The organism is Citrobacter sp. FDAARGOS_156 (genome assembly GCF_001559235.2).
Classification (GTDB): domain Bacteria; phylum Pseudomonadota; class Gammaproteobacteria; order Enterobacterales; family Enterobacteriaceae; genus Citrobacter; species Citrobacter youngae.
Map to the genome: position 1 here is coordinate 3456061 of NZ_CP014030.2, position 112048 is coordinate 3568108.

The 112048-nt window shown below is 52.2% G+C and carries 128 protein-coding genes, 7 tRNA genes and 2 pseudogenes (1 of these 137 cut by a window edge); 38 read left to right on the plus strand and 99 right to left on the minus strand.

Annotated elements, in window-relative coordinates; genetic code table 11:
* Positions 1-41: 41 nt before the first annotated feature.
* Positions 42-326, minus strand: coding sequence for a YfcZ/YiiS family protein (locus AL515_RS16945; protein ID WP_005129756.1), 285 nt, complete (start codon positions 324-326; stop codon positions 42-44).
* Positions 327-697: 371 nt separating this feature from the next.
* Between AL515_RS16945 and fadL the strand changes: the two genes are divergently transcribed.
* Positions 698-2029, plus strand: coding sequence for a long-chain fatty acid transporter FadL (fadL, locus tag AL515_RS16955; protein WP_061068238.1), 1332 nt, complete (start codon positions 698-700; stop codon positions 2027-2029).
* A 60-nt stretch (positions 2030-2089) separates the two neighbouring features.
* Here the strand turns inward: fadL and mlaA are convergent, their stop codons facing one another.
* Entirely contained in the window at positions 2090-2845 is a 756-nt protein-coding gene (gene mlaA / locus AL515_RS16960) for a phospholipid-binding lipoprotein MlaA (protein WP_005129765.1), read from the minus strand.
* A gap of 286 nt (positions 2846-3131) precedes the next feature.
* Here mlaA and AL515_RS16965 point away from each other — a divergent pair, with 286 nt between their 5' ends.
* From AL515_RS16965 to AL515_RS16975, 3 genes are all read left to right on the plus strand, one after another.
* Positions 3132-4073: a formate/nitrite transporter family protein gene (locus AL515_RS16965; protein WP_061068239.1), complete on the plus strand. Its 942-nt coding sequence runs from the start codon at positions 3132-3134 to the stop codon at positions 4071-4073.
* 75 nt (positions 4074-4148) lie between these two features.
* Positions 4149-4223: transfer RNA gene (locus AL515_RS16970), tRNA-Arg, on the plus strand.
* Positions 4224-4429: 206 nt separating this feature from the next.
* Positions 4430-4969, plus strand: a complete 540-nt coding sequence (locus AL515_RS16975; protein WP_061068240.1) for a DUF2058 domain-containing protein — start codon at positions 4430-4432, stop codon at positions 4967-4969.
* Positions 4970-5069: 100 nt separating this feature from the next.
* Here the strand turns inward: AL515_RS16975 and pgtA are convergent, their stop codons facing one another.
* From pgtA to pgtC, 3 genes are read right to left on the minus strand one after another with little or no spacing between them, the layout of a single operon-like run.
* Positions 5070-6317: a two-component system response regulator PgtA gene (pgtA, locus tag AL515_RS16980; RefSeq protein ID WP_061068241.1), complete on the minus strand. Its 1248-nt coding sequence runs from the start codon at positions 6315-6317 to the stop codon at positions 5070-5072.
* Entirely contained in the window at positions 6307-8316 is a 2010-nt protein-coding gene (gene pgtB, locus AL515_RS16985) for a two-component system sensor histidine kinase PgtB (protein ID WP_061068242.1), read from the minus strand. Before pgtB ends, pgtA begins: the two co-directional genes overlap by 11 nt.
* On the minus strand, positions 8313-9512 hold the full coding sequence (gene pgtC, locus AL515_RS16990; RefSeq protein ID WP_105242214.1) for a phosphoglycerate transport regulator PgtC: 1200 nt from the start codon (positions 9510-9512) through the stop codon (positions 8313-8315). The genes pgtB and pgtC overlap by 4 nt, the downstream gene beginning before the upstream one ends.
* A 415-nt stretch (positions 9513-9927) precedes the next feature.
* On the opposite strand from pgtC, the gene pgtP reads away from it, so the two are divergent.
* Positions 9928-11319: a phosphoglycerate transporter PgtP gene (gene pgtP / locus AL515_RS16995; protein WP_040231431.1), complete on the plus strand. Its 1392-nt coding sequence runs from the start codon at positions 9928-9930 to the stop codon at positions 11317-11319.
* A 115-nt stretch (positions 11320-11434) separates the two neighbouring features.
* On the opposite strand, the gene AL515_RS17000 is transcribed toward pgtP, so the two are convergent.
* Positions 11435-11677 (minus strand): YfdY family protein, encoded by a 243-nt coding sequence (locus tag AL515_RS17000; protein WP_048211012.1) that lies wholly within the window; start codon positions 11675-11677, stop codon positions 11435-11437.
* A gap of 440 nt (positions 11678-12117) precedes the next feature.
* Here AL515_RS17000 and lpxP point away from each other — a divergent pair, with 440 nt between their 5' ends.
* The gene (gene lpxP, locus AL515_RS17005; RefSeq protein WP_048211011.1) at positions 12118-13038 is read left to right on the plus strand and encodes a kdo(2)-lipid IV(A) palmitoleoyltransferase; all 921 of its coding nucleotides are present in this window, start codon (positions 12118-12120) and stop codon (positions 13036-13038) included.
* Positions 13039-13079: 41 nt separating this feature from the next.
* Here lpxP and AL515_RS17010 read toward each other — a convergent pair whose 3' ends face one another.
* Positions 13080-13697 carry a lysozyme inhibitor LprI family protein gene (locus AL515_RS17010; protein ID WP_061068243.1) on the minus strand — a complete coding sequence of 206 codons (618 nt, stop codon included), beginning with the start codon at positions 13695-13697 and terminating at the stop codon, positions 13080-13082.
* Positions 13698-14041: 344 nt separating this feature from the next.
* Between AL515_RS17010 and ypdK the strand changes: the two genes are divergently transcribed.
* Complete coding sequence (gene ypdK / locus AL515_RS17015) at positions 14042-14113, plus strand: membrane protein YpdK (protein ID WP_010723117.1); 72 nt, start codon at positions 14042-14044, stop codon at positions 14111-14113.
* Positions 14114-14178: 65 nt separating this feature from the next.
* Here the strand turns inward: ypdK and alaC are convergent, their stop codons facing one another.
* Positions 14179-15417, minus strand: a complete 1239-nt coding sequence (gene alaC / locus AL515_RS17020) for an alanine transaminase (protein WP_061068244.1) — start codon at positions 15415-15417, stop codon at positions 14179-14181.
* A gap of 387 nt (positions 15418-15804) precedes the next feature.
* On the opposite strand from alaC, the gene AL515_RS17025 reads away from it, so the two are divergent.
* From AL515_RS17025 to AL515_RS17035, 3 genes are all read left to right on the plus strand, one after another.
* Positions 15805-17502 (plus strand): sensor histidine kinase, encoded by a 1698-nt coding sequence (locus AL515_RS17025; RefSeq protein ID WP_086523807.1) that lies wholly within the window; start codon positions 15805-15807, stop codon positions 17500-17502.
* A 14-nt stretch (positions 17503-17516) separates the two neighbouring features.
* On the plus strand, positions 17517-18251 hold the full coding sequence (ypdB, locus tag AL515_RS17030) for a two-component system response regulator YpdB (protein WP_048211008.1): 735 nt from the start codon (positions 17517-17519) through the stop codon (positions 18249-18251).
* An 82-nt stretch (positions 18252-18333) separates the two neighbouring features.
* On the plus strand, positions 18334-18534 hold the full coding sequence (locus AL515_RS17035) for a hypothetical protein (protein WP_071887368.1): 201 nt from the start codon (positions 18334-18336) through the stop codon (positions 18532-18534).
* 108 nt (positions 18535-18642) lie between these two features.
* Here the strand turns inward: AL515_RS17035 and glk are convergent, their stop codons facing one another.
* Positions 18643-19608 carry a glucokinase gene (gene glk / locus AL515_RS17040; protein WP_061068245.1) on the minus strand — a complete coding sequence of 322 codons (966 nt, stop codon included), beginning with the start codon at positions 19606-19608 and terminating at the stop codon, positions 18643-18645.
* Positions 19609-19812: 204 nt separating this feature from the next.
* Between glk and AL515_RS17045 the strand changes: the two genes are divergently transcribed.
* The gene (locus AL515_RS17045) at positions 19813-21048 is read left to right on the plus strand and encodes an ion channel protein (protein ID WP_061068246.1); all 1236 of its coding nucleotides are present in this window, start codon (positions 19813-19815) and stop codon (positions 21046-21048) included.
* Here AL515_RS17045 and AL515_RS17050 read toward each other — a convergent pair whose 3' ends face one another.
* Complete coding sequence (locus tag AL515_RS17050) at positions 21049-22701, minus strand: alpha-keto acid decarboxylase family protein (protein WP_061068247.1); 1653 nt, start codon at positions 22699-22701, stop codon at positions 21049-21051.
* 183 nt (positions 22702-22884) lie between these two features.
* On the opposite strand from AL515_RS17050, the gene mgrA reads away from it, so the two are divergent.
* The 6 genes from mgrA (at position 22885) to AL515_RS17080 (ending at position 29434) form a co-directional block, all read left to right on the plus strand.
* Complete coding sequence (gene mgrA, locus AL515_RS17055) at positions 22885-23874, plus strand: L-glyceraldehyde 3-phosphate reductase (protein WP_061068248.1); 990 nt, start codon at positions 22885-22887, stop codon at positions 23872-23874.
* A gap of 137 nt (positions 23875-24011) precedes the next feature.
* Positions 24012-24338, plus strand: coding sequence for a DUF2502 domain-containing protein YpeC (gene ypeC, locus AL515_RS17060; protein ID WP_048211003.1), 327 nt, complete (start codon positions 24012-24014; stop codon positions 24336-24338).
* Positions 24339-24615: 277 nt separating this feature from the next.
* Positions 24616-25821, plus strand: coding sequence for a PfkB family carbohydrate kinase (locus AL515_RS17065; RefSeq protein WP_061068249.1), 1206 nt, complete (start codon positions 24616-24618; stop codon positions 25819-25821).
* Positions 25822-25865: 44 nt separating this feature from the next.
* Positions 25866-26828, plus strand: a complete 963-nt coding sequence (locus tag AL515_RS17070; RefSeq protein WP_048211001.1) for a sugar ABC transporter substrate-binding protein — start codon at positions 25866-25868, stop codon at positions 26826-26828.
* A gap of 73 nt (positions 26829-26901) precedes the next feature.
* Positions 26902-28428 (plus strand): sugar ABC transporter ATP-binding protein, encoded by a 1527-nt coding sequence (locus tag AL515_RS17075; RefSeq protein ID WP_061068250.1) that lies wholly within the window; start codon positions 26902-26904, stop codon positions 28426-28428.
* A 13-nt stretch (positions 28429-28441) separates the two neighbouring features.
* The gene (locus AL515_RS17080) at positions 28442-29434 is read left to right on the plus strand and encodes an ABC transporter permease (RefSeq protein WP_061068251.1); all 993 of its coding nucleotides are present in this window, start codon (positions 28442-28444) and stop codon (positions 29432-29434) included.
* Positions 29435-29485: 51 nt separating this feature from the next.
* On the opposite strand, the gene AL515_RS17085 is transcribed toward AL515_RS17080, so the two are convergent.
* Positions 29486-30724: an Nramp family divalent metal transporter gene (locus AL515_RS17085; protein WP_061068252.1), complete on the minus strand. Its 1239-nt coding sequence runs from the start codon at positions 30722-30724 to the stop codon at positions 29486-29488.
* Entirely contained in the window at positions 30721-30795 is a 75-nt protein-coding gene (locus AL515_RS24150; RefSeq protein ID WP_418219455.1) for a hypothetical protein, read from the minus strand. Before AL515_RS24150 ends, AL515_RS17085 begins: the two co-directional genes overlap by 4 nt.
* Positions 30796-31068: 273 nt before the next feature.
* Between AL515_RS24150 and nupC the strand changes: the two genes are divergently transcribed.
* Complete coding sequence (gene nupC, locus AL515_RS17090) at positions 31069-32271, plus strand: nucleoside permease NupC (RefSeq protein ID WP_048210997.1); 1203 nt, start codon at positions 31069-31071, stop codon at positions 32269-32271.
* 147 nt (positions 32272-32418) lie between these two features.
* Here the strand turns inward: nupC and AL515_RS17095 are convergent.
* Positions 32419-32494: transfer RNA gene (locus AL515_RS17095), tRNA-Ala, on the minus strand.
* A gap of 38 nt (positions 32495-32532) precedes the next feature.
* Positions 32533-32608 (minus strand) — tRNA-Ala (locus AL515_RS17100).
* A 221-nt stretch (positions 32609-32829) separates the two neighbouring features.
* Here AL515_RS17100 and AL515_RS17110 point away from each other — a divergent pair.
* Positions 32830-33192, plus strand: coding sequence for a YfeC-like transcriptional regulator (locus AL515_RS17110; RefSeq protein ID WP_003028277.1), 363 nt, complete (start codon positions 32830-32832; stop codon positions 33190-33192).
* Between the two features lies 1 nt (position 33193).
* The gene (locus AL515_RS17115; protein ID WP_061068253.1) at positions 33194-33586 is read left to right on the plus strand and encodes a MerR family transcriptional regulator; all 393 of its coding nucleotides are present in this window, start codon (positions 33194-33196) and stop codon (positions 33584-33586) included.
* A 56-nt stretch (positions 33587-33642) separates the two neighbouring features.
* Here AL515_RS17115 and gltX read toward each other — a convergent pair whose 3' ends face one another.
* Entirely contained in the window at positions 33643-35058 is a 1416-nt protein-coding gene (gene gltX, locus AL515_RS17120) for a glutamate--tRNA ligase (RefSeq protein WP_061068254.1), read from the minus strand.
* Positions 35059-35316: 258 nt separating this feature from the next.
* Here gltX and AL515_RS17125 point away from each other — a divergent pair.
* The 4 genes from AL515_RS17125 to AL515_RS17140 all read left to right on the plus strand — a co-directional run bounded on the left by AL515_RS17125 (position 35317) and on the right by AL515_RS17140 (position 35716).
* Positions 35317-35392: transfer RNA gene (locus AL515_RS17125), tRNA-Val, on the plus strand.
* 46 nt (positions 35393-35438) lie between these two features.
* Positions 35439-35514: transfer RNA gene (locus AL515_RS17130), tRNA-Val, on the plus strand.
* Between the two features lie 46 nt (positions 35515-35560).
* Positions 35561-35636: transfer RNA gene (locus AL515_RS17135), tRNA-Val, on the plus strand.
* A 4-nt stretch (positions 35637-35640) separates the two neighbouring features.
* Positions 35641-35716, plus strand: a tRNA-Lys gene (locus AL515_RS17140).
* Between the two features lie 152 nt (positions 35717-35868).
* Here the strand turns inward: AL515_RS17140 and AL515_RS17145 are convergent.
* Together AL515_RS17145 and AL515_RS17150 are read right to left on the minus strand one after the other, a co-directional pair.
* A pseudogene (locus tag AL515_RS17145) lies at positions 35869-36021 on the minus strand (transcriptional regulator XapR); the annotation flags it as partial.
* A 65-nt stretch (positions 36022-36086) separates the two neighbouring features.
* Positions 36087-36641, minus strand: coding sequence for a recombinase family protein (locus tag AL515_RS17150; RefSeq protein ID WP_061068845.1), 555 nt, complete (start codon positions 36639-36641; stop codon positions 36087-36089).
* A 119-nt stretch (positions 36642-36760) separates the two neighbouring features.
* On the opposite strand from AL515_RS17150, the gene AL515_RS17155 reads away from it, so the two are divergent.
* Both AL515_RS17155 and AL515_RS23655 read left to right on the plus strand, forming a co-directional pair.
* The gene (locus AL515_RS17155; RefSeq protein ID WP_061068256.1) at positions 36761-37483 is read left to right on the plus strand and encodes a hypothetical protein; all 723 of its coding nucleotides are present in this window, start codon (positions 36761-36763) and stop codon (positions 37481-37483) included.
* Positions 37480-37644 carry a hypothetical protein gene (locus AL515_RS23655; protein WP_192575268.1) on the plus strand — a complete coding sequence of 55 codons (165 nt, stop codon included), beginning with the start codon at positions 37480-37482 and terminating at the stop codon, positions 37642-37644. Before AL515_RS17155 ends, AL515_RS23655 begins: the two co-directional genes overlap by 4 nt.
* Positions 37645-37655: 11 nt before the next feature.
* Here the strand turns inward: AL515_RS23655 and AL515_RS17160 are convergent, their stop codons facing one another.
* The 45 genes from AL515_RS17160 to AL515_RS17380 all read right to left on the minus strand — a co-directional run bounded on the left by AL515_RS17160 (position 37656) and on the right by AL515_RS17380 (position 67519).
* On the minus strand, positions 37656-38057 hold the full coding sequence (locus AL515_RS17160) for a tail fiber assembly protein (RefSeq protein WP_082759587.1): 402 nt from the start codon (positions 38055-38057) through the stop codon (positions 37656-37658).
* Positions 38054-38665: a gp53-like domain-containing protein gene (locus AL515_RS23855; RefSeq protein ID WP_225807915.1), complete on the minus strand. Its 612-nt coding sequence runs from the start codon at positions 38663-38665 to the stop codon at positions 38054-38056. Before AL515_RS23855 ends, AL515_RS17160 begins: the two co-directional genes overlap by 4 nt.
* Positions 38665-39255 carry a putative phage tail protein gene (locus tag AL515_RS17170; protein WP_061068257.1) on the minus strand — a complete coding sequence of 197 codons (591 nt, stop codon included), beginning with the start codon at positions 39253-39255 and terminating at the stop codon, positions 38665-38667. Before AL515_RS17170 ends, AL515_RS23855 begins: the two co-directional genes overlap by 1 nt.
* Positions 39240-40316, minus strand: coding sequence for a baseplate J/gp47 family protein (locus AL515_RS17175; protein WP_061068258.1), 1077 nt, complete (start codon positions 40314-40316; stop codon positions 39240-39242). The genes AL515_RS17170 and AL515_RS17175 overlap by 16 nt, the downstream gene beginning before the upstream one ends.
* Positions 40306-40758, minus strand: a complete 453-nt coding sequence (locus AL515_RS17180) for a phage GP46 family protein (RefSeq protein WP_061068259.1) — start codon at positions 40756-40758, stop codon at positions 40306-40308. Before AL515_RS17180 ends, AL515_RS17175 begins: the two co-directional genes overlap by 11 nt.
* On the minus strand, positions 40755-41297 hold the full coding sequence (locus tag AL515_RS17185; protein WP_061068260.1) for a phage baseplate assembly protein V: 543 nt from the start codon (positions 41295-41297) through the stop codon (positions 40755-40757). Before AL515_RS17185 ends, AL515_RS17180 begins: the two co-directional genes overlap by 4 nt.
* Complete coding sequence (locus AL515_RS17190) at positions 41288-42379, minus strand: phage baseplate assembly protein (RefSeq protein WP_061068261.1); 1092 nt, start codon at positions 42377-42379, stop codon at positions 41288-41290. Before AL515_RS17190 ends, AL515_RS17185 begins: the two co-directional genes overlap by 10 nt.
* Positions 42379-43710, minus strand: coding sequence for a DNA circularization protein (locus AL515_RS17195; protein ID WP_061068262.1), 1332 nt, complete (start codon positions 43708-43710; stop codon positions 42379-42381). Before AL515_RS17195 ends, AL515_RS17190 begins: the two co-directional genes overlap by 1 nt.
* The gene (locus AL515_RS17200) at positions 43710-45620 is read right to left on the minus strand and encodes a phage tail tape measure protein (RefSeq protein WP_061068263.1); all 1911 of its coding nucleotides are present in this window, start codon (positions 45618-45620) and stop codon (positions 43710-43712) included. Before AL515_RS17200 ends, AL515_RS17195 begins: the two co-directional genes overlap by 1 nt.
* 86 nt (positions 45621-45706) lie before the next feature.
* Positions 45707-46102, minus strand: coding sequence for a phage tail assembly protein (locus AL515_RS17205; protein WP_061068264.1), 396 nt, complete (start codon positions 46100-46102; stop codon positions 45707-45709).
* 3 nt (positions 46103-46105) lie between these two features.
* Positions 46106-46462 carry a phage tail tube protein gene (locus AL515_RS17210; RefSeq protein WP_058587158.1) on the minus strand — a complete coding sequence of 119 codons (357 nt, stop codon included), beginning with the start codon at positions 46460-46462 and terminating at the stop codon, positions 46106-46108.
* 9 nt (positions 46463-46471) lie between these two features.
* On the minus strand, positions 46472-47950 hold the full coding sequence (locus AL515_RS17215; protein ID WP_105242185.1) for a phage tail sheath subtilisin-like domain-containing protein: 1479 nt from the start codon (positions 47948-47950) through the stop codon (positions 46472-46474).
* Positions 47950-48138: a DUF2635 domain-containing protein gene (locus AL515_RS17220; RefSeq protein WP_061068265.1), complete on the minus strand. Its 189-nt coding sequence runs from the start codon at positions 48136-48138 to the stop codon at positions 47950-47952. The genes AL515_RS17215 and AL515_RS17220 overlap by 1 nt, the downstream gene beginning before the upstream one ends.
* Complete coding sequence (locus AL515_RS17225; RefSeq protein WP_061068266.1) at positions 48119-48742, minus strand: hypothetical protein; 624 nt, start codon at positions 48740-48742, stop codon at positions 48119-48121. Before AL515_RS17225 ends, AL515_RS17220 begins: the two co-directional genes overlap by 20 nt.
* Entirely contained in the window at positions 48739-49281 is a 543-nt protein-coding gene (locus AL515_RS17230) for a phage virion morphogenesis protein (RefSeq protein ID WP_061068267.1), read from the minus strand. Before AL515_RS17230 ends, AL515_RS17225 begins: the two co-directional genes overlap by 4 nt.
* Complete coding sequence (locus tag AL515_RS17235) at positions 49281-49721, minus strand: gp436 family protein (protein WP_058587163.1); 441 nt, start codon at positions 49719-49721, stop codon at positions 49281-49283. The genes AL515_RS17230 and AL515_RS17235 overlap by 1 nt, the downstream gene beginning before the upstream one ends.
* Positions 49721-50314, minus strand: a complete 594-nt coding sequence (locus tag AL515_RS17240; RefSeq protein ID WP_061068268.1) for a hypothetical protein — start codon at positions 50312-50314, stop codon at positions 49721-49723. Before AL515_RS17240 ends, AL515_RS17235 begins: the two co-directional genes overlap by 1 nt.
* A gap of 83 nt (positions 50315-50397) precedes the next feature.
* Positions 50398-51294, minus strand: a complete 897-nt coding sequence (locus tag AL515_RS17245; RefSeq protein ID WP_061068269.1) for a Mu-like prophage major head subunit gpT family protein — start codon at positions 51292-51294, stop codon at positions 50398-50400.
* A 3-nt stretch (positions 51295-51297) separates the two neighbouring features.
* Positions 51298-52254, minus strand: coding sequence for a phage protease (locus AL515_RS17250; protein WP_061068270.1), 957 nt, complete (start codon positions 52252-52254; stop codon positions 51298-51300).
* A 203-nt stretch (positions 52255-52457) separates the two neighbouring features.
* On the minus strand, positions 52458-53252 hold the full coding sequence (locus AL515_RS17255) for a phage head morphogenesis protein (RefSeq protein ID WP_061068271.1): 795 nt from the start codon (positions 53250-53252) through the stop codon (positions 52458-52460).
* Complete coding sequence (locus AL515_RS17260; RefSeq protein ID WP_061068272.1) at positions 53245-54825, minus strand: DUF935 domain-containing protein; 1581 nt, start codon at positions 54823-54825, stop codon at positions 53245-53247. The genes AL515_RS17255 and AL515_RS17260 overlap by 8 nt, the downstream gene beginning before the upstream one ends.
* Entirely contained in the window at positions 54825-56408 is a 1584-nt protein-coding gene (locus AL515_RS17265; RefSeq protein WP_061068273.1) for a terminase large subunit domain-containing protein, read from the minus strand. Before AL515_RS17265 ends, AL515_RS17260 begins: the two co-directional genes overlap by 1 nt.
* Positions 56405-56983, minus strand: coding sequence for a DUF3486 family protein (locus AL515_RS17270; protein ID WP_061068274.1), 579 nt, complete (start codon positions 56981-56983; stop codon positions 56405-56407). Before AL515_RS17270 ends, AL515_RS17265 begins: the two co-directional genes overlap by 4 nt.
* Positions 56973-57251, minus strand: a complete 279-nt coding sequence (locus AL515_RS17275; protein ID WP_061068275.1) for a hypothetical protein — start codon at positions 57249-57251, stop codon at positions 56973-56975. Before AL515_RS17275 ends, AL515_RS17270 begins: the two co-directional genes overlap by 11 nt.
* On the minus strand, positions 57244-57594 hold the full coding sequence (locus AL515_RS17280; protein ID WP_225807916.1) for a hypothetical protein: 351 nt from the start codon (positions 57592-57594) through the stop codon (positions 57244-57246). The genes AL515_RS17275 and AL515_RS17280 overlap by 8 nt, the downstream gene beginning before the upstream one ends.
* Before the next feature lie 26 nt (positions 57595-57620).
* Positions 57621-57908, minus strand: a complete 288-nt coding sequence (locus AL515_RS17285) for a VpaChn25_0724 family phage protein (protein WP_016239612.1) — start codon at positions 57906-57908, stop codon at positions 57621-57623.
* Positions 57909-57920: 12 nt separating this feature from the next.
* Complete coding sequence (locus AL515_RS17290) at positions 57921-58226, minus strand: DUF2730 family protein (RefSeq protein ID WP_016239613.1); 306 nt, start codon at positions 58224-58226, stop codon at positions 57921-57923.
* Positions 58227-58433 carry a TraR/DksA family transcriptional regulator gene (locus tag AL515_RS17295; protein ID WP_061068277.1) on the minus strand — a complete coding sequence of 69 codons (207 nt, stop codon included), beginning with the start codon at positions 58431-58433 and terminating at the stop codon, positions 58227-58229.
* Positions 58430-59038: a hypothetical protein gene (locus tag AL515_RS17300; protein ID WP_061068278.1), complete on the minus strand. Its 609-nt coding sequence runs from the start codon at positions 59036-59038 to the stop codon at positions 58430-58432. Before AL515_RS17300 ends, AL515_RS17295 begins: the two co-directional genes overlap by 4 nt.
* A complete protein-coding gene (locus AL515_RS17305; protein WP_061068279.1) occupies positions 59026-59433 on the minus strand; it encodes a hypothetical protein in 408 nt (135 codons plus the stop codon). Before AL515_RS17305 ends, AL515_RS17300 begins: the two co-directional genes overlap by 13 nt.
* Entirely contained in the window at positions 59426-59644 is a 219-nt protein-coding gene (locus AL515_RS17310; protein WP_061068280.1) for a hypothetical protein, read from the minus strand. Before AL515_RS17310 ends, AL515_RS17305 begins: the two co-directional genes overlap by 8 nt.
* 1 nt (position 59645) lies before the next feature.
* Positions 59646-60236, minus strand: coding sequence for a glycoside hydrolase family 108 protein (locus AL515_RS17315; RefSeq protein WP_061068281.1), 591 nt, complete (start codon positions 60234-60236; stop codon positions 59646-59648).
* A 96-nt stretch (positions 60237-60332) separates the two neighbouring features.
* Positions 60333-60656 (minus strand): hypothetical protein, encoded by a 324-nt coding sequence (locus AL515_RS17320; protein WP_061068282.1) that lies wholly within the window; start codon positions 60654-60656, stop codon positions 60333-60335.
* A 4-nt stretch (positions 60657-60660) separates the two neighbouring features.
* The gene (locus AL515_RS17325) at positions 60661-61068 is read right to left on the minus strand and encodes a Mor transcription activator family protein (RefSeq protein ID WP_016239620.1); all 408 of its coding nucleotides are present in this window, start codon (positions 61066-61068) and stop codon (positions 60661-60663) included.
* A complete protein-coding gene (locus AL515_RS17330; RefSeq protein WP_061068283.1) occupies positions 61065-61592 on the minus strand; it encodes a gp16 family protein in 528 nt (175 codons plus the stop codon). The genes AL515_RS17325 and AL515_RS17330 overlap by 4 nt, the downstream gene beginning before the upstream one ends.
* 4 nt (positions 61593-61596) lie before the next feature.
* Positions 61597-62088, minus strand: a complete 492-nt coding sequence (locus tag AL515_RS24155) for a hypothetical protein (RefSeq protein WP_061068284.1) — start codon at positions 62086-62088, stop codon at positions 61597-61599.
* 3 nt (positions 62089-62091) lie between these two features.
* Positions 62092-62295, minus strand: a complete 204-nt coding sequence (locus AL515_RS17340; RefSeq protein ID WP_061068285.1) for a hypothetical protein — start codon at positions 62293-62295, stop codon at positions 62092-62094.
* A gap of 1 nt (position 62296) precedes the next feature.
* Positions 62297-62842, minus strand: coding sequence for a hypothetical protein (locus AL515_RS17345; RefSeq protein WP_061068286.1), 546 nt, complete (start codon positions 62840-62842; stop codon positions 62297-62299).
* An 89-nt stretch (positions 62843-62931) separates the two neighbouring features.
* Positions 62932-63459, minus strand: coding sequence for a host-nuclease inhibitor Gam family protein (locus AL515_RS17350; RefSeq protein WP_061068287.1), 528 nt, complete (start codon positions 63457-63459; stop codon positions 62932-62934).
* Between the two features lie 7 nt (positions 63460-63466).
* A complete protein-coding gene (locus AL515_RS17355; protein ID WP_061068288.1) occupies positions 63467-63718 on the minus strand; it encodes a hypothetical protein in 252 nt (83 codons plus the stop codon).
* Positions 63719-63730: 12 nt separating this feature from the next.
* Positions 63731-64021: a hypothetical protein gene (locus AL515_RS17360; protein WP_061068289.1), complete on the minus strand. Its 291-nt coding sequence runs from the start codon at positions 64019-64021 to the stop codon at positions 63731-63733.
* A gap of 2 nt (positions 64022-64023) precedes the next feature.
* Positions 64024-64263, minus strand: coding sequence for a hypothetical protein (locus AL515_RS17365; protein WP_061068290.1), 240 nt, complete (start codon positions 64261-64263; stop codon positions 64024-64026).
* A 4-nt stretch (positions 64264-64267) separates the two neighbouring features.
* Positions 64268-65206: an AAA family ATPase gene (locus AL515_RS17370; protein ID WP_061068291.1), complete on the minus strand. Its 939-nt coding sequence runs from the start codon at positions 65204-65206 to the stop codon at positions 64268-64270.
* 94 nt (positions 65207-65300) lie between these two features.
* Positions 65301-67283 (minus strand): transposase domain-containing protein, encoded by a 1983-nt coding sequence (locus tag AL515_RS17375; protein ID WP_061068292.1) that lies wholly within the window; start codon positions 67281-67283, stop codon positions 65301-65303.
* A complete protein-coding gene (locus AL515_RS17380; protein WP_061068293.1) occupies positions 67283-67519 on the minus strand; it encodes a helix-turn-helix domain-containing protein in 237 nt (78 codons plus the stop codon). Before AL515_RS17380 ends, AL515_RS17375 begins: the two co-directional genes overlap by 1 nt.
* 228 nt (positions 67520-67747) lie before the next feature.
* Between AL515_RS17380 and AL515_RS17385 the strand changes: the two genes are divergently transcribed.
* Positions 67748-68242 carry a DNA-binding protein gene (locus AL515_RS17385; protein ID WP_082759588.1) on the plus strand — a complete coding sequence of 165 codons (495 nt, stop codon included), beginning with the start codon at positions 67748-67750 and terminating at the stop codon, positions 68240-68242.
* Between the two features lie 284 nt (positions 68243-68526).
* Here AL515_RS17385 and AL515_RS17390 read toward each other — a convergent pair.
* The 3 genes and pseudogenes from AL515_RS17390 to xapA form a co-directional block, all read right to left on the minus strand.
* Positions 68527-69264, minus strand: a pseudogene (locus tag AL515_RS17390) (LysR family transcriptional regulator); the annotation flags it as partial.
* Between the two features lie 98 nt (positions 69265-69362).
* Complete coding sequence (locus tag AL515_RS17395; RefSeq protein ID WP_061068295.1) at positions 69363-70619, minus strand: nucleoside permease; 1257 nt, start codon at positions 70617-70619, stop codon at positions 69363-69365.
* Positions 70620-70676: 57 nt separating this feature from the next.
* Positions 70677-71510 carry a xanthosine phosphorylase gene (gene xapA / locus AL515_RS17400; RefSeq protein WP_048210993.1) on the minus strand — a complete coding sequence of 278 codons (834 nt, stop codon included), beginning with the start codon at positions 71508-71510 and terminating at the stop codon, positions 70677-70679.
* A gap of 291 nt (positions 71511-71801) precedes the next feature.
* Here xapA and AL515_RS17405 point away from each other — a divergent pair, with 291 nt between their 5' ends.
* Positions 71802-72140: a FlxA-like family protein gene (locus tag AL515_RS17405; RefSeq protein WP_061068296.1), complete on the plus strand. Its 339-nt coding sequence runs from the start codon at positions 71802-71804 to the stop codon at positions 72138-72140.
* Here AL515_RS17405 and AL515_RS17410 read toward each other — a convergent pair.
* Complete coding sequence (locus AL515_RS17410) at positions 72131-73057, minus strand: LysR family transcriptional regulator (RefSeq protein ID WP_048210991.1); 927 nt, start codon at positions 73055-73057, stop codon at positions 72131-72133. The two genes, AL515_RS17405 and AL515_RS17410, sit on opposite strands and share 10 nt — an antisense overlap.
* 89 nt (positions 73058-73146) lie before the next feature.
* On the opposite strand from AL515_RS17410, the gene AL515_RS17415 reads away from it, so the two are divergent.
* A complete protein-coding gene (locus AL515_RS17415) occupies positions 73147-74145 on the plus strand; it encodes a bile acid:sodium symporter family protein (RefSeq protein ID WP_061068297.1) in 999 nt (332 codons plus the stop codon).
* Here AL515_RS17415 and AL515_RS17420 read toward each other — a convergent pair.
* From AL515_RS17420 to zipA, 3 genes are all read right to left on the minus strand, one after another.
* Positions 74142-74360 (minus strand): DUF3820 family protein, encoded by a 219-nt coding sequence (locus AL515_RS17420; RefSeq protein WP_003038102.1) that lies wholly within the window; start codon positions 74358-74360, stop codon positions 74142-74144. The genes AL515_RS17415 and AL515_RS17420 overlap by 4 nt on opposite strands.
* A 1-nt stretch (position 74361) precedes the next feature.
* The gene (ligA, locus tag AL515_RS17425) at positions 74362-76377 is read right to left on the minus strand and encodes an NAD-dependent DNA ligase LigA (RefSeq protein WP_061068298.1); all 2016 of its coding nucleotides are present in this window, start codon (positions 76375-76377) and stop codon (positions 74362-74364) included.
* A 71-nt stretch (positions 76378-76448) separates the two neighbouring features.
* Positions 76449-77453, minus strand: a complete 1005-nt coding sequence (zipA, locus tag AL515_RS17430) for a cell division protein ZipA (RefSeq protein ID WP_061068299.1) — start codon at positions 77451-77453, stop codon at positions 76449-76451.
* A 230-nt stretch (positions 77454-77683) separates the two neighbouring features.
* On the opposite strand from zipA, the gene cysZ reads away from it, so the two are divergent.
* The 5 genes from cysZ (at position 77684) to crr (ending at position 82544) form a co-directional block, all read left to right on the plus strand.
* Positions 77684-78445, plus strand: coding sequence for a sulfate transporter CysZ (gene cysZ, locus AL515_RS17435; RefSeq protein WP_086523404.1), 762 nt, complete (start codon positions 77684-77686; stop codon positions 78443-78445).
* A 163-nt stretch (positions 78446-78608) separates the two neighbouring features.
* Positions 78609-79580: a cysteine synthase A gene (cysK, locus tag AL515_RS17440; RefSeq protein ID WP_003038091.1), complete on the plus strand. Its 972-nt coding sequence runs from the start codon at positions 78609-78611 to the stop codon at positions 79578-79580.
* A gap of 383 nt (positions 79581-79963) precedes the next feature.
* The gene (gene ptsH / locus AL515_RS17445; protein ID WP_002913505.1) at positions 79964-80221 is read left to right on the plus strand and encodes a phosphocarrier protein Hpr; all 258 of its coding nucleotides are present in this window, start codon (positions 79964-79966) and stop codon (positions 80219-80221) included.
* A 45-nt stretch (positions 80222-80266) separates the two neighbouring features.
* A complete protein-coding gene (ptsI, locus tag AL515_RS17450; protein ID WP_005121951.1) occupies positions 80267-81994 on the plus strand; it encodes a phosphoenolpyruvate-protein phosphotransferase PtsI in 1728 nt (575 codons plus the stop codon).
* Between the two features lie 40 nt (positions 81995-82034).
* Positions 82035-82544 (plus strand): PTS glucose transporter subunit IIA, encoded by a 510-nt coding sequence (gene crr / locus AL515_RS17455; protein ID WP_000522253.1) that lies wholly within the window; start codon positions 82035-82037, stop codon positions 82542-82544.
* Between the two features lie 61 nt (positions 82545-82605).
* Here crr and AL515_RS17460 read toward each other — a convergent pair whose 3' ends face one another.
* Positions 82606-82845 (minus strand): hypothetical protein, encoded by a 240-nt coding sequence (locus AL515_RS17460; protein ID WP_048210984.1) that lies wholly within the window; start codon positions 82843-82845, stop codon positions 82606-82608.
* Positions 82842-83708 carry a pyridoxine/pyridoxal/pyridoxamine kinase gene (gene pdxK / locus AL515_RS17465; RefSeq protein ID WP_061068300.1) on the minus strand — a complete coding sequence of 289 codons (867 nt, stop codon included), beginning with the start codon at positions 83706-83708 and terminating at the stop codon, positions 82842-82844. Before pdxK ends, AL515_RS17460 begins: the two co-directional genes overlap by 4 nt.
* Before the next feature lie 82 nt (positions 83709-83790).
* On the opposite strand from pdxK, the gene ptsJ reads away from it, so the two are divergent.
* Both ptsJ and AL515_RS17475 read left to right on the plus strand, forming a co-directional pair.
* Entirely contained in the window at positions 83791-85083 is a 1293-nt protein-coding gene (gene ptsJ, locus AL515_RS17470) for a MocR-like B6 salvage transcription factor PtsJ (protein WP_061068301.1), read from the plus strand.
* 13 nt (positions 85084-85096) lie between these two features.
* A complete protein-coding gene (locus AL515_RS17475) occupies positions 85097-85813 on the plus strand; it encodes a type 1 glutamine amidotransferase (protein ID WP_061068302.1) in 717 nt (238 codons plus the stop codon).
* A 91-nt stretch (positions 85814-85904) separates the two neighbouring features.
* Here AL515_RS17475 and cysM read toward each other — a convergent pair whose 3' ends face one another.
* The 10 genes from cysM to AL515_RS17525 form a co-directional block, all read right to left on the minus strand.
* Positions 85905-86816 (minus strand): cysteine synthase CysM, encoded by a 912-nt coding sequence (gene cysM / locus AL515_RS17480; protein ID WP_061068303.1) that lies wholly within the window; start codon positions 86814-86816, stop codon positions 85905-85907.
* A gap of 67 nt (positions 86817-86883) precedes the next feature.
* Complete coding sequence (gene cysA, locus AL515_RS17485) at positions 86884-87981, minus strand: sulfate/thiosulfate ABC transporter ATP-binding protein CysA (RefSeq protein ID WP_003038066.1); 1098 nt, start codon at positions 87979-87981, stop codon at positions 86884-86886.
* Complete coding sequence (gene cysW / locus AL515_RS17490) at positions 87971-88846, minus strand: sulfate/thiosulfate ABC transporter permease CysW (RefSeq protein WP_048210978.1); 876 nt, start codon at positions 88844-88846, stop codon at positions 87971-87973. Before cysW ends, cysA begins: the two co-directional genes overlap by 11 nt.
* Complete coding sequence (gene cysT / locus AL515_RS17495) at positions 88846-89679, minus strand: sulfate/thiosulfate ABC transporter permease CysT (protein ID WP_003038061.1); 834 nt, start codon at positions 89677-89679, stop codon at positions 88846-88848. Before cysT ends, cysW begins: the two co-directional genes overlap by 1 nt.
* Positions 89680-90696: a thiosulfate/sulfate ABC transporter substrate-binding protein CysP gene (gene cysP, locus AL515_RS17500; protein ID WP_061068304.1), complete on the minus strand. Its 1017-nt coding sequence runs from the start codon at positions 90694-90696 to the stop codon at positions 89680-89682.
* 159 nt (positions 90697-90855) lie between these two features.
* Positions 90856-91647, minus strand: a complete 792-nt coding sequence (ucpA, locus tag AL515_RS17505) for an SDR family oxidoreductase UcpA (protein ID WP_048210976.1) — start codon at positions 91645-91647, stop codon at positions 90856-90858.
* A gap of 205 nt (positions 91648-91852) precedes the next feature.
* Positions 91853-92752: a porphyrinogen peroxidase gene (gene yfeX / locus AL515_RS17510; protein ID WP_048210975.1), complete on the minus strand. Its 900-nt coding sequence runs from the start codon at positions 92750-92752 to the stop codon at positions 91853-91855.
* Positions 92753-92844: 92 nt separating this feature from the next.
* Positions 92845-93420, minus strand: coding sequence for an RpoE-regulated lipoprotein (locus AL515_RS17515; protein ID WP_061068305.1), 576 nt, complete (start codon positions 93418-93420; stop codon positions 92845-92847).
* Between the two features lie 59 nt (positions 93421-93479).
* Positions 93480-93929 carry a DUF2919 domain-containing protein gene (locus AL515_RS17520; RefSeq protein WP_061068306.1) on the minus strand — a complete coding sequence of 150 codons (450 nt, stop codon included), beginning with the start codon at positions 93927-93929 and terminating at the stop codon, positions 93480-93482.
* Entirely contained in the window at positions 93916-94341 is a 426-nt protein-coding gene (locus AL515_RS17525) for a GNAT family acetyltransferase (protein WP_048210972.1), read from the minus strand. The genes AL515_RS17520 and AL515_RS17525 overlap by 14 nt, the downstream gene beginning before the upstream one ends.
* Positions 94342-94553: 212 nt before the next feature.
* On the opposite strand from AL515_RS17525, the gene amiA reads away from it, so the two are divergent.
* Positions 94554-95423 (plus strand): N-acetylmuramoyl-L-alanine amidase AmiA, encoded by an 870-nt coding sequence (gene amiA / locus AL515_RS17530; RefSeq protein WP_005121924.1) that lies wholly within the window; start codon positions 94554-94556, stop codon positions 95421-95423.
* Between the two features lie 2 nt (positions 95424-95425).
* A complete protein-coding gene (gene hemF, locus AL515_RS17535) occupies positions 95426-96325 on the plus strand; it encodes an oxygen-dependent coproporphyrinogen oxidase (RefSeq protein ID WP_061068307.1) in 900 nt (299 codons plus the stop codon).
* Positions 96326-96399: 74 nt separating this feature from the next.
* Here the strand turns inward: hemF and eutR are convergent, their stop codons facing one another.
* The 18 genes from eutR to maeB all read right to left on the minus strand — a co-directional run.
* Positions 96400-97452, minus strand: coding sequence for an HTH-type transcriptional regulator EutR (gene eutR, locus AL515_RS17540; RefSeq protein ID WP_061068308.1), 1053 nt, complete (start codon positions 97450-97452; stop codon positions 96400-96402).
* Positions 97453-97500: 48 nt separating this feature from the next.
* On the minus strand, positions 97501-98031 hold the full coding sequence (eutK, locus tag AL515_RS17545; protein ID WP_048210969.1) for an ethanolamine utilization microcompartment protein EutK: 531 nt from the start codon (positions 98029-98031) through the stop codon (positions 97501-97503).
* 11 nt (positions 98032-98042) lie between these two features.
* On the minus strand, positions 98043-98702 hold the full coding sequence (gene eutL, locus AL515_RS17550) for an ethanolamine utilization microcompartment protein EutL (RefSeq protein WP_040233508.1): 660 nt from the start codon (positions 98700-98702) through the stop codon (positions 98043-98045).
* A 9-nt stretch (positions 98703-98711) separates the two neighbouring features.
* Positions 98712-99608, minus strand: coding sequence for an ethanolamine ammonia-lyase subunit EutC (gene eutC, locus AL515_RS17555; RefSeq protein ID WP_048210968.1), 897 nt, complete (start codon positions 99606-99608; stop codon positions 98712-98714).
* A gap of 20 nt (positions 99609-99628) precedes the next feature.
* Positions 99629-100990 carry an ethanolamine ammonia-lyase subunit alpha gene (gene eutB, locus AL515_RS17560; RefSeq protein ID WP_003038029.1) on the minus strand — a complete coding sequence of 454 codons (1362 nt, stop codon included), beginning with the start codon at positions 100988-100990 and terminating at the stop codon, positions 99629-99631.
* Positions 100991-101001: 11 nt separating this feature from the next.
* Positions 101002-102405: an ethanolamine ammonia-lyase reactivating factor EutA gene (eutA, locus tag AL515_RS17565; RefSeq protein WP_061068309.1), complete on the minus strand. Its 1404-nt coding sequence runs from the start codon at positions 102403-102405 to the stop codon at positions 101002-101004.
* Positions 102402-103634, minus strand: coding sequence for an ethanolamine utilization protein EutH (gene eutH, locus AL515_RS17570; protein ID WP_003038023.1), 1233 nt, complete (start codon positions 103632-103634; stop codon positions 102402-102404). The genes eutA and eutH overlap by 4 nt, the downstream gene beginning before the upstream one ends.
* 27 nt (positions 103635-103661) lie before the next feature.
* Complete coding sequence (eutG, locus tag AL515_RS17575) at positions 103662-104849, minus strand: ethanolamine utilization ethanol dehydrogenase EutG (RefSeq protein ID WP_048210965.1); 1188 nt, start codon at positions 104847-104849, stop codon at positions 103662-103664.
* Positions 104839-105678: an ethanolamine utilization protein EutJ gene (eutJ, locus tag AL515_RS17580; protein ID WP_061068310.1), complete on the minus strand. Its 840-nt coding sequence runs from the start codon at positions 105676-105678 to the stop codon at positions 104839-104841. The genes eutG and eutJ overlap by 11 nt, the downstream gene beginning before the upstream one ends.
* 12 nt (positions 105679-105690) lie before the next feature.
* Complete coding sequence (locus AL515_RS17585) at positions 105691-107094, minus strand: aldehyde dehydrogenase family protein (RefSeq protein WP_048210963.1); 1404 nt, start codon at positions 107092-107094, stop codon at positions 105691-105693.
* 11 nt (positions 107095-107105) lie between these two features.
* A complete protein-coding gene (eutN, locus tag AL515_RS17590) occupies positions 107106-107393 on the minus strand; it encodes an ethanolamine utilization microcompartment protein EutN (RefSeq protein WP_061068311.1) in 288 nt (95 codons plus the stop codon).
* Between the two features lie 121 nt (positions 107394-107514).
* Positions 107515-107808 carry an ethanolamine utilization microcompartment protein EutM gene (gene eutM, locus AL515_RS17595; protein WP_005121908.1) on the minus strand — a complete coding sequence of 98 codons (294 nt, stop codon included), beginning with the start codon at positions 107806-107808 and terminating at the stop codon, positions 107515-107517.
* Between the two features lie 41 nt (positions 107809-107849).
* Positions 107850-108866 carry a phosphate acetyltransferase gene (gene pta / locus AL515_RS17600; RefSeq protein ID WP_061068312.1) on the minus strand — a complete coding sequence of 339 codons (1017 nt, stop codon included), beginning with the start codon at positions 108864-108866 and terminating at the stop codon, positions 107850-107852.
* On the minus strand, positions 108863-109666 hold the full coding sequence (eutT, locus tag AL515_RS17605; RefSeq protein WP_048210961.1) for an ethanolamine utilization cob(I)yrinic acid a,c-diamide adenosyltransferase EutT: 804 nt from the start codon (positions 109664-109666) through the stop codon (positions 108863-108865). The genes pta and eutT overlap by 4 nt, the downstream gene beginning before the upstream one ends.
* Before the next feature lie 9 nt (positions 109667-109675).
* Positions 109676-110374 carry an ethanolamine utilization acetate kinase EutQ gene (eutQ, locus tag AL515_RS17610; RefSeq protein WP_061068313.1) on the minus strand — a complete coding sequence of 233 codons (699 nt, stop codon included), beginning with the start codon at positions 110372-110374 and terminating at the stop codon, positions 109676-109678.
* Positions 110352-110831, minus strand: coding sequence for an ethanolamine utilization acetate kinase EutP (eutP, locus tag AL515_RS17615; protein WP_048210959.1), 480 nt, complete (start codon positions 110829-110831; stop codon positions 110352-110354). The genes eutQ and eutP overlap by 23 nt, the downstream gene beginning before the upstream one ends.
* Positions 110832-110843: 12 nt before the next feature.
* A complete protein-coding gene (gene eutS / locus AL515_RS17620; RefSeq protein ID WP_003037995.1) occupies positions 110844-111179 on the minus strand; it encodes an ethanolamine utilization microcompartment protein EutS in 336 nt (111 codons plus the stop codon).
* A gap of 159 nt (positions 111180-111338) precedes the next feature.
* On the minus strand, positions 111339-112048 hold the final stretch of the coding sequence (gene maeB, locus AL515_RS17625) for an NADP-dependent oxaloacetate-decarboxylating malate dehydrogenase (RefSeq protein ID WP_048210958.1). Its footprint extends 1570 nt past the window's final position; the window shows 710 of its 2280 coding nt (coding positions 1571-2280); the start codon falls outside the window, past its right edge; its stop codon occupies positions 111339-111341.

Genomic DNA, 112048 nt, shown 5'->3' on the forward strand with positions numbered 1-112048 from the left:
ATGCCCTTGCCACCCGGTGGCAAGGGCATGAGCAGAAGGGATTAACGCAGGCCCAGCTGGAAAATCAGCGTTTCAGCTTCACAGGCAAAAACAAAATCGATATCCAGACGCACACCCTCTGACTCTTCAGTGAAAGTCGGGGTGATTTTGCAAGGTTCAGACTCTACGCTACGTGCCTTCTCAGTCAGAGCGGCCAGCGTTTCTTCTGCCTCTGCGCGATTCGCGAACACGCGGCTGTAGGAAGCGGTGCAATCGGAGTTGTCCATGATGGTGCCAACATCCATACAGCAGCAAACCGGGGTTTCATCAGCACTGCATTTACTCATTGTAGATTTCCTCTGTATTCGCACCCGAGGTGCCAGATAAACGATAGGGACATTTTACGCTCCCATTATTCGCCTCTCCAGTCGTTAATTGTGCGAAATGCGATAAGTGACCGAAATCACACTTAAAAATGATCTAAAACAAAAATCGCCCAAACAGGTGAGTGCGCGCACCTGCAATTTTGCCAGCTGGATCGCGTTTCTTAGATCAGAATTGAAAATATTTATAAACATACTTGCAACATTCCAGCTGGTCAGACCTATACTCTCGCCACTGGTCTGATTTCTATGTGGTACCTCAGACCCTACACTTCGCGCTCCTGTTACGGCATGTAACATAGTTTGTATAAAAATAAATCTATGAGGTTATGGTCATGAGCCAGAAAACCCTGTTTACAAAGTCTGCTCTCGCAGTCGCAGTGGCAATTATCTCCACACAGGCCTGGTCTGCAGGCTTTCAGTTAAACGAATTTTCTTCCTCTGGCCTTGGCCGGGCATATTCGGGTGAAGGCGCTATTGCAGATGATGCTGGTAACGCCAGTCGTAACCCCGCGCTGATCATGATGTTTGATCGCCCTACTTTCTCTGCGGGTGCGATTTTCGTTGACCCGGATGTCGATATTTCCGGACGTTCGCGCATTGGTAATGACGCCAGCCAGGATAATATCGCCCCAACCGCCTGGATACCGAACGTGCATTTTGTTGCCCCGATTAACGATCAGTTTGGTTGGGGGGCGTCAGTTACCTCTAATTATGGTCTGGCAACGGAGTTTAACAATAATTACGCAGCCGGCTCGATGGGCGGAAAAACCGATCTGGAAACGCTGAACTTAAACCTGAGCGGCGCCTACCGTCTGAATAATCATTTTAGCTTCGGTCTCGGTTTTAACGCCGTCTATGCCAAAGCGAAGCTTGAGCGTTATGCAGGCGATCTGCCGCAGCAGATCGTTGCAGGCTCTGGTGGCCGGGTTCCTCCCGCCCTGGCCGCACAATACCCGGCAGATACGCAGATTGCGCGCCTGAAGGGTGACGAATGGGGCTTCGGCTGGAACGCCGGTATTCTTTATGAAGTGGATAAAGATAACCGTTACGGTTTCACCTACCGTTCGGAAGTAAAAGTTGACTTCGACGGTGATTACCGCAGCAGCCTGCCATCAATGGACCGTATTCCCGCGCAGTTGCGCCCGGTGTTTGCCAGCCTGCCTGCTGGCACTAACGGCAACACAATCGACGGATCACTTGATCTGAATCTGCCAGAAATGTGGGAGTTCTCAGGTTATAACCGCGTTGCGCCACAGTGGGCGGTTCACTACAGCATGGCATATACCAGTTGGAGTCAGTTCCAGGAGCTTAAAGCGAAAGGCAACAACGGCCAGACTCTGTTCTATAAAGAAGAAGGTTTCAAAGATTCTTACCGCATCGCGCTGGGTACGACCTACTACTACGATGATACCTGGACCTTCCGTACTGGTATCGCCTTCGATGATAGCCCAGTTCCAGCTAACCGCCGTTCCATCTCTATTCCGGATCAGGATCGCTTCTGGCTGAGTGCGGGTACAACCTATGCGTTTAATAAGGATGCTTCATTGGATGTCGGCATTTCTTATATGCACGGTCAGAAAGTGAAATTCGAAGAAGGCCCGTACTCCTTCGAATCAGAAGGGAAAGCCTGGCTGTACGGCATGAACCTGAACTACGCATTCTGATTTCCATCAGACGTAAAAAAGGTGAGCTTTTTAGCTCACCTTTTTATTTGCCTCAATTCCTTACTCAGAATCGATCTCTTTTAACTCATCCTGAATATCTTTTGCGTTCGGGTTTTCTTCTGGTTTGAGTTTACCGCCATTCGCAATAAAGTCATGACGCTGGAAGTAAGCTTCACGCACCATGATGTAAGGATCTGAAGATTGACGCAGCAGACCGTCAGAATCGAGCAGTTGCGCACGCGTTTCAATTCCTTCAACCGTCCATTTACCTATCGACAACGGCCAGGTTAACCAGGAGAGAACCGGATACAGCGTATCCACCATATCGCCGCCATCATCACGCAGCGTGAAACTGCCGTAGAACGGAAGCTGCATATATGGACCGTAACCGACATCATAATGGCCTAATGTGCTGCCGAAGCGGTGTGGTTCAACACGCTGCAACTTCGGATTCGCCATCCCCGCCACATCAATAAACCCGCCCATACCTAACAAGGTGTTGAGGAAGAAACGGGTAAAATGCACCATCCCCTGATAGGGGTCGCCTTGCAGGAAATAGTTAACCATGACAGCCGGTTCTTCAAGGTTGCCAGTAAAGTTGCTCAAACCATTACGGGCCGGCTGCGGAACATAATCACGCCAGGCTACAGCCACCGGGCGAACAACGTATGGATCCAACACATTAAAGTTGAAGTTGTACATGGTACGGTTGAACCCTTCAAATGGGTCCGAACGCCCCTGCTGTTCAGTACCGGAGCTCGCACACCCCACCAAAAGTGTGGTTCCCAGCGCAAGCGCCGACAGGCGAAGCTTCATAAGTGTCTCCCTGTGTATTATGGCTATCGCTGATTGCCATCCATGACGGAACGATGATGTATCCGCCTGATTAGATGTGAGCGATTGTAACAGCACGTCAATCGATGTCTATATGCCCTAACTTACTGATTTGATCATAGCCTGGTAATACAGACACAGTGATGGTTCATTTTAACGAAGCCAATAAAAACATGCGTTACCATTTTTGCGATTTCAGACTTTATCCACCAGCCTTCAAATAAAAACCGCTACGCTTTAGCAATACGTGCTTATTCAGGATTCTGGTATGAATGACATCGAAAAAGAGAAGATTGATCGCCACAGCGACGAGCTCCAGGTGGAAAGCGAAGAAAAGCGGAGCGGAAAAAAGATAGAGCTCAATGAGGACAGGCTCCCCTCACGTGCAATGGCGATCCACGAGCATATCCGCCAGGACGGAGAAAAAGAGATGGAACGCGACGCGATGGCGCTATTGTGGTCAGCCATCGCAGCCGGACTGTCAATGGGAGCATCGTTGTTAGCAAAGGGAATTTTTCACGTACAACTGGAGGGGGTTCCCGGCGGATTTTTGCTGGAGAATCTCGGTTATACCTTCGGCTTTATTATTGTGATTATGGCCCGCCAACAGCTCTTTACGGAAAATACCGTCACCGCCGTCTTACCCGTTATGCAAAACCCTACCCTCGGCAATTTTGGTTTGTTGATGCGTCTGTGGAGCGTAGTACTACTGGGTAATATTCTGGGCACCGGGGTTGCGGCATGGGCGTTTGAATACATGCCGATTTTTGATGAGGCGACCCGCGACGCCTTCGTCAAAATAGGCATGGATGTAATGAAAAATAGCCCGACGGAGATGTTTGCCAATGCCATTATCTCCGGCTGGTTGATTGCCACGATGGTCTGGATGTTTCCCGCCGCCGGAGCCGCAAAGATTGTCGTCATTGTCCTGATGACCTGGCTGATTGCCTTAGGCGATACCACACATATCGTCGTGGGTTCCGTTGAAATTCTCTATCTGGTCTTTACTGGCACACTGCACTGGGGCGACTTTTTCTGGCCTTTTGCCTTACCGACACTGGCCGGGAATATCTGTGGCGGGACGTTTATCTTCGCGCTGATGAGCCACGCGCAGATCCGCAACGATATGAGCAATAAACGCAAGGAAGAAGCCAGGTTGCAAGCAAAGCGGGAAGCACAACCGCAGAAAAACCAGAAAAAACAGACCTGAATGGCGACTGTTTGAGCAGTCAGGCAGCCTGAGACTTACCGTTGAGAGTAAAAAACGCTATACTCATGCCGCTTCGTCCCCTTAGTTAAATGGATATAACGAGCCCCTCCTAAGGGCTAGTTGCAGGTTCGATTCCTGCAGGGGACACCATCACATCTAGAACGCAACGCTCTGTTTTATTTCACCATCACGGTACTTGCCATAGCTCCACACAGTTTCTCCTCCGCCGTTTAGCGCCTGAGCATTTCGCGATGCCAGACAGGAGCCAGACCGGTTTGGCAAACCCCGTATTCTGGCATCCCGTTGGACGTTAAGGTTATAATCCTGACAACGATTTTATTGGATCAGATGCAAAAATGACAAAACTCACCCTACAAGAACAGATGCTGAAAGCTGGCTTAGTTTCCAGCAAAAAAATGGCGAAAGTGCAGAGAACGGCGAAAAAATCACGCGTTCAGGCCCGTGAAGCCAGAGAAGCGGTTGAAGAGAATAAAAAAGCACAAATTGAACGGGATAAGCAGTTAAGCGATCAACAGAAACAAGCGACGCTATCGAAAGAATACAAAGCGCAGATTAAGCAGCTTATTGAAATGAACAAAATCACCATTTCCAAAGGTGATATTGGGTATAACTTCACCGATAATAATCTGATTAAAAAAATCTACGTGGATAAGGTGACACAGGCGCAATTGATTAAAGGACGTCTGGCTATTGCCCGGCTGACTGCTGAAAGCGAGCGTGACAGCGAATATGCTATTATCCCGGCCGTCGTTGCCGATAAAATTGCGCAGCGCGACGACAGCTACATCGTCTTAAATTGCGAGCTGAGTCAGGAAGCGAAAGACGAAGACGATCCGTATGCTGACTTCGTCGTACCTGACGATTTAATGTGGTAAGCGAAAAATGCCGGATAATGAGTCCGGCATTTTTTCTCATAATGAGGTGACGACTCAGATGTTCATTCAATTGCCCTTATCATAACCGCACCTCTTCTCTCTAGAACTTATAATGCTCTTTACTTAGCCCGTATTTTCTCATCCGCAAATACAGTTTTTTACGCGGGATTTGCAGATATTCTGCTACTTCATTAATACGCCCTTGATGAATATTTAGCGCTTCGGTAATGATTTGCCGCTCATACTCTTCAACCCGGCGATCCAACGGTGTCGGTTCCGGCATATGCAACTGCGGATTAGCGGTTTCCGCCAATGGCAGCAACCCAACGGCAAAAAGCTCTGCGGCGTTTGCCAGCTCTCGCACATTACTTAACCACACACGACGTCGCATCCCTTTTAGCAATTCCCCGTCGACCTCCGGAATGGGGTGGTTCAGACGCAGACAGGCTTTTTGCAGGTAATGGCGAAATAGCGGTTCAATATCGTCCGGGCGCAGGGATAGAGGCTGGCAGGCGATTTGCGTCATGGCGAAACAGTAATAGAGTTCGGCCACGATCTGGTTTGTTGCCGCCAGTTCCACCAGCGATGTCGTGCCAACACCAATTAGCCGAAAAGGGCGCCGCTCCTGACTTTGCAGGTGAACCAAATGGTGCTGCTGCTCGCGCGTCAGACACGCTATATGGCTTAATACCAGCGTCCCACCTTGCGCTTGAGCAATCAGCTCACCGAGCTGAGCCGTGTTCCCGGCGGTGAGTTCTGCGCGGATAAACGGCCCCTGGGCGCTACGTCCCAGCTGATGCAAATAACGGGCTCCCGTCATACGTCCCGTCCCGGGTTCCCCATAAAACCAGACGGCAAGATCCGTTTCTGCCAGTTGCTGCAGCCGTTGACGGTACTGATTTATCCAGTCGCTGTAGCCAACCAGTTCAACCTGCAGCTTTTGCTGGCAGTAATGACGACGGGCAATCACAGATTTTCGCTGCTGCAATGCCTGTGCAACCAGCAACAGCAGCTTACCGGGATCGACCGGTTTTTGCAGAAAATCCCATGCCCCTTTTTTCACCGCATCCACCGCCATCGGCACATCACCATGTCCGGTAATCAGCAGGATCGGCAGCTGGTTATCATCCTGATGAAAAAGAGCCATCAGTTCGATACCGTTACAGCCAGGCATACACACGTCACTCAGGACGATACCGGGCCAGTCAGCCTGTAGCCAATTTCGGGCATCGTAGGGGTTATTGCACGCGCATACCCGATAGCCTGCCTGCTCAAGCAACAAGGTGTAAGCATCAAGGACATCGGCATCATCATCAATCAGCAGAACAGAATATTCATCACTCAACATCTTCTACATCCGTCAGGTTGAATTGCAGTACCACGCAAGCATTGCGCCCCAGTGTCGATGCCAGGCGTAGCTCGCCGTTCATCTGCGTCATTAACGAGACACAAATTGATAGCCCAATACCGAGACCAACATCCTTACTGGTGGTAAACGGTTTTAATAGCGACGGTAGCAGCGCACCAGGCCAGCCGGGGCCATTATCGCTGACAAATACACACACCGTGCTGCCCTCGACCTGCCAGTGAACGTCAATCTTCGCGGCAACCGGACAGGCATCCAGCGCATTTGCGAGTATGTTTACCAGAACTTGCTGAATTCTCACCTCATCGCCCATAACCCACACGCGCTCAACCGGCAGCGAAAGCGTACCCTGCTGCGGTTTATGCCGCATAGACAATAACTCCCAGGCCGCGCTGAAGGTTTGCCGTAAATCGACCGGATGCAGCGGTGCCCCCGGCTCGGCCCGGCGCGCAAACTGTCGCAATGAGCGGATAATGGCATCGATACGGGTAATGAGTCCTTCGGCTTTGGTTAACGTGCTTCTGGCCTGCGCCAACTGCTCCTGTTCAATTGCCCTGCCCGCAGTAAACAGATACATCGACAATGCATTCAGTGGTTGATTGATTTCGTGGGCCAGCGTGGTCATGGTCTGTCCGACCACCGCCAGTTTCGCCGTCTGAATCAATTCGCCCTGGGTCGCTCGCAGATCGGCTTCAATCTCCTTACGCTCTGCCACTTCCTGTTCAAGCTGACTTTTTTGCGTATTGAGCTGACCCAGCGTATGGCGCAGTAACCCCGCAATGCGCCCTAGCTCATCACGACCATAAACCGGGATCGAGGCATCGGTTCTGCCAAGACCAATTTGCACCACGGCCTGGTTGAGCGCGGTAAAACGCTTCACCAACCGTGAACGGATAAAGTAGTGGTTTAGTCCCCAGGCAAGAAGCAGCGCCAACAGCGTCGCCAGCAAAATAAGCCCGCCGCTAACGCGAACAATCTGCTCCAGTCGCTGGTTAAACATCTGCATTTGTTGATGGCTACTTCCCAACTGAGCCTCAAGCAATGTTCGAAAACGACCAAGTGTAGCTTCTCTGGCATGACTGGCATCAACCAGCGCTTTTTGCGCCGCGACATAATCGCGCATCGTATCGGGCATTTTATTTTTCATCATCCCGATTTCCAGCAATTCGTCGATGGTTTGCCGCAACGTGATAGTACTGGGCCAGTCGTCCAGGGTACGAATATTTTCATCCGCCGTTTTCTTCAGATTTTCCAGATAGCGAATATGATTCTCGACCAGCATGCCGTCGTCGCTACCTGACTTCAGTTCATTCAACCTGTCGCGTAAATCATCGACAATCTGGTTTTCAATTCTTGCCAGCGTGTACACCTGTTGCTGCTCATTCTGCACCTCCCTGGCGCGTTTCAGGTACAACGCCGCGTCGCCATTTTTCGCTTCAATTTGATCCAACAACGTTCCCTGCTGCCAGGTGAAATCCTGCACCAGAGAGTTCAGTTCGGTCGTGAAATCATCATGTAACCAGTCGATTCGCGCGGAAAGTTCGCTGACTTTTTCGCGTACCAGGAACATGTTGTAGAGCACCCTGTCCAGCTCGGTCATCAATGCCCGGCTATCTTGCAAAATCACCGCCAGCTGTTGCTGTTCCGCGGGTTGCAATCCCCGGCTCAGCAGTTCAATTTTGTCCAGATGTTCGATGATCTGATTGCGCAGTTGCAGCCGTACGGTCGTATTGGGGGCAAGCAGGAATTCATTAAGCTGATCGACAACCAGGTTAAGATTCCCTTCAATCAAAAAAGCGGAATGTACGCGCGGGAAATAGTCATCGAGCGAATAGCGGATTTGCGAGCTTTGCTCATGCCAGGAATACAAACTGACACAGCTCACGCTCAGCGTCAGTAAAGCCCCCGTCAAAAAAGCCCCCCGCAAACTGCTGCTGATGCTGAGCTGACGAAGACGTTGCCATAGCGAACCGCCTTTCATTGTAGTTCTTCCAGTTTTGATATCGCCAGCCGCTGGTTTTTGAGAAACCAGAGTTGCCACTCCATCATTTGCTGTTCAGCAAAGCTTTTATTATCGAATTGAGCAAGCCAGGCTTCATCTTCGCTGTTCCTGGCGTCGATTGGGACCTGGGTTAACAGCGCTCTGATTTCAGGTAACGGATGTTTCAGACGAGCTTCCGCACTGTACAGCGCTCGCCAGGCATCCTTAAGCTGCGCGAGGCGGAAACTGATGGCCGTATCAAACATCCTCTGGACCAGTTGTTGACGCTTCAAGATCAGACGGTAATTAAGCGGTGGCTGTTTCATCAAAATGGCCTGTTGGGCTGCACGCGGGTTATCTGCTGCCAGCGACGTTACCGGATATTTACCGGTATTCGCATCTGCAAGGATCCGCTGCCCTTCCGGGCTCAATAAATAGCGGATAAAACGTTGTGCTTCATTGGCACGCGGGCTGTTTTTCAGCACGGCTACGTAGGTCGGCGAGACCGCCGAGTGTGGGAAGTAAGTAAAAGTCAGATTGGGGTCATTGAGCAGCAGATTGGCATAGTTATCAATAACCGGTCCCGCAACGCCCAATCCGCTCTTAATTTTGTCCGCAACACCAAAGCTGCGTGATGAGATGGTCACCAGGTTCCCGGCACTGGCCAGCAATGTCGCCCAACCTTCTTGCCACCCTTTTTGTTGCAGCAGTGATTCAACCATCAGGTGATTGGTATCGGAGCGCGATGGGCTACTCATCAGCAGGGCATTTTGATATTTAGGATGCGTTAAATCACCCCAGTCCGTCGGTGGTGGCAGATGTCGCGCCGTCAGTGCTGAACGATTAATCAGCAGACCAAATCCCGAGAGAGCCACGGCTACAGACGTCGACCGTATTGACTCTGGCACCAGACGCTGGCTTTCCGGCAATGCATTATCAAAAGGAGCAAGTTTCTGATGCTCCTGAAGATGCTGCAGTAGCATCGGCGAAGAGGTCAAAATCAGGTCAACGTTCTCCGCATTCGCGGTATCGAGCAGTTGTTCGAGAGAAGAACTGGTCCGGTTTAGCGTGCGGATCATCACTGACCCCGGCTCCGTTTGCCAGCGCTGAATAATCCAGGCCGTTGCCCCCGGGGAAAACGTCGTCGCCATCACCAGCTCCTTCCCCTGTGCCAGACAGGTCGCCGACAGCGACATAAAACACAGTGAGAGCGCCAACAAACTACCCCGACAGAAAAGTCTGTTTGTGATCCTGCTCATAAATACCAACATCTTCGAAAAATAATATTGAGACAAAATTTACCCGTTTATCACGACACATGGAAAAGATAAAACTGCTATCAAAATAACCAGACGGAATGCGATAACAGAGATAAAGAATACCTGAAAATGTCGTTTGAATTTGTTAATACCCGCACATGCTGATGATAAAAATGCATTAAGAATAATAGCTCTGGCCTCACCACAATTCAAAAAGGTCAAAATCAGTCCCACTTTCAGCAAATTGAGTCAATAGTGACACATTTCTTCAATTTGAATTTCTTAGCCATCTATTTCACTCTTCACTGCGAAAAATCCTGATATTCACATCAATATAAATTTAGGTGATGATATGTTATCAATATTTAAGACAGGGCCATCGGCAAATAAAGTCCCGGAAGAGAAAATTCAGGAGACTTATGGTCGATACCGCATTCAGGCGTTACTTAGCGTATTTCTTGGCTATCTTGCGTATTATATTGTACGCAATAACTTCACCCTCTCTACCCCGTACCTGAAAGAACATCTGGATCTCAGCGCAACACAGATTGGTTTACTCAGCAGTTGTATGCTAATTGCCTATGGGATCAGTAAAGGCATCATGAGTAGCCTGGCAGACAAAGCCAGCCCGAAAGTCTTTATGGCTTGCGGCCTGATCCTGTGCGCCATTGTCAACGTTGGCTTAGGGTTCAGCACCGGATTCTGGATTTTTGCCGCACTGGTCGTCTTCAACGGACTGTTCCAGGGGATGGGCGTCGGTCCCTCGTTTATTACCATCGCCAACTGGTTCCCACGCAAAGAGCGCGGACGCGTTGGCGCATTCTGGAATATCTCACACAACGTCGGTGGCGGTATTGTAGCCCCCATTGTTGGCGCCGCTTTTGCCATTCTCGGCAGCGAACACTGGCAAAGCGCCAGCTATATTGTCCCAGCCTGTGTCGCGGTGCTGTTTGCTTTTATTGTTCTGATGTTGGGCAAAGGCTCACCGCGCGAAGAAGGCTTGCCTGCTCTGGAACAGATGATGCCGGAAGAAAAAGTCGTGTTAAATGCCCGGCACGTAACCCAGGCACCGGAAAACATGAGCGCCTTTCAAATTTTTTGCACCTACGTGCTGCGTAACAAAAATGCCTGGTATGTTTCATTGGTAGATGTTTTTGTCTATATGGTGCGTTTTGGCATGATCAGTTGGTTACCGATTTATCTGTTAACTGAAAAACATTTCTCGAAAGAACAAATGAGTGTGGCGTTCCTGTTTTTCGAATGGGCCGCAATTCCATCCACACTGCTGGCGGGCTGGCTGACCGATAAACTGTTTAAAGGTCGTCGCATGCCGTTGGCCATGATTTGTATGGCGCTGATCTTCGTCTGCCTGATCGGTTACTGGAAAAGTGAATCCCTGCTGATGGTCACTATTTTTGCCGCCATCGTCGGGTGCCTGATCTATGTGCCCCAGTTCCTTGCGTCTGTTCAGACCATGGAAATCGTCCCCAGCTTTGCTGTCGGTTCGGCGGTCGGATTACGCGGTTTTATGAGCTACATTTTTGGTGCATCGCTGGGAACCAGTCTGTTTGGTGTCATGGTCGATAAAATGGGATGGCATGGCGGTTTCTATCTGTTGATGGGCGGGATTGTCTGCTGCATTCTGTTCTGCTATCTGTCTCACCGCGGGGCGCTGGAACTCGAACAACAACGAAAAAATGCCCAACAACAGGACACGGAGTTGCAGCTTGCTGATGCCAGGTAATCGGCTTTAGAGAGAAAAAAGTGCCAGCGATGCTGGCACTTTAGTTTGCTCAAATGGAAGCCAGAAAATCAGTCAATGTGGTACACAATTGCGTTTTCAGTTATGAACCTGCGATTTAATGCTTATTGTCCCCCACCATAAAGCGAATGATCAATCCGCATGTCGGGGCAAGAAAAAGAAACAGTCCCGTTACCATTTCGTTTCCGTCAGTCAACCGTATGGTAAAGAAATAAATTAATGCCGTAAGGATAGCCATGCCGAAAAAAGAACTAATTGACGCGGCAGCGCCCATTACCTGCCAAATATAGCAACTAACGCACAGAATGCTCAATGCGAGGAAAGTCCAAAAATAGAACATAGCGTTACCTCCTGTCTGCCGTAAAAATCGACGTAAGTCCTTACACATCCTTGAGTTTATAGTCTAAGACAATTCCTATCCGTTCGCAATTCGAGCAACATTTTCGCTACAATAACTGTTCATTTTCTGAACCGGGCATTCTCCATTGACCTTTATTTAATCGTCATAAAAACAACATATTATCTATAAGTCTATTCTTGCTTTTTATCGACCAAAAAACATTTACGAAACTTGAGGAATTATTTCTGGATGACATTAATCTTCGGGTGTACATTGTGCGTCCGATCATTCATACCCCTCGTGGTTTGTCCTGACTCAGTTTTACACTCTTTACAGGAACCATTGTCGCTCATAGTGACCTAACTGTTCAGTGACAGAGAGTAACGCTGTAGACAAAGAATCTTCGCGATACATTATTTTCGTACCAACAACAGGTGCTTATGTTCCCCCAATGTAAATTTTCGCGCGCGTTTTTGCATCCGCGCTACTGGCTCACATGGTTCGGTGTCGGTGTGCTCTGGTTACTGGTGCAACTCCCTTATCCTGTTTTATGTTTTCTGGGCACCCGTACAGGTACGCTGGCGCGCCCATTTTTAAAGCGCCGGGAATCCATTGCCCATAAAAATCTCGAACTCTGTTTCCCGAATCTGTCGCAAGAAGAAAGGAACAAACTGGTCGACGAAAACTTCCGCTCACTCGGCATGGCACTGCTTGAAACCGGTATGGCCTGGTTCTGGCCAGATCGCCGGGTGCGTAAATGGTTTGATGTTGAAGGTCTGGACAACCTGCAACGCGCTCAGGCGCATAACCGTGGCGTAATGGTAGTAGGCGTGCATTTTATGTCGCTGGAACTGGGGGGCCGCGTGATGGGGCTTTGCCAGCCAATGATGGCAACCTACCGCCCGCACAACAACAAATTAATGGAGTGGATACAAACCCGCGGCCGTATGCGCTCGAACAAAGCCATGATCGGCAGAAATAATCTGCGCGGCATTGTCGGCGCACTGAAAAAAGGGGAAGCCGTATGGTTTGCGCCCGATCAGGATTATGGCCGTAAAGGCAGTTCATTTGCGCCATTCTTCGCCGTCAAAGATGTTGCGACAACCAACGGTACCTACGTGCTGTCACGTTTGTCGGGGGCGAAAATGCTGACCGTCACCATGGTGAGAAAATCTGACAACTCCGGCTACCGTCTGTTTATCACGCCAGAAATGGAAGGTTACCCGGAAGATGAAAACCTGGCCGCGGCCTATATGAACAAAATTATCGAAAAAGAGATCATGCGCGCCCCCGAGCAGTATCTCTGGATCCACCGTCGCTTCAAAACGCGCCCGATGGGTGAAGCCTCGCTATATGTCTAAAAAGAAAGGCCGAATGGCCTTTCTTCTTTTCTACGGCTGAATTACTTAACGCCCCACTTGTTCTGGAGTTCAGTCATTCGCTCATTATAGCTTCGGGCAATGCAGGCTGGCTCATCATCCTTCTCCTTCCAGCACTCATTGCGTCCTTTGATCCACCCGCGCTGTTCCGCTTTAAGCATCGGGTCATTCTTCGATTTAGCCAGTGCCTGTTTAAAAATCCCGTTCAATTTCATGTCCATTGCAGAAAGCGACGGGCTCTGGCAAATAATATCTTCCGCACTTCCCTTTTGAACCGCAGAGCAAGAGTAAGACGGACCGGCGTTGGCCGATTTTTTCGCTGGAGAATAATCAACATTATCCTCAGGCTGACAAATCCCATGCTTGCGGTTTGGGCCAGCCCAGGATACTTCCGGGTTTCCGTCATCTTTTCTGGAAATTGAGACGGTATTTTTACCGCTCTTCGCCTCCCAGTAATTTTCATTGAAGCTTTTAATGGTCGCTTTTGCGCCATTAATCCATACATTGCCTTTACCATCACTATTCACACCACCAATACTTGCGCAGCTGAAATTGAACGCTTGCGGTGCAGCCGCCATTGACGTCAATGGCGCAAGAACAAGTGCTAACATCATTAATCTGGTCATTTTTAACCTTTTCATTATCAAATTCCGCGAAAAAATTAACCGTATTAACCTCAAGGTGATATGAGAATTCTCTGAGTAACAGTCACGTCGCTCAATAGCAATTTATTACCGTCAGAAATTAAACTGTCGCCGAATCACGACACTTGTAAGTTACTAAAATTAAATAAAAAAATGCCTCTTGTTTCACCTCATTTTTAGGCGTACATTAGCGCCGTCTGGAGCATTAAAGCTCAGAATTCTGAGGTGATGCAGCCAAGTAAGCGCGGGGTATTCTCCCTTTCGTTTATGCTCGCATCAGCTCTCTGTCAGGTAAGCATATGTTCATTGAGACGTACCCCAGGTACGCGGAGAGATGAAAAGTGAAATATTTCTTTATGGGCATTTCTTTTATGGTCATCGTTTGGGCCGGTACTTTCGCCCTGATGATCTAAATAAAAAGACGCAGCAAAAAAACAGGAGCCATTTGGCTCCTGTTTGCGTTGGAGGAATCGTGTTATCAGTCGGTACTTTCCGTGGTCGATTTCGCACTGGCAGGCAGCAAACCATCCGCGCGAAACATTGCTTTGATGCCGCGAATTGCCTGGCGGGTACGGTCACGGTTTTCAATGAGCGCAAAGCGCACGTGTGTATCACCATAGTCCCCAAAGCCAATCCCCGGCGAAACACAAACCTTCGCCTCATTCAGCAATTTTTTGGCAAATTCAAGCGACCCCATTGCGGCGTATTGCTCTGGAATTTTCGCCCACACGTACATCGACGCTTTTGGCATTTCAACCATCCAGCCCGCTTCATGCAGCCCCTTGACCAGCACATCGCGACGACGCTTATATTGCTCAGCGATATCCCGTACGCACTGCTGATCGCCTTCCAGCGCGGCAATAGCGGCTACCTGCAGCGGTGTAAACGTTCCGTAATCGTGATAGCTCTTAATGCGCGCCAGTGCGTTTACCAGAGTTTTATTGCCAACCATAAAGCCAATGCGCCACCCCGCCATGTTATAGCTTTTCGACAAGGTGAAAAATTCAACGGCAACATCACGGGCACCCGGAACCTGCATAATCGATGGCGCTTTCCAGCCATCGTAGACAATATCGGCATAGGCCAGGTCATGAACCACCAGCACGTCGTAGCGTTTAGCCAGTGCGACGACCTTTTCGAAAAACTCCAGTTCGACACACTGCGCCGTCGGGTTGGACGGGAAGCCTAAGATCATCATCTTCGGTTTCGGGTAGCTTTCGCGAATCGCGCGCTCCAGTTCATTAAAGAAGTCGACCCCTTCCACCAGCGGCACGGAACGCACCTGTGCTCCGGCGATAACGGCACCATAAATATGGATGGGGTAACTGGGATTAGGCACCAGAACCGTGTCGCCGTGATCCAATGTAGCCAACATCAGGTGAGCCAGCCCCTCTTTGGAGCCAATTGTTACAATCGCTTCGGATTCAGGATCGATCTCGACGTCATAGCGTTCCTGATACCAGCGAGAAATCGCCCGACGTAAACGAGGAATACCGCGCGATGTTGAATAACCGTGGGTATCCGGGCGCTGCGCCACGGTACACAGTTTTTCGACAATATGAGGAGGCGTGGCCCCATCCGGGTTCCCCATGCTGAAATCGATAATATCTTCGCCGCGCCGACGCGCAGCCATCTTCAGTTCAGCGGTAATGTTAAAAACGTAAGGGGGAAGACGATCAATACGCGTAAAACGACGTTCAGGGCGGGAATCAGCCATAATATCCTCAGATGTACGTTAGCGCCCGGACCGTCCGAGCGACGCTGCCACGATGGTGGCACGTTTAGAAAATAGCCTGATTAATTTCCTTCTGTCGAGAGGTACAGCAAAATATTTTTTATCGGCATAAAAGAGGAACAACATTTCTAAAACGGGAAATTCATGAATATCCAACCCTTATGAAATCACCAATTATTAACATTTTGTTGTTAAATACATTACGTTGAGGTCCACCTTCTCTGGCGAGATATTGTAAATACAACAATCATGCAACAATCCCCTTTTAATATTGTGGTTTTTCCTCATTAGTCCATGCTGACAGGGATGCTGGTCATCCTGCCTCAGGTTACCTATCATAGAGGTTTAACCCCTTCGCAAGAGTCACCTGTGCACGAAATATTCAATATGCTGCTGGCGGTCTTTGATCGGGCAGCGCTGATGCTGTTCTGTCTGTTTTTCCTGATTCGTATCCGCCTGTTCCGCGAACTGTTGCACAAGTCAGCCCACTCGGTGAAAGAGCTGCTCGCCGTTACTGCCATTTTCTCCATGTTTGCACTGTTCAGCACCTGGTCTGGTGTACCGGTAGAAGGCTCACTGGTGAACGTGCGTATTATTGCCGTGATGTCAGGAGGAATTCTGTTCGGCCCATGGGTCGGTATCATTACCGGACTCATCGCGGGTACACACCGTTATCTGATTGATATTGGAGGTGTTACCGCCCTTCCCTGTTTTATTACCAGTATCCTTGCTGGCTGTATTGCGGGTTGGATCAACCGAAAAATCCCTAAGGCGCAACACTGGCGCGCCGGTATTTTAGGCGGGATGCTTTGCGAGTCATTGACCATGATTCTGGTGGTCGCCTGGGCCCCCACTACCGAACTGGGGCTGGATATTGTCTCGAAAATCGGTATCCCAATGATCCTTGGCAGCGTCTGTATCGGCTTTATCGTCATGCTGGTACAAAGCGTGGAAGGAGAGAAAGAAGCCAGTGCGGCAAAACAGGCTAAACTGGCGCTGGATATCGCTAACAAAACCCTGCCGCTTTTTCGTCAGGTCAACAGCGAGTCGCTACGCCAGGTGTGCGAGATTATTCGCCATGATATTCATGCAGATGCCGTCGCGATCACCAATACCCAGCACGTTCTGGCCTATGTCGGCGTGGGCGAACTGAACTACCGCGATAACGATGATTTCGTTAGCCCTACCACCCAGCAGGCGATAAATTACGGAAAAATCATCATCAAGAACAATGATGAAGCACATCGCACGCCGGAAATACACTCCATGCTGGTAATACCGTTGTGGGAAAAAGGTGTGGTCACCGGTACGCTGAAAATCTACTACTGCCATGCCCACCAGATCACCTCCTCATTACAAGAAATGGCTATCGGCCTGTCACAAATTATCTCAACTCAGCTTGAGGTTTCCCGTGCCGAGCAGCTACGTGAAATGGCAAATAAGGCAGAGTTGCGGGCACTACAAAGTAAAATAAATCCCCATTTCCTGTTTAATGCGTTAAACGCGATCTCATCGTCAGTGCGGCTTAATCCGGACACTGCACGCCAGCTCATTTTTAATTTATCTCGCTATCTTCGCTATAATATTGAATTAAAAGATGATGAGCAGATCGACATCAAGAAAGAGCTGTATCAAATTAAGGATTACATTGCCATTGAGCAGGCCCGTTTTGGCGATAAGTTGACGGTTATTTATGATATTGATGAAGAGGTCAGCTGTTTTATTCCCAGCCTGCTGATTCAGCCATTGGTTGAAAATGCCATCGTTCATGGGATCCAACCCTGCAAAGGGAAAGGTGTGGTCACTATCAGCGTGGCGGAATGTGGTAATCGGGTGCGCATTGCCGTCAGAGATACCGGTCATGGTATCGATCCAAAAGTCATTGAACGCGTTGAGTCCAATGAAATGCCGGGCAATAAAATTGGCCTGTTGAATGTGCATCACCGCGTTAAACTCCTGTACGGCGAAGGGCTACATATCCGCCGTCTTGAGCCTGGCACAGAGATTGCTTTTTACGTGCCAAACCAGCACTCACCTGCAGCAGCCCCGGCCACATTATTGCTTTAACCAGGAGTTAAGTTGTGAAAGTCATCATTGTTGAAGATGAATTCCTGGCCCAACAGGAACTTAGCTGGCTGATAAAAGAGCACAGCCAGATGGAGATTGTCGGCACATTTGACGACGGTCTGGATGTGCTTAAATACCTGCAGCACAACCGCGTTGACGCTATTTTTCTGGATATTAATATTCCGTCACTGGATGGTGTGCTGCTGGCGCAAAACATCAGTCAGTTCGCGCATAAACCCTTTATTGTGTTTATTACTGCCTGGAAAGAACACGCTGTTGAAGCCTTTGAACTGGAAGCGTTTGACTACATTCTGAAACCGTACCAGGAATCACGGATTGTCGGCATGTTGCAAAAACTGGAGGCAGCCTGGCAGCAACAGCAAACAGGAACCCCCCTTACCAGCCCGGTGATGCGTGAAAACGATACGATCAACCTGATCAAAGACGAGCGGATCATCGTTACGCCAATCAACGATATTTACTACGCTGAAGCCCATGAAAAGATGACCTTCGTCTACACGCGACGCGAATCGTATGTCATGCCGATGAACATCACCGAATTTTGCAGCAAACTGCCTGCTTCACATTTTTTCCGCTGCCACCGCTCATTCTGCGTAAACCTGAACAAAATCCGCGAGATCGAACCGTGGTTTAACAACACCTATATTTTGCGATTAAAAGATCTGGAATTTGAAATCCCGGTTAGCCGGAGCAAAGTAAAAGAATTCAGGCAATTAATGCATTTATAGTGCGATTAGTCATGATCGTGCGGATCGTTGTAAAATGGCGATCTACTGCCGGTGCTATAAAACGTAATAAAGTGAATTTTCAATGAAATACAGACATGTGCTATCCCAGTTATGTTTTCAGATGCTGGAAATGGGTGCGGATCGCCGTACGGTGAAAAAAGCCCTCACCTCCCGTCGAATGAAGGCACGTCAGGCTGTCGTACTGCTGTGCAAGCAAGAGATGGTGCTACTGAGAGCCGGGAAACTGCCGATACAAAACGCAACAAGCACGACATCTCACTGACAATAACAGGTCGCGAGCTAACTAAACCATTAACTCGCGACCACTTCGCGTACAGAGCATGCTACAGGCTAAACTGAATTAACTAAGAGCAACCTTCCGGCACGAGTCTTACAGAATGTGCCCCAGCGTCTGGCGTAAGTGCGCGCCGGAACCAAGCAGACCTGGATTATCATGCACAATCAGATATACCGGGATATCCTGCACATAGGCTTTAAAGCGCCCTTTATCCTCAAAACCACCGCGAAAACCCGACGCTTTAAAGAATTCCAGGAAGCGCGGCACTATGCCTCCGGCAATGTACACCCCGCCAAACGTCCCCAGCGTTAATGCCAGATCGCCGCCAAACCGGCCCATGATGACGCAAAACAGCGACAGTGCACGGCGACAGTCAATACAGGAATCGGCCAGGGCGCGTTCCGTAATGTCTTTCGGTTGCAGATTTTCCGGCAAACGTCCGTCGGATTTCACAATCGCACGATACAGATTTACCAGCCCAGGACCAGAAAGCACGCGCTCCGCAGAAACGTGACCAATCTCAGCCCGCAGCACTTCCAGGATAATCGCTTCTTCCTCGCTGTTCGGCGCAAAATCTACATGCCCCCCCTCGCCTGGCAGGCTCACCCAGCGTTTATCCACATGAACCAGATGCGCCACGCCGAGACCGGTGCCTGCGCCATAGACCGCAATAGGTTTGCCCTCGACAGGCTCAGCGCCGCCAAACTGGATCAAATGCTCTTTTTTCAGCATTGGGATTGCCATTGATACGGCTGTGAAATCATTGATGATTTCCAGATGGCTAAAGCCCAGATTCTTTTTCATCTCGGTAATAGAAAATGCCCAGGTATGGTTGGTCATGGCCACCCAGTCGCCGGTTATTGGGCAGGCAATAGCGATACAGCCATCTTTGACGCTAACGCTATGCTCATCCAGGTACACGCGCACAACGGCTTCAAGGCTTGGGTAATCCAGCCCGGAATAGGTTTTCGCCTGCGAAATCTCGCCACTGGCAATATCGCACAGAGCAAGACGCGCATTGGTGCCGCCAACATCACCCACTAAAGCATATTTTGTCATTCTTCCACGGCTCCGCTAAAGTCAGAATACATCTTTGTCACACTGTAAATTCATGGGGGCATAACAACAACGCCCTGAAGGCTGATGCCCGTGGAATATCGATCCAGGTCACAGAATTACTTTATCGTTTCAGCACCTTTTGCAGCGATGCCGTTGGGCAGGCTGTGCAAACTACGTCTATGACTCTGCATTAAGGAATAGAAAATGCTCCATCCGCGAGCCAGAACGATGCTCTTGCTATCAACGCCTGCGTTGCTGATTGGTGTAGCGTCCAGCCTGGTGCTGATTGCTGTGATGAAAGTGGCTTCCGTTTTACAGCAATTTTTGTGGGAACGTCTGCCCATAAGCATCGGTATTGCCCAGGATTCTCCATTCTGGATTATTACTATGCTGACGCTTACCGGGGTGATGGTCGGGCTCATCATCCGCTACAGTCATGGTCATGCTGGCCCTGACCCAGCCTGCGAACCCTTAATTGGTATGCCCGTTTCGACGTCTGCATTGCCCGGACTGCTGGCCGCCCTGATAATTGGCCTCGCGGGTGGCGTCAGTTTGGGTCCAGAGCACCCCATCATGACCGTTAACATTGCGCTGGCAGTGGCGATTGGTAGCCGCATGTTTCCGCGAATTGCAAAGCTGGACTGGACCATCCTCGCCTCTGCTGGCACCATCGGGGCGCTATTTGGTACCCCGGTTGCCGCTGCGCTGGTCTTTTCGCAAACGCTGAACAGCTCCAACGATGTCCCCCTATGGGATCGTCTGTTCGCACCGTTAATGGCCGCCGCGGCAGGTTCACTCACCACCAGCCTGTTCTTTCATCCCCACTTTTCATTGCCTATCGCGCACTATACGCAGATGCATCTGGTCGATATCTTCAGCGGCGCGGTCGTTGCTGCCATTGCTATCGCGGCGGGGATGGTGGCCGTGTGGTGCCTGCCTCGTTTGCACCATCTGATACATCGCCTGAAACACCCGGTGCTGATCCTCGGCGTTGGAGGCTTTATCCTCGGTATTCTGGGTGTTATCGGAGGACCACTAACCCTGTTTAAGGGCCTGGATGAGATGCAGCAAATGGCATTTAGCCAGACACTGGGAGCCTCGGACTATTTCATGCTGGCGGTGATAAAGCTGGCTGCACTGGTTGTGGCTGCAGCGAGTGGTTTTCGCGGTGGGCGGATTTTCCCTGCGGTATTCGTTGGCGTCGCGCTGGGGCTGATGCTGCACGCCCATGTCGAAGCCGTTCCTGCCGCGATTACGGTCTCCTGCGCCATTCTGGGATTGGTACTGGTCGTCACTCGTGATGCATGGCTGAGCCTGTTTATGGCGGCAGTGGTGGTGCCGGACACCACCCTACTACCGCTGTTGTGCATCGTTATGCTTCCGGCCTGGCTGCTCTTAGCCGGAAAACCAATGATGATTGCTGACCATCCCGATAAGTAGCTATCCCCCGTTGCGGGATTCCAGCGCACGGGTCACCGTGCGCAAGAGTTCTGGAAGGTCAGCCTTCGGCAACACCACTTCTATCAACGAGAGGCGTTGCGGTTTTGCCAGACGAGCCAGAACCTCTTCCAGTTGGACAGCCTGCTTCACGCGCCAGCATTCCGCCTGACATTCACGACTTAGCGCCTGTGGCACCAGCGTCCAGCTCCATCCGGCTATATCATTGTATCGCTGGTTCGCACCATGAATGGCACGTTCCACGGTATAACCGTCATTATTGAGCAGTAAAATAACAGGAGTTTGCCCGTCTCTAAGCATGGTTCCCAATTCCTGAATGGTGAGCTGTGCCGCACCATCGCCAATAATCAGGATCACCCTACGGTGCGGGAAGGCTGTTTGCGCCCCAAATGCAGCAGGCAAAGCGTAACCGATTGACCCCCATAGCGGCTGGACCAGAACCTCCGCCCCGGCAGGAAGTGACAGCGCAGCTGCGCCAAATGCTGCGGTCCCCTGATCGACAAGGATAATGTCGTCGGGGGCCAGATATTGTTGCACCGTATGCCAGAAATTTTCCTGCGTCAGAGGGCCTTTCTCAACCTGCAGACGCCCGGCACAAGGACGTTCAGGCGGAAGCGAAAACGACATTTCCAGGCACAGTTCCCGTAGCGTAGTAACCGCCTGTTCCATCGGGATGTTAAACCAGCTTCCCCCAACCCGCGACGCATGGGGTTGAACCTCAATAGTGCGCTCGGGAGGTATGTTTTGCGTAAACCCGGCGGTCAGCGTGTCAACAAACCGGGTACCGACGCAAATAATCGTATCAGCATCTTCTATCGCCTTACGCACATAATCACTGCTGGCCCCCGCACTGTATGTGCCCACAAACGCAGGATGCCGCTCATCAAACAATCCTTTGCCCATCAACAGCGTGGCATGAGCCATCGGCGTTTCCGTCATCCAGCGTTGTAAAACGGGCTGCAAGCCAAATCGTAGCGCGAGAAAATCGGCTAATAGCGACACGCGTGAACTGTCCAGCAACTGTTCACGTGCATGATAGCGAAACGCAGCAGCTACACTACTTTCCGGCTCGCTCAAGGGAACAATGAGTATGTCACTCGGTGGTGTAGCAGGTTGTTTCGCAACATCAGCAGGTAGCATCAGGTAACCCGGTCGTCTTTCGGTTAACATCGCTTGCAACACGCGGTCAATTTCATAGCAGGCATTTTGTTCATCCAGCACTGCACTGGCGACCGTCACTGACTGTTGCATACGGTAGAAATGCTGAAAGTCACCGTCGCCGAGAGTGTGATGCATTAACTCGCCACGACGCTGAGCGCTGCGACATGGGGCCCCGACAATATGCAGGACAGGAACGTATTCCGCGTAACTTCCTGCAATACCATTAATTGCGCTTAACTCGCCCACACCAAAAGTGGTAAGCAGCGCTCCCGCTCCGACTACCCGGGCATAGCCATCCGCGGCATACGCCGCATTCAATTCATTCGCACACCCGACCCAACGCACGCTTGAGTGCTCAATGACGTGGTCAAGAAACTGTAAATTGTAATCGCCCGGCACACCAAACAGATGGTCAATGCCACAGCCTGCCAGCCTGTCCAGCAGATAATCAGCAACGGAATACGGGGTTTGCATGACAGCTATCCTTCTGACGGTAACCTCATGTTGAGTATCGAAGAACTGCGATGACTGTCCAGGAATGTCGCTGCGAAGGAGGTGGAAAGCAGGATGTACAGTTTTGGCGATTTAAATTTCCTTGAAGAATCGATTGTGTAACCGTATACACTGAAAGACACATATGTTCTGGAAGGAGGCGACATGGTTTATCAGGCTAACGAAAATCGCTATCACACAATGGAATACCGCCGCTGCGGTCAGAGCGGGCTCAAACTGCCGATTGTCTCTCTGGGTTTGTGGCACAATTTTGGTGATACCACTCAGGTCGAAAACAGCCGGACCTTATTACAGCGCGCCTTCGATCTGGGGATCAGCCATTTTGATCTGGCGAATAATTACGGCCCGCCGCCGGGTTCTGCTGAACGAAACTTCGGCCGCATCCTGCAGGAAGATTTTTTATCGTACCGGGATGAACTGATAATCTCGACCAAAGCGGGCTATACCATGTGGGAAGGTCCCTACGGTGATTGGGGATCGCGCAAGTACCTGATTGCCAGCCTCGATCAAAGCCTGAAACGTATGGGACTGGAGTATGTTGATATCTTCTATCATCACCGCCCTGATCCCCAAACTCCGCTCAGAGAAACCATGAACGCGCTGGATCATATTGTGCGTCAGGGGAAAGCGTTGTACGTAGGACTCTCTAACTATCCGACTGATCTCGCCAGACAGGCGATCGAAATACTCGATGATTTAGGGACGCCATGTCTCATCCACCAGCCGAAATATTCCATGTTTGAGCGCGAGGTAGAGAGGGGACTGCTATCACTCTTACAGGGGAAAGGTGTGGGCAGTATCGCCTTTTCCCCGCTGGCTGGCGGGCAATTAACTGACCGCTATCTGAACGGTATTCCGGCGGATTCCCGGGCAGCGAGCGCCAGTCGTTTTCTCAACCCAGACCAAATCACCCCACAAAAACTGGAAAAAGTCCGTGCTCTTAATGCGCTGGCCGAGCGCCGGGGACAAAAACTGTCCCAAATGGCGTTAGCCTGGGTTCTCCGCGATGATAAGGTGACGTCAGTACTGATTGGTGCCAGCAAACCTGCGCAAATTGAAGATGCCGTTGGCATGCTGGCAAACCGTCATTTATCTCCCGAAGAGTGTGCGGAGATCGACGCCATCCTGGGTTGATGGAAATAAAGACACATTTATTAACAAAAAGTGCGCTCTCTGACGATTTAAGAGTTAAGGCGATGAAACGGGGCTTTACTGCCCCGTAATATTGCGTTAACAGGCCGGCTACGGCTCGATCGTGAAGGAGAGAAAGAATGTTCAGGTCACTGATTCTGGCGGCAGTGTTATTGGCTTTTGCACCGCTGGCCGCAAACGCTGGCGAAATCACCCTGCTGCCGTCGATTAAATTACAAATTGGCGATCGCGATAACTACGGCAACTACTGGGACGGTGGGCGCTGGCGTGACCGGGATTACTGGCACCATAATTATGAATGGCGTAAAAATCGTTGGTGGCGTCATGACAACGGCTATCATCGCGGCTGGGATAAGCGCAAAGCTTATGAGCGTGGCTATCGTGAAGGCTGGAACGATCGCGATGACCATCGCGGGCGTGGACATGGCCACGGGCACCGCCATTAATGTAACAAATCCCCATCATGCGGGGAGTACTGCTCACAAAAATCATCGAGTTACCCAAGGCCTGTGTCTATACCCAGGCCCTTTTTGCATCACGCTTCGCCAATCGCCAGATGACGAGCAGTCAAATCCGCTCCCCTCTGTTTTCCCGTAAATTTCCTGTTCATTTCACAAATTCGCAAAATCGGAAAAAAAAATTCCGATTTATCGTGTTTTTTTTGAACTTTGCGCGATAAATATTAACATTAATTTAATATTATAAAACCTGGGGTGAGCGCTAATGAAAAAACAAGAAAGACAAAAGGCCATTCGGGTTAAGTTAGTAACCGATAAGAAGGTTTATGTTAGCGAATTAGCAAAGGAATTATCTGTCACAACTCGCACGATCCGTAATGACTTAAATGAATTAAGTCAGAATAGTCTTTTCTCGTTATTTCATGGCGGTGCACAAATAAAAAGCGCACCTGATGAATCATTATTTGAGCAGTCTTTCACCAACACCATATTGAATGGGTTCAAAAGCCACAAAGAAATTACATCGGTTCCTGCTCATGCCAAGCAAAACAGCTATATTGATGATAGCATTTACATACTTGGTTCATTTAATATAGATATTGTTTCTGAAACGACGACATTTCCTCAGATTGGCCAGACTATCCGAGCGTCTGCAACCCGTTTTTATGCCGGAGGCAAAGGCACAAACCAGGCAGTTGCCGCAGCTAAAATCAATAATAATGTTCATCTTACCGTTAAGTTAGGAGCCGATGAGTTTTCAAAAAAAGCCAAAAGATATTTAACCAATACTGGAATTTCTTCTTTTTCTTTTTTTGAAAATGAAATGTCATCCACGGGCATTGCAATGGTATGGGTTTCAGGTGCCACAGGTGACAATATGATAAGTATCGATCTTGGGGCCAATGAAACATTTACCCAGGAAGATATTCTATTGGATATTGATACCATTCGTAATTGCAAAGTTTTTTTAACTCAGCTGGAGAATAATTTTCCGATCACGCGTTTCGCTATCATGCAGGCAAAACTCGGAAAATCGCTGGTTGTCCTGAATCCGGCACCTTATGTTTCAGAGATCAAAGAAATATTGCATTTAATTGACATTATTACGCCGAACAAAATTGAAGCTGAAGCGTTATCTGGTATCAACATTGTTGATATCTATTCGGCCAAAAATGCCGCCAGGAGCATTTATGTGCAAGGCGCAAAATGCGTCATTATCACGTTAGGTAGCGACGGTTGTCTGATCTTTGATGGCACAGTTTTCACTCATATTCCTGCCTATAAATCAGCCGTCGTCGATACCAGTGGAGCAGGCGATGCCTTTACCGGGGCACTGGCTGCATGCATTGCAAACGGTAAAGGACTCATCAATGCAGCGCAGTACGCTTCTGCGTTTGCCTCGTTGAAAGTTGAACGTAAAGGTGCATCAAATATGCCCAACAATTCACTCGTTTATCATCGTATGCAGTAGCTGTTTAGAGCATCATTCAGCCCCTACACCTATAGGATAATTTCATGAAAAATAAAATGTTTTATCGTGTTATCGGTGCCACAGTCGGTTTAGCGCTTTCCGCCACTTTCACCGTCCCCGCTTTTGCCGCCGATACTCAGACGCATAAACCTAAAGTCGCGCTGGTGATGAAGTCACTGGCAAATGAGTTTTTCCTGACCATGGAAACCGGAGCAAAAGAGTATCAGAAAAAAAATGCCGACAAGTTTGATTTGATTTCTAACGGCATCAAAAACGAAACGGATACGGCAAATCAAATCCAGATCGTTGAACAAATGATTGTCTCGAAAGCCGACGCGATTATCATTGCGCCATCAGACTCGAAAGCCCTTGTACCGGTCATTAAGAAAGCAATTGATGCAGGTATTATTGTCATCAACATTGATAACAAATTTGATGACAGTGTGCTTAAAGATAAAAACCTGAATATTCCTTTTGTTGGCCCGGATAACCAAAAAGGTGCAAAAGAAATTGGCGATTATTTAGCGAAGCATCTTAAGGCCGGCGATCAGGTTGGTATTATTGAAGGCATCCCTACCTCCAGCAACTCTCAGCAACGTACTCTGGGCTTCCAAAATGCGATGGCGCAGGGCGGCATGAAAGTCGTTTCTGTGCAATCTGGCCAATGGGAAATTAACAACGCCAATGCGGTCGCGGCGGCAATGTTAAGTGAGTATCCTGATATCAAAGCACTGTTAGCCGATAACGATAATATGGCATTAGGTGCCGTTTCTGCCATCCGCTCTGCCGGGAAAAAAGGACAGGTTCTGGTTGTCGGCTATGACAATATCGAAGCGATTAAGCCAATGTTAAATGACGGTCGTGTTTTAGCAACTGCGGACCAATTTGCCTCTCAACAAGCTGTATTTGGTATTGATGCCGCCCTTGATGCCTTAAAAAATGGCAAAAAACAGAGTGAACTCTCTAGCAACGTAGAAACACCAATAAAACTGATCGTCAAACAATAAGCGGAAAACAGTGCGCCGCTGTGGTACTGCCATCAATTGAGTATCAGAGCGGCTTACCGGATAAGGCCAGAATATGAAAAGTGGGCAAGAAATCCTCTCAATACAGGGGGTAGGTAAAACCTACAGTGAACCTGTTCTGGTGGATGTAACGCTAGCATTATATCCAGGAAAAGTACTGGCCCTGACGGGAGAAAACGGTGCCGGGAAAAGTACGTTATCAAAAATTATTGGCGGGTTAACCAACGCAACGACCGGAAAAATGGTTTATCAGGGGCAGCCTTACGCACCTGCGAACCGAAAAGAGGCGGAAAAGCTGGGTATTCGCATGGTTATGCAAGAACTCAATTTACTGCCTACGTTGTCGGTTGCAGAAAACTTATTTCTCGAACAACTTCCGCATCGATTCGGCTGGATCGATCGAAAAAAGCTAGCAGAAATGGCCCGTCCGGTGATGGCAATGGTTGGGCTGCAATCGGTCGATCCAACTACGCTGGTGGGCGAATTGGGTATTGGTCACCAACAGATGATCGAAATCGCCAGAAACCTGATTGGTGAAAGCCGGGTACTGATTCTGGATGAACCGACAGCCATGCTCAGTAGCCGTGAGGTCGAACTGCTGTTTAAACAAATAGCGCTCTTCAAAGCCCGGGGCGTTTCAATAATTTATATTTCTCACCGACTGGATGAGCTTGCGATGATTGCTGATGACATCGCGGTGCTACGTGATGGTCATTTGGTTTGCGTGGACGATATTAAACGCTATACCCGCGATCAACTTGTTTCGTTGATGGTCGGCCGCGATTTAGAAAGTTCATTTGATTTAAGTGGACGCCAGGCAGGTCAACCCATTCTGAAAGTGGAAAATTTTAAGCGTGGAAAAATCATTCGGGACACGTCGTTTACCTTGCACAGTGGCGAAGTGCTCGGCATTAGTGGCCTTGTCGGCTCTGGCAGGACAGAGCTGCTACGCGCTATTTTTGGCGCAGACAAAATAGACAGTGGCACATTACTGATTGGTACGCCACTTAAACCGGTGGTGATCCGTTCGCCTGCACAGGCTATCCGACATGGTATTGCATTAGTCACGGAGGATCGTAAAGGTGAAGGGCTTCTGTTACCACAGTCGGTTGCCGCAAATATCTCGTTGGGAAACAGCGACAAAATTAGCCATTTGTCGGTCGTTAACACATTGAGTGAAACGACATTAGCGAATAAACACATTAAAAGTTTAGGCGTTCGTACAACGAACACTTCACAGGCCGTGGAAAGCCTGTCAGGTGGTAATCAGCAGAAAGTTCTCATTAGCCGGTGGCTGGAACGAGACTGTGAAGTCGTCTTATTTGATGAGCCGACTCGCGGTATTGATGTGGGTGCCAAGCAAGATATTTATCAATTGCTGAATACGTTAACAGCTAAGGGAAAAGGCGTTGTTGTCGTTTCCAGTGACCTACGCGAACTGATGCTGGTTTGCGATCGTATTGCGGTCATTTCCGATGGCAAGTTAGTGAACACATTTACACGTGATAACTGGAGCCAGGATCGCATTTTAGCGGCTGCATTTTCGGCCTATCAGCATTCAGAAGAGACTGTCAGCGAGTAGCCGGGGATAAAAAATGAAAAACAATTTTGCGACAAAACAAGCGGCAGCAGAGAAAAGAAATACACCGACGTCATGGAAAGGCCTAAGTAGCTATATCGGGTTGCTCGGGGCGTTAGCCGCAATGATCGTCCTATTTTCATGCCTCAGTTCTCATTTCTGGAGCATGAACACTTTCAGCACTATTGCAAATCAGATCCCCGATTTAATCGTCATGTCGGTGGGGATGACATTTATCTTAATCATTGCCGGCATCGACCTTTCCGTTGGATCGTTGCTGGCGCTTGCTGCTGCAGTCGTCAGCGTCACCTATTTAAATTTTCATTGGACGCCCTGGCTGGCCGCGCTTTCAGGTGTAGCACTCGCCACATTCGTTGGGGCACTAACGGGTCTGATTACCGTTGCCTGGCGTATTCCGGCGTTTATCGTCTCACTGGGTGTTCTGGAAATGGCCCGCGGAGCAGCGTATCAGTTAACTGACTCGCGGACCGCGTATCTCGGTTCTATTTATGATTATTTAGCCGACCCCATTCTCTTTGGCGTCTCCCCTTCTTTTATTATCGCGATCGTTGTCATTGTTGCCGGGCATCTGGTGCTGACGCGAACCGTATTTGGTCGCCATTTGATCGGTATTGGCACCAATGAAGAAGCCGTTCGATTATCAGGTATAAATCCAGGTCCCTATAAGATTGCAGTCTTTGCCTTGATGGGGGGATTATCCGGTCTGGCCTCGCTGTTTCAGGTTGCCCGCCTTGAAGCCGCCGACCCCAATAGCGGCGTTGGCATGGAACTACAGGTGATTGCCGCAGTTGTGATTGGTGGCACAAGCCTGATGGGAGGACGTGGCTCTATTATCTGTACGTTTCTTGGCGCGTTGATCATTTCCGTTCTGGCTGCGGGACTGGCGCAAGTTGGCGCAAGCGAACCGACAAAACGTTTTATAACAGGAGCCGTGATAATCGTTGCAGTGGTACTTGATACCTACCGTAGCCACTTAAATAAAAAATAATCATGAGGGTTACCCGGCTTGACCGGGTAACCACAGCGGATGAAAGCCCTGCTACAATCCGAGCGCGGTCCCGACCAGCAACCAGATATTCAGTGCCACGACCAGCACCACAATCACCCAGCCAACCTGTTTCACCCAACGGCTATTAACTAAATCCCCCATCAGTTGGCTATTGCTGGTAAAAATCAGTAGCGGTACCAGCGCCAGAGCGATACCAAAACTGAGTAATACCTGACTCATCACCAGTATCCGGGTGGGATCAAGCCCCATTAAAATCACAATAAATGACGGCATCATGGTGACGCTACGGCGCACCCAGAGCGGGATATGAAAGCGGATAAACCCTTGCATAACCACCTGCCCCGCCAGCGTGCCAACCACGGTAGAGGAAAGCCCTGCCGCCACCAGACTTAAACCAAACACGGTTGCCGCAGCATGACTTAACAGCGGTTCAAGCGTCAGATAGGCCTGGTCCAGGTCTGCGATACCAGTATGCCCGCTAAAGTGAAACGCGGCTGCTGCAGTCGCCATCATCGCCAGATTGACAAATCCGGCAATCGTCATGGCGATAGCCACATCCCATTTCGTCGCTGCGTAACGCTGCAGGCGCGTACCACCGTGCAAATGCTGGGTTAAGGAGGAGTGCAGATAAATGACGTGCGGCATGATGGTGGCGCCAAGCACACCGGCCGCCAGGAACACCGCTTCAGAATTAGGCAGGCTCGGTATAACCATCCCTTTGCTCAGCTGCGCAAGGTTCGGTTGGGAAAAGATCAGCTCGACAATATATGCCGCAGCCACGAACAACAACAAACCGCCGATCACTTTTTCCAGGGGTTTCTGCCCGCGGCGCTGCAGCATCAGAATTAAAAATGTCGCAATACCCGTGAGCACAGCCCCCTGCAGCAGCGAAACGCCAAGGATGAGTTTAAAGCCAATCGCAGCGCCAATAAATTCTGCAAGATCGGTCGCCATCGCAATAATTTCGGCCTGTACCCAGTAAAACCAAACCACTGGACGAGGATAATGATCACGGATCTGTTCCGCCAGATTTTTGCCGGTGGCAATGCCAAGCTTGGCCGATAGCACCTGAATCAGCATCGCCATCAGGTTTGCCCAGACCACAACCCACAACAGTTTGTAGCCAAAGCTAGCCCCTGCCTGGATATTGGTAGCAAAGTTACCTGGATCGATATAGCCGATCGCCGCGATGAACGCAGGTCCCATTAATGCGAACTTCAACTTGCGCGCTGCCCGCCCACTGCTACTCTCAACGCGATCGTTAGTCATTTTAGTGCCTCAGAAACATAGCCTTTGCTATGTTTCAAGCTACGCCTATTGAGAATGATTATCAAATTCATTTTAATGGGTGAAGTTGATTTCTCTGATAGCGTTTGTCTATGGAACGGTAAGAAATTTAGAAATGCCGGTAAGATGTTTGATTATTGTTATGAGATTAGCACAGTGACATAACTTTTCACTTCCATACTAAACATAACAGAAGTGTATCATCGATCACTAATTTTGAATCTCGTCACAGGTCCTTATTATAGTGTGTGTTTGATCTCGTTTTCTTTACTGTTGTTACATAGAATGTGCACGAAAACTAAATCTGCCTCAAATTTGGAGCAAATATGGACCGCGTTCTTCACTTTGTCCTGGCCCTTGCCGTGGTTGCGGTACTCGCACTGCTGGTAAGCAGTGACCGTAAAAAAATCCGCATTCGTTATGTTATTCAATTGCTTGTTATCGAAGTGTTACTGGCATGGTTCTTCCTGAACTCTGATGTCGGCCTGGGCTTTGTAAGAGGCTTCTCCGAGATGTTTGAGAAACTGCTCGGATTCGCTAATGAAGGGACTAACTTTGTCTTCGGCAGCATGAACGATAAAGGCCTGGCATTCTTCTTCCTGAAAGTGCTGTGCCCTATCGTCTTTATCTCCGCCCTGATCGGTATTTTGCAGCATATCCGTGTTCTGCCGGTTATCATCCGCGCGATTGGTTTCCTGTTATCCAAAGTGAACGGTATGGGCAAGCTGGAATCCTTCAACGCCGTCAGCTCCCTGATCCTGGGTCAATCCGAGAACTTTATCGCCTATAAAGATATCCTCGGTAAAATGTCTCGCAACCGCATGTACACCATGGCAGCAACGGCGATGTCTACCGTTTCCATGTCTATCGTCGGCGCGTACATGACCATGCTGGAACCAAAATACGTTGTTGCTGCGCTGGTTCTGAACATGTTCAGCACCTTTATCGTTCTGTCACTGATCAACCCTTATACCGTTGATGCCAGCGAAGAAAATATTCAGATGTCCAATCTGCACGAAGGTCAGAGCTTCTTCGAGATGTTGGGCGAATACATTCTGGCAGGCTTTAAAGTTGCGATTATCGTTGCAGCAATGCTGATTGGTTTCATCGCGCTGATCGCTGCCCTGAACGCCCTGTTCGCTACCGTGACCGGTTGGTTTGGCTACAGCATCTCCTTCCAGGGCATCCTGGGTTACATCTTCTACCCGATTGCGTGGGTGATGGGTGTGCCGTCCAGCGAAGCGCTGCAGGTGGGCAGTATCATGGCAACCAAACTGGTTTCCAACGAATTCGTCGCAATGATGGACCTACAGAAAATCGCCTCTACGCTCTCTCCGCGCGCTGAAGGCATTATCTCTGTGTTCCTGGTTTCCTTCGCGAACTTCTCTTCTATCGGTATCATTGCAGGCGCAATTAAAGGCCTGAACGAAGAGCAAGGTAACGTGGTTTCCCGCTTTGGTCTGAAACTGGTATACGGTTCTACGCTGGTCAGCGTACTGTCTGCTTCCATTGCAGCACTGGTGCTGTAAGACGACATCAATACAGCCGTTACCAAACCGGGGAGATTCTCCCCGGTTTTTTTATGTCTGTTATCCAGCAATATAAGCAAATAAACGAGAAACGCAGGCAGGAATCAAATGCAAAAAACCCTCGCTTTTCAGCGAGGGTTTCAATTTTGGTGGAGCTAAGCGGGATCGAACCGCTGACCTCTTGCATGCCATGCAAGCGCTCTCCCAGCTGAGCTATAGCCCCACGATGCATTTACGTACCAAATTCATTGGGATTAAATTTGGTGGAGCTAAGCGGGATCGAACCGCTGACCTCTTGCATGCCATGCAAGCGCTCTCCCAGCTGAGCTATAGCCCCGTCACGTAAAGCTTGTCGAGTTGACGGGCGGCATCATATGAATTCCCTTCGCGTGTGTCAACGGCAAAATTAACTCATAGAATTCAATCGCTGAAAAAGCAGGCAAATGGAGAACATTGCGCAACAACTCGCATTCAGTAGTTAAACGCGTCACGGTTTCTACTAAAATGGTGCTATAAAATGAGCCACTAATTAACCCCACGACCATTCAGGGAATCGTTATGTTCAAGGAACGGATGACGCCAGAAGAACTTGCTAATCTGACCGGATACAGCCGACAGACCATCAATAAATGGGTGCGCAAGGAAGGTTGGGCTACCTCACCCAAACCCGGTGTTCAGGGCGGTAAAGCCCGTCTGGTTCATGTTACCGAACAAGTTCGTGAATACATTCGCAGCGCTGAGCGTTCAGCGGAAGGCTTATCAGATAATTTATCTTTATCCGGTGACACCTCCATCGAAGCTCTACTGATAAGACTCGCCAAAGAAATGACGCCATCAGAACAGAAAATGTTTACGTCGCTGATCCTGCGTGAAGGCATTACGGGTTTATTACAACGCTTAGGGATTCGCGACAACAAATAATATGAAAAAATTACGCAGTAAAATGACCACCGAAGAGCTGGCTGAATGTCTCGGTGTCGCCAAACAAACCGTCAATCGTTGGATCAGAGAGCAAAACTGGACAACCGAAAAGTTTCCCGGTGTTAAAGGTGGTCGCGCGAGGCTTATTCATATTGATGCCGGCGTCCGAGAGTTTCTTCTCAATATTCCAGCTTTTCGCAAGGCACCGGAATTTTATCAGGCAGAAGAACCGCTTGCCGAGTATACACACGTGGTTCGCAGTCACGCCTGCCGTCAGATAATCAGCGCACTGGATAACATGTCGCCAACGGAACAGGAAAAGCTGGCGATGTATATTTCGCGCGAAGGTATTCGCACTTTCCTGACCCGTCTGGGCATTGATGAGTCTGAATAACAGGCAAAAAAAACGGCAGGATGCACTCCTGCCGTTTTTTTATCGATCACTCTGCCTTACTGCTGACTTTCACGCTCAGCAATAAACGCGAGCGCCTTGTTAATACGTTCAATGCTGCGAGATTTACCAATCGCATGCACCGTAACGTCTAACGCCGGAGACTGACCCGCACCGGTTACGGCTACGCGCAGCGGCATCCCGACTTTACCCATGCCCACTTCCAGCTCATCAGCGGTTGCCTGAATCGCGTGGTGCACGTTTTCCACGGTCCATTCACTGATAGCAGCCAGTTTGTCGCGAACCACTTCCAGTGGCTGACGCGCAACCGGACGCAGGTGTTTCTTCGCCGCATCGGCATCGAACTCAGCAAAGTCTTCATAGAAATAGCGGCAGCTCTGCGCCATCTCTTTCAGCGTCTTGCAGCGTTCACCCAGCAGTTTTACCAGCTCAGACAACTGCGGGCCGACGCGCGTATCGATATTTTCCTGCTCAATGTGCCACTGCAGATGCGTCGCCACATATTCTGGCGCCAGTGCATTAATGTAGTGGTGGTTCAGCCACTGCAGTTTTTCAGTGTTAAATGCGCTCGCAGACTTGCTCACCGCCCCAAGAGAGAACAGCTTGATCATTTCTTCACGGGTGAAGATCTCCTGATCGCCGCTGGACCAGCCCAGACGTACCAGATAGTTCAGCAACGCTTCCGGCAGGTAGCCGTCGTCACGATACTGCATCACGCTGACCGCACCGTGACGTTTAGAGAGTTTTTTGCCGTCGTCGCCGTTGATCATCGACACATGCGCGTAAACCGGCACCGGCGCGTTCAGCGCTTTCAGGATGTTGATCTGACGCGGGGTGTTGTTGATATGGTCTTCACCACGAATGACGTGGGTGATTTCCATATCCCAGTCATCAACAACGACGCAGAAGTTATAGGTCGGGGAACCATCTGTACGGCGGATAATCAGGTCGTCCAGCTCCTGGTTGCTGAATTCGATCGGCCCACGGATCTGATCATCAAAAATAACGGACCCGTCCTGCGGGTTAGCAAAACGCACCACGCAAGGTTCATCAGCAGCGTGATGTTCGTGACCGTGACGGCAGCGACCGTCGTAACGTGGTTTTTCACCTTTTGCCATCTGTTCTTCACGCAGCTGTTCCAGACGCTCTTTGGAGCAGTAGCATTTATATGCCGTCCCCGCTTCCAGCATCTCATCGATGACAGCATTGTAACGGTCAAAACGTTTAGTCTGGAAATACGGGCCTTCATCCCACTCCAGATTCAGCCAGTTCATGCCATCCATAATGGCTTCAATAGCTTCCGGCGTGGAGCGTTCGAGATCGGTGTCTTCAATACGCAGCACAAACTCACCGCCATGGTTACGTGCAAAAAGCCAGGAATAAAGAGCAGTACGCGCACCGCCGACGTGCAGGTAACCTGTCGGGCTTGGCGCGAAGCGAGTTTTGATTTTCATGAAATGGCCTTACGTTTATAAAGATGCCGACAACCGGCAAATCCAGGGAAGATTATCAGGCTGGTATTCTATCACTGTGGTCTGATTCCTCAATGTTCATCGGGTTGGAACATCACGCTTTGCCATTTTCGTATACAAATCATGCTGCATGGATTGATTTGCGATCGTTTTGTTTAAATTTACGACGAACGAACAAATTCTTTAGAAAATGCGTTGACTCATTTTCAACTCTCCCTATAATGCGACTCCACACAGCGGGGGTGATTAGCTCAGCTGGGAGAGCACCTCCCTTACAAGGAGGGGGTCGGCGGTTCGAACCCGTCATCACCCACCAACTACTTTATGTAGTCTCCGCCGTGTAGAACAAGAAATTGAGAAGTGGGTGATTAGCTCAGCTGGGAGAGCACCTCCCTTACAAGGAGGGGGTCGGCGGTTCGATCCCGTCATCACCCACCACTTTCTCGCCAGCTGGATTTCTTGTTAAAATGTGAAGTACCGAAGTGGGTGATTAGCTCAGCTGGGAGAGCACCTCCCTTACAAGGAGGGGGTCGGCGGTTCGATCCCGTCATCACCCACCACTTCGGGTCGTTAGCTCAGTTGGTAGAGCAGTTGACTTTTAATCAATTGGTCGCAGGTTCGAATCCTGCACGACCCACCAATGCAAAAAAGCGCCCTAAAGGCGCTTTTTTGCTATCTGCGATTTATAAGATTCGAATCTGCCGCAGGTTCGGTGTTGAGCGCAGCGAAACAACGGAGCCGTTTACGGCGACGGCCCGAAGGGCGAGCGAAGCGAGTCATCCGGCACAGACATCATACCGTCAAAGCCGCCACCAGTTTTTCCAGCGCTGGCGTGGCCTGCTGCTGTTCATAGACAATATACAAATCCGCCGGAATACGTTCTTCTAACGGCCGGAATACCACGCCAGGCCAGCTCATCTGGGCATAGCTATCGGCAATCAGCGTTGCCGCGCGCCAATCAAAACGCGACACATTGACAACTAACATTGGATCGCGTTTGTGATCGTGATTTATATGTCAGATGCAGGGAATCGTTTATACAGGGTTGAGATTCCGACGTCATAAATTAGGGCCACCCTCTGACGAGTTTCGCCAGCAGCTATCAGTCTTCCAGCCTGCGCCCACTGCTCATCCGTTAGTTTTGGCCTACGGCCACCAATTCTCCCTTTTGCCCTTGCTACGGCCAATCCAGCACGAGTTCTCTCAATAATGTTTTCTCTCTCCATCTCAGCAGCAGCACTCAACATCGTGTACGCAAAGCGCCCAATTGAGGTGCTAATTCTTATCCCCTCGGTAACGGATAAAAACTCAATGTTGTTTTCGCGGAAATAACGTAGCAAATCCACAAGATGGATTAGAGAACGACCTAACCTATCTAACTTCCAGACAACGACGGTGTCGCCTGGGCGTAACTTCTTCATCATCTTGTCCAAGCCGGGCCTTTTCGATTTCGCACCGGATATTTTATCCTCAAATATCTGGTCACAATCTAGCCTGTTAAGCGCTTCAAGTTGTAATTCGAGGTTTTGGTCAATTGTTGACACCCTAACGTAGCCGATCAGCATCATTTTTCACCCTGAAAAAGGACGAGATCATGCCACCCAATGGGTAGATATGCATTTTCTTAAAGGTTCAATTGAGAGAATCATTTTCTGGCGTTGTTGGGCAGTCTCGAAATGCCAGAATGTCAGTGGCAGCAGCGAGTGCTACTGCGACATTTTCAGCCGATGAATTGATTGTTGAAGATAGTGGAGGGCGTCAGTACCGGGTAACTTCTTTCAGCAAGGCAATCAACCTGGCGACTACCGGTGCAGGCGGGATGGATAAGGGGGTTGTCCCGGCCACTGGATTCGTTGCGCTGTATGCGATTTATAACCCGACTACTGATATGTCGTCATTGCTGGCAGTAAATGCTACCTCTGTTGATGCACCAGAAATTTATAGTGGCTCATCGTTACCACCTGGGTATACCGCCAGTGCACTGGTGAGTGTTTGGGGTATTTCAGAGTCAAAATTCAAAGCTGGAACGCAGCATGGGCGGGTTATTAATGTTGACCGTCAGACAGCAATAACAACAACCGCAACAATAAATACGCTAACTGAGTTATCTATTGCCGCAATTGTTCCTAAAAACGCAAGGAAAGTGAGTGGCTATGGCTCCATCTATGCAACAGCAGGCGGTGGTGCGCAATCTGGCGGTTTAATTATTGATGTTGCATCCACAAATAGCGGTGTCGGGTACGTATCAATCGGTGGTTATGTTGGGAATTATGGCATAGGGGTTTATGGTCAGTTTGCAGAATTATTGCTATCAACCCCACAATCAATTTTTTATGACGTGAACCCAAACGGCACATCAATCACGGGTTTTTCTGCATCATTATTTATAAGTGGATACACGATATGATTTACGCTGAATTAACACCAGATGGAAAGTCGGTTGTGGCATTGTTCTCATGCGAGCAAGAAACTTCCACACAGATTGATAAGAATGATGCGCGTTATATTGAGTTTTATAACGCGCAACCTGAGGTTATGCAGCAGATACTGCCAGCCCCAGCGGTATAAGAAACATGCTACTAACTGGCCTGGTCCCCCGGAGGCGTAGGCCAGACGGGTTTTGCGGTATCAACCCGCATCAAATCGAGCCTGTAATCCTGCCATGCAATCAAAGCGGCGGCTTCTTCTTCCGTCGCTTTGCCTCTTTCAACAGCGTACTGTCGCCACTCAATTTCTGTATCAGCGACTGATTTCAGCGACCGTCGTTTCTGCTCTGCACGTTCCTGCTGCTCATCTTTAGTTAATTCAGGGTACGGAACCAGAACAGGAAAACCATTATCATCGGGCTGAATCCGACCATTAATTTGGCTGTCTAAAATTCGCTGGCCTTCGTCGTCGCTGATATGCACAAAACTCCCCGGGATTTTGTCATCGGGAGTGTTGTCGCCATAAAATCCGTTATTCAACGCGCAATACTTCATACAACCCCCTTACCAATTGCGATATAAGAAAATGTGGTAGCGATCCCCGAAGATTTAGAGTCAGCAGAAAGAATTCTGGCTCCTGCTGCCGTGCTATTTGATAAATCCCACCCGACAGCGTTCACCCCTTCAGGACCTGAAGAAATATCCGACGGCGCAACCAGATATGGTATGCCAACAAAAGCGCGTGGAAACTGAACACTGCCTGTTCCGTTGCTGCCCGTTGAACCTCGCCCCCATACAACCTGGAAATCTCCTAACTGGAAAGAACCAGATTCAGAAACGCTTTCCCGCAGACCAAGGTTTGATAGAGCCGTAGCTATTGCCGCCGCACCATCTGTTTTAATGTCGCCAAATGGATTGGAGCGACTCAGAAACAGTTTCTTGAGAGCGGCGAGAATCTGCGTGTTGTCCATTTTGTCCGGATCAAGCCCAGCGGCCCTGATAATATTAAGCAGCTCACTTTGAATGGCATTAAACCAGTCCGGGCCGGGATATGTCGGAGGAACTCCATTACCACCTTCAGTAAAGAAAAGCTCTGTCTCACTGGTGATAGGAGACGGTAGTGGCATAACCGGAACACCGGTCGAATTATCTACGTGATACATCAGTTATCTCCTGAAGAATAAAAATATTCGTATGCTGTGCCGCCGAGACGGTATTTTGTCAACACACACTCCAGTTCTCTTGCCCGTTCACTCAGAAGCGGTGTCATGACGTTATCGATACAGGTAAAACGTCCGCCGCTTATACCGATCACATCAATCTGTAACGTCCAGCGATAACGGGCTGGATAAAGGGGATACATGCAGCTACGCATGCAATGGTGAGGCAGAATGACAGTAACCCGGATAGTAAATCCAAGCGCGGCAGCCACAGCTTCAATCTGCCACGGGGAAAGGCCACCTTTGCGGTGATACTTCTCCACGACAGCACGACGTCGATCTTCTACAGTACCGCTTAACTGCCCACACTCCGGCAGTTCAAGGTATTCCTCCCATTCTTCCAGCAGCATAAATGTTGTTTCTGGCCGCATCTCCGGCAGCAGGTTTTCTGCATCAAATTCCGTCTGACTTAAACGCCTGGCTAACGCCCGTAAAAAAAGGTTTAAATCACCATCCTCATCGCGTGACCACGCTTTGCCACGTGGCATGATCTGCCATAAAGCACCCAGCCACTCATCTACGCTGTGGGCCATGTCAGTTCCCCAATAGTGATAAGTTCATTCTGATCGCAGGGAATGTCAGCAGTCAGATTCAGTGTGTAATCGGTCACGCCAGATGCTGTGCCGATAGCAGTCCTGATTGCTGAAATGGGTAACGTCTGCCCAGGTAGCAGCGTCTTCTGAAGCGTCAGCAGGCGGGACTGGACAGCTTTACGCGTGGCAGACGTATCCGGTGTTATGTCGATAACCATATTGACGGGACGGAGCACCAGTTCAACGGGCCAGACTTCTATTCCTCCAGGTTTACCAACCCATACGCCAGTCGCCGGGTCGGTATGACGGAAAAGGTAATCTTCCATATTTTTCCGGTCCTGATATCCGGGAGTAATCACTGAACGATCGTCATAAACCCATGCCAGTCCGATTGTGCTGGGGCCATGCCAGGCATCGAATGCCCACGCCCGACTTACGCCAGCCATTTCTCGCGCCCAGATGACATAGTCATGTACAGCCCCACCAACGGGGGGATTTCGTTTACGGAACAAAAGCCGGTCAAGTAATTCAGGAACTGGCTCAATGTCCGCACCACCGGTGATGCCCCCCGTACCCGTTAAACCAATGCTTTCCACACCGGGAACGGGGGACAGCAGGGTCAGGCTTTCACCTTCCGGAAGGTTTCCTGACGCGCCGGCATCGCTGGCCTGAATGGTTACTGTCATCACACCATCCACAGGAACGCCGGAAGCTGTCACGGCATAAACAACACCGGCAGCAGTCTGCATTTCCGCATCCTCCGGTAGTGGCGTGGTCCCTTTAAATACAGCCGGCCCCGTAGCAAATGTGGCCTGTTTTCTGATGACGCCTTCACTGGCCGCAGTTTCGATAATGGTTTCATCATCAGATTTAACGGACGGAATAATCTGGTCTTTGATCCAGCTCTGGTGGTCGTATAAATCACGCACCTGATTACTGAATGAGGTATTAAGTGCCTTCTCAACACCTACTGGTGGAAGTTTTTGCAGCCCCAGTTCAAAGGCAATATCTTTTTCGCCGTCAGTAATAAGTTTGCGCAGTGCGGGAACGTTATAAGGCATTAGCGGTGGACTCCCAGCGTTTACTTATTTCAATCCGGAGCGTTGTTTTATCCGGGCGGGTAAGAATGACAATAAAATTAATCCGATCACTGCCGCTTATCGTGGCCGTCACCGTTGCATTACGTGCATATCCGGAACGTAAAAGAGGCTGCATGGAGAGCAGCGCATAATCTTCCACCCGCATTCTGACTGTTTCCGTCAGTTTTTCGCGGTCCAGTAGCCAGAGTTTTGACCCCCACGGATAATCACTGAAGGAGTCACCGGGCCAGCCTCGCGGGTCAGATGAATTATCGGGGATAATGTCATCAGTATCAGCACGGACGTCGGTGAAAAGACAAATAAGAACCAGTGTGACCATACCTTCATCACGCGATAAACCATCATGGTTAATTGTCAGTTCACCTCTGGAGAGTTGATTATTCCAGCTGATACCAATAGTCATTTCATCTCCGATGTTTTTTCGCCATCTCCGTCAATATGGAAATGCTTAAGAACAGATTTACCTGCGACCTGAATATCCTTTGAAAATTCAGATGGGCCGTTAACTTTTAATAATTTTGTATTTATCACAAACAATTCGCCGGCATCGTAATTAACCGATTTCCCTTTAACGTCGATAAGACCACCTTTTTTCAGGGTGATATAAGACTGACCATCACCGTGATATAACCTGACCTCTCCATTTTCCAGGCCCTTTGGACGACAGCGCTTGTCTTCAACAGCGATTGCCACCAGACCTTCCCGGCGTCCCCCCACTGCCAGAATGAGTGCTTCTGAACCGACTGGCGGCACAGACGTCAGACCGTAGTTCTGGAAACGCTCAACGTCATCATTGGTGGAATCCGCCAGAGACTGGATCTGGAGATTCTGGCGACCAAGACTGTCGGTAACGATGCGGACGACAGCCCTGTCAACGAGCAGCCGCAGCCGGCGTCCAATACCTTCAAGTGTGCGACCGATATTTGCCGGATTTAGTCCCATGTTTCCTCCGTTTTTGCCTTTGATCTCTTGCCTTTCTTGCCTGCTTTTTTCGCACTGGTTTCAGGCATATCCATCGACTCAGGAGGAACCAGTGTCAGAACGCAGATACGCCCGTTATCACCTTCAGTGAACGTCACGCTCTTAATCAGCCACGTGGCCTTCAGGTTCTGTATCGGGTCATCAATATCGACGAGTCTGTTTTTTTGCCATAACGGGCTGTCATCGCCATTTTCGCGCCACCCAGCCAGCGTGATCTCGGTGCTGTTGGCTTCACCCATCATCCGGGCTTTGTACCATTCACCACGTGTACTCGCGCCGCCGACGGTCAGGCTGTCTTCATTGACCAGGATCTTCGGGCGGTAGCGGTTGATATCACCATCATCAACAATGGTCTGGCGTCCACCTGTCACTTTGGCGGGCTGAGCGTCCCATGTGCTTCCACCGGCACTGGACGTACCTTTTACGATGTACTGGCTGTTTCGCTCGCGCCAACTGAACCGGCCACGGGCGGCAAGAATATTGGTCCCGAAAATCAGAGGAACGCCGGCACGCTTTGTTGATGCACGGGTGATGATCAGATTACCCAGGCCATCAGCAGTAAGCAGAACGCCGCGTTGTTTAGCCAGGCGGTCAAGAAGATCGAAGGCGGTCTCTCCCTGTTCAAGCACCACGCTACCGAAGGTTTCACCAGTGTCAGTTTCACTGATAACACTGATGCCATAGGGTTTGCAGATTTCCGTTGCCAGTAGCTCCAGTCGAACACCTTTCCACTGGCCGGACTTATGCACCACAGAGCTGTCAACAAGATCGCCGGTTTTATCCCTGCCCATGACGCGAATACTCATGTTCTCTGCGTCATAGCTTGGAATAAAATCATCGATATACCCTGTCAGAACCGTATCCTTTCCCAGCCTGACGATGCAGGGCATACCCTGCTTAATGACACGCGGTGATGCTTCGGACCATTGCGTGGTGACAGTGAGATCAAATTCGCCGGCAACAGCCTCCAGTGAGGAAGTGATGGACATCTCGGTCCATCCGTCCCACTGCTGGCCGTCAACCTCAAGTACAACCATTTCCATTACTCTGTTACCTCGACAGGTTTACCTGGAAGAATGAAAGCCGGGTCACGCAGTCGGTTCCGTGTGGCAATGGCGTCACGGTTCTCTGTATTACCGGTCTCACGCCATGCAATCAGGGATACAGGGGATGTCGTGGTCAGGGTGACTATCCGGACCTGTGGTAACTGAGCACTTCTGACCCGGACGTCATTGACGACGGCAAAGCGCAGCTCACGCAGGGCATGCCACAAATCCCGCTGACCGTTTTCCACGGCGTACACCGCCTGTTCATTCAGTTGCTCAGCCAGCGTGTCGCCCGTACTGATGGCTTCCTCACTACTTCTGAACTCCGTGCTGGCAATGGTCTCTGCCTGTCCGATAAGACTGGCAACGACGATCAACTGACGAAAATCAGTGATGTTAGCCTGCATTGCATCCGTCAGTTCAGGAACGACGTCCGGAAGACTACTGGCAAAGCCATACGTGCCATCAGTAACGGAACCCGGAGTGACTGACATGTATTTGGGTAACTGGTGAAGCGCAGCAGCCGTCGCGCGATCACTTGTATTTGTTGGCGAATCCGGCGACGTCCACGGTGAAGAAGATGAACCGGAAAACTGTTCTCCCTGCCACCGGTTGCGGAGTTGATCGTAAACCCGCATTGACCACAGAGGTTCGGTCACGGTCTCACGGACACCGCTGACAAGGTTCAGAACATCATTGATAAATCCGGCAGGTTTCGCGACGGCCAGCTCAATCAACCCTCGAAAACGTCCGAGACGGTCAGTCCATTCAGTAATCGCGGAGGGCAGCGTCAGCACACCCACCACCAGATTTTCCATGTCGTCCATCCACGTATCGGCCATCTCACCAAGACCATCAAGCAGGGCAAAGACATCACCGTTCGCAAGGGCTGCTTTAACCTTATCTGCCGCGCTGAGTACCGTCAGGCTGGTATTTTCTGCCGGCGCAGGAAACAGGCGGTCGCCCGCCTCAGATACCTCAAAAGAGATGTAGGCAATGCCGCCTTCCTCAGTGCTCAGACGGTGATTCACCTTGCCAATCTGAACCTTCTGAATGCCGAACCACGGATGGATAAGTTCACCGGGTCCCGGTGTGTTCAGTGCCCGGAGAAGTGCCTCCAGTTGGCTCTGGTAGTTCTTTCCAATCAGCTTGCCGTTGATTTGCTGTTGGGTCAGAACGGCACCGTTATCCTCGGTCCAGCCCACTTCTTTTTTGGGGTAGGCGCGGGGAATTGCCCGACGGCCACTGGTGCCTTCGTTATCGACCAGATAGAAGGAGACACCCCGGAACGAAGCATCGCGCAGGTCTTCCCATCGGGTAGCAGCCATCAGCCTTGCTCCACGCTGGACACGCCAGCAGATGCACTAAGTTTGATACCCGGCTGGTTCATGGTGACGCTTTTAACACGGCCACCGCCACCCTCAAGGATCACGCGGATTTCGCCCTGCATCTTCTGTAGGGTTGTGGGTAATGCAGGTGGCTGAACAGGCTTATCAAACGCGTTTTTGTTTTCAATTGCGGCGTTGGTGCCACGCAGAAAATCAACGATGACACCAAACAAAGAATGGTCATTTGTTTCAGGACGCCTCACATCTGCCGGGGAACCTTCAGACGCTGGGATAAACGGCGTTGCCGGTGTCATTGGTGCCCACGGGCGCGGGTCAATAACCGGTTTCTCATTTGCTTTGCGTTTGGCACGATCCCTTGCCCACTGAACCATGCCAGCTTTATCATCATTGGTTAGTGAAGGGGCATCATCAAGATAGGGTATTGTGGCCATCATTAGTGATGTTCCGAGCATACCTCCCGGAACACCAAGACGTCCTGGACCATTGGGCTTACGAGGTTCTTTTCCATCAGGGATTAAATCACCCGGACCACCCATGCCACCTTTGCCCATGTTCACGACATAAACAGGCATAACCCCGGAGCCAAAAACATCGGAGACGCCTTTAGGGATGCCTTTGCCCCCTTTCTCTGGCTGGAGAAAATCCCATGCGCCTTTACCGATTTTAAAAGCTTTACGTGCCGCAATGACTCCGGCAGTCGCAATGGCTATTTTCTTGCCGACTTCCAGCCAGTTCTGGACCGTCTTTTGATCAACTGAATTGATAGCATCAGCCAGCTCCTGTACCGGGCCGGCAAGATTGCTGTTAGAAAACTTCTTCCAGGTAACATTCAGGCTGGTCAGCGCCGAAGTAAAATCTTTCGCCGCATATTCAGCATCTTTCATGATGCCTGTGCCGTCCCCGACAACTGACTGGTATCGCTTGAGGTTTTCCGCTCCTTTACCGGAGGTGGCACTGCTGATAAGTAAAATACTGTCCTGGTTAAAACCGGCTTCCAGAAGTCTTTTATTCTGCTTTTCAGCACCTTTGCTGCCTGACTTTTTAGCAATCTCTTCCAGAAGTGTTGGAAGTGATCGCATCTTCCCATCTTTGTCATAAATGTTGACACCATTTTTACGAAGGGTGCTAACAACCTTCGGCAACTGCAGATCACGAATAAGGTTTTCAGTCGCCGTGGCTGCTGTATCACGGTTGCCTGTGGCATCAATGGCTGATTCCAGTACAACGCCTACGTCTTTGACTCCCTTAACGCCACTCCCGCCAGCAGCGGAGTACATAGAGAAGGCTCTGACGCCTTTTTCTGCAATATCTTTCAGCTCAAATGCACCTTCTTTACCCAGAAGGTTTAACGTGTCCATAGCTGCAAGCGTCTGCTTTTCAGTCTGAAGGCCAAATTTGGGGAACTGAGAAAACAGTCCGCCAATCGAATCCCCCTGAGAGCCTGATGCAGCGATAGAGGCGGCTATCATGCCCTTATTCTGAATACCGAAATCCAGATCCCCGGTTGTTTTGTTGACATTTTCCAGAGCGGCCAACACCTCCGAGTCATCCACCCGGAATTTGATGGCGGTATCCTGAATACCATCAAAGATATTGCGCATCTCATCACGAGCTTTACCGGCGGCAATACCCAGGCCGGTTAATTGTCGATCTGTTTTAGCAAACTCTCTCAGCGCTGCGCCGCTGGCAAGGCCGGCAATCATCGTTGTATAGCGATTACTGAGCATGTCCAGACCACGTCCGGCAGATTCAGACGCGGCCTTAACAACAGACATTGCTTTCTGGTTACGGCTGGCAAACTCGCTCATGTTAGCGCCGTACTGGCGGGCTTTAGCCGTCAGGTTCCCGGCAAGGTTAATCAGAATTTCAGTGCTTAGGCGGTTTGTCATATTGCTTCCTCAGTTGCCTGACCTGAATAAGCAACTGCCGCAGGGGCAGTTGCTCAAGCCGGTTAACATCGAAACGCTGAGAGAGGTTAATCAGCAGTAGATTGAGCGCCGCTGCCATCGGCACCATGTCGCCCCCGTTCGGCAGTGTCCTCCAGCATGTCATCCATTGCCTTGCCTTTATCCGTCAGCAACTTCAAATCTTCCGGATGCAGGGCATAAATTTGATTCATGTCCAGCGGGCCGGGGATTTCTCCAATATTCTTAATCTGCCGGCGCATCATCTCCAGCCCCATCATGACCTCAGAGCAGTAGGCAACCGCCTTGCCATTATCCCCAACCACGACGCGCTCGGAGGCCAGTTGTGATTCGATAATATCCCGTGATGTCAGCTCGCGAAGCGTCACAGTCTTGTGAAGCATTTCGTCGGTAGTGCCTTTGCCGGTACGCAGACCGTGTACCAGAGGGAAGTTCATTTCAGCCATGTCTTACACCTTCACACATTTGACGCCGATGAAGTTAGCCGAGACCGTCCCCGCGTCTTCGTCCAGTTCAGCCGGGTTATCAGTGGCCGCGCCGGTCATCATGTAATTGAGGCCGTTGTCACCGTAGAACATGACGGTCACGTCCTCCCAGTTACTGATTTCAATCACATCGACGTCGCGGTCCGCAGCAATGGTCAGCTTGATGGAAGGGGCCGCCATCTTGCGGGAATTCCCCCAGACCTTACCGCCGCCCATGTGTTGCTGGCGGGCATAGCCCCCCGGATTCAGCACGGATTTCCCTTCAGTTTTGATTTCACGGCCATTAACACGAATCGCCGCCATACCCAGAATATTTGCCATGCTGGCTCCTTAAAGTTTGAACTGGATGAGACCGGCCAGAACGCGCAACTGATTCACCAGATTCGGGTGACAGATAAAGTTCAGACGGTTTGGATCTTTACTGTCGATGGTGACATCAAGCGTGTCTTTATAATCCTCGAAATCCTCCACCAGACCTGCGGGGATAAGCTCAGTCAGCGCAATATCCAGCAGCTCAGCGGTCGCAATTTTCGGTGTCATCACTGGCTGACCGGCATCAAGCAAATCAAGTACGTCATCATCCGCCAGCTTGTGGCGCGGATAACGGCTGGTGAAGCGGTTCTTGATGACATAACGGATGCGGCCAAGCGTTGCCGGCGACTGCACATCGAGGTATGAAATGTCCGTATCGCCATAGCGGTTTACGCGATACATGGTGATTTCGCGCTCAATACAGACGTTATCTCCGGCATCAACAAAGTGCGTGGCTATACCGTCATGCAGCAGCAGGTTACGCTCTGGCATATCCCAGCGGATACCGCGAGCGGGCGGCTTGATACCGGTCAGGATCAGCGTCTGGAGAGGACGGGCCGGGTCAAGGGCCAACTGGTATGCCGCCGTTGCGCCGTAGCTGGCGGCCCATAGCCATGACGGTTCTGGTGCGATGTTGGTGCCGATACAGGAAATCAGCCAGTCATTGCGGGTATGCCCGAATGTCCCGCTCTGGGCATGCGTACCACGATAAGCAGACCACAGAAGCGCCTCCATCATCTTGAGCGGCCCCCAGCGTTCTTCAAGTTCGTCACGAATGGTGTTCAGGCTCTGCGTGTCGGTGTACGGGAAAATAATATCCGTGTACCAGTCATCCCCCAGCGCCGCGACAACTGTCTCAATATCCGGCGTCCCTGTACCACCCGAAAATGCGGTCAGTGTTGCACTGATGCCGGCAGGTGTTTTTTCTCCGGGGTAATAGTTCAGGCGCACATCGCTGTCATTTCCCGTGACGCCTTTCCACTTCACGGTCAGCACTACCGTTGCAGCAGCTTCAGCTTTTGCTGTGGCAGTAACCTGAGTGGCAGGCTTTGCGGTAATTGCAGCGATGATATTGCCGGCAATGGTTGCCGCTTCATCACCGATGCTCACCCCGACCTGGACAGATACGCCATTGATCATCAGTGCCAGCGTACCAGCCTGAGTGGCGGTGCCAAGCATCGTGACTGTGGCACTCGCCTCTGCACCCTGGTCAATATCCTCCAGTCCCATCGCATACATCTCGGTGTAGCGGTTGGCCTTACGGACCATCTTTGCCATTTCACCCAGCATAGAGCCACGGCCATAGAGTTCATCTGCCATGCTGTCGCCAGTAATGCGGTTCAGCGTCAACGGTAAAGCGGTCGCGCTGGCGAGCTGCTGACCCACAACCAGAATTTTTCGGGACTGTGCCGGCGCGGCACTCATCGCCATAGAGTTATCGATATCGATCCAGACCAGCGGGACACGAATATCATCAGGAATATTACCGATGGACATCATGCCTCCTTATCGGTTTTATGTGTGCGGGACTTCGGTGGCTCAGTGATTTTCACATCGCCTTCTTTTTCACGGCGCAGCCAGTACGCATTGACCGGCAGCGTCTCGCCATCAGCGGCAAGGTGACTGCCATCAGCCTTACGAACGAGCAGACCCGCCCGTGATGGCTTAATCATTTTCTTTGTCATCAGTCTGTCCTTCTCTTACGTTTATGATTTGCGGCTCATCGCTTACAGGCTGTCCGTTCACCACAATGGTTGCCCCCAGTCGCAGGAATTCCGGCAGCGTGGACAGGTCTATCTCATCATCAAGACGGAATTCCTGTTCCCATGTAACGGCCCACATGGTGATTCCGAGATTGTCCAGGCCACCCGCCCAGAGGTTTTCAGCAGCGATGTTCTCAGCCATACGCTCAGCCTTCATGCCCGCAGCCGCTTCACGACAACTGATACGACGGGCAAGGCGTCCGGCAATAACCTCACAGCGGGCATCGCGCGGGTATCCCCAGGAATCAGCCATCATGATGTAGGCCGCCCAGGTCACAAGGCCGGTCATGCCGCGACGGTTCTGGATATTCCTGACCCGTAAGGCCGCAATACGGATACTGCCGCCGCGCCCGGACATATAGCTTTTGACCTGATCCGGGGTGTTAAACTGACCGATGTGACGTTCCACCTTTTCAACCCGGTCTGGTTGCTTTTCACCCTCCAGTTCAGCTTTCAGCCAGTTAACAATGTTTTCGGCGGCACTGACCGTACTGCCCAGGGTGACGAACGCCGGACGCTCATTCATTGCAGAACCTCATTCCAGAAATCCCCGATGACGTGCAGCAGTTCCTGACTGTTCCCGGAGGACAGGCCGAGGAACTCACGCTGCGGGATGTTTAACATACGTTTATGCGCCCCCACGGTTTGCCATACCCCGTGTTTAAGCGCCCGTCCAAATGCCTGTGAGATGAGTCGCTTATGGGCTGACACAGACACCGGGCCGGAAAACCCCTCATTGTGCGTCCGGCCATAATCAAGCGGCGTACCCACACGAACGACAGAGCCGCTGACCACATACTGGATACTGTCGAGCAGATCGCCGTTGCCCTGTAACAGGCTCTGGTTGCTGTGTCGGGTTTTCGCGTAGCTGTCAGACCAGTCCTGCCATTTCTCGCCGGCAGGGCTGGTCTTTTCGCTGGAGATGCGCCGGCGGGTCTGTGACTCCACTACAGCGCCAATGCTCTCCAGTAGCTCCTGTTGCAGAGACTGGTCAGCCAGCCGCTCAATCGCACGGCGAATGTCCTGAAACTTCTGATCACCGCTGACCTCGACAGTAATTCCCATCACAGCACCCCTTTCAGGTTGTTACGGGTGAACAGACGACGGTTTTCACTGACGATGATCAGCTTTCCGGTGTCGGTCTCAGGGACCGGGGTGTCAGACGGCACACCGAGGTCACGGGTGCCGTTGGCGATTTCACGCAGAGTGCGGAGGGCTTCGTCGTAACGCTTCTGGATTTCATCGGTGATCTGATGGTCCCGTTCAGACAGCCAGTAGAACGCGATGGAAACCGCCGCCCGGCGCAATGGACTCGGCAGGGTCGGAAGGTTCAGCGGCAACTGATAACGCTTTGCCAGAAAGGAATTAATTTCTGCATCGGTGTCATCAATCGCACGCTGGATCTTTTCTTCGTCGAGCTGCTGCGTCTCTTTGTTGATTGCCATGTTCCAGACGCGGTCACCATCAGTTGCCAGCAGGTCTTCACGCGTTACGTAGATGCCCATTATTTGCTCTCCACGTCGGCTTCAGCCCCTGAAACGGTCATCAGTTCGGTCACAATCAGCATCTTTTCAGCCTTCAGACGCAGAGCTGTGTCGGTACTGATCACGCAACCCTGTAGCGGCTTCCCACCGGCATCTTCCAGAATCTGTTCATCCGGGTTATCGCTGACAAAAACATGCACCGTATCGTGCGGCCAGAATCGGCCAGCCCGGTGAAAACCGTTTTCAGGAATGGCGCGAACCTCCAGCACCACGACATTTTCAGCAATGCGAAAAGCTTCTGAATGGTCATGTGCCAGCGTCTCCTGCCAGATATGGTTTCTCAGGTCATCACCCGTTTTCTCACCCGGTATGGTGATAACACTGACTGTGGCCGGGATAACCGTTATTCCATTGTCACCGGGTACAGGTTCCGGGTCAGATGCGACATCTGAAGCTGCAACCGCCGATTGTGATGTCTGACTGTCATCAGTAATAACTGGTGCCACCGGTGCCGGTTTCTCCGGGACAGGAGTATCCTTCGTTGCTTTGTCGTCTTTCTTTTCCGAAGTGGTTCCGGTCTTACCAGCGGCTGACTTATTAACTTTTCCACTCACTTTTTAAACCTCATTCAGGGTGGGTTTAAAGGAGGATTAACTCCTCCTTAATCCGGCGTTACGTGATTTTTTACGTAATGACGTCACGCTTTTTTGATGAAAGGTGAAACCATCAAGTCCACATCCTTGTAATAGATGTTTGAACCACCACCATCAGCCATAACCGCTTCAATCAGCGCTTTGGCCGCGCCACGGTTGTTCTTACCGACGACCAGCAATGTCGGATTCATGCCCAGTGGTTCGTCGTTAGAATCAGTGATGCCCATCATTGCGGAGACCGCGGCTTCATAGTTCGCTTTGTTCAGTGCGGCTTTTGACCCCACGCAGGTCTGCCAGAAACCAAAGCCAACGTTGCTGCGTCCATCGGTCCCGTAAGCGAATTCGTTCTGAAGGAACACCCGCTCACTGGTGAGGTCATCGAGGGCGATGAAGTTAAACGGACGACGCTCCTGGTAAATGATGGGCAGTAGCGCGTGCGTCGCATCAATCAGGAACCACGGTTCACCCGTATCGGTCTCCGGGTCGCCCACAACGTTCGATTTGGTGGATGCACCAACAGGGTGATCGGTATCAAAGAAATACTGACCGTCCCAGCACAGCGTATCGAAACCTTTGCACAGCAACTCAAACGACAGTTTGTCCGGGAAAATCGTGGTATCGCGGCCAAGCTGTTCAGCAATCACGGAATACTGACCAATCTGATCGTCCTCGATTTTTTCGCGTTTGACCTTGACCGAGTTTTCCCAGGTCTTGTTGGTAATGACATACCCGGCCTGAGCCAGTTCTTTCAGTTGACGCGCCCCGATCCATTCTTTGATGGTCGGGAAGTCTTCAACCCAGCCATAAGTGTTAGACGCGCCGGAACTGGGGATGACCGTGGCGATGGATCGATACTGCGGATTGACCCGACCAACACCTTTGGTAAAGGCGGCGCTCAGTGCGGTGGTCAGGGCATGCAACACTTCTGCGGATACCTGCATGAATTATTTCTCCTGCTTACGAACGGAAAGGAATTCTTCTTCGCTGATGCCCATATGGCGGCACATCGCGAGGTCTTCGTCAGAAAGCGAGGTGTGACCTTCGGTGCTTTCTTTTTTGGTCGTTGTGGTCTTGCTGACAATGACCGGTGCTGCTTTCACGAATTCAGCAAAGCGCTGGCGGCCTTCTTCAGAGCGGCAGGTGGCGAGATACATTTCGCGGTTGGCCGGTGCGACTTTCCCCGCCTCGATGGCGCTGTCCACCAGTGCTTCTGATTCTTTGATGGCAATATCATTGAGTTTGCTTTCAGCGCTTTCCGCACGGTTAAGTGCTAACTGGTGAGTCTCAACCGGAATGAACTTCGTCAGGTCGGGATTCTCAGCACGGTTAAGCGCCACCTGCTCGCCGGTCTTAATCTGCTGAATGGCTTTTACTGCGTCGTCTGCTGTGGCAGTGGCCGCGAGGCCAAGCACTGTCACAATCTGGACAGGTACGGTCATCGTGTTTTCCTCGGAGTTGAGTGCGGGTAAATCAAGGTTGGGTTTGTTGGTCAGCGCGGCGCTGGACAGGCGGGTAACCTGACCGTCCGCTGTGAACCGAAAGGCCGGACTGTAATAGAGATACTTCTTGCCGCGCAGCTGCGCCACGCCGTCATCAGTCCATTCAACGTGCGCCTCCACTACGCCATCACTGACGCGATAGCCGTCAATCCAGCCATAAGCCGGGGCTTCATCGCCTTTCGGGCCTTTCAGTTCGGTGGAGTGTTCGATATCAAAGGGGAGCTTTGGATAAGCCATCGAGGCACGAATGATGGCTTCAGGATTGTTGTTCACCCACGAACGCCCATCACGCCCTGTAAAGGTTCCCGCCGGTATCATCGGCAGCCATTCCGGCAATGCATCATCGGTAAGGTCAGGAAGCTGAAAGCAGAGCGCCAGCAGTTCCGTATTGTTCGGGTTCATGGTGTTGTCCGGTCACGTTGTTTACTTCCGGACAGTGTGGGGGGAAACGGGGACTCAGGTGGATTAACCGGCTTCACTGTAAACGTGGCATGAAACCGCGTTTAAAACACGTTTAAAAACGCTGTGGCGCGTTTAACGATTTTTTCACGTGTCGTTATGACGTAATAATCGTTAATGTCGCCACGCGCGTTGTGGGATGGTTTTTATCTTTGTGATGAATAACTGTCAAACACTTCCTGTTTTCTGCGTAGCTGTTCATCCAGCTCGCGACTGCGGGAGATTCCGGGGTTGTACGCCCAGCCGGGATCAACCCCTTCTGGAATGGATTCTTCCTCGCCCGTGCGCTTATTGACCCACTTCACGTAACGGACATCCGGTGCAGTTGTCGTGATGGTGCCGTTCTGCTTCATTTGTTCAAACTCATAGCGGCTGACCTGACGAACATTGCATTTACAACCCCAGCCGTTCGGCACCATATGTGTTATCCAGAACTGATGGTCAACCGGTAGACATATATTCGCCCATTTCAGATGCTCCGCCCGGTGCTCCCGTGACGGTCCCAGCGTATAAACAAGATACGGCATCGCCCGCTTTGTTCGCTGGATGCGTTCCCACTGACCCGCCGCGCGGGCTGTCCGCATGTTGGTGTCGTAGATAACGCGCATCCGACGGTCACTGCCGAGCTGGACAGTACGGGTTTCACCGGTCAGTGGGTCATCCATCAGTTGCTGTCCCCACCATCCACGTTTGACGAGCAGAGGTTTAAGAACTTCGCGAAACTGCTCAAAGGTCTGGCCGTTCTCCAGCGCGTCCTCCACGAGCTGGCGAACGTCCGCCAGCAAATCAAGCTGCGTCATCTTTGCCACAGTAAAGCCGATGCTGTGTTCTTCCATCCAGACATCGCGGTAATCAAATCCCGGCTTCAGCTTTTTCGCCTTCAGCCAGGCCAGTGCTTCCTGGGGAATAATGCTGTATTTATCGCCGACCGGCTTAGCCATCGTTTACATCTCCCAGCGACCGGGCTTTAAAACAGAGCATCGCCAACTGCGTCGCAAACTCATCCGCATCAAGTTCTTTCTGAAGCGCCGGCAGGCCAGCAAGAAAAGATTCAAAGCTGTCAGATTTCTTTGCCAGCGCAAGCACCGGACTGGTGAACGCATCGCCAGTACGCTGCCAGTCCTTCATGGCCTCATCCACCATCATATCAAGAACGTCAGGCTGGCTGCGGTTAAGCGCGGTCTGCTCACGGTTCATGGCCGGTAGCGGGCTAGTCATTTGCGCCGTTGGTGTCAGAATTTTTGCGCCTTTCTCCGGTTCAGACAGCCCAAATTTGTCACGGATCTCTGACATCTGAACTTCCATACCCCGGTCAATCAGTGGCGACAGTGCATCCACCAGTACCTTAAGGTCTTCCGGTTTGCTGATGCGCAGTACGACGCGGGGGTAATGCTCCTGTGGCCCGTAATTCATATCCACATAGGGACGGACAAGGAATTCAGACAGCGTGTTGGATAACTGCCAGGCATCCCATTTGGCGATGTCCATACGCACACCATTGTGGACTTCCGCCTGAGCACGTGAACTGCCGTCATCGGTGGTCATGGTCTGCCCCAGTACGGCCTTACTAATCTGCGCGTCACACCATTCGGCCATCTCTTTAAAGAGAGTGCCACCGCTGTTACGGCTCGCCGCTTCCTGCATCTCCAGTTTCATCGAATCGGGGATTGCGCAGCCGGCATCTGATGCCAGTGATGCAATCGCATCCAGCAATGTCTGGATTTGTTCCGGGCTGGCATTGTTGCCGTATTTACCCACCACAATCGGGATGCCAAATTTTTCAGCAAACGCCCACCAGTCCCGGACGGTGTAAGACTTTAGCATATACATGACGGCCACCAGACGCGCCAGACCGTTACGCAAGGGCAGGCCGGATTTCAGGCGGGGCTTATGGACGATAAATTTCCCCGGCGACAATGGCTCACCATCAATAGGGTTCCTGTCCGTCAGTAGCCTGAAATCACGCAGGGTTTCCCGGTCAGGTATCAGAAAGCGCGGATCAACCCATTCATAATCGCGGGGTTTCCAGTGTGTGGTGCTGGTATTCCAGAGGATTTCGCAGACACCAACCCCTTTACCAAGCCCGTCCAGCAGATCGAACAGCAGCTCGGGAACCTGCGGTTGCGTCATGAGGTTACGGATATCATCTGCGATTTCCACGTCACGCGGGGAATCGCTCCCGGCCTCCACCGAAGGTTCAATCCCGGAAACCGTCAGCTTGCGCGTACGTAAAACGCTGGCGTAGTGGAGGTCACGTTCCTCCAGTTCTTCCGCCATGATGAAGAAATCACGCGCATGACCATCGGCTGCATTACGTAAGATCCCCGCAAGCCTGCCGGGACTCAGCGTACTGGCAACGCTGATACCTGTCGAAGGGGAACGTACACTCATTACCGCCGCTGCGGATTGCGTCTGCTTAAGCTCGTCCTTGTTCACGGTGACAACTTCTCCCGTGGCAGGACTGAGCAGCCGGCGAACGGCTCCGGTTAGTTGTCCGGCTAGTTGTTTAAACATCAGAGTAATCCCCGCTGATTTTTAAGACCCCGTGTGATGCGGACCTGACGGTGTTCATTACGCTCATCGGGGCGGGAAGGTTTCTTTAACTTGTGGACTTCATAACGCCGGCAGTCCTCGCGACTGGCGAGGAAACCGAGAAAAATAGCGATAGCGGAGTCACCGTGACGCTTGCGGCCATCTGTGCCGGTAGTTCGTGCATCATCAATGCCCGGTACGCCGCGATAAAGCTGAATAGCGCCGAGGTCGGTGATCACATCTTCATGCTTTGGCAGTACCAGCTCATTGTCTTCGAATGCCGCACGGAACCGTGGCATGTTTTCCCGGTAGTATTTGACGGAAAGCTGCACCTGCTCAACTTCATCACCGTATTTTTCCGCCGCCTGTTCTGCCAGATACTGACCGTTACCCCGCGCATCGAGCTTGATGCCGTCGCGGCGGGGAAGACGATCACAGATATAAAACAGCGCCTGTTCCTGCTGTTTAAATGGCACATTGCTGAGTTCCACCAGGAACGGGACGTTGCGCGTCGTGTCATCGTTGACTGTCACCGGCGCAAACACGGTCAGGTCACCGTTACGCGCAAAGTCTTCCCCCAGACAGTGGCGCAGGTTCTGCGGCAGCTTCTCCAGTTCGGGTAGTACGACCGTCTCCAGCCATTCCTGCATTTCCACACGGCGCAGTCCGTCCGGCATCGCGTTAAAATCAGCCGTACCGGTGAAGCGCAGGACAACGGTCGGACCTCTGGCCGCACGTTCGCGTAGGGAACGTGCGATATAGACGCCACCGCCGTTCTTCGGCTCGCAGTAGTATTCCTCGCGGGCATCTTCCTCTGTGGCCGTGTCGCTCAGCAGGTTAGCCAGCCATTCCGCTTCGGCCTCCACAGACCAGACTTTTTTTGTAACCTGACAGATGCGCTGATATAGCCCCTCTGCAATGGCCGTTTCAATATCGACGTGATGGACAGAGTAGCGTTTTTTCCCGGCCCGGCTGTCGGTGATGATGGTGTTAAACAGGTTATCAATACCGTTGTGAGTGGAAATAAGGCGAACATTATTCCCCCACATTGTCAGCGCCAGCGCCGCCTTGAGTACCGCTGCAAGGTCAGCCTGGAATGCGGCCTCGTCAATGATGACGTTACCCTGCATACCACGCAGGTTCGACGGGTTAGACGACAGCGCCTTAATTTTGTAGCCACTGGCGAACTGGATGACATAGACCAGGATGTCTTTGTCTTCATCCTTCAGCACTTCTTCACCAATGCCAGACGCGGCGCGGTCATAGGCTTTCGCCCACATGGCACAGGCATCAATAAACTCACGGGCCATGTCTTTCGTTGTGCCGACGTAGAACGTGTCACACCCGCCAGCCTCCACCGACATTGAGCCGTTGAGGGCCGCGTCAGCCGCTTCCGCCCAGGTCAGACCGGTACGACGCGACTTCTCGGCAATCTTCAGTTGAGAGGCGTCAGCAATCCACCGCTTCTGGTAGGGAAGCAGTAGCTGGCTTTTGTCGAACTCGCCCGACAGGATAGCCGCAGCGGACTGACTGGTGAGTGTTCTGTCCGGCGTCATCGTCGTCATTCTGCAATCCCCAGAATCTGGCGTTTGATATCGGCAGCAGTCTCAGCCGACAAACCAGCTGAACGGGTTATGGTCTCTGCGGCCGCAGCGGCTTTTTTCGCAAACTCCTGCTGGATCTCTTTCTCGCGTTTGTGGCTTGCCATCGCAGCAGCTTCCAGTCGCTGGGCGACAAGCGCAAGCTGGCCCAGCGCTTTTGGTTCGACAGTTTTATCGCTGTCAGCCATTTCCATTGAGGTTTCAAAGGCCAGTGTTTTGACAAACTCCAGCAGTAATTTTCCGACGTCAGACGTCGGCGCTGAGCCAAGTTTTGATGCCCATATTTCAGCCATCTCGCGTGAAGCGCGAATCTTTGACCCCATCGTTTCCATGCGGCTTGCGTAGCGGTTCAGACCGGTACGACTGATTTGCATGTCCTCCGGAAGGTTATATTCGTTGATCAGCTCGTTAATCGCTTCGCGGATTTCTTCCTGGGTATGTCGCTTGTCGCGCAGCATCTGATGAAGTTGCTCCCGGACCGCATCCGGGAGCAAATCAATCTTTGAGGGTCGTCCGCGCGTCTGGCGTTCATTTGCCATTCTCCCTCCTCATACGTTCAAGGAAGTCGCGCTCGTGGCTGGATTTGTCTTTCAGCAGCAGCTTCCAGACGCGTTTGTATTCCGGGTTGCTGTTGAGGAATGTGTTCAGATACGAATCAGCGGATTCGGAGTTGTATTTTTTACCCGTCGATTTTTCAAACTGCGGTGCAATGGCTCTGACTTCAATTTCCGCACAGACGAGAATGGCGGCCATTTTCCGGATAATGTCACGCTGGCTGCTGCTCAGTGGCTTAAGGGCTTTAGTCATGGCTGATGTTCTCCAGTTCAAAAATACGCTCTGTCACATCGTTAATCGCATCCGTAAAACCAAATGCGCTGCTCCACTCCGGGGGCGCACCGGTTACAGCCTCATACATGCTGTCCAGTGCGGCGATGACCTGATCGCGCTCTCCGATAAGCTGGGTTTCAGAACGGTCCAGCCGGGCAATGCCTTCCAGTGCTTTTTCATTTGCACTGATAAGGGATTCAATGACCACAGCGGCCTGAAAAATCGCATTTGCTGACATGCTGATTTCACCTGATTCCCGACGTTCCGCCAGACCTGACAGGCGGCGAAACTGTTCCGCCTGCTGGCGGCAGGTCATTAACATTTGTAGTATTCTGGCCCGTTCCATAATTACTCCCGCGCACGTGGTTTTTTGACGCCGGGGACCGTCGCCAGCCCGAAAGCCACGTCTTCACCGCGTCCGGTGATGCCGGCAACGTAACACCCGGAGACATCTGACAGGGTGACGAGTCCCTGTTCACGTAACCACGCAAGGAGGGTGCGGACGGTATCACGGGAAACCCGGTGGCCGTAGGTCTGGAGGCAGGTCTGTAGAATGGATTCGTTTGCACTGTCTCCGCACTCCACCAGTGAGCGCAGAATGACCAGACGCTGGTCGCTGTTGAGGATTTCTTGCATGCTCATAGCCTCTTAATTTTTTTCCTTCAGTTCGTTTTCCAGCAACAGATCGCTGATACGTGTAGCCTGCCGGAGCATTCCGGAGAACTCCCGTATTTCGCCGCGCAGGTTGCTCATATCCAGTTGCAACTGGTGGAGTTCCTGTCGCGACGGCATCCCGTCGATGGCCTTTTCAAGTGCACTCATCCGGCTGTTAACTTTCTCCATCTCTTCCCGGCGGGCATAGGTTTTCACCAGCAGCAGGTGGATAATATTGATACCGGACATCAGCCCGGCCCAGATGACAGCCCAGTTACTTCTTACGGTTTCCCACTCCATTTATGCCGTCTCCCTGAGTGTCTGACAGTCAATGCAGGTCACTGCATCCGGCATGGCCGCCAGTCGTTTTGGGTCAATTTCTTCACCACAGTCGTTGCAGTGACCGGGAGTGTCAGGAGATTCTTTAACCCTGTTTAACAGGGCATTTAATGCCCGTTCATGGTCAGCCATCTCAAGGCCGCTGGCCTTATCCAGTTCATCCGTCATTTACCCGCCACCATCGTTTTGTGTTTGCTGGATTTGCTGTACCGGGCGAATCCGTCGAGGGTACGAAAACCGAGATACCCCAGTGCCGGCGTCGCCAGCATGAGTGCGATATCCCAGTCCGGTGATGGCATGGAGAAGGCATGACCAAAAGCACCGGATATCGCGCCAGCCTGCTGACCCACTGACATCAGCATCACATACACAATGCTGCTGTAGAGCGACAGTCTGGCCATCAGCGGTCTGGTCTGACGGACATATTCATCCGTGGCGTTGTCCCCGTTACGGATGGTTTCCTGTTGTTCATGGTGAGCAGCCTGACGGTCAGCCAGTACGGCTTTGTCCCGCTCAAGCTGGAATTGCTCAATCTGGACTTTCAGGGACTGAAGCTGAACGAACTGTTCTGGCTGCAACGCCGCCAGTTTCTGCTCAAGCACCCGCTGCTGGTCCTGCGGGTTTATGACGCTGTTGACGTTCTCAACGATCCCCGCCACAGAATCTGCCGTTCTGGCGGTGTCGCCACCGAACCAGCCGCCCACGGTACGCAGTAACGACGGTCCGGCCTTCATCAGAACGCTGGCAACGGTAGAGATGGTCACTGGATCCATGCAAGAAGCCCCTTACGTTCAACCCACATACAGAAAAGAACGCCGATTGCAGCACCCACTGGTGAAAGAAAAATCAGGTATAACGGGATGGCATATAGCTGGCTCAGAATGAGAAGAAAAACGCCTACAACCCAGATAACCCACGCCCAGAAACGGGCATGCCGGCTGATATGCATTTCAGGTTTAAGAAGCCTGTACGGAAGATTGCCGAGAAAGATGCTGAGTCCGACCAGGACCACACCAGAGAGCGCCAGCCACCAGACCATAAATGCCTGGCGGCCTGTGAAACTACAGATGAACAGCGACAGGCCGACGAGAATGACAATGCTCCATCCGGAGCGCAAAACCTGTACCCGCGCCAGCTTTAACCAGTCGCAGCTAAACGATTTAAACATTATGTTTTTCCTTGTATCGCTGGCATTGCCAGACGATGTCTCTGATATCGACGGATGACCAGCCGCGCATGTAGTAACTGGCGTGTGTACCGTCATGACCTGCATAACTTGTCGGAACGGGGACGGGGCCACCGGCCATTCGGTGAAGAACTTCCTGCCGCAGCCGGTCACGTCGTCCCTGCTTCAGCGAAGTGTCCCATCCCTTGCCCATATCAGCTCCGGGCTACCGAATAGTGGACACCGGAAATCTCACGACAGGCGTCAGCGAGGTTGTCCAGGCGGTTAAACCAGCCGTTGAGGAACTTGCCCTGTGAAGGGTTTGATTTGATGATGTCGGCGTAATAGCGGGAACGACGCAGAAGCAGCCGGTTCAGCAGCCAGTCAGGGTCAGCACGCTCAACGGCTGCGCGGGTGTTTTTACCAGCGATACCGTCAACGCTTTTGCCGGTGAAACCGGCAGCTTCCTGAAGCAACTGGACAGCCTTTTTGACGCCATGCTGAACGGCAGAGTCAAAGATAAACAGGGCGATATCATCCGGCCAAAACTGGCAATACGCGGGATACCAGTAGTCACGGAAGTAAATCTGTCCGGCCTGTTCAACCGTTAAATCACGAATACGGGTATCAGGCTTGCCATCGCCATTAACGTCGGTCATGCCATCGGCAACACCGTCACGTTTATCTGATATACCGTAGTTGGTTTCACCGCCACGGTCAGTGGGGTCGTTGACATATCCGCGTTCTGCACTGAGCACGAAAGCAAGAGCATTGCGAAATGCGGGAGAATCGGGGGTGTTGTTCATAAAACGGCACCTTTGGAAGTGGGTTAGATTTCCCTTCCATCATGTGCCGGGCGAAAAAAAAGCCGGATTAACCGGCTTCATTGTATTGGCTATGGCCTAATAGAATAAATAATCTTTGTAGCGATAGAGCAACCATCCTGAAACCAACAAAAGTAGAATAATAAAACTTACACTTTTATCAGTCTTTACTGGATATTCTTCCGCAGCGACCAATAAAGATTTCCTGTTGATCAGATACCAAATAAAAGGAAGTATAAATATACTTAGCGCAGCCCAAACCACAGGGTGTATGCCTCTGCGACATCCTTTTCGCACACCGTCTCTAACAACATAACTTCCTATGTTGTTAGAAGTTGCATCAAAGAAAACCCAAAAAACGCATATAATACAAACTATATTAATAACAATCACACCAACCATATTATCACTCCATATTAAATGAGAGCTGCCTCTTACCTTGCTCTAACTTTCGCATTCTCCGGATTGCTTTATACACCGTTTTATAGGTAACACGGTAACGCTCAACCAACTCTGTGATGTTTCTGCCATTGAAATCACGCCAGATTTTCATATCACGAATCAGCGACTCAAGAGTCTGGCCGCGTGGGAAATAAATCTGCATACCGCCAATCTGACAGCTAATCGCATAAACCAGCTCCAGAGAGATTCGTGGGTCAACGCCATGCTTTGTCAACTCACCACGCAGCAGCGTGTTCAGTTCTGTCAGTAGTGCAGGAAAACGCACAGTTTCCGCCGAACTGTCATCGTCCAGGTGCTCCAGAATGCTGTCATCCTGTATATCACCAAACAGGTCATTTTGCTTTTCGCTCATGTTCGCACCTTTCTTACTTTACTGGAATACAGGTTGTTGATGGCGTCATAACCCCGATTATCCTGAAATGCCAGGTCGCGGGGACTCAGCGCTTCTGTCATTTCTCTCAGATGCCATTGTTTGAGGCTTTCCAGCACCATCAAAAGAGTATCGCCACGGCACCATGCCAGGCTGGCGATACCTTTACCTTTGTTGGTTCTGACAGTCATCTTCGCGACGAACGTATCCAGTGCGGTATCGCTGCCATCACGGATAAACCCATCAAGATGCATCTGCCGCCAGATGCTGCGGACCTTTGCGGTGATATCTGTTTCACGATGACGGCGAGCCGGAGAACGGGGGCGGGTACGTCTGAAACCCTTATCCTCCAGTACCTTCAGTACATCCTCCAGTTGGCCGACTTTCAGATCACGACAACTTTGCTTTCCCGTTACGCGATGAAGCACTGAACGGTAAGTATCATCGTCCAGTTGTAGCTTGCGACGGGCAACATGAATTAGTTTGATCAGATTGGCACGGCTCATAAACTTATCCCCTGTTAAGGTCCACTGGCGCTGGATGGGCGGTGTAGAGAATGCGTACTTCACAATCCGTTTTTTTTGCGAAACCGTCATACTGAGCTTTTGTGCAGTCATCCCATAGCGAGTCGTCTTTAAAAGTCTCACGCCATTGGTAAATTGTCTCAGCGCTATCAGCGTTGCGGCGTTCCTGTAGCTCTACCGTGGGGTTATCCCGCACATATTCGTCAAGCTCTACCTGGTCTTTTGGTAGCCAATCCTCCACAACAATAAGCCCGACATACTCATCTTCAACCCAGCCACCACGGTCATGGTCATATCGATGACGGAAAAATTCTCCGTTTTCGTCACGTTCAGTCAGGGTGTAGCTGTCATACGGACCTCCATAGGTAGGAACGTAACCAAGCTCCGGGTGGCTAATCCACATGAATAATGGATAGCGCGTGATAGGGTCAACGTCAGGACACCAACGCTGCTCGTCTGTTAGTTTGTTAGTTGTCATGGGTTAGTCCGTCCAGTAAGTAAGTTCTTCTGCCAGGCGGTCATCTGCCTCGGTCTGATTAGGGATATCAGCATCGGTTTCTATGCTGGCTCCGGCAAAATCACGAGCGCAGGCTTTGCGGTGTTTACTATTGCCCATGCCCCATTCTGGATTTTTAAGCTCTTTGTTCCATGCCCGCAGCATGAGTTTCATTGGTGACTTTGCCATCTCATTCCCCCTTCACGCCAATGCCAGCGGCGCGGTCAATGCGTTCAATTTCTGCCAGAATTAACGCGCCTGCTTTTACCAGGTCGCGGCGTGCTCCTGATTGCTTCCACCAGTCAGGCGACCACGGCCAATACGCTGGAGTGGAGAAGCCTTGGTTGTGCGCATGAATTGCGTAACAAGCCGCTGCATCTGCTAATTCGCTATTTTGATATGCGTTGTCATGCTCAGGAGTCCATCCTTCAACCGATTGTTGCCGATGGCGTTCGGCTATAACATCCAAAATTGCGGGATTGAATGCACGCGCCTCCAGTTCTGCTATGCGTTTTTGGGCCTTGACCAGTTCATCCGCCAGTGTCCATTCTGATTTTGACAGGACGTCTATTTCACCCAGCAACAATTCCACGACTTCAGGAGTGAAACTGCGCTGGGTCTCATTGATAGTTTTAAGACGATTAATACTGGTATCGGGGCCAAATGGCGGCATTGCTTTACGTTTGCAGATATCGTCACGTATCTGCTGGATATTGATAATCGTATGCCTGGTCATTCGCTTAAACTCCATATTTAGTTGCCTGCGGGTGCACGAAGCCCCGGCAGGCATGCCGTATTAAAATTCTGAGAATCAAAGAAAGTTAATTAATCAGTTACAGTTTGCTCAAATGGGATTATTTCAAAATCCTCAACATCTGATTTAATGGATATCCCTGCAATTCCCTTAACTTCATTCGGTGATGCAAGAATTGCCTCTTTATTAATTTCCTCTTTATTGCGAAGAAATTTACCCAGGCTGAATTTCTTGAGTAACGCAATAACATCTTCAACTTTGCGAATGGTGCCGCTGGGTGGTCGTTTACGCCAGCGAACCTCACCCGTTGTCAGGTTAGCGGTCTTGGTCTTGCCGTCTTTCGTCAGCTCAGCACGGTTGGCTTCACACCATGTCTGAACGCCAGCCTGCAAACGCGCAAGCTCTTTTTTAAGCGCTTCAATGCCGGGCGCAACATCATTTGTCAGGGCCGCTATTTTGTCATTCAGTTCCGTTTCACGACGCAGAATGACACGGGTAACATCGCCGATCTTGCGGATATCGCTGATTACGTCATCGCGGCATTGAGGAACGGCAACAGCAGCAGCTGATTTTGCGCGGGGCTTTTTGGGTGCTTTCATATAAACCTCAGTGTTTAATAATTTTACGGTTATCCAGATCAACTTTCTGTTTTGCAAATTCAGTGACCTGCTGGATAGCCATTGGAAAAATAGCTGACAGTCCTTCCGCAACCAGATACGAAAATGAACCATCATCATTGGCGTTGTTAAGGTGAAAACTGATAGCGAGTTTTCCTGAGTTCTCACTGGTTTTAACCATTTCCCCGTCCTTAATTACCGCATCATCTTCGAGGATAATGGTGATTACCTGTTTAGCCATCTCATACCTCCGTTAACTGCCTCTATAAATAATGTTAAACACCTGACTACGGGACATTTCCATTTTTTCGGCGATAACCGAGATGGTCAGCCCCTCCCTGTAAAGCTCACGACACAAATATGCGTCGTCATCATTTCCTGCTCTGATGCGCAGCGAAAGACCCTGCCGAATGGCGCAATTCTGCACTGACTGTTTAGAGCGCCCCAGTTGCAGCGCCAGACCGCTTACACTTACCTTTCCCGCGTTCTGTTCCAGAATAAGGAGTTCTTCGCGTGACCATGCTCTCCCCGTACTCCAGCCCATACTTACCTCCAGATAACCCGGCAACCTTCCAGACTGGCTACCCAGACGGAGCGGGTGCCGCCGTTGTGTGTTTCCGATATACGGGATGCACTACGCACCAGCTCTGTTGGTGGGCAGACAATCTCCAGTAACGGGCGACGCATGAAAACCCGAACGTCAGTGACACGGCTACCACGGGAGCGAAGCCAGTTCTGCGCCGCCTCTGCCATGCTGATGTGTTCTGCAATACGTTCAGTAATCATGGTGTTATTCCTCGTTCAGATTGCTGTGACCCAGTTCCAGCATCGCAGACTGGATGTGTGACGTGCCGATGGTCTCACCCTTGCCCTGTGCGTAAATTCCCGCCAGCGGGAGGATGTGAGACAGAGAACGGAGAGCACCGGGACGACGGGCGATCATCTTCAACAGTTTCCGTTCCTCCTGTCCGCACACCTGCCAGGCATCACAAAAACTGTCCACATCACCGGCTGATACGGTGTTGATGACGTACTTTTTAGAGACGCGGGAGAACAGACGGGCGAAGTCCACACTGCGCTGTCCACCTGTCAGGCGGTCGTAGACTTTATGGTTTCCGACCAGCGCCAGACCAACGCCGCATTCCTCCTGGAGAATTCGCAACTCTTCAACGGCATCCAGACTCAGCCAGTCAGCTTCATCCACGACGATCAGACCACGCGTATCCGGCAGACGCTGGCGTAACAGACGGGACAATGCGCCGCGACGGTATGGTGCATCAGCAATCCCCATCTTCAGCGCCAGTTCGTACAGCGTTTCCAGTTCGTTGCTGCGGGACTTACTGGCGGTGATATGCCAGACGTTGTTGCCTGTCGCTGCATACTGTCTGATGGCTTTTGTTTTACCGACGCCCGGATTGCCGTAAACCAGCACAATCGTTCCGGCCAGTTGCGCCCACGTCAGGGTGGCGAGAATTTTTTGTGAGGTCGGTGTTTCAACGAAATCCGGAGCCACTGGCAGCGAGGTTTTCGCGGCTGTGTGGCTTTCCAGCCAGGTATTCAGGCTGGCGGCAACCGTATCGTTATCGCCCTTATATTTCCCGTTCAGAAACTGAGAAACCGTAGCCGTTGAGGTGCCGGTTTCACGTGCCAGAGCTGCACCTGAAATCGCCTTGCTGTCAATTAATTCACGAATGGCACTACGCACAACATCATGGTTAATTTGCGTCATGATTATTAATCCTGTATTTTTCAAATGGCCTGTACTTAATCAGGTGTTAAAACTGATTCACTTCATTCAAAGCGGCGCTCGCAACGTCGCTTTTTTATTTCTGCGACTGTTTCGCTTTATTAACGAACGTCTGAAAAATCACATCATTCTCGGTTTGCGTGTCCTGTATTTCCTCCACTCGTCTGACGGTATTACCCATATTGAATACACGCTCAACAACATGACGTTCCGGCAACTCCGCATGCTCTGTCTTCGGTAGCAGGTCATTAACTTCTATCGCTGTCATACGGTTCAGCGCCTTCGCTGCTTTTTTGGTGCTGCGCATCATTTCACGGCGGGCGCGGTTGTGTTCACGACCAGCTTCAGTATCACCAAACGCCACTGCGGCGCGGCATTCCGCCATACAGAGGAAGCGGCCATCAAGGTCGTAACAGGCCACTTCACTGTGAAGGTTACGCGGGTCAAAACGGACTGTAATTTTGCGGGAGCGATGGCTGACAAGTTGCTCACTCCAGTAGGTGTTCTTGCGGCCAAACAGTGAGCCGCCGCTTTCCATCGTGAATTCTCCGGTTGGTTTCACGCGAACCGACTCTGCCGGCAGCATGAACTGGCGGATTTGTTCTTCAGTTAAACGGGTGATCACAGCCTGGCTGTAGCTTTGTTCAAAAGCCTGATCGAAGGACAGTTCACCCCGGCACATTTCCGTTTTACGCTGGGTTTTCCTGTTAAACATGGCGACGCCTTCACTGATAATTTCCATAAAGGTCTCAACATCAACGGCGCGGCTGCCGTAGTTTTCTGGTTTGGAACTGACATTTTCACCGGCAAATGCGCCAGCCAGAGCCGGGTGTTTATCAATGTATTCACCCAGACCACCCACACCAAAGGCACGTTCTACGGGTTTAGCCTGGCCCCAGCCTTTACCACCGATAACGCCAGTCCAGTGCAGCTTGATACCCAGCAGAGGGATGATCCCCATCGGGTCATCTTCACGTACTTTGAACCGATAGCGGTTAGGAACGCCACCAGACAACCATTTGTTCGCCGCTGCACGGGTGTTGTCTATCGTGATGTGTTGGGGTTTCCCGTAGGTTTTCAGTGTATCCATGAGTGACAGGCGGATACTGTCGCTGTTTTCTGATACATCAGCCCGCCAGCCGACAATTTTGCGGCTGTGGACGTCCTGCCAGAACCATGTTTTAGGGCGGATGATTTCACCGTTAAACCAGCGGACAAACACGTTGTGCTGATAACCGTCACCGTTAATCCATTCCATCGCATGCAGCTGCGCGACGGTGCGCTGTTGAGATGGATGCATCTGCGCCAGGGCGTTTTCACCTTCACGGGTGGCAACGACAATACGCGGATCAACTTCACGCTCCAGCTTACGACGCAGGGTACGTTCAGCCGGTATGGTCCAGCCATGTGTTTCTGCGGCGATTTCCAGCCGTTCATAGCATTTGGAGAAAAACGGTGCTTCGTTGCGCAGGTAATCGCCCAGGAAGAATTGCCAGGCATCATCAGAGATTTCAGCCGAACGTCCCGTAACGCGTTTTTCACGAACCCGGCGATCCAGCAGTACCGGTCCCCAGAGGTCGGGGCTGAAGTCCTTCACTTTGTAGTACAGATTGCGCAGCGTTCCTTCACTGATTTGCAGTTGCTTGGCAGCAAGGGTAATAGCTTTGCGGTTGCCAACACCTGATGCCATCAGCTCAGCCACCAGAGCAGCAGCTTTCGTGCGACGCTCTGCATGCAGTCGCTGTTCGCCTGTTGCTTTCTCCCAGGCTGACCAGAGACGCTGACGTTCAAGGTCGTCAGCAGCCACACGTTCAGGCTCTTGCGGCAAAGTAATGAGTCCGGATGAGGTTTCAATCAACCCACGAGTTGCCAGCAATTCAGCACGAACTTCTGGTGGCAATACTGATATGTGGTATTCAAATGCTTTGGTGCCGGCACGTTTGCGGCGTAGCTCACTGCGACCGCAAACCAGATCCTCAAGTTTTTTCCGGGCATTAGACTCAGCCTGTGGGAAACCACAGACGCCAACGCATTCTTTCACTGATACCCAAAACTCCATTATGCGACCTCTTTAGCAGTCAGATTCTGATAACGCGAAGGCCATATCTCGGATGGCTTCATGTTGAGAAAGTCAGCAATAATTTTTTCCCCTTTAGGCCAGTGGTGACGGAATACGTTACGTAATGTTGATTCCGCTAATCCATGACAACGGGATAACTGACTGGTCGTCATTCCGCGCTTTCTAATCGCTGCTTTGATGTCTTCCGGGTGCCAGTCTTGGCTTTTGGTCATCATTCTGCGATCCTTAAATATTTACTCGTTGCGGTGAACCAAACTGTTCACCTCTACGTGTAAAAATATAGCATACAAAAAATCGAATTCAATCTTTTTATCGATCTTTTGTTGGTTTGATTAAACTTTATTAGATTGAATGTAAGTCTTTGATTTTGATGAAAGCATAATTTCATGCTTAAAAAAATCGAATCGAATTTTTCATGGGTCATAAAAAATCGATAATAGGAGATGATGATGGATGTACAAACTTGGTTTACGGCTCAAGAGTGTGCGGGGATGCCTGGATTCCCAAGTGGAGTATCTAATGTGCGTAAGCAGTTAGAAAAACTCGCTGAGGGGCTGGATGGAGTGCGACGAAAACGAGGAGGGAGTAAAGCCACGGAATACCATATATCGATATTGCCTGCACGGACCCAAAGTTATCTTGGGTATAGCAACAAAGGACAGCCATCTATGGAAGCTGATGATTTAAAAACAAAAAGTGGCTTAGCAAATGATGAGAAGCAAGCACTCTGGATGATGATTTATCAGGGTATGACTGAGGCCCAGCGTGAAGCTGTTATGGAAATATTTATCACTGGTGGCTTAAAGATGCTGATGCCTGCGGTGCTTGAGTTATCTGATTCAAATCCGGTCCGACAGAAAGAGATTTTCGGACAATGTAATTCCGTTGAAAAGGATAGCCCTGCGTCGAATGTAAGCACGCAAAACAAGGCTGGCTGATTATTATGTCAATTGGCTAGCTTTGTTTTGAGCCTCCATGTGATAACGTTTTAAGCCGAATTTAAATCCCATTAAATAGTCGGCGGTACGATCTAACTATACATGACACTTTTTTAGCTTTGATGTCGAACGATCTAAAATTGTCATATTGGGTGGTTTTCTAACAGTTGACTAGCTTTACCTACCTTTAAGCCTTGCCACTCAAGGTTTCCTCCCGCTTGTTCCCACGAACTCCCGGTTGTTTCCGGTTACTCCGTTTGATCCATACATCACTGTCAGTCATCAAGCGTAATCCCAATCCCCATGCTAATCATCGCCAGCACCGTTTGCGGCTCCCTCACCTCACGAATAATCATCGGTGAAAATCCGGCGCTCAGGCAAACGCGCTGTAAAAATGCCCAGTCGGTATGAATGGAGGGCATCGTGACAAAATATTCATTTCTCAACGCTTCCAGCGGTACGGATTCACAGGCGGTAAGAGCATGTTCTTCCGGCATGGCCACCAAAAATGAGGATTCATGTAAGCGCAGGCTGGTAAATCCGGGAGAAGGTTCAGTAGCCATGCGCCAAATTCCCGCATCCAGTTCACGTCTTTCCAGCATCGTCATCTGCATGGCAGGCATGTTCTCGCGAAACTGCACCTCAACGTTGGGATTTTCCTTCAGAAAACGCCGCATCACCGGACGCATTTTTCCCCACATTGCGGTACCAATGACGCCAAGCTCAATTCGCCCTGCCTCACCGCGACCAATCTGTTCCACTCGTGCCAGCGCCTGATTAGCACTGGATAACAGTCTGCGCGATTCTTCCATCAAAATTTTTCCGGCGTGGGTTAACGCCACGCTGCGGGAATGACGGATAAATAGCAACGTGCCGAGCTGCTGTTCCAGCTCTTTGATATGCGTACTGAGCGGCGGTTGCGACATATTCAGGCGAGCAGCAGCGCGTCCAAAATGCAGTTCTTCTGCGACGGCAAGAAAATAACGCAGTAACTTCAGATCGATGCGGTGCGTGCGTTCCATGGATAATGCGCTCCTGAGTGAAGAATAATGCGCAAAGTTACCACATTGCATCGCAGAAAATGAAACGGCGGGTATCAGAACCCGCCGCTAAAGGAGCATTAATGTGCCGGTGATTTCTGCGCCAGTCGTTCAGGCTCATGCTTATATTTAAAGAACAATGCAAAGATAACCGCCAGGACCAGCGCGTAAGCGGCAAACACCAGCCAGATAGTTTGCCAATCCTTGACGCCATCGACAGAAAAATAGTCCACCGCCATCCCGCTCAGGATTGAACCCACCCATGCGCCAATGCCATTTACCATCGTCATAAACAGCCCCTGGGCGCTGGCGCGAATGCTTGAGTCAACTTCCTGCTCGACAAATACCGACCCGGAGATGTTGAAGAAATCAAACGCGCAGCCGTAAACGATCATCGACATAAGCAGCAACACAAAGCCAAACGGGGACGGATCGCCAAAGGCAAAGAAGCCAAAGCGCAGCGTCCACGCCAGCATGCTCATCAGCATCACCGTTTTGATGCCAAAACGTTTGAGGAAGAACGGGATAGTGAGGATAAAGCCCACTTCCGCCATCTGAGAAACCGACAGCAAAATGGAGGGATATTTCACCACAAAGCTGTTGGCAAACTCAGGGTTACGGGCGAAATCATGCAGGAACGGATTACCAAAGACGTTGGTAATTTGCAGCACCGCCCCCAGCATCATGGCAAACAAAAAGAAAATTGCCATGCGCGGATTTTTAAACAAAACAAACGCATCCAGCCCCAGCTTACTGGCCAGCGTGGCGGATTCTTTTTTCTCCGCAACCGGTATTTTCGGCAACGTCAGCGCATACAGAGCCAGCAGCAGCGATGCGCCTGAAGCGATATACAGCTGCGCGCTGCTCAGCTCCAGCCCCATTAAGCTGACCGTCCACATCGCCACAATAAAACCAATCGTGCCAAATACACGAATTGGCGGGAACGCGGTGGCCGGATCCTGACCCGATTGTGCAAGGCATGAATATGAAACGCTGTTCGATAACGCAATCGTCGGCATATACGCCATCGCGTTAACCAACATCACCCAGAACATGGTCTGTGGATCGGTAACGGTTGTGGCGTACAGCAACACGCCAGCACACACCAGGTGACACAGCATATAAGCGCGCTCGGCACGCAGCCACTTATCGGCGATGATTCCCATAATGCCCGGCATAATAATCGCTGCCAGCCCTTTCGAGCTGTAGACCATACCCACATTCGCGCCGGTAAAATCCAGGGTGTTAATCATGTAAGAACCCAGGGTAACCAGCCAGCTACCCCAGATAAAATATTGCAAAAACGACATGAGCTTTAAGCGAGATGCGATACCCATTTTTCCGTTCCTTGCCAAAAAAGTAAGACCCCGCAAGCGAGGTCATGTTTTAATTATTCAGGCCAGTTTGCGCAAAAAGCCGCAGATCAGATTGATAAAATTCTGCTGTGAGAGTTCCGCTGCCGCCAGCGTCTGCGCGTGAGATAACTTCACATCCCCCAAACCTTCCGCCAGGTTGGTGATGGCAGCCACCGCAACCACTTTCAGACCGCAGTGGCGCGCAGAGATAACCTCAGGCACCACCGACATCCCCACCACATCGCCACCAATGATTTGCATCATGCGGATTTCTGCCGCGGTTTCAAAGTTTGGCCCCGGATAAGAGACAAATACGCCTTCGCTCAGCGGAAACCCTTCTTCTGCGGCAACGGTTTGCAGGATTGCACGATAGTCAGCATCATAGGCATTCGCCAGCGAAAAGAATCGCTCGCCAAAACGCTCATCGTTAAGTCCCACCATCGGTGTACCCGGCATCGTATTGATGTGATCGCTAAGCGCAACCAGACTACCTGGCCCGACTTCGGGGCGCAAAGAACCTGCGGCATTGGTACAAAATAACAGTTCACAGCCCAGCAGCTTCAGTGTGCGAATGGCATCGGTCATCACCGTCATGCCACGACCTTCATAAAAATGCCCACGCCCTTTCATACAGGCCACTGGAATACCGGCCAGATTTCCCAGCACCAGCTCACCGGCATGACCATGTACGGTACTGACAGGGAATCCCGGCAATTTCTCGTAAGAGATGGCCACTGCATCCTCGATTTGATCCGCCAACGCGCCGAGGCCTGAGCCAAGAATAAAGGCTACGCGCGGCGTGAAATCGGGTTTGCAACTACGAATGATGTCGGCGCTGTACCAGGGATTTTGCGAGAAAAGAGAGTGACTCATGAGATGTCCTTAATACTGAGTAGTCGAAAATAATGTCGCGTACCGCACTGTTATAGCGAGACTACGCAATCGATTACCAATACCGTTTATCCCGACAACCGATAGTAAATCGGTATGGATGAGTCGCACTAAACCAGCCTGAAATCACATTTTTTTCGGGCCAGAAATGGCACAGAAATAGAGATACATGCAGATTTGGGATTTTTATTATTAAACTCTGCTCGGCCGTATTGTCGCTGAAGTTCTGTTCACTAATGCCGATACTCATGTTTTATGGCGTGAGGAATCCGTATGACAACTATCAACGTTTCCACCCCAACTGTTCAAAGCAGTAGCGGCGGAAAAGCACCAGCCGGGAATGATATCTCCGCACAGATTGCGCAAATCACCCAAAAGATAACCAAGCTAACCCAGCAGCTCAAAGATATCCCCAACAGCGGTGGCACTATTGAGCAGAAACGCGAGCAGCAGGAACTTATTCAGACCCAAATCAAGATGTTACAAGCCCAGTTGGATCAATTGTTGCGTCGGCAGGCCGAGGAGTCGCAGCAAAAGCAAAGCGCCGATCAGAGAAAAGCTGAGGGCATCAACACGGCTTCCGACCAACATCAGGTCGATATTTATATCTGATACAACGGATCGCGGGCACGACCGGCGGTTAATTCACTGGCCTGCATACGCACCACGTCCCACAATGCCTGAGCGGCGGTTGAGAGAGAGCGATTTTTGCGCCGCGCCAACATCAGTTGTCGTTCCACAACAGGCGTCAGGCGCTTAACCTGCAAGTGGCTACCCTGCGGTAAGGGGAGCGCCAGTGCGGGCAGCACGCTGATGCCAATCCCCGCTTCAACCATCGGGAACAGCGTGGCGGGATGACCAATCTCCTGAACAATATTGGCATCAATGGAAAAATGGGCCAGCGCCGCATCGATCAGCGGTCGGCTGCCGGAAGCGTAATCCTGTAACACCAGACGTTCGTGGTACAAATCCTGCCAGTTTACCCACTCACGTTGGGCTAACGGATGATCATGGCGACACAGCAGCAGGAACGGTTCGGACAGTACGGCTTCACATTGCAGGTCGGTCACGGCGCCCGGGTCAATCACAATGCCAAAATCCACCTCTCCCTGACGAATACTCTCCAGTACCCATTGTTGTGGCCTGTCGTGCAGGACAAAATCGATTGCCGGATAAAGCTGGTTGCTCTGCGCAATACACTGCGGAATGAGATGCGCGGAAATCGTCTGGCTGGCAGCAACCCGCACCGTACCGGTTAACTGCGTTCCCACCTGGCCTGCTTCACGCAGCGTACTGTGCAGTTCATCCAGAATACGTTCCAGCCTCGCCGCCAACTGGTGCCCCGCCTCCGTCAGCACCACTTCCCGCGTTGTTCTATCTAACAACCGCACACCCGTCTGCCCTTCCAGCTCTTTCACGCTGTGGCTGACCGCCGACTGGCTTAAGCCGATGATATCCCCCGCCCGGCTAAAACTTTTGGCCTGAGCGACGGTGACAAAGATACGTAATTGACGCAAAGAATAATTCATCGATTCTATTCATATATAGATGCAATAAATCAATTTTATTTCTCAAACGGAAAAACGCAAAATGTTGCTACCGAATTTCAGGAGTCTTTATGAAACTTTTTCGTATTCTTGATCCGTTCACGATAACGCTGATTACCGTTGTTTTACTGGCGTCGTTTTTCCCGGCCGAAGGTGGCTTTGTGCCTTTCTTTGAAGGCTTAACTACCGCCGCCATTGCGCTGCTGTTTTTTATGCACGGCGCAAAACTCTCTCGTGAGGCGATTATTGCCGGCGGTAGCCACTGGCGTTTGCATCTGTGGGTGATGTGCAGCACGTTCGTTGTCTTCCCGGTGCTGGGCGTCCTGTTCGCCTGGTGGGCACCCGTCAACGTTGACCCGATGCTGTACACCGGATTCCTGTACCTGTGTATTTTGCCCGCCACGGTGCAGTCGGCTATCGCCTTTACCTCAATGGCAGGCGGTAACGTTGCCGCCGCCGTGTGTTCCGCTTCGGCCTCCAGTCTGTTGGGTATCTTTCTTTCGCCGCTGCTGGTAGGCCTGGTCATGAATATGCATGGCGCAGAAGGCAGCCTGGAACAGGTGGGGAAAATCATGCTGCAGCTGCTGCTGCCGTTCGTGCTGGGGCATCTCTCGCGACCGTGGATTGGCAACTGGGTGTCAAAACATAAAAAATGGATCGCAAAAACGGATCAATCTTCCATTTTACTGGTGGTTTACTCCGCCTTCAGTGAGGCCGTGGTTAATGGGATCTGGCACAAAGTGGGGGTCGGTTCACTGCTGTTTATCGTGGTTGTTAGCATCATATTGCTGGCAATCGTGATTGCTATCAACGTCTTTGTCGCGAGGAAATGCGGTTTCAGCAAAGCTGATGAAATCACTATTGTCTTCTGCGGATCGAAGAAAAGTCTGGCCAACGGGATCCCCATGGCAAACATCCTGTTTCCGACATCGGTAATTGGTATGATGGTGCTGCCATTGATGATTTTCCACCAAATTCAGCTGATGGTGTGCGCCGTGCTGGCGCGTCGCTACAAACAACAGACGGACGCGCTGCAGGCGCAGCAGAAGAGCCGCGCCGCGAAGGCCTAAAGCGGGCGTTTCAGGGGCTGAACCAGCTGCGTCAGCCCCTCGGTTTTAATCAGCAGCGTGATTTGCATCAGCTCACCCAGTTTGCCCGGCGGAAATTCATCCTTACGGGCAAACCACAGCAGGTACTCTTCCGGTACATCAATCAGCCGACGCCCTTTATATTTGCCAAAGGGCATGACGGTATTGGCGATCTCTACCAGCTGCTCTTTTTCCATCTCAGGCACCCAGCAAGCGGATCATTTCAGCTTCGTCGATAACGGCAATGCCCAACTCCTGCGCTTTTGCCAGTTTAGAGCCCGCCGCTTCCCCCGCAATCACCAGATCGGTTTTCTTCGACACGCTACCGGCCACTTTTGCCCCCAGCTCGGTCAGACGCGCTTTGGCGTCATCGCGTGACATCAGGCTCAGGCTACCGGTCAGCACAATCGTTTTACCGGCAAACGGGCTGTCGATTTCTTCAGCGTTGATAACCACCGGCGCTGGCCAGTGAATCCCCTGCTCCAAAAGCTGGACGATCACTTCGCGGTTACTCTCTTCGGCAAAGAAATTAAACACGTGGGTCGCCACCACGATGCCGACATCCGGCACTTTTTGCAGCTCTTCAACAGAGGCGGCTTCCAGCGCGTCGAGCGTGCCGAAATATGCAGCCAGACCTGCAGCCGTGGCTTCGCCGACTTCTCGAATGCCCAGCGCATAGAGGAAACGGGCAAACGTGGTCTCTTTCGCTTTTTCCAGCGCATTCACTACGTTTTGCGCCGACTTCGGCCCCATACGATCGAGGCCGGTCAGCTTACCGGCGGTCAGCGTGAACAGATCCGCTGGTGTGTGCACGTACTCTTTCTCGACCAGTTGATCGATAATTTTGTCGCCCATACCGTCAACATCCAGAGCACGACGGGAAACGAAGTGTTTGAGTGACTCTTTACGTTGCGCACCACAGATTAAACCGCCAGTGCAGCGAGTAACGGCTTCGCCTTCCACACGCTCAACGTCAGAGTTGCATACCGGACAGTGGGTGGGAAACTCGATTTCGCGCGTATCTTCCGGGCGTTCGGAGAGTACGACGTTCACCACCTGCGGGATGACATCGCCCGCACGGCGAATAACAACTTTGTCGCCAATACGCAAACCCAGCCGCTCGATTTCGTCAGCGTTATGCAGCGTTGCGTTACTCACCAGCACACCAGCCACCTGCACTGGCTCGAGGCGGGCGACAGGCGTAATCGCGCCGGTACGACCGACCTGAAACTCAACGTCGCGAACAAAAGTCATCTGTTCCTGCGCCGGGAACTTAAAAGCTACCGCCCAGCGCGGTGCGCGGGCAACAAAGCCCAGTTGCTCCTGCAGCGCCATGGAGTTAACTTTGACAACCACGCCGTCAATATCGAATCCAAGCGTTGGCCGGTCTTCTTCAACCTTATGATAGTAAGCGAGTACTTCCTCCGGAGAGTCGCACAACGTTACCCTGTTGCTGACCGGGAGGCCCCACGCTTTAAACTGCAGCAGGCGACCCAGATGGGTATCGGGCAGTTCGCCGCCTTCCAGCACGCCGACGCCATAGCAGAAGAAAGTAAGCGGTCGCTTCGCTGTAATACGCGGATCGAGCTGACGCAGTGACCCAGCCGCCGCATTACGCGGGTTAGCAAACACTTTGTTGCCAGTGCGGCGGGCTTCTTCGTTGATTTTTTCAAACCCGGCCTGCGGCAAAAACACTTCGCCGCGCACTTCCAGGCGAGCCGGAATATTATCGCCACGCAGTTTTAACGGGATCGCGCGGATGGTGCGCACGTTCGAGGTAATGTCTTCCCCGGTGGTGCCATCGCCGCGCGTTGCGGCGCTAACCAGCACGCCGTTTTCATAGAGAATACTCACCGCCAGTCCGTCAAGCTTCAGCTCACAGCACCAGGTTAGTTTGTCCGTACTCTTCAGTCGGTCCTGTACGCGCTTGTTAAAGGCGAGAAAACTCTCTTCATCAAACACGTTATCCAGCGACAGCATCGGCACTTCATGGCGAATCTGACTGAACGCCGTTAACGGGGCGGCGCCAACGCGTTGGGTTGGCGAGTCAGGGGTAATAAGGTCCGGATGCTGCGCTTCCAGCTCGCGGAGTTCGCGCAGCAGACGATCGTATTCCGCATCGGGAATTTCCGGCGCGTCCATCACATGGTAGAGATACTCATGATGGCGAAGCGTGGTTCGCAGTTCTGTCAGTTGTTGTTCGATTGATTCCATATCGCACCATCAATGATAAAAAACCCCCGACAGGCGGGGGTTTAGCAAGGAGATGTCACGCCAAAGGAGAATCAGGCGCGAGATTCTTTAACTTCGCGGATGCGGTCCTGATACTCGCGCAGTTTCTGCGGCGTCATCATACGACGTTGATCGTCGAGCACCACACCGCCCACTTCATCGGCAATGTGCTGTGCGGACTGCAGCATCAGCTTGAAGTTTTGCAGCTCGTCACCATAGGACGGAACCTGCATAAAGATAGTGACGCCCGGCGTGCTGAAATCGCCGGTCATCTCAGGGTCAAACGTCCCTGGGTTAACCATATTGGCAAGACTGAACAGCGACGGGCCACTACCATCCGGGCTGAGATGACGATGGAAAATATTCATATCGCCAAATTTAAAACCAGCCTGCTGAATGCTGTTGAGCAACACTTCACCGTTGAGCTCGCTGCCGTGATGCGCCGCAACGTTCATAATGATGACCGCTTCTTTACGCTGCGGTTTTTCAGCTACGGGCGCTTCTTCAACAACCGGTTCAGGCTGCGGTTGCTGTTCAACAACAGGCTCTGCTGGCTGGAAGGTCTGTGGCGCAGGTTGTGGCGCGGGCTGCTGAACCTGCGGCGCAACGGGCTGATGTTGCATCGGCTGCTGCGCAGGTTGCTGCTGAACAGGCTGATGTTGCACCGGCTGCTGCGGTTGTACGGGCTGCGGCGGCTGCTGAACATGCGGCGGCGGTACAGGCGCTTGTGCAGGCTGCTGCGCGTGTTGACGCGGCTGAGCAGACGCATAAGGCGGCTGGTACTGGTGTTGCGGCGACTGAGGAGGAACACCATGTTCCTGAGCGCTGCCGGGAGCATGATTCACACGATGCACGCGGACTTCGCCCACGCCTTCGTCTTCCTCGACGTTGTCGTCGTAGGAATCCTCGTCATCACGTTTAGACTTCATGCGTTTCAGTGGGCGATCGCGGAATATAGAAGACCGTTCTTTACGGCTAGTCCAGAAACCATGTACCAGTAAAGCGATTATGGCGATCGCGCCAACAATGATTAATATCAGACGCAAATCCTGCATCATTATATTCTCTGTTGTTCTAACACCTTGCCACCACGGCAAACATTTACTCACTAAGAGTATTTGCCGATTACGCCAAGTGCAAGTGCACTCTTGGCTTTCACGGCATAAAGATGAATAAAAACGTGCTTTTTGCTGTTTTTTCGAACATTTCTGAACAGCCTAACGCTCAACAACCCGGTAAGATACGCAAAGTTTACCAGAGCTCATATAACAAGGAGTATGTCCTGACCATGGTTTCATCATCTGCAGTTGTACCTCGCAGCGGTTTTTATTACTTTTCTCAGGGATGGAAACTCATCACTCAACCGGGAATTCGTCGCTTTGTTATCCTGCCTTTACTGGTGAATATTCTGCTAATGGGCGGCGCATTCTGGTGGCTGTTTACGCAACTGGACAGTTGGATCCCTGCGCTGATGAGCCACGTCCCGAACTGGCTACAGTGGCTTAGCTATTTGCTATGGCCGATTGTCACGATCTCCGTGCTACTGGTGTTTGGCTACCTGTTCTCTACCATCGCCAACTGGATTGCCGCACCGTTTAACGGCTTGTTGGCAGAACAACTCGAAGCCCGCCTGACAGGTGCAACACCGCCTGACACTGGCGTTCTTGGCATCATGAAAGATGTGCCCCGTATTATGAAGCGCGAATGGCAAAAGCTGGCGTGGTATCTCCCGCGCGCCTTTGTGTTACTGCTCCTCTATTTTATCCCCGGCGTGGGGCAGACCGTTGCCCCGGTACTGTGGTTCCTGTTCAGTGCGTGGATGCTGGCTATTCAATATTGTGATTATCCGTTCGACAACCACAAAGTGCCCTTTAAAGAGATGCGTATCGCCCTGCGCACACGCAAAGTCACCAACATGCAGTTCGGTGCGCTAACCAGTCTGTTTACGATGATCCCGGTGCTCAATCTGTTCATCATGCCGGTTGCGGTTTGTGGTGCCACGGCGATGTGGGTAGACTGCTATCGTGCTAAACACGCGTTATGGAAGTAATGCAAAAATGTGTAAAACAGGGGGGGCTTATGCCGTCCCTTATTCCATACTGACGTCGAATATTTCCTTTCTGAATATAGATATGCTAAATCCTTACTTCCCCATACTTTCTCAACAGGTATGCTGAAGCGGTATCCCAATTTCATACAGTTAAGGACAGGCCATGAGTAAGATTTTTGAAGACAACTCGCTGACTATCGGTCATACGCCGCTGGTTCGACTGAACCGTATCGGTAACGGACGCATTCTGGCGAAGGTGGAGTCACGTAACCCGAGCTTCAGCGTCAAATGCCGTATCGGTGCCAATATGATTTGGGATGCCGAAAAACGTGGTGTACTGAAGCCGGGCGTTGAGTTGGTCGAACCAACCAGCGGCAACACCGGGATCGCGCTGGCCTACGTTGCTGCCGCCCGTGGTTACAAACTCACCCTGACGATGCCAGAAACCATGAGCATTGAGCGTCGCAAGTTGCTGAAGGCATTGGGTGCAAACCTGGTGCTGACCGAAGGCGCGAAAGGCATGAAGGGCGCGATTCAAAAGGCAGAAGAGATTGTTGCCAGCGACCCAGAAAAATTCCTGCTGCTTCAGCAATTCAGCAACCCGGCTAACCCGGAAATCCACGAGAAAACTACCGGCCCGGAAATCTGGGAAGATACCGATGGTCAGGTTGATGTGTTTATCTCTGGCGTAGGTACCGGCGGTACGCTGACCGGGGTGACTCGCTACATTAAAGGGACCAAGGGCAAAACGGACCTCATCACCGTTGCCGTTGAGCCGACAGACTCTCCGGTTATCGCCCAGGCGCTGGCGGGTGAAGAACTTAAACCAGGTCCACATAAAATTCAGGGCATCGGTGCAGGCTTCATTCCAGGCAACCTTGATCTGAAACTTATCGATAAAGTCGTCGCTATCACCAATGATGAAGCAATCTCTACTGCGCGTCGCCTGATGGAAGAAGAAGGTATTCTGGCAGGTATCTCTTCAGGTGCTGCCGTTGCTGCCGCGCTTAAGCTGCAGGAAGATGAAACCTTTACCAATAAGAATATAGTGGTTATTCTACCGTCATCGGGTGAGCGTTATCTGAGCACAGCACTGTTTGCCGATCTCTTCACTGAGAAAGAACTGCAACAGTAATGCCAGCATGTTAAAAACGCGTAAAAAAGCACCCTTTTGGGTGCTTTTTTGTGGCCTGCTTCAAAGTTTCAACCCACCTGGCATTGATTCAGCCCGCCGGAACTGGTATTTAACCAAACTAATTATTTTGATGCGCGAAATTAATCGTTACAGGAAAAGCGCTAGCTGAATCGATTTTATGATTTGGTTCAACTCTTCCTTTCGCGGCATAATGTTTAATGACGAACGAAACGTCAGCGGCAAGAAGTTGCCAGCAACGGATTGCACCGAACTCCTTTTGTGTCGCGTCCTGTTTACGTCGACGCTAACAATACAGGCTAAAGTTGAACCGCCAGGCTAGACTTTAGTTCCACAACACTAAACCTATAAGTTGGGGAAATATAATGTTCCAGCAAGAAGTTACCATTACCGCTCCGAACGGTCTGCATACTCGCCCTGCTGCTCAATTTGTTAAAGAAGCAAAAGGCTTTACGTCTGAAATCACTGTGACTTCCAACGGCAAAAGCGCTAGCGCAAAAAGCCTGTTTAAGCTGCAGACTCTGGGCCTGACTCAGGGCACCGTTGTTACCCTTTCCGCAGAAGGCGAAGACGAGCAGAAAGCAGTTGAGCATCTGGTTAAACTGATGGCTGAACTCGAGTAAGTTCAACGAGTTCTTTTAAATATCAGTCACAAGTAAGGTAGGGTTATGATTTCAGGCATTTTAGCATCCCCGGGTATCGCTTTCGGCAAGGCACTGCTGCTGAAAGAAGACGAAATCGTCATTGACCGGAAAAAAATTTCTGCCGACAAGGTTGATCAGGAAGTTGAACGTTTTCTGAGCGGTCGTGCCAAGGCATCTGCGCAACTGGAAGCGATCAAAACCAAAGCTGGTGAAACATTCGGTGAAGAAAAAGAAGCCATCTTTGAAGGGCATATTATGCTGCTCGAAGATGAGGAGCTGGAGCAGGAAATCATAGCCCTGATTAAAGATAAGCACATGACGGCTGACGCCGCTGCGCATGAGATTATCGAAGGTCAGGCCACAGCCCTGGAAGAGCTGGATGATGAATACCTGAAAGAACGTGCGGCTGACGTACGTGACATCGGTAAACGCCTGCTGCGTAACATCCTGGGTCTGGCAATTATCGACCTGAGCGCTATCCAGGAGGAAGTTATCCTGGTTGCCGCTGACTTGACCCCGTCAGAAACTGCACAGCTGAACCTCGAGAAGGTGCTGGGTTTCATCACTGACGCAGGTGGACGTACCTCCCATACCTCAATCATGGCGCGTTCTTTGGAACTGCCTGCCATCGTCGGTACTGGTAGCGTCACCTCTCAGGTGAAAAACGACGACTATCTGATTCTGGATGCCGTAAACAATCAGGTTTACGTCAACCCAACTAACGACGTTATCGAACAACTGCGTGCCGTTCAGGAGCAGGTTGCTACCGAGAAAGCGGAACTCGCTAAGCTGAAAGATCTGCCGGCTATCACGCTGGACGGACATCAGGTTGAAGTGTGTGCCAACATTGGTACCGTTCGTGACGTTGAAGGCGCTGAGCGTAATGGCGCTGAAGGCGTGGGTCTGTATCGTACCGAATTCCTGTTCATGGACCGTGAATCGCTGCCAACTGAAGAAGAACAGTTTGCTGCGTATAAAGCCGTTGCTGAAGCGTGTGGCTCTCAGGCGGTTATCGTCCGTACCATGGACATTGGCGGCGATAAAGAACTGCCGTACATGAATTTCCCGAAAGAAGAGAACCCGTTCCTGGGCTGGCGTGCCGTGCGTATCGCGATGGATCGTAAAGAGATCCTGCGTGACCAGGTTCGCGCTATTCTGCGTGCCTCTGCTTTCGGCAAACTGCGCATCATGTTCCCGATGATTATCTCTGTTGAAGAAGTGCGCGCACTGCGCAAAGAGATCGAAATCTACAAACAGGAACTGCGCGACGAAGGTAAAGCATTCGACGAAAGCATTGAGATTGGCGTGATGGTGGAAACACCGGCTGCGGCAACCATTGCGCGTCATTTAGCCAAAGAAGTTGATTTCTTTAGTATCGGTACCAATGATTTAACGCAGTACACCCTGGCAGTTGACCGTGGTAATGATATGATTTCACACCTTTACCAACCGATGTCGCCATCTGTTCTGACGCTTATCAAGCAAGTTATTGATGCTTCTCATGCTGAAGGCAAATGGACTGGCATGTGTGGTGAGCTTGCAGGCGACGAACGTGCTACACTTCTGTTGCTGGGGATGGGTCTGGACGAATTCTCTATGAGCGCCATTTCTATCCCGCGCATTAAGAAGATTATCCGTAACACGAACTTCGAAGATGCGAAGGTGTTAGCAGAGCAGGCTCTTGCTCAACCGACAACGGACGAGTTAATGACGCTGGTTAACAAGTTCATTGAAGAAAAAACAATCTGCTAATCCACGAGATGCGGCCCAATTTACTGCTTAGGAGAAGATCATGGGTTTGTTCGATAAACTGAAATCTCTGGTTTCTGATGATAAGAAAGACACCGGAACTATTGAGATTGTTGCTCCGCTCTCTGGCGAGATCGTCAACATCGAAGACGTGCCGGATGTAGTTTTTGCTGAAAAAATCGTTGGTGATGGTATTGCTATCAAACCAACCGGTAACAAAATGGTTGCTCCTGTAGATGGCACCATCGGCAAAATCTTTGAAACTAACCATGCGTTCTCTATCGAATCTGATAGCGGCATTGAGCTGTTTGTTCACTTCGGTATTGATACCGTTGAACTGAAAGGCGAAGGTTTCAAGCGTATCGCTGAAGAAGGTCAGCGCGTGAAAGTGGGCGACCCGGTTATTGAATTCGATCTGCCGCTGCTGGAAGAAAAAGCCAAGTCTACCCTGACTCCGGTTGTTATCTCCAACATGGACGAAATCAAAGAACTGATCAAACTGTCCGGTAGCGTGACCGTGGGTGAAACCCCGGTTATCCGCATCAAGAAGTAATTCTTGCCGCAGAGAAAAATGGCGCCGATTGGCGCCATTTTTTTATACACTTCATCCGCCATTAAATGTGCGCGGTCATCGGTCGATAATACGCTTCGCGCATCAGGATTTTCATGCCCTCCGGTCCGCTTTCCAGCATCCGTCGTTCCGAATCCGCCACCAACAACTCACAGTCGTAACCACCCGCAATGCCAAACATGGCCCGCGCCACGCAGATATCTTCCAGCGCTTCTGTCCCGCTGGTGTCAAAATGTCCAACCATACGCCCATTCTGGCGAACCACCAGCCGGTAACTCTTCATCGCGACTCCCCTGCCGGTGGCAGAATTAATTCATCACAACCGCACTGGTGCGTCCACGTCATCACGTCCAGCACCCGCTGTGCAGCGTCATGCGTGGCAGCAGTGAGTGGTTTCCCCAGCACGATACCGCTCACCAGTTCAGCGCAGAACAGATCGCCGGTGCCCTTCAGGTCCGTTTTCACCCGCGGATGGGCTAGCACCTCAACCGTTTCAGCTGTCACAACGGCAACCTGAATGACCTCCTCGGTTTCTCCCGGTGCGCTGGTGATCACCACCCATTTCAGCGTATCAGTGAGCAGCGATTTGGCTGCCGATATCGCTTCATCCAGCGTGCGACACGGTTTACCGCTCAATATCTGCAGCTCAAACACGTTTGGCGTCAGTCCCTGTGCCAGCGGTAACAGATGTTTGCGATACGCCTGCGGTATTTCAGCCTTTACGTACATGCCGCTGTCCGTATCGCCAATCACCGGATCGACCAGAATACACAGATCCGGGTGGGTAGCCCGAACGGTCTCCAGCCACTGTGCCAACAGAGCGATTTGTTCCGCACTGCCCATATACCCCGTGGTCACCGCTTTTAGCTCACGTAACGCATCGCGCTCATTTAAGGCGCGAAGATAGCCGCTAAACCAGTCGGCCGGGATAACACCACCATAAAAGGTCTCATAATGCGGTGTATTACTGAACAGCACCGTTGGGATCGCGGTGACGCGTAATCCCTGCGCTTTGATGGCTGGGACGGCGATACTGTTGCCTACGCTGCCATACACCACCTGTGACTGGACGGCGACAATATCGGTTTGTAACGCCCGATGCTTGTCGTCGAAGAGCACTGACTGAATATCACTCCCCTGCTCCATAAATCTCTCCTCTCGCTGGACAGCGGGCTAACGCCTCACTATTATCGTCATATGCTAAAATTCATTTTGTCATAGGTCAATAATGATCGACGGAAAAACCGCTAACGAAATTTTTGACAGTATTCGTCAACATGTCGCTACAGGCACGTTGGCAGCAGGAGAAACGTTGCCACCGGTGCGTGAACTCGCAACAGCATTGAACGTTAACCGTAATACTGTCGCGGCGGCTTATAAACGCCTTGTCACCTCCGGACTGGCGCAGAGCCTCGGACGCAATGGCACGGTGATCAAAGAAATTTCTGCCCCCGTTGCGCTGGAAGGTGGAAACCCGGATACCCCGCTTACCGACCTTTCCGGCGGTAACCCTGCGCCAACTTGTCTCCCCGATCTCAGCCGTTATTTCGCGCAAATAAATAAGAATCCACGTCTGTATGGCGATGCCGTCGTATCGCCTGAGCTTAAAACCTGGGCCACACGCTGGATGCAGGATGCCCTCCCTGGCGTGGGGGAAATTGATATCACCAGCGGTGCTATTGATGCCATTGAACGGCTACTGTGCGCCCATTTATTGCCGGGCGATAGCGTCGCGGTAGAAGATCCCTGCTTTTTAAGTAGCATCAATATGTTGCGTTATGCGGGATTCTCAGCGAGCCCGGTCACCGTAGACAACGAAGGCATGCAACCCGACATGCTGGAGGCTGCGTTACAAAGAGGTGCGCGGGCGGTGATCCTGACGCCGCGGGCTCACAACCCAACGGGATGTAGCCTGAGTGCCCCACGCGCCGCCCGGATACAAAAAATCCTGGCCCGCTATCCGCAGACGCTGGTGATCGTCGACGACCACTTTGCGCTGCTATCTGCTTGCCACTGGTATCCGGTGATTGCGAAGGAAACCAAGCACTGGGCGGTTGTCCGCTCGATGTCAAAAACGTTAGGACCAGATTTACGCCTGGCCATTGTGGCCAGCGATCCGGTCACTTCAGCGAAACTGCGGTTACGACTCAACTCCGGTAGCCAGTGGGTCAGCCATCTGCTTCAGGATTTAGCCTGCGCCTGCCTGAGCGACGAAGAGTATCAACATAAGCTGGTGCAGACTCAGCAGTTTTACGCAACACAGCAGCAAAAACTGACCACCGCTCTCAGAGGATATGGCATTGATCTGCCCGTCGCTGATGGTCTGAATCTGTGGCTGCCTCTGGCGCACCACAGTCAATCACTTGCTTTTGCCCTGGCAAAATCCGGTTGGCTGGTACGCGAAGGCGAGGTATTTGGTGTGAATACACCATCGCACGGTCTGCGCATTACGCTGTCGACCTTAAACGACAACGATATTCATAAGCTGGCGGCTGATATTCATCAGGCGCAAAAGCGCTAACAGGAGAGAAAAAGTGCGAGTTCATTTTGTTATTCATGAGTCTTTTGAATCTGCTGGCGCGTATCTGCCGTGGGCCGAATCACGTGGCTATACCATCAGCTGGTCACGGGTTTACGCCGGAGAATCGGTTCCCGCCAATGCTGATGGCTTCGACATGCTGGTCGTCTTTGGCGGTCCGCAGTCTCCACGCACCACGCTGGCGGAGTGCCCGTATTTTGACTCTCAGGCCGAACAGCACCTGATCAACCAGGCGATTGCGGCACGCAAAATTGTGGTGGGGATCTGCTTAGGTTCACAGCTCATTGGCGAAGCGCTGGGCGCGAAAGTATGTCAAAGCCCGGAAAAAGAGATTGGTCATTTTCCCATTACACTGACTGAAGCAGGTAAAGCGCACCCGCTGATCGCCCACTTTGGATCGCCGCTGATGGTCGGTCACTGGCACAACGATATGCCGGGATTAACCGACCAGGCGACAATTCTTGCCACAAGCGAGGGGTGCCCACGACAAATCGTGCAATACGGTAATTTTGTCTATGGTTTTCAGTGCCATATGGAATTTACCGCCGAAGCGGTTGAAGGATTAATTCAGCACTCTGAGCAGGAGTTAGCCGAAGCCAAAGGGAAGCGTTTCATCCGTTCTGTTGAAGAGATGCGCGCATGGGATTATCAGCAGATGAATGAGAAGCTGTGGCAGTTCCTTGATAAGCTGGTGGAAAAACGTAACGATTGATTATGGCAGGCCGGATAAGACGCTTTACGTCGTCATCCGGCGATCGTGCCGTACGTTTGCCTGATGGCGCTATGCTTATCAGGCCTACAAACTAAATCCCTGATCCCTGGTTAAAGTGCTCTTCGCCAAACACGCCGGTCGAAAGGTAGCGATCGCCGCGATCGCAGATGATCGCCACCACCACCGCTCCCGGATTTTGTTCGGCCACGCGAATCGCTCCGGCTACCGCGCCGCCGGAACTGACGCCGCAAAACACCCCCTCTTTCACCGCCAGCGCGCGCATGGTGTTTTCTGCATCATTCTGATGAATATCCAGCACCTCATCCACCAGCGAGGCGTTAAAAATGCCCGGCATATACTCCGCAGGCCAACGACGAATCCCCGGAATACTGCTGCCCTCTTCCGGCTGCAGGCCAACGATGGTAACCGGTTTTTCCTGCTCGCGCAGAAAACGAGATACGCCGGTAATGGTGCCGGTCGTGCCCATGCTGGAGACAAAATGGGTAATACGTCCGGACGTTTGCTGCCAGATTTCCGGGCCGGTTGTGGTGTAATGCGCATACGGGTTATCAGGATTGTTAAACTGATCGAGCAACTTACCTTCGCCACGTTGTGCCATTTCCAGCGCTAAATCGCGCGCCCCTTCCATTCCCTGCTCTTTGGTCACCAGTATCAGTTCAGCCCCGTAAGCCCGCATCGCCGCACGGCGTTCCTGACTCATGTTATCTGGCATCAGCAGCTTCATGCGATAGCCTTTCAGCGCGGCGATCATCGCCAGCGCAATCCCGGTATTACCGCTGGTTGCCTCGATCAACACATCACCAGGCTTAATTTCTCCACGTTTTTCCGCTTCGACGATCATCGACAGCGCGGCCCGGTCTTTCACCGAACCCGCGGGATTATTGCCTTCCAGCTTAACCCAAATTTCACTACCGTTATCCGGCGTCAGACGTTGTAATTTCACCAGAGGCGTATTGCCAATTGTTTGTTCTAATGTGTTCACGTTTTGAGCTCGTAAAAAAGCCCGGGGGCGCAGCGCTTACCGGGCGATAAACATACTTTTTAACCTATCAGGCACTTTGCGCCAGAGCAAGTTCCTCTTCACGCGTTTCAATACGCTGGTCACCGTTATACAGACGCGCATTTTGCAGCCCGACAAACAGCCGCTCGCCGCGGCTTGGGGAATCATCGCCCTGCATGATGACCGTCAGCGGTTCGTTATACCACCCCAGCGGTTGCACAACTAATTGGGTGTAGTGTCCTTTCGGGCTGGCTTCCAGCACCTGTACCGGCAACGGGGAATCCAGGCTGGTACGACGGCTCACATCCACTTCCCACGGACGCAGAAACAGATCCACCGGCCCCTGATAACCAGGCGTATAACCCAGTGGCCAGCGGTGTGCGCCCACGTGGAATTGGCCGCCGCGAATCGTCCCCTGCAGGCGGTTAACCTCCCCCATAAATTCCAGGACAAAACGGGTAGCCGGTTCACGCCAGACCTGGTCCGGCGCATCGGCTTGTTCGATATGACCCTGACTCATCACCACCACGCGATCGGCCACTTCTGTCGCCTCTTCCTGATCGTGGGTAACAAACACGCTGGTGAATTTCAGTTCTTCATGCAACTGACGCAGCCAGCGACGCAGCTCTTTACGCACCTGCGCATCGAGCGCGCCAAATGGCTCATCGAGCAGCAGGATCTGCGGCTCTACCGCCAGCGCACGCGCCAACGCCACACGCTGTTTTTGTCCACCGGAAAGCTGCGCCGGAAAGCGATCCGCCAGATGGGCAAGCTGCACCATCTCCAGCAATTTGGTGACTTTCGCTTTGATGGCCGCCGCATTCGGACGCTCACGCCGTGGCAAAACCGTCAGGCCAAAGGCGATATTGTCGAAAACGGTCATATGGCGAAACAGCGCATAGTGTTGAAAGACGAAGCCAACTTTACGGTCACGCGCATGTAAGCGACTGACATCGGTGCCATGAAAACGGATATGACCACTGGACTGATGTTCCAGCCCGGCAATAATTCGCAGCAGCGTGGTTTTGCCCGAGCCGGATGGCCCCAACAGCGCGACCATCTGACCTGAAGGAATATCCAGCGAGATATCGTTCAGCACCTGGGTGCGACCAAAAGACTTCTTAATATTGGCAATCTCAATGCTCATGATTTTCCTCCTGCTGCGCGCGTTTCTCCTGGTTCTCCAGACGCCATTGCAACATGCTCTTCAAAAACAGGGTAATAATCGCCATCAGCGTTAACAGCGCCGCGGCGGTAAAGGAGCCGACCGTGTTGTAGTCCTGCTCCAGTAATTCAATTTGTAGCGGTAGCGATAGGGTTTCGCCGCGAATCGAGCCGGAAACCACCGATACCGCGCCAAACTCGCCAATCGCGCGGGCATTCGTCAGCACTACGCCATACAGCAACGCCCAACGGATATTCGGCAGCGTCACGCGGCGGAACATTTGCCAGCCGGATGCGCCAAGCAGAACCGCCGCTTCGTCTTCATTGCTGCCCTGGCTTAACATAACCGGCACCAGTTCACGCACCACAAACGGACAGGTGACGAACACTGTGACCAGCACCATTCCCGGCCAGGCAAACATAATTTGCAGATTGTGTTCATCCAGCCATCCACCCAGCGGACCGTTAGAGCCGTAAAACAGCAGATACACCAGACCGGCGACCACCGGCGAGACGGCAAACGGAATGTCCAGTAAGGTCAGCAACAGCTGGCGTCCTGGGAAGTTAAAGCGGGTCACCAGCCAGGCCAGCAATACGCCAAACACCAGGTTCACCGGTACTGCAATCAGCGCAATCAGCACCGTCAGCCAGATAGCGTGCAGCATGTCCGGGTCGGCCAGGTTCTGTAATACCGGCATTAATCCCTTGCTGAACGCCTGCACGAAGATGTAAATCATCGGCACCAGCAAAATAAATGCGGACACCAGCATGCCCGTGCCGATCAGAAACCATTTACCCCAGTTAATGCGGGGCGCCCCATAGCGTTTCAATTGGGTAATCTCTGCCATCAGTGACCTACCACGCGTCGACCAAAGCGACTCTGCAGGGTGTTAATCGAAAACAGCAGCAACAACGAAGCCCCAAGGATTACTGACGCAATCGCACTGGCGGCCGGGTAGTCAAACTCCTGCAAGCGAACGAAAATCATCAGCGAGGTGACTTCCGTTTTCCACGCGATATTCCCGGCGATAAAAATAACCGCGCCAAACTCACCGAGGCTTCGGGTAAACGAGAGCGCAACGCCCGCCACCAGTGCGGGAGACAACTCCGGCAGCACCACTTTACGAAAACTCTGCCAACGCGTAGCACCCAGCGTTTCCGCCGCTTCTTCATACTCCGGACCTAACTCTTCCAGCACCGGCTGTACGGTACGTACCACAAACGGAATGCTGGTAAACGCCATCGCCACCGCGATACCAAGCCAGGTGTAGGTCACCTTGATATCCAGCTTCGCCAGCCACTCGCCGTAGAAGCCATTAACCGAAAACAGCGACGCCAGCGTCAGACCCGCTACCGCCGTAGGCAGCGCAAATGGCAGGTCCATCAGCGCATCCAGCAGCGTGCGGCCCGGAAAACGATAGCGGGTTAAGATCCACGCCATTAACAGACCAAACACGCCGTTAAAAATCGATGCCACAAACGCCGACAGCAGCGTGACTTTATAGGCCGCCACGACCTGCGGGTTAGTAATCACATCCCAGTATTGCGCCCAGCTCATCTGCGCCAGTTGCATCACCAGCGCGCTAAGCGGCAGAAGCAATATCAGGCACACAAACAGTAAGCTGGTGCCCAGGCTTAAGGTGAAGCCGGGCAGCACGCGTCGGGAAGAAACAGCAAACATTTACTTGCGCCCCGCCGCCAGCAGTTTGTCCAGCTCTCCACCGCTGACAAAGTGTGTTTTCATCACTTCAGGCCAGGAGCCGAACTTGTCTTCTACGCGGAACAATTCAGTCTGCGGGAATTTATCTTGCAGCTTGTCCATCACCTGGGGGTTATTCACACGGTAGTAATAGTCGGTGATGATGGTTTGCGCCTGCGGGCTGTACAGCCAGTTCAGATACGCTTTAGCCGCTTTCTCTGTCCCGTTGGCCTGCACATTCTTATCTACCCAGGCAACCGGGAACTCGGCAAGAATATTGGTTTTCGGAATAACAACCTCAAAACCCTGCGCTTCATACTGCTTGCGAATGTTGTTCACTTCTGATTCGAAGCTGATCAGCACATCGCCCAGACCACGCTCTGCAAAGGTGGTGGTAGCACCGCGACCGCCGGTATCAAACACTTCGACGTTTTTCAGAAACTGGGTCATGAACTGTTCGGTTTTGGTTTTATCACCACCGTCAGCTTTATCCGCAGCACCCCACGCCGCCAGATAGGTATAGCGCGCGTTACCGGAGGTTTTTGGATTCGGGAAAATCAGTTTCACATCAGAACGCACAAGGTCATTCCAGTCATGAATGTTTTTCGGGTTCCCCTTACGCACCAGGAAGCCCATGGTGGAATAGAATGGCGAACTGTTATTCGGCAGGCGGCTTTGCCAGTCGGCCGGGATCAGCTTGCCTTTGTCGTGCAGGATCTGTACATCGGTCACCTGGTTATAGGTTACCACATCGGCTTTCAGCCCTTGCAGAATCGCCAGCGCCTGTTTTGATGACCCGGCATGAGATTGTTTTATCGTCAGTTTATCGCCGCCGTTATCCTTCGCCCATTGCTGCTCAAACGGGGGATTAAGGGCGGCAAACAGCTCGCGAGACACATCGTATGAACTGTTCAGCAGTTCCGTTGCCTGCGCCTGACCCACCAGCAACAGCAGCGCCGCCAGCGTCAGAGTTCTTTTTTTCAGTAAGTTAACGGCCATTGCGCACCCTTATAAATTTAATGACTTTCTTATGGTCATCATATTTATAACCGGCACTAAAGGAGTAACGGTTTTATATACCGTTTGATGATTTGAAAGTTGAAAAGAGAATAAGGGGAAACCCCTCCCCAGGTTCACCGGGGAGGAGACAGGCATCAATCAGATGCCGACGCTGACGCTTTCAGGCAGGGTGCTGCCGCCATCAATCACGTTTTGCGTGCCAGTTAAGTAGCTGGATTCATCCGACGCCAGGAACGCCGCCAGTTCACCCACTTCAAGCGGACAGGCCAGACGGCGCATCGGGATCGCTTTCGCCATGTCGACTAATACCGATTCAGGATCGTCCGGGTTAGACTGACGTGCAATATTTTCCGCCATTGGCGTACGAACGTAGCCCGGGCAAATGGCATTTACACGAATCCCCGATTGCGCGTACTCAACCGCCAGGGACTTGGTTAAGCCGATAATAGCGGCTTTCGACAACGCATACGCCGTTTCACCCGGGTCAGCCACCAGATCGCCAGTTACCGATGACATCATCACGATGCGCCCGTCTTTGCGCGCAATCATCTCCGGCAGAACGGCCTTCGTCACGTTCCAGACGCCTTTAATGTTGACATCAATGTGGAAGTCGCGATCTTCATCGCTCATTTCAAGGAAGTTGCCAAGGCGACATACGCCTGCATTGTTGACCAGAATGTCGATTTTGCCTTCAATTTTCTTCGCGCGTTTTACCGCTTCCGTAACCGACGCAAAATCTCTGACGTCTGCGTGAACCGCTGTGCAGCGATGCCCGCGCCCTGCCAGTTCATCCGCCAGCTTTTCAATCTCATCGGAGATATCCAGCAGGATTAAGTTCGCGCCATGGCGGGCAAACGTTCTGGCGATCCCCTCGCCAATACCCTGAGATGCGCCCGTAATCAATGCTGTTTTGCCCGTGAGTTTTCCCATTTCAATATTCTCCTTTTGAATATGAAGCCTTCACTTCATTCACGCAGAAGATACAGCATTAACAAATTCATGCTGAGGAATAGCTCACTAAATCAGGTTAATTTCAGGTAAAAAAAATCCCCGTCAGGGCGGGGATTTTCAATTTCATGACAGATAAGAACGCGGTAGGTCTGGTAAGCGTGAGCGCAACCAGGCAACACCGGGGTTACAGCGCCATCAGTCGATCCAGCGACGGTGCAAAGTAATAGCCACCGGTGACCGGTTTAGTGAAGCGCAGCATCGCGTCACGTTTACCGTCGGTATCACCAAACATGCTCAGCAGTTGCTGCTCAATATTGTGCAGACGCGCGCAGTAGGCGCAGAAATAGAGACCATGCGTGCCGCTGGCAGTGCCGTATGGCAGGCTCTGGCGCACAATTTTCAGCCCCTTGCCATCTTCTTTCAGATCCACACGGCTCAGGTGAGAGGTGACCGGACGGTCGTCACCGTCGATCTCTTCGTTGGCTTCCTTGGTACGGCCAATCATCATTTCCTGGTCGTGAATGCTCATGCGGTTAAGCTGCTTCAGGTTATGTTCCCAACGCTGCACGAATACATAGCTGCCGCCAGCATCGACGCCATCTTTAATAACAGCGACTTCACGGCGCGTTTCTTCGCCTGCCGGGTTTTCAGTGCCATCAACAAAGCCGCTGAGGTCACGCTCTTCCACCCAGCGGAAACCGTGGATCTCTTCTTTAACCTCAATGCAATCGCCAAATGCTTCCATTGCCGCCTGCGCAACGGAGAAGTTCACATCATGGCGCAGCGAGAGAATATGGATCAGTACGTCATACTGGGTCGCCGGAGCCAGACCTTTACCGTAGGGGATGAAGTCCTTCAGCTCTTCCGCGCCCACGCCGCCGCTCAGTGTGCGCCAGGTATTGTTGCCAAAAGCGACTACCGCGCCCAGATGCGCATCCGGAAATTTCGCTTCAAAGGTCGCCAGCTTATCGGCAAACGTTTTGCTGGCCGCACGCAGGGCCTCAACATCACCTTTTACATTGGCTTCAATCCAAATCGCCGCACGGCAATGTTCTGGCAAAATGCCACTCTGAACCTGAGACATTGTTCCTCCTGAAAAAAGCTGCCACGACATCGTGGCATTGCTGGGCGTTATTCTACCTGTTTTTTTAGTAAGTCGATTTGTTCAGACGCAAATTAACGCCGCCAGATAATTTTGCTTACTTTCCACTCTTGTAGCGTATCGTCAGACGGCATTATGCCTTCAGGGCCGCTCCAGTCACCGGAAAAAATATAGCTAATATGCTGACTTCCTTCGGCTTTACACTCAACGCCCGCGCTGTCATCACCGGTTGCTTTCTGGCAATGACCAAAAGCTTTAGTGTAAAGGTCGCTAAACGGTGTACCGATTTCGACACCCGCGGCTGATGCGATGTCGCTGTCCAATACATCAATGCGATTGATCGTTCCCTGGTCGCCATTGATCACCATTGCCAGCTTGTCACCTTTCATTGCCTCAAAAAAGCGCACGACAGTGCCGTTATTGGTTTTCATCCCACTACGCAGGCGATAATCGCCATCCAGCGCATCAGCAATGGTCTTTTCATCCAATGTCGTCGCTCCCGTGAGTTTCCCCACGCCTTGCTCAGTGACCTCGGTCGAAGAACCAAACCAGTTCCACGGATTAGCGGCGGACCAGTTCACCGATGAGAGGGTTGAACACCCTGTCAGCACAAGCGGTATCGCGCATAACGTCAAACGCAGTGATTTCATTTCACTTCCTTCCATATTTATCAACGCTGCTTTGAGTCCGGTTTCACTAAAAAGTGCCGTTATTCTTTCTCGGGGGAAAAACAGGCGCGCAAACGTTGATTGGTTAACAGCCAGACCAGCGCGACAATATCCGCCACCAGCAGCGCCAGACCAACGCCGTTGACCGGATCGCCCCCCAACCACAGCATCGGCTGCCAGCACAGCAGCACCAGTTGAGCGAGAATCAATAATCCGCGCAGCCTGTGCCACAAAACGGGGAACGCAAAACGCCGCCCGCTGAGTAAAAACGCCAGCACGGCGGGAACGCCGGGGAGCAAACCCAGCCAGAATGCGTCATGATCGGGATAAAACAGATTCAGCAACGTGTTGCCCTGCTCACGAGAAGAACCGGCAATCACAAACAAAACCCAGGTGCGTGCCTGCAACAACAGTACGCACCAGAAGAGAAAAGGCAAGCGCAGACGCCCATGACCGTCATAGTCGGCGGGATGAAACTCAGTACTCTTCATCTTCGATTAAACGTTTACCCAGATGGAGTACATCGGTATGTTCATAGCCCAGACGCTCATACATACCCAGCACAACGTCATTATCGTCACGCACCATGATTTGAATCTTCGGACAACCGCGGGCAATGAGCTTTTTCTCCAGTCGGTTCAGCAGCGCATTAGCAATACCGCGCCCCCTGAACTCAGGATGCACGCCAAGGTAATAGGCGGAGCCACGATGACCGTCATAGCCCCCCATCACTGTGCCGACCACCTCGCCGTTCACTTCTGCGACCAGAAACAAGCTGACGTCATGATTGACCTTGCGTTCAATGTCCATTTCCGGGTCATTCCATGGACGCAGCAGATCACAGCGCTCCCAGAGGGTGATCACCTCTTCGAAATCTTCCTGGCGAAATACGCGTATTTCCATGGTATTAGTTTCCTTTTCAGGACGTTAAAAAGCGATTATGGCGCGAACCACTGATTTAGCCAATATCTGACGCGAAGCGACGGAAAAAATGGCATAATACGGAATTGTCACGTATTGAAATGAAAAGTAAAACAATTCTTATCCCGATCCGTCGCAACGGACAACGCGATACGATATAACGTTTAGAACCTTTTTTTTACAACTCAGGCCGTATGAGCACTTTTAAACCACTAAAAACACTCACATCGCGCCGCCAGGTGTTGAAAGCCGGGCTGGCCGCCCTGACGCTGTCAGGCATGTCGCAAGCCATCGCTAAAGAAGAAGCGCTTAAGACCAGCAATGGTCACAGCAAACCGAAAGCGAAAAAAGCCGGCGCTAAGCGCGTAGTTGTCCTCGATCCGGGTCACGGCGGGATTGATACCGGCGCCATTGGTCGCAACGGTTCAAAGGAGAAGCACGTGGTGCTGGCGATTGCCAAAAACGTGCGCTCGATTCTACGCAACCAGGGGATTGATGCACGCCTGACCCGCTCCGGCGATACGTTTATTCCACTGTACGATCGCGTCGAGATAGCCCATAAGCATGGCGCCGATCTGTTCATGTCGATTCACGCCGACGGTTTCACCAATCCGAGCGCCGCAGGTGCGTCGGTCTTTGCGCTGTCTAATCGCGGTGCCAGTAGCGCCATGGCGAAATATCTGTCCGACCGTGAAAACCGGGCCGATGAAGTAGCCGGAAAGAAAACCACCGATAAAGACCATTTGCTGCAGCAGGTATTGTTCGATCTGGTGCAAACCGACACCATTAAAAACAGCCTGACCTTAGGCTCGCATATTCTCAAGAAGATCAAGCCAGTACATCGTCTGCACAGTCGTAGCACGGAACAGGCCGCCTTCGTGGTGCTAAAATCACCATCAATTCCGTCGGTACTGGTCGAAACCTCGTTCATTACCAACCCGGAAGAAGAGCGACTGCTGGGCACGACGGCGTTTCGTCAAAAAATCGCTACCGCTATCGCCAATGGCATCATTAGCTATTTCCACTGGTTTGATAACCAGAAAGCACACTCGAAGAAACGTTAATCATGAAGCCCGATGCACAGCGCGTAAAACAGTTCCTGCTTAGCCTGCAGGATGATATTTGTCAGCAGTTATCCACCATAGACGGCACCGAATTTGTTGAGGATAACTGGCAACGCGAAGCGGGCGGCGGCGGTCGTAGCCGGGTGCTGCGTAACGGTGGTATTTTCGAGCAAGCGGGCGTCAACTTCTCCCACGTCCACGGCGATGCAATGCCAGCATCGGCTACTGCACATCGCCCGGAGCTTGCCGGGCGCAGCTTTGAGGCGATGGGTGTCTCGCTGGTGGTGCATCCGCAGAATCCTTACATTCCGACCAGCCATGCCAACGTACGGTTTTTTATCGCGGAAAAACCGGGCGCCGACCCGGTGTGGTGGTTTGGCGGCGGCTTTGATTTAACGCCCTACTACGGCTTTGATGAGGATGCGATTCACTGGCACCGCACAGCGCGTGATCTGTGCCAGCCGTTCGGCAATGACGTTTATCCACGTTACAAGAAGTGGTGCGATGACTACTTCTTTCTCAAGCACCGTAACGAGCAGCGCGGCATCGGCGGACTGTTTTTCGATGATCTAAATACGCCAGATTTCGACCACTGCTTCGCCTTTATGCAGGCGGTCGGGCAAGGTTACACCGAAGCGTATCTGCCAATCGTCGAACGCCGCAAAGCGATGAGCTGGGGCGAGCGCGAGCGAAACTTCCAGCTTTATCGTCGCGGACGCTATGTGGAATTTAATCTGGTGTGGGATCGCGGCACGTTATTCGGTTTACAGACCGGCGGGCGCACGGAATCGATTTTGATGTCGATGCCGCCGCTGGTACGCTGGGAATATGACTGGCAGCCGGAAGCGAACAGCCCGGAAGCCGCCCTTAGCGAATTTATTCAGGTCCGCGACTGGGTGTAATGGCCGGATAAGCAACGGCAAAACCCGTAGGCCGGATAAGACGTGTTAGCGTCGCATCCGGCACAATAATCTCATCACGCCCACTGACGCATGCGCTGATGCAGCGTCAGCGACGGTTTCTCCGCAAACAACTGCTGGTAATCGGTAGCAAACTGCCCTAAATGCCAGAATCCCCACTGCATCGCAGCGTCTTTCACCGTCGCACTTTGCGACCACGGGCTAATAAGCTCCCGGCGCACGGCATTCAGACGAATACGTTTTAACCAGGCATTCGGTCCGATACCGAGGATTGCGTGAAACGCGTTTTGCAGCGTGCGACGACTCACATGTAGCTGGTTGCACAAGTCGAGTACGGTCAGCGGCTCTGACATATTTTCCAGCACATATTCGCGCGCCCGCGACAGCAGGCGGCGATAGCTCTGATGGCTGATGCTTTCAGCGGTCATAATCGGCTGAGCGTCTTCCAGCATGGTGCCCATCGCCAGCAGCAGGTTATCACCCAACACTTTGCGCACCGCCGGCTGATGAAGGTTCTCAGGATTCTCGCTAAACGTCGCCAGCGCCTGTTGCACAAAGCCCCATAGCGCGGCTTTGTGCTGTTCTTTCACCTCCAGCGCCGACTGGTTGCGCAGCATATGCAGCACCCTTTCCGGGTTATGCAGGAAGTTAGCCTGACGCGCAATGGTGTCTTCAGAGATAACGACCCCAAGAATGGTGTAATCATCGGGTGTGCTCAGCTCAAACTCCGTTCCGCCTGGGCGGGTCGCAATTTCAGCACTGCCAAGGCATTGCGTACCAATAAATCCCTGCTCGCCGCGGGTGGCCGGAATACCAAACCAGAACGAGTTCGGCCAGACCAGGCATGACTGGCGCAGCGCAAGACCGGTGTATTCACGGAACACCTGAATATCATCAAGCAGGATTTCCGTGAACTCGCCATGAAATTTTCCCGGATGCAGTTGATCGTAAATCTGCTGCCAGGCGGTAATCGTCAGGGCATGCTCATACACATCTGTTGTTCGCCGTTGGTGAACGTTGTCCACCTCGACCTTCGGCGTAAGTTTAACGTCTTCGGGTAATGCTTCATGATAAAGATGGTGCAGGTTTGCAGTACGGGTCTTTTTCATGATCTTTTAAGCCGGAAGCTTCAACGAAGCCCCCGGCCCTCCGACAGGTTAATTTTTTAAGCGATAGCGACTACTGCGTTTACGCAACGCTCCGTCAGAAAAGAGCTGTTCCAGCGCCTTTCTGGCTTCATCAAGTGACCAGCCAAAGTGCGCGGCCACTTCCCCTGCCGTCATTCCTTGACGGGTTGATGCCAACAACGCCAGGAGTTCATCAGAAGATTCAGATGTCACAGGCGTGTCCTGCGTCTTTTCCGCTTTGTCTTCTGGCATCATTTCTGGCTTCGGTGCGGGTTTCTTCGGCTGGCGCGTAAAACCGCCGATCAGCCACTGGGTGTCATCATCCGGCCGCCCTATCTCCTTGCGGCTGACAACACGTCCTGTACGCGCTGCAGCAGCGCTTCCGGCATCCAGCGCTGCACGACACGCGGCCAGATCGCCTTCCACCACCAGAGTCAGCCTGCCAGGATCCAGCACCTGGTGACTGAGCAGACGCACGTTCGCGGCTTTCAGCATGGCATCTGCCGCGTCTACGGCAGCCACCATGCCATCCACTTCCAGTAATCCCAGTGCATTGATCATCACAACCTCTCTTACGCGCGTTGTACCGGATTTCGGGCAATATCCAGAACAGCATCAGCGAAAGCATTACAGGCAGCTTTACAGGCAGCCTGGCTACCAGTTAAAAACGCCGCTGAGTAGTTGGTTTCTGACGGCGGCGGCACGTAGGTGACAATCTGTACATCGGCAGATTTGAGCGCAGCATCAATACCAAACGTTGCTTCCAGCGGCGGAGCCACCAGATACGCCATCGGATCGCCAAGTCGGCATCCTGCGGTCGCCGAGAGATACGAACCGGTACGCGAAACCACGTGCGCAAGGAAGGCGGTATCTTCTGCGTCATTGGCCCACTGGAACGCCGCGCCGCTTTCGATATTGGCGACCATCGCGTCCAGGCCGGCGCGAACTTCGGCCGGGTTAGGTCCACCGAGCATGATCAGCACTTCGCCCGAGGTTGGAGAGGGACTGTGCGCCGCGCCGGCATACAGCGAGCGGCCATAAACCACTTCCACCATCGCCTGTTTTGTCGCTTCGTCTGCAGCAATATACGCCACGTCATCAGAATCTGCTGTGATGAGTCCGAGACTACGTATATGTGGCGGTAATTTAAGTTCACGGGCAAAACCGTCATTTACCGAGGCAATCACGCGCATTGCGGTGACTGAAGGTCTAATCAAATCTAATGCTGGCATGATGCCTCCTTAACGGGTCATATTGATGCCGGACGCTTTTTGCTCCAGCATGCGCTTGGCCAAATCCACAATCACCGCCGCCGCTTCAACCGGTGGCGTACCGCCCTGGTGAATATTCGAGATACAGGTACGGTCAGCTTCAACGGTTGTCGCCACGCGTGGCGAATAGACGGCATAGCAAGAAAGACTTTCCGACTGGCCGAGGCCCGGACGTTCACCAACCAGCAGGATCACCGCTTTTGCACCCAGCAGTTCGCCGATCTGATCTTCAATTTTCACGCGCCCATAGCGCACAAAGAACGGCGTCCCGACCTTCAATCCGGCCTGTTTTAAGCCCGACAACAGCGGCGGCAGGATCTCTTCGTAGTTAGCGGTGATGGCGTCGGTAGACAGGCCATCAGAGATAATCACCTGCACATCCGGATTCATTACACACTGTGATTTCAGCGCTTCAATGGCTTCTGCGCTCAGACGACGCCCCATGTCCGGGCGCGTCAGATACAGGTTTTTGTCGCTGATTTCCGAGCGTACTTCCAGCAAGCCTTGCGCTTTCACCCACTCTTCCGGGACTTCTTTCAACACTGTGTCTTTTGAACGCGAGTGGTCGGCCAGGAAGCGCAGCAGCGCCTGAGTGCGCGGGCGCGGACCGGCACGACCGGTACATACACGCGCGGCGGTGCTGCGGCGCAGCTCGGTCAGCACTTCGGCACGGTGCGGGTTCTCAACGCCAATCCACGCTTTCGCTTCGGCTGAACCTAAGTCCATCGCACAGCTTTCACCCGTTGGTGCGGCGCACTGCGTAGTGCTGCATTTCGCTTCTGGTGACGGCGCTTGAGCCTGCGGCTGTGACTCCCCCATTGACGCCATTACACTGCGTACAATTTCTTCAATCTGTTTTTGATCCATCGTATGTCATCCCCGCGTCATCAGAAGAACAGTGACGGATCGCCCGCCCGTTTGGTCAGGCGACCGTTTGCCATAATGCCCATGGTTTCCAGCCAGCGTTCAAACTCCGGCGACGGGCGCAGGTTCAGCAACTGACGCACGGTCGCGGTGTCGTGGAAGGCGGTGGTCTGGTAGTTGAGCATGATGTCGTCACCGAGCGGCATGCCCATGATGTAGTTGCAGCCAGCGGTAGCGAGCAGAATCATCAGGTTTTCGTTGAGGTTCTGGTCAGCATCAGCATGGTTGGTGTAACAGCAGTCGCAACCCATTGAGATGCCGCTCAGCTTGCCCATGAAGTGATCTTCTAAGCCCGCGCGAATAATCTGACGGTCGTTGTAGAGATATTCCGGCCCGATAAAGCCCACCACGGTGTTCACCAGGAACGGATCGTAGTGACGCGCCAGCCCGTAGTTACGCGCTTCCATCGTCACCTGATCGGCACCAAAGTTAGCGCCAGCGGAGAGCGCAGACCCTTGCCCGGTTTCAAAGTACAGGCAGTTTTCCCCGGCGATGCGGTTGAACTCCGCGCCCACTGCACGCGCCTCATCCAGCATCGCCAGCTCAACGCCAAATTCTTTTAAACCTTTCTCACTGCCGCAGATACTCTGGAAAATCAGCCCGCCCGGTGCGCCGCGACGAATCGCTTCGATCTGGGTGGTCACGTGCGCCAGTACGCAGCCCTGGGTCGGAATATTGAACTTGTCGATAACGCCATACACGGTATCGAGCACGCGGCTTAAGTTTTCCACGTCATCCGTGACCGGGTTGACGCCAATTACCGCATCGCCCGCACCGAAGGACAGCCCTTCATAGATTTGTGCAGCAATACTCTGCACGTCATCACGGGTGTCGTTCGGCTGTAAACGACAGCTGAAGGTGCCCGGCAAACCGATGGTGGTGTTAGCCTTTTTGATCACCGGCATTTTCTTACCGCCGTAGATCAGGTCCGCGTTAGAGCAGATTTTTGCTACCGCGGCGACCACTTCCGACGTTAACCCTTTGCGCGTAAACGCAATGTCATCCACGGAGGTTTCATCGCTCAGCACGTACTCGCGCAGCTCGCTGATACTCCAGTTTTTGATGCGGTTATAGGCCGTTTCGTTGACGTCATCCTGAATAAGACGCGTCACGCAGTCCTCTTCATAGGAAATCACCGGGTTGTTGCGGATATCCGCCACCGTCATTTCCGACAATACCTGCTTAGCCGCCACGCGCTCTTGCGAACTGGTTGCAGCCACGCCTGCCAGCACATCCCCCGAACGCAGTTCGTTGGCTTTTGCCAGCACCTCTTTAACATCCTTAAACTGATAAACATTGCCGAACAATGTGGTCTTTAGTTTCATAAGTCGTTCCCTCAGGAAGGAAATGCGAGTGATTTCACCGTCACCGGCACAACCGATCCGCCAAAAAGAGGCGTACCAATGTCGATATAGTCCCCCGCCCGGACAACCACCTCATCGATGACCGCCAGCGGGTGTTGCTGTAACTGTGGGCGTAACAGCATGCCCAGGGCTTTACCAAAATCCTGCTCGGCTACCACCAGCAGGGGATGCGGATTCGGATAGCGCGCGACAAAGGCCAGCAGCGCATCAATCACCGTTAACAGCGCGGCGTAGCGCACCGGTAGCGAACCGGGCAGCGCCAGCACGTAGGCGTCGGTTTTCGGGTCAAGGTCGAGCTGCAGCAGCGCCTGCTGCCAGGCGGCCACCAGATCAGCCTCATCAACCGGAATCGCCACCGGCAGATTGCGCAGCGGAAGCGCCACACCCTCCAGCCAGATAGTGCTGCCTGAAAGCGACAGCGTATGCGCACCGGCGCCAATCACCGTGGCGCGCACGGTTTGCGCCGGAAACTGCACGTTCATCTCACGCAGGCGCGGATGTTCATGCAGCGCCGTTGCTAACAGCGGCCCAATGTCGGAAAAACAGAACGGATCGGCAGGTTGGTTGCGGTAGCACTCGCCCACCCCGCCGGACAACGTAATCACTTCAGGCTTCACGCCAACAGGCAGCAGACCGGTTTGCATCAGCGCCTGCGCCAACGGTGAAAGCGTGCCGTCAATCACCTCCACAATCAGCGCCGCCATCCGTCGGGCCACCTGAACAAGCTGCGCCGCATTGAGGGTTCGGGCATCAGTGCCTGGACCAAATACGTCATCAACAATCATCTGCCCCGGCTGATGCGCATGTACTACGCGCCCCTGACCGTCCGTTTCCAGTAGCCGCCCGCCGACGTTCAGGCAGGCCGAGCCGCTGACTTTTCCCGCGTCGAACAGGACGTAATTCGACGTACCGCCGCCGATGTCGATATTCAGTACGCGGCACAACTTCTGCTCGGACAGGGTTTGTGCCCCCGCACCGTGACCGGCAATCACCGATTCCAGATGCGGACCGGCGCTGGCAACCACGAAATCCCCCAGCGACTGGGAGAGCGTCATCACCGCAGGTCGTGCGTTGCGGGTTTTGGCGCTTTCCCCGGTAATGATGATCGCGCCGGAATCGACGGTCTCTGGCGCAATCCCCGCCGCCTGATACTGGGCGAGGATCAGGGCTTTCAGTTCGGCCTCTTTCAACCCGCCCTGCTTATCAACGGGGGTAAAGAACACCGGGCTTTGCCAGCTAATTTCGCGTTTGATGAATTCGTAGCGCGGCACCTGCGACACTGCCGCACGGTTAACCAGCTCAAGGCGGGAGAAGATCACCTGAGTGGTGGTGGTGCCGATATCGATACCGACGCTGAGTAGCTGGCGAGTATTCACGATTGCGCCTCCGGATTGGTTTCTGCTGGTGCCGGAACATCTTCGTCTTTCGGTACTAACAGCATAGCCACGCCAATCGCCGTCACGCCGCCGATCAGCTTGCCGACAATCATCGGGAAGATCATGGCGTTCATGTTGGCAGCGGCGAAGCCTAAGTGGTCACCCAGCGCGAAGGCCGCTGAGACCGCGAACGCGCAGTTGATCACTTTGCCGCGGGTATCCATGTTTTTCATCATGCCGAACATTGGGATGTTGTTGGCAAGCGTTGCCACCATACCCGCAGCCGCAATGTTATTGACTTTTAACAGGTTGCCGACGCTCATCAGCGGTTTTTCAAACCAGCGGGTCAGCAGCAGCACCATTGGGTAGGCACCCAGCAGCACACAGGAGATAGAACCGATAACTTCGATGGCGCGCATCACTTCACCCGGCTTGTCGCCTGGCGCCATGAAAATAGGATCAAGACCTGGGATCAGCTCCCAGCCGAGCAGGAACTTGATGACTGCCGCAGCCAGACCGAGGGTGATCAGCGCTACCAGGAACTTGGCGAAGATCTGGAAGCCGTTGATCATTTTTTCCGGGATGAATTTCAGTCCCAGCGCCACCAGCACGGCCACGATCAGCACCGGGATCATGTTCATCAGGATCAGCGCAAAGGTGAACTCCACCGGCTGACCGTTGATTTCCACACCGGAGTACATCGCGACCAGACCACCCGCAATACAGCCAATCGGAATGGTGACGATACCGGCCAGCACGCCCAGCGCCAGATAACGACGGTCAGACGGTTCAATAATTCCCAGCGCAACCGGAATGGAGAACACCAGCGTCGGTCCCATCATCGCGCCGAGGATCAGGCCAGAGTACAACCATGCCGCAACGTCGCCGCCCGCCAGTTCTTTCGCCAGGAAGAAGCCGCCCATATCGCACGCCAGTAGCGTTCCGGCAAACATCGACGGGTTCGCGCCCAACATTTCGTACAGCGGAATAATCACCGGCCCGAGCACATGCGCCAGTACCGGCGCCAGCGCGGTCATACCGACCATCGCCAGACCCAGCGCGCCCATTGCCATAAAGCCTTCTTCAAACTGACCGCCCGATCCCTCAATGCTCTTACCGAACTTACCGAGGAAGCGCGCCGAACCGCCGAACTGCGACAGGATCCTGTCCACGGCGGCAATCAGCATAAAGAACATCATGATGTACATGATGATTTCGTTAATTCCCATAGCCTTCACTCCCTGTCATATGTGTATTTATTGTGCCGCCGCATACAACGCGATAATTTCGGCCTGCGTGGCGGTGCGTGGGTTACTGCGAATACAAATATCCTCCAGCGCGGCGTGTGCCCATGCGCTGTAATGCTCGGGTTTTGCCCCAACGTCTGAGAGCCGTTTGGTCTGGCCCACTTCGGCGATCAGCTCGCTGACCGCGCTGATGGCGTCACGATCGTCTGATTTCTTATTGGTTAACGCCCTGCCGATATGGCTGAAGCGCTCACGACACACCATGCGGTTGAACCCCATTACCGTGGGTAGCAGCATGGCGTTAGCCTGTCCGTGTGGGATGTGCAGCGTCGCACCCGGCTGGTGCGCCATCGCGTGACACAGGCCCAGCCCCGCGCTGGAAAACGCCATTCCCGCCATGCAGGACGCCAGTAACATGCTTTCACGCGCCGCCAGATCGTGGCCGTAGCCCACCGCTTTCGGCAGCGATTTGCCGATCATCGCAATCGCGCCAATCGCCAGGCTGTCGGTAAACGGCGTCGCGTTCAGCGCGCTGTACGCTTCAACGGCATGGGTCAGCGCGTCAATGCCGGTCATTGCCGTCACGTGCGCCGGAACGCCTTCCGTTACCGCGGCATCCAGAATGGCGACGTCCGGCATCAGGGTTGCGTGGGCCAGCACTTTTTTGAGTCCGGTGGCGGCGTCGATAATCACCGTAACGTTGGTGGTTTCTGACCCGGTCCCGGCGGTGGTTGGCACGGCAATCAGCGGCAGACGCGGGCGCAGCACGCTGTGCTCGGTCATGTCAGCCAGCGTTTGCGTCGGGTTGGTCACCAGCAGCGCCACTGCTTTAGCGGCATCCAGTACCGAGCCGCCGCCAAAGGCCACCACGCCGTCACATTTTGATTCGCGCAGTTGCGCGACCGCCGCACAAACGTCAGTGATGCACGGTTCGCCTACCGGACATGGCCACAGCGTCATCGCCACGCCTTTCATCGCCAGGCTGCGTTCCAGTGCGGCGGTCATTCCCGCCTGATGCAGGAAGCTATCAACCATGACGAACATATGCGTCAGTCCGCGCGTTTGCGCTTCCTGTCCGCAGGTGCTGAGCGCTCCCAGTCCGCATAATGTGACCGGTGGAACGCTGAACGTTTTTACGCGTTGCAGATTCAGGGCATCGAATGCCTGAAAGAGCGCGGTCTGCAATTCAGCTTGCATAGATTCCTTCCGCTTTTACTTTTCCGCTATTGGCAATCGCCAGCGGGGTCATAAACAGACTGTGCTGCGGTAAATGCACCTGCAGCTCCGGGAAACGCTTACGAAAAAGCTCATCAACACCCGGCTGCATACAGGACCCACCAGCCAGCCATAAATCCGTTATCCCTTGTCCGGCAATATGATGGGCGACGATTTCCGCCATCTTTTCGTAAACCGGCTTAACCACCGGCCAGATTTCTTTGCCGTTGCTGCGTTTGAACTGCTCGGCTTCTTCCAGTTGAATACGACGGTTCCCGGCAAGCGTCAGGGAAATGTGGTGCCCACCGGTCGCTTCGTCGGCGGAGTAAGTCACTTTGCCCTGTTTCACAATGGCGATACCGGTCGTACCACCGCCGATATCGACGACTCCGGCGTTATCAAGCGCCAGCAGATCCGCCACGGCGGTTGGCTCATCCAGCACATGGCTCACCTCAAGCCCGGCAGACTCCAGCACGTTGATAGAGATACGCGGGTCAGTGCCCGGCGGGAATGAGGTAGCCGCATGAGTAAAACGGCAACCCAGTTGTTGCTCGAGCGTATCGAGATGGCGACGAACAATGGTCACAGCACCGAAGAAATCCCAGACGATGCCATCGCGCACGACGTCAGCCCAGTCCAGACAAACCGCAACCGGCTGCCCATCGCTGTCAACAACCATCGACACTACATCACAGGTTCCCAAATCAACGCCCAGCCACAGCGGTGAATCGCTTACGGCAGGCGTCTGGTTACACAGCGATGCCGCTTTTTGCAGTCTGGGTGTGAGCCACAGTTGTTCGTCATGCGCCATCTCTTTCACTCCTTATACGATGCGAAACGCATCCACCAGCACACAGCGACGCAGGCGTACAAACGTGCGCGCACTGGTCACCCCTTCCCCGGTTGGCGTGGTAATGGTCATGGTCGTCCAGCCTTCGCCGCCAAGCCCAAGGCCGGCAATGCACGGTCCGTTCTTGACGAAAATGCTGGTGTCGATGGCGTTAGCCATACGGTTCATGTTGTCGATGTTGCGTGAGTGCATCGCCGCCGTATGGTGACAACCACCTTCGAGCGTAACGGCCAGCGCAATGGCTTCGTCAACGTTAGCCACCCGCACCACCGGCAGCACCGGCATCATCAGTTCAGTCACTGCAAACGGATGCGTGGCGGAGGTTTCGACGAACAACAAGCGGGTTTGCTCCGGAACATTCAGGCCGATCGCCGCGGCGATTTTTGCCGCATCGCGCCCGACCCAGTCACGGCTGACTGTGCCTTTACCGCGCTCATCGACATTTTTCAGCAGTACCGGTTGCAGCTGTTCAGCCTGGGCGGTCGTCAGTTTGACCGCGTGCTGGCCTTCCATCAGACGCATCAGTTCATCAGCAACGCTATCCACGACAATCAGCACTTTTTCATCGGCACAGATAATGTTGTTATCAAACGATGCGCCTTTGACGATGGACTGCGCGGCGCGGGTCAGATCGGCCGTTTCATCCACCACCACCGGCGGGTTACCGGCACCAGCGGCAATCAGACGCTTGTTGGTATGCTTACGCGCAGACTCCACCACCGCTTCACCACCGGTGACGACCAGCAGTCCGATGCCCGGGTATTTGAACAGACGCTGTGCGGTTTCGATATCCGGGTTAGCAACGGTAACCAGCAGGTTTGCCGGACCACCTGCGGCGACTACCGCCTGGTTAAGCAGGCCGATCGCGCGCTGAGAAACGCCTTTTGCTGCCGGGTGCGGCGCAAAGACGACGCTGTTACCCGCGGCAATCAGGCTGATGGCGTTGTTAATGACGGTCGCCGCCGGGTTGGTGGACGGCGTTACCGAAGCCACCACGCCCCACGGTGCGTTTTCAATCAGCGTCAGGCCGTTATCGCCGGTCAATACCTGTGGAGACAGGCATTCCACGCCCGGGGTACCGCGAGCCTGCGCCACGTTTTTGGCAAATTTATCTTCAACGCGTCCCATGCCGGTTTCACTGACGGCAAATTCCGCTAATTCTCTGGCGTGTTTTTCGCCCGCTTCACGAATGGCGTGAATGGCCAGTTGGCGCATAGCGACGCTTTTCAGCCCCTGCTGGGCCAGTTTTGCTGCCGCCACTGCGTCATCCAGGGAGGCAAAGACGCCCATTTCTTGAACGGCACTGACGGGTTGACTGCTGTCTTTCATTTTCAGCAGCACCGCTTTCACGACCTGTTCAATATCCTGTTGATTCATGATTTTCTGCCTTATTTGTGAAATACCACTTTCCCACCTGCCACCACTTCATCGACGATGCCAATCACGCACAGATCGACAGGCGATGAGTCGTTATGGTGCGCCTGGCGGGCTGAGCTTCCACTGACCAGCAGCACCCACTCTCCGGTTCCCGCCCCGATGCTGTCTATCGCAACAGCGCACTGCCCGTCGGGATTTCCCTGGGTATCAATCATTTCCACCATCAGCAACTTGTCGTGCGCGAGCCCCTGATGGCGAACGGTACAAACAATTTGTCCTGTGACGATTGCCAGTTTCATACCCGCCTCCGTGGCATATTTCAGGTAAAACCTCCCCCTACCCTCCGCAGAAGGTAATGTGAAAAGGAGAGAGGGTGACGCCAGCTTTCTCTTAACGATCCAGTGGCGTCACATGGACGACTTACATATCGTTGCTGTCGCCTTTGAAGCTGATCGGGAACACTTCTTCCAGATCGCCATGCGGACGCGGGATAACGTGTACAGAAACCAGTTCACCGATACGCTGCGCGGCAGCAGCACCGGCATCCGTAGCCGCTTTGCAGGCTGCAACATCACCACGAACCATGGCAGTACACAGGCCGCCACCGATCTGCTTCACGCCAACCAGTTTCACGCGTGCCGCTTTAACCATCGCGTCAGAAGCCTCAATCAGTGCAACCAGGCCCCGGGTTTCAATCATTCCTAATGCTTCCATTGTGCTTTCCTCTTAATCAAAGGGGTCCAGAACGGGACCGTTCATTCAACCAGTGTTTGCGAGACGCTTTCACGGCTCACGTCAGTCTGGCGCGGCACAGCTGCCACCAACGCCAGTTCGATAATTTCCTGTACGCTACAGCCGCGAGAGAGGTCGTGGAGTGGTGCAGCAAGTCCCTGAATCAAGGGGCCAACGGCACGATACCCTCCCAAACGCTGGGCGATTTTATAACCAATATTGCCTGCCTCCAGCGATGGGAAAACCATCACATTGGCATTGCCCTTTAACGGACTGGCGGGCGCTTTTTGCGCGGCGACATCCGGCACAAAGGCAGCATCAAACTGCAGTTCCCCATCCACGGTAAGCTGTGGAGCGCGCTCACGAACGATCTCGGTCGCCTGCTGCACGTTAGCGACATTGGGATGACGAGCACTGCCGTTGCTGGAAAACGACAGCATGGCGACACGCGGTTCTTCACCGGTAATCGCTTTCCAGGTTTCAGCGCTGGCGATGGCGATGTCTGCCAGCTGTGCAGCGGTGGGCTGCGGCACAACGCTACAATCTGCAAACCCTAATGACGGCCCGAGATACTGCGGCAGCATCAGGAAAATTGACGACAGCGTTTTGCAACCAGGTTGTAATCCAATAATGCGCAATCCTGCACGCAGCACATTTGCCGTTGACGACAGGTTGCCCGCAATACACACATCGGCTTTACCGGCGCTGACCATCGCGGCGGCAAACATCAGCGGATCGTTGAGCTTCTCTCGCGCATCCGGCGGCGTTTTTTCGCCCGCGCGGGCCAGCCAGCGCAGAGCAAACTCTTCACGCATCTGTACATTGCTTTGTGGATCAATAACCTGAATACCGTCCATGGCTACGCGATGGCTGAGCGCAAACTGACGCAGCTCAAACGGGCTGGCGACGAGAATGGGGCGTGCCAGACCATGCTGGTGCAGGTAATTGGCGGCTTTCAGCACCCGTACATCCAGCGCATCCGGGAACACCACCCGAGCCGGCGTTTGTTTGGCGAGTTGGCGAGCACGTTCAATGATCATGACTTCTCCCCCAGTCGCTGTTGGATTTGGCTGACGCTTAGCGGATGCTTCGCTACGCTCAGAATCATCATCACGTAAACCGTGCTGGAAAGACGGTTGAGCGCCTGCAGAATGTCTGGCCGCATAACGTCAAAACTGCGGGTGATAAACACCTGAGCGGCCACCGTTTCCGTTTCGCGGACTTTGGTACGCAGCAGATTAAGCAACGCGCAATCACGTCCGTGGCTGGCTTCCGGCACCAGATGATCGTGGTCCAGGTAACGCAGCGGCTGGTGCGAGAGCCGGTGTAAATCTTCGTCGCTTAAGCCAACGATGGCCTGTGCGGCCAGCGGTTCGTCCACAGCATCAGCACGCATAATGTTGCCCAGGCGCGAGCGAATATCCGCCAGCCACGGCTGCCAGGGTTCCGCCAGTTCAATTTGCAACCACACGGCCAGACCAATGGTGCTGTCCAGCGCGGCGCGAAATCCAAGTCTGGGGTCACTTTTGGCGACCATTTTGTCCGCCGTCAGATGCGTCAGCGTGTCAGGTTTCTTCGCCACCGGTTGATGACACAGTTCACAGGTTGCCTGCGGATGTGTATCGCTGCTGGTCAAACCATGTACCGGCTGCGGCTGCTGTTCCTCGTCGTCAACAAACAAGCTTCCCTGCTCGTCGATATACTTAATGCGCAGACGACGGCTCTCCAGCAGCTCCCGGGCAGACGGCGTCAGGCGGGCATCAGCGGGGAGATGAATTTCAGCCCCTTCGCTGAGCGTATGATTCGCTCTGAGCCATGCTTCGGTAATGAAATCCTTCATACATCCGCCTTAGCAGGACTGCCAGTTCGCAGGCCAGGCCACATACAGGAACTTCACTGTTGATGGCGTACCAAATTCGATGCTGGAGCCTTTCGGGATAAACATCACGTCCCCGGCTTTGGCAATCATGGTTTCGCCTTCATGGCGAACGTGCAGCTCGCCTTCCAGAATCATGTCGATTTCGTCGTAGTTCAGCGTCCATGGGAAAAATGCGTTATCCCACTGCATAAACCCGGCGGCCATGCTGCTACCGTCCTGGTCAGTGACTAAGTCGGTTAAGCCGACGCAGTGCGGTTGCGCGCCATCAAAACGGCCAAACTTCACGCTGCTGCCGTCGATAACTTTCACGCCGCCTTTGCCGGTCACCGAGTTAAAGCTCGGCTGCATTCCGCCCTGCTCCAGCGACTGCTTTTCTTTCATCACTTTGTCCATCAGCTGCGCGACCAGGCTTTCGGTAAACTGTCCTTCCGGCAGTTGTGCAATGATGGTTTCACGAATACGCTGGCTTTCCGTTTTGCCGTCATCCACCGCAGCAGGTGCGGTGGCAGTTGGCGCGGATTCATCGCATTCAGTGATAGTGACGCCGAGCAGCGCCGCAACTTCGCGCGCCTCCGGGGTGATGATGCTGGCGCGCAGAACAACCGATACGTCCTGTTCGCCGCGTGCGTGGGCCGCACGAATATCGTTAGCTGTGATGAGTTTTTTCACCTGCCCTTTCCTCCTTTTGGCTGAGCTCAGTCAGATAATCCACCAGGTGCTGCACACTGCTTGGGTCGTGGCTATTGAGCTCAAAAATCGGCTCCTGAAACCCTAGCCCGCGAAGTAATTGTCGCGTTGCGGCGACATTGGCATCCGGCACATCCGTTTTGCTGATAACGGCGATTTGTCGTTTACTGGCGCCGATATCCAACAGCCCGGCAGGTAAGCGACTTTCTTTATCATTTGCCGCATGTATATAAATCAACGTATCGACATCCTGCAGCGTGGTAATTAAGGCGTGATACCAGCGCGGATGGCTAAAATATTCTCCTGGCGTATCGATATCGCCGTTTTCATTAAACTCCACGGCCTGTGTTTTTCTGGCGAGGGAATAATTCCCCTGTAGCGCATTAAAGAGCGTTGTTTTCCCCGCCCCCACCGTACCGACGAATGCAATACGTTTCATCGCCGCCTCTGATTAACTTTTTGTCAGGTTGCACAAAGTGAAATTTAATAATCGCCCCAGACCGCTTACCGTCTGTAATAACGCTTCCTCTACCGCGCCAACCGAGCCGTAGATCACCAGCGCGCCGCTGAATCTATCGAGAAAGCCGATGTGTACATCCGCCGCTTTCATGGCTAAGTCACCGGCAATCATTGCGGTTTCACCTGGCGTCAGCGTCATAATGCCGATAGCGCCCGCTTCGGGAACGCCGATCTTTTTCGCCAGTTCCTCACCGGGGTGCGCAATGAGATGCGCCAGCGTGACCTGTTTCCCCGGCACAAATTCCTGAATAATGCGTTCTTTTTCCATTGCTCACCGCCTCCGCTAAAACTGCCCCCATCGTGGCAATTTTTTGTCAGAGTAAATAACAAAATTCGGCAACCAGGTTTAAAAGGTGAAGTGGATCACTAAGAAAAGGGAAATAAAAAGGCGCGGGAGAAACCCGCGCCGGAATTAATTAAAGTGAAATTACAGCGGCTGAGTCTGTGCTTCAACGACCGCCAGCGCCACCATATTAACGATACGACGAACAGAGGCGATCGGTGTTAATACGTGAACCGGTTTCGCTACGCCCATCAGTACAGGGCCAACCGTTACGCCCTCGGAACTTGAAACACGTAGTAAGTTGTAACTAATACGCGCGGCTTCCATATTCGGCATAACCAGAATATTGGCGGAGCCTTTCAGCGGGCTGTCCGGCATCCGGTCATTACGAATACTTTCCACCAGCGCGGCGTCACCGTGCATTTCACCGTCAATCATCAGTTCTGGCGCACGTGCCTTAATCAGCGCCAGCGCTTCGCGCATTTTGCTGGCCGACGGGCAGTTAGATGAGCCAAAGTTGGAGTGCGACAGCAACGCTACCTTCGGTTCGATACCAAAGCGACGCACGGTTTCTGCCGCCATAATGGCGATTTCAGCCAGTTGATCCGGCGTCGGGTCGTCGTTGACGTAGGTATCGGCGATAAAGGTATTACCGCTTGGCAGCAGCAGCGCGTTCATTGCCCCCGCCGTATGCACTCCGTCACGGTGACCAAATACCGCGTTCACCACGCTGAAGTGCTCGTGGTAGTCGCCGATCGTACCGCAGATCATCGCATCCGCTTCACCGCGCTGCACCATGATCGCACCGATCACCGTGGTATTAGCAATCACCGCCCGCTGCGCCTGCTCCTGGG

Bases quoted from the DNA above. Each gene is read 5' to 3' on its own strand.
- eutP (WP_048210959.1), bottom strand. From the start codon at position 110,831: ATGAAACGTATTGCATTCGTCGGTACGGTGGGGGCGGGGAAAACAACG.
- AL515_RS17360 (WP_061068289.1), bottom strand. From the start codon at position 64,021: ATGGGCTGGAGTACGGGGAGAGCATGGTCACGCGAAGAACTCCTTATT.
- AL515_RS17075 (WP_061068250.1), top strand. From the start codon at position 26,902: ATGAAAAGTGGGCAAGAAATCCTCTCAATACAGGGGGTAGGTAAAACC.
- eutB (WP_003038029.1), bottom strand. From the start codon at position 100,990: ATGAAACTAAAGACCACATTGTTCGGCAATGTTTATCAGTTTAAGGAT.
- AL515_RS17065 (WP_061068249.1), top strand. From the start codon at position 24,616: ATGAAAAAACAAGAAAGACAAAAGGCCATTCGGGTTAAGTTAGTAACC.
- yfeX (WP_048210975.1), bottom strand. From the start codon at position 92,752: ATGTCTCAGGTTCAGAGTGGCATTTTGCCAGAACATTGCCGTGCGGCG.
- eutH (WP_003038023.1), bottom strand. From the start codon at position 103,634: ATGGGAATTAACGAAATCATCATGTACATCATGATGTTCTTTATGCTG.
- pgtB (WP_061068242.1), bottom strand. From the start codon at position 8,316: ATGAAAGGCGGTTCGCTATGGCAACGTCTTCGTCAGCTCAGCATCAGC.
- fadL (WP_061068238.1), top strand. From the start codon at position 698: ATGAGCCAGAAAACCCTGTTTACAAAGTCTGCTCTCGCAGTCGCAGTG.
- hemF (WP_061068307.1), top strand. From the start codon at position 95,426: ATGAAGCCCGATGCACAGCGCGTAAAACAGTTCCTGCTTAGCCTGCAG.
- cysW (WP_048210978.1), bottom strand. From the start codon at position 88,846: ATGGCAGAGATTACCCAATTGAAACGCTATGGGGCGCCCCGCATTAAC.
- cysA (WP_003038066.1), bottom strand. From the start codon at position 87,981: ATGAGCATTGAGATTGCCAATATTAAGAAGTCTTTTGGTCGCACCCAG.
- ptsI (WP_005121951.1), top strand. From the start codon at position 80,267: ATGATTTCAGGCATTTTAGCATCCCCGGGTATCGCTTTCGGCAAGGCA.
- zipA (WP_061068299.1), bottom strand. From the start codon at position 77,453: ATGATGCAGGATTTGCGTCTGATATTAATCATTGTTGGCGCGATCGCC.
- AL515_RS17225 (WP_061068266.1), bottom strand. From the start codon at position 48,742: ATGAATGAGCGTCCGGCGTTCGTCACCCTGGGCAGTACGGTCAGTGCC.
- AL515_RS17150 (WP_061068845.1), bottom strand. From the start codon at position 36,641: ATGCTGATCGGCTACGTTAGGGTGTCAACAATTGACCAAAACCTCGAA.
- AL515_RS17200 (WP_061068263.1), bottom strand. From the start codon at position 45,620: ATGACAAACCGCCTAAGCACTGAAATTCTGATTAACCTTGCCGGGAAC.
- alaC (WP_061068244.1), bottom strand. From the start codon at position 15,417: ATGGCTGATTCCCGCCCTGAACGTCGTTTTACGCGTATTGATCGTCTT.
- AL515_RS17250 (WP_061068270.1), bottom strand. From the start codon at position 52,254: ATGAACCCGAACAATACGGAACTGCTGGCGCTCTGCTTTCAGCTTCCT.
- lpxP (WP_048211011.1), top strand. From the start codon at position 12,118: ATGTTCCCCCAATGTAAATTTTCGCGCGCGTTTTTGCATCCGCGCTAC.
- AL515_RS17245 (WP_061068269.1), bottom strand. From the start codon at position 51,294: ATGCAGGTATCCGCAGAAGTGTTGCATGCCCTGACCACCGCACTGAGC.
- AL515_RS17515 (WP_061068305.1), bottom strand. From the start codon at position 93,420: ATGAAATCACTGCGTTTGACGTTATGCGCGATACCGCTTGTGCTGACA.
- AL515_RS16965 (WP_061068239.1), top strand. From the start codon at position 3,132: ATGAATGACATCGAAAAAGAGAAGATTGATCGCCACAGCGACGAGCTC.
- AL515_RS17000 (WP_048211012.1), bottom strand. From the start codon at position 11,677: ATGTTCTATTTTTGGACTTTCCTCGCATTGAGCATTCTGTGCGTTAGT.
- mlaA (WP_005129765.1), bottom strand. From the start codon at position 2,845: ATGAAGCTTCGCCTGTCGGCGCTTGCGCTGGGAACCACACTTTTGGTG.
- AL515_RS17190 (WP_061068261.1), bottom strand. From the start codon at position 42,379: ATGGAAATGGTTGTACTTGAGGTTGACGGCCAGCAGTGGGACGGATGG.
- AL515_RS17460 (WP_048210984.1), bottom strand. From the start codon at position 82,845: ATGAAGAGTTACCGGCTGGTGGTTCGCCAGAATGGGCGTATGGTTGGA.
- pgtA (WP_061068241.1), bottom strand. From the start codon at position 6,317: ATGTTGAGTGATGAATATTCTGTTCTGCTGATTGATGATGATGCCGAT.
- AL515_RS17315 (WP_061068281.1), bottom strand. From the start codon at position 60,236: ATGAACAACACCCCCGATTCTCCCGCATTTCGCAATGCTCTTGCTTTC.
- nupC (WP_048210997.1), top strand. From the start codon at position 31,069: ATGGACCGCGTTCTTCACTTTGTCCTGGCCCTTGCCGTGGTTGCGGTA.
- pgtC (WP_105242214.1), bottom strand. From the start codon at position 9,512: ATGTCGCTGTCGGCGACCTGTCTGGCACAGGGGAAGGAGCTGGTGATG.
- gltX (WP_061068254.1), bottom strand. From the start codon at position 35,058: ATGAAAATCAAAACTCGCTTCGCGCCAAGCCCGACAGGTTACCTGCAC.
- ptsH (WP_002913505.1), top strand. From the start codon at position 79,964: ATGTTCCAGCAAGAAGTTACCATTACCGCTCCGAACGGTCTGCATACT.
- AL515_RS17405 (WP_061068296.1), top strand. From the start codon at position 71,802: ATGACAACTATCAACGTTTCCACCCCAACTGTTCAAAGCAGTAGCGGC.
- AL515_RS23655 (WP_192575268.1), top strand. From the start codon at position 37,480: ATGATTTACGCTGAATTAACACCAGATGGAAAGTCGGTTGTGGCATTG.
- AL515_RS17045 (WP_061068246.1), top strand. From the start codon at position 19,813: ATGCTCCATCCGCGAGCCAGAACGATGCTCTTGCTATCAACGCCTGCG.
- AL515_RS17345 (WP_061068286.1), bottom strand. From the start codon at position 62,842: ATGACCAGGCATACGATTATCAATATCCAGCAGATACGTGACGATATC.
- AL515_RS17325 (WP_016239620.1), bottom strand. From the start codon at position 61,068: ATGAGCGAAAAGCAAAATGACCTGTTTGGTGATATACAGGATGACAGC.
- AL515_RS17180 (WP_061068259.1), bottom strand. From the start codon at position 40,758: ATGACTATTGGTATCAGCTGGAATAATCAACTCTCCAGAGGTGAACTG.
- eutM (WP_005121908.1), bottom strand. From the start codon at position 107,808: ATGGAAGCATTAGGAATGATTGAAACCCGGGGCCTGGTTGCACTGATT.
- AL515_RS17365 (WP_061068290.1), bottom strand. From the start codon at position 64,263: ATGATTACTGAACGTATTGCAGAACACATCAGCATGGCAGAGGCGGCG.
- AL515_RS17155 (WP_061068256.1), top strand. From the start codon at position 36,761: ATGTCAGTGGCAGCAGCGAGTGCTACTGCGACATTTTCAGCCGATGAA.
- AL515_RS17300 (WP_061068278.1), bottom strand. From the start codon at position 59,038: ATGGATCCAGTGACCATCTCTACCGTTGCCAGCGTTCTGATGAAGGCC.
- AL515_RS17230 (WP_061068267.1), bottom strand. From the start codon at position 49,281: ATGGGAATTACTGTCGAGGTCAGCGGTGATCAGAAGTTTCAGGACATT.
- AL515_RS16975 (WP_061068240.1), top strand. From the start codon at position 4,430: ATGACAAAACTCACCCTACAAGAACAGATGCTGAAAGCTGGCTTAGTT.
- pta (WP_061068312.1), bottom strand. From the start codon at position 108,866: ATGATCATTGAACGTGCTCGCCAACTCGCCAAACAAACGCCGGCTCGG.
- AL515_RS17255 (WP_061068271.1), bottom strand. From the start codon at position 53,252: ATGGCTAAGCCGGTCGGCGATAAATACAGCATTATTCCCCAGGAAGCA.
- cysP (WP_061068304.1), bottom strand. From the start codon at position 90,696: ATGGCCGTTAACTTACTGAAAAAAAGAACTCTGACGCTGGCGGCGCTG.
- AL515_RS17085 (WP_061068252.1), bottom strand. From the start codon at position 30,724: ATGACTAACGATCGCGTTGAGAGTAGCAGTGGGCGGGCAGCGCGCAAG.
- AL515_RS17220 (WP_061068265.1), bottom strand. From the start codon at position 48,138: ATGACAAAGAAAATGATTAAGCCATCACGGGCGGGTCTGCTCGTTCGT.
- AL515_RS17185 (WP_061068260.1), bottom strand. From the start codon at position 41,297: ATGGGACTAAATCCGGCAAATATCGGTCGCACACTTGAAGGTATTGGA.
- AL515_RS17260 (WP_061068272.1), bottom strand. From the start codon at position 54,825: ATGTTTAAACAACTAGCCGGACAACTAACCGGAGCCGTTCGCCGGCTG.
- AL515_RS23855 (WP_225807915.1), bottom strand. From the start codon at position 38,665: ATGTATCACGTAGATAATTCGACCGGTGTTCCGGTTATGCCACTACCG.
- AL515_RS17110 (WP_003028277.1), top strand. From the start codon at position 32,830: ATGTTCAAGGAACGGATGACGCCAGAAGAACTTGCTAATCTGACCGGA.
- ptsJ (WP_061068301.1), top strand. From the start codon at position 83,791: ATGATCGACGGAAAAACCGCTAACGAAATTTTTGACAGTATTCGTCAA.
- AL515_RS17275 (WP_061068275.1), bottom strand. From the start codon at position 57,251: ATGACTAAAGCCCTTAAGCCACTGAGCAGCAGCCAGCGTGACATTATC.
- AL515_RS17080 (WP_061068251.1), top strand. From the start codon at position 28,442: ATGAAAAACAATTTTGCGACAAAACAAGCGGCAGCAGAGAAAAGAAAT.
- AL515_RS17210 (WP_058587158.1), bottom strand. From the start codon at position 46,462: ATGGCAAATATTCTGGGTATGGCGGCGATTCGTGTTAATGGCCGTGAA.
- AL515_RS17295 (WP_061068277.1), bottom strand. From the start codon at position 58,433: ATGACGGATGAACTGGATAAGGCCAGCGGCCTTGAGATGGCTGACCAT.
- xapA (WP_048210993.1), bottom strand. From the start codon at position 71,510: ATGAGTCACTCTCTTTTCTCGCAAAATCCCTGGTACAGCGCCGACATC.
- AL515_RS17340 (WP_061068285.1), bottom strand. From the start codon at position 62,295: ATGGCAAAGTCACCAATGAAACTCATGCTGCGGGCATGGAACAAAGAG.
- ligA (WP_061068298.1), bottom strand. From the start codon at position 76,377: ATGGAATCAATCGAACAACAACTGACAGAACTGCGAACCACGCTTCGC.
- mgrA (WP_061068248.1), top strand. From the start codon at position 22,885: ATGGTTTATCAGGCTAACGAAAATCGCTATCACACAATGGAATACCGC.
- AL515_RS17070 (WP_048211001.1), top strand. From the start codon at position 25,866: ATGAAAAATAAAATGTTTTATCGTGTTATCGGTGCCACAGTCGGTTTA.
- eutJ (WP_061068310.1), bottom strand. From the start codon at position 105,678: ATGGCGCATGACGAACAACTGTGGCTCACACCCAGACTGCAAAAAGCG.
- AL515_RS17330 (WP_061068283.1), bottom strand. From the start codon at position 61,592: ATGAGCCGTGCCAATCTGATCAAACTAATTCATGTTGCCCGTCGCAAG.
- AL515_RS17305 (WP_061068279.1), bottom strand. From the start codon at position 59,433: ATGTTTAAATCGTTTAGCTGCGACTGGTTAAAGCTGGCGCGGGTACAG.
- AL515_RS17525 (WP_048210972.1), bottom strand. From the start codon at position 94,341: ATGGAAATACGCGTATTTCGCCAGGAAGATTTCGAAGAGGTGATCACC.
- AL515_RS17385 (WP_082759588.1), top strand. From the start codon at position 67,748: ATGATGATGGATGTACAAACTTGGTTTACGGCTCAAGAGTGTGCGGGG.
- glk (WP_061068245.1), bottom strand. From the start codon at position 19,608: ATGACAAAATATGCTTTAGTGGGTGATGTTGGCGGCACCAATGCGCGT.
- AL515_RS17380 (WP_061068293.1), bottom strand. From the start codon at position 67,519: ATGATGACCAAAAGCCAAGACTGGCACCCGGAAGACATCAAAGCAGCG.
- AL515_RS17350 (WP_061068287.1), bottom strand. From the start codon at position 63,459: ATGAAAGCACCCAAAAAGCCCCGCGCAAAATCAGCTGCTGCTGTTGCC.
- AL515_RS17050 (WP_061068247.1), bottom strand. From the start codon at position 22,701: ATGCAAACCCCGTATTCCGTTGCTGATTATCTGCTGGACAGGCTGGCA.
- AL515_RS17375 (WP_061068292.1), bottom strand. From the start codon at position 67,283: ATGGAGTTTTGGGTATCAGTGAAAGAATGCGTTGGCGTCTGTGGTTTC.
- AL515_RS24155 (WP_061068284.1), bottom strand. From the start codon at position 62,088: ATGACAACTAACAAACTAACAGACGAGCAGCGTTGGTGTCCTGACGTT.
- AL515_RS17285 (WP_016239612.1), bottom strand. From the start codon at position 57,908: ATGCAAGAAATCCTCAACAGCGACCAGCGTCTGGTCATTCTGCGCTCA.
- AL515_RS17370 (WP_061068291.1), bottom strand. From the start codon at position 65,206: ATGACGCAAATTAACCATGATGTTGTGCGTAGTGCCATTCGTGAATTA.
- eutS (WP_003037995.1), bottom strand. From the start codon at position 111,179: ATGGAAAAAGAACGCATTATTCAGGAATTTGTGCCGGGGAAACAGGTC.
- cysK (WP_003038091.1), top strand. From the start codon at position 78,609: ATGAGTAAGATTTTTGAAGACAACTCGCTGACTATCGGTCATACGCCG.
- pdxK (WP_061068300.1), bottom strand. From the start codon at position 83,708: ATGGAGCAGGGGAGTGATATTCAGTCAGTGCTCTTCGACGACAAGCAT.
- AL515_RS17585 (WP_048210963.1), bottom strand. From the start codon at position 107,094: ATGAATCAACAGGATATTGAACAGGTCGTGAAAGCGGTGCTGCTGAAA.
- AL515_RS17215 (WP_105242185.1), bottom strand. From the start codon at position 47,950: ATGTCCATCGGTAATATTCCTGATGATATTCGTGTCCCGCTGGTCTGG.
- crr (WP_000522253.1), top strand. From the start codon at position 82,035: ATGGGTTTGTTCGATAAACTGAAATCTCTGGTTTCTGATGATAAGAAA.
- eutL (WP_040233508.1), bottom strand. From the start codon at position 98,702: ATGCCAGCATTAGATTTGATTAGACCTTCAGTCACCGCAATGCGCGTG.
- AL515_RS17355 (WP_061068288.1), bottom strand. From the start codon at position 63,718: ATGGCTAAACAGGTAATCACCATTATCCTCGAAGATGATGCGGTAATT.
- AL515_RS17280 (WP_225807916.1), bottom strand. From the start codon at position 57,594: ATGTTAATGACCTGCCGCCAGCAGGCGGAACAGTTTCGCCGCCTGTCA.
- AL515_RS17115 (WP_061068253.1), top strand. From the start codon at position 33,194: ATGAAAAAATTACGCAGTAAAATGACCACCGAAGAGCTGGCTGAATGT.
- cysZ (WP_086523404.1), top strand. From the start codon at position 77,684: ATGGTTTCATCATCTGCAGTTGTACCTCGCAGCGGTTTTTATTACTTT.
- ypeC (WP_048211003.1), top strand. From the start codon at position 24,012: ATGTTCAGGTCACTGATTCTGGCGGCAGTGTTATTGGCTTTTGCACCG.
- eutT (WP_048210961.1), bottom strand. From the start codon at position 109,666: ATGAAGGATTTCATTACCGAAGCATGGCTCAGAGCGAATCATACGCTC.
- cysT (WP_003038061.1), bottom strand. From the start codon at position 89,679: ATGTTTGCTGTTTCTTCCCGACGCGTGCTGCCCGGCTTCACCTTAAGC.
- AL515_RS17195 (WP_061068262.1), bottom strand. From the start codon at position 43,710: ATGGCTGCTACCCGATGGGAAGACCTGCGCGATGCTTCGTTCCGGGGT.
- eutN (WP_061068311.1), bottom strand. From the start codon at position 107,393: ATGAAACTGGCAATCGTCACAGGACAAATTGTTTGTACCGTTCGCCAT.
- AL515_RS17415 (WP_061068297.1), top strand. From the start codon at position 73,147: ATGAAACTTTTTCGTATTCTTGATCCGTTCACGATAACGCTGATTACC.
- AL515_RS17035 (WP_071887368.1), top strand. From the start codon at position 18,334: ATGAAATACAGACATGTGCTATCCCAGTTATGTTTTCAGATGCTGGAA.
- eutK (WP_048210969.1), bottom strand. From the start codon at position 98,031: ATGATCAATGCACTGGGATTACTGGAAGTGGATGGCATGGTGGCTGCC.
- AL515_RS17170 (WP_061068257.1), bottom strand. From the start codon at position 39,255: ATGGCCCACAGCGTAGATGAGTGGCTGGGTGCTTTATGGCAGATCATG.
- AL515_RS17520 (WP_061068306.1), bottom strand. From the start codon at position 93,929: ATGAAGAGTACTGAGTTTCATCCCGCCGACTATGACGGTCATGGGCGT.
- AL515_RS17175 (WP_061068258.1), bottom strand. From the start codon at position 40,316: ATGCCTTATAACGTTCCCGCACTGCGCAAACTTATTACTGACGGCGAA.
- eutR (WP_061068308.1), bottom strand. From the start codon at position 97,452: ATGAAAAAGACCCGTACTGCAAACCTGCACCATCTTTATCATGAAGCA.
- ucpA (WP_048210976.1), bottom strand. From the start codon at position 91,647: ATGGGAAAACTCACGGGCAAAACAGCATTGATTACGGGCGCATCTCAG.
- AL515_RS17160 (WP_082759587.1), bottom strand. From the start codon at position 38,057: ATGAAGTATTGCGCGTTGAATAACGGATTTTATGGCGACAACACTCCC.
- eutG (WP_048210965.1), bottom strand. From the start codon at position 104,849: ATGCAAGCTGAATTGCAGACCGCGCTCTTTCAGGCATTCGATGCCCTG.
- AL515_RS17320 (WP_061068282.1), bottom strand. From the start codon at position 60,656: ATGGTTGGTGTGATTGTTATTAATATAGTTTGTATTATATGCGTTTTT.
- AL515_RS17410 (WP_048210991.1), bottom strand. From the start codon at position 73,057: ATGAATTATTCTTTGCGTCAATTACGTATCTTTGTCACCGTCGCTCAG.
- eutC (WP_048210968.1), bottom strand. From the start codon at position 99,608: ATGGATCAAAAACAGATTGAAGAAATTGTACGCAGTGTAATGGCGTCA.
- AL515_RS17420 (WP_003038102.1), bottom strand. From the start codon at position 74,360: ATGGAAAAAGAGCAGCTGGTAGAGATCGCCAATACCGTCATGCCCTTT.
- AL515_RS17235 (WP_058587163.1), bottom strand. From the start codon at position 49,721: ATGGGCATCTACGTAACGCGTGAAGACCTGCTGGCAACTGATGGTGAC.
- amiA (WP_005121924.1), top strand. From the start codon at position 94,554: ATGAGCACTTTTAAACCACTAAAAACACTCACATCGCGCCGCCAGGTG.
- AL515_RS17270 (WP_061068274.1), bottom strand. From the start codon at position 56,983: ATGGCAAATGAACGCCAGACGCGCGGACGACCCTCAAAGATTGATTTG.
- AL515_RS17290 (WP_016239613.1), bottom strand. From the start codon at position 58,226: ATGGAGTGGGAAACCGTAAGAAGTAACTGGGCTGTCATCTGGGCCGGG.
- AL515_RS17395 (WP_061068295.1), bottom strand. From the start codon at position 70,619: ATGGGTATCGCATCTCGCTTAAAGCTCATGTCGTTTTTGCAATATTTT.
- AL515_RS17310 (WP_061068280.1), bottom strand. From the start codon at position 59,644: ATGGGCAAGGGATGGGACACTTCGCTGAAGCAGGGACGACGTGACCGG.
- AL515_RS17010 (WP_061068243.1), bottom strand. From the start codon at position 13,697: ATGAAAAGGTTAAAAATGACCAGATTAATGATGTTAGCACTTGTTCTT.
- AL515_RS17265 (WP_061068273.1), bottom strand. From the start codon at position 56,408: ATGACGACGATGACGCCGGACAGAACACTCACCAGTCAGTCCGCTGCG.
- AL515_RS17205 (WP_061068264.1), bottom strand. From the start codon at position 46,102: ATGGCTGAAATGAACTTCCCTCTGGTACACGGTCTGCGTACCGGCAAA.
- pgtP (WP_040231431.1), top strand. From the start codon at position 9,928: ATGTTATCAATATTTAAGACAGGGCCATCGGCAAATAAAGTCCCGGAA.
- AL515_RS16945 (WP_005129756.1), bottom strand. From the start codon at position 326: ATGAGTAAATGCAGTGCTGATGAAACCCCGGTTTGCTGCTGTATGGAT.